92 protein-coding genes (2 of these 92 running past the window's edge) are annotated in these 115,343 nt (G+C 71.4%); 49 read left to right on the top strand and 43 right to left on the bottom strand.

Annotation, left to right across the window (positions count from 1 at the left end; genetic code table 11):
- Positions 1–55, top strand: partial view of an ROK family protein gene (locus ACQPWZ_RS04600; RefSeq protein ID WP_433570725.1) — the final stretch only. Its footprint begins 911 nt before the window's first position; 55 of the gene's 966 nt are visible here — the last part of the coding sequence; its start codon lies off the left edge, out of view; it ends in the stop codon at positions 53–55.
- Here the strand turns inward: ACQPWZ_RS04600 and ACQPWZ_RS04595 are convergent.
- Entirely contained in the window at positions 39–2,075 is a 2,037-nt protein-coding gene (locus tag ACQPWZ_RS04595) for an NPCBM/NEW2 domain-containing protein (RefSeq protein WP_433570724.1), read from the bottom strand. The genes ACQPWZ_RS04600 and ACQPWZ_RS04595 overlap by 17 nt on opposite strands.
- A 268-nt stretch (positions 2,076–2,343) precedes the next feature.
- Here ACQPWZ_RS04595 and ACQPWZ_RS04590 point away from each other — a divergent pair, with 268 nt between their 5' ends.
- The 3 genes from ACQPWZ_RS04590 to ACQPWZ_RS04580 are packed head-to-tail and all read left to right on the top strand — an operon-like array spanning position 2,344 to position 5,500.
- Positions 2,344–3,639, top strand: a complete 1,296-nt coding sequence (locus ACQPWZ_RS04590; protein ID WP_433573766.1) for an ABC transporter substrate-binding protein — start codon at positions 2,344–2,346, stop codon at positions 3,637–3,639.
- Between the two features lie 32 nt (positions 3,640–3,671).
- Positions 3,672–4,586, top strand: coding sequence for a carbohydrate ABC transporter permease (locus ACQPWZ_RS04585; RefSeq protein WP_313947751.1), 915 nt, complete (start codon positions 3,672–3,674; stop codon positions 4,584–4,586).
- Entirely contained in the window at positions 4,583–5,500 is a 918-nt protein-coding gene (locus tag ACQPWZ_RS04580) for a carbohydrate ABC transporter permease (protein ID WP_340471838.1), read from the top strand. The genes ACQPWZ_RS04585 and ACQPWZ_RS04580 overlap by 4 nt, the downstream gene beginning before the upstream one ends.
- A gap of 70 nt (positions 5,501–5,570) precedes the next feature.
- Here ACQPWZ_RS04580 and ACQPWZ_RS04575 read toward each other — a convergent pair whose 3' ends face one another.
- Together ACQPWZ_RS04575 and ACQPWZ_RS04570 are read right to left on the bottom strand one after the other, a co-directional pair.
- Positions 5,571–6,140: a hypothetical protein gene (locus ACQPWZ_RS04575; protein ID WP_433570723.1), complete on the bottom strand. Its 570-nt coding sequence runs from the start codon at positions 6,138–6,140 to the stop codon at positions 5,571–5,573.
- Positions 6,141–6,439: 299 nt separating this feature from the next.
- Positions 6,440–6,616 (bottom strand): hypothetical protein, encoded by a 177-nt coding sequence (locus ACQPWZ_RS04570; RefSeq protein WP_340471836.1) that lies wholly within the window; start codon positions 6,614–6,616, stop codon positions 6,440–6,442.
- A gap of 231 nt (positions 6,617–6,847) precedes the next feature.
- On the opposite strand from ACQPWZ_RS04570, the gene ACQPWZ_RS04565 reads away from it, so the two are divergent.
- Complete coding sequence (locus ACQPWZ_RS04565) at positions 6,848–7,882, top strand: NUDIX hydrolase (protein ID WP_433570722.1); 1,035 nt, start codon at positions 6,848–6,850, stop codon at positions 7,880–7,882.
- A 112-nt stretch (positions 7,883–7,994) separates the two neighbouring features.
- On the opposite strand, the gene ACQPWZ_RS04560 is transcribed toward ACQPWZ_RS04565, so the two are convergent.
- Positions 7,995–9,359 (bottom strand): dipeptidase, encoded by a 1,365-nt coding sequence (locus ACQPWZ_RS04560; RefSeq protein ID WP_433570721.1) that lies wholly within the window; start codon positions 9,357–9,359, stop codon positions 7,995–7,997.
- A 110-nt stretch (positions 9,360–9,469) separates the two neighbouring features.
- Between ACQPWZ_RS04560 and ACQPWZ_RS04555 the strand changes: the two genes are divergently transcribed.
- Positions 9,470–10,738, top strand: coding sequence for a geranylgeranyl reductase family protein (locus ACQPWZ_RS04555; protein WP_340471833.1), 1,269 nt, complete (start codon positions 9,470–9,472; stop codon positions 10,736–10,738).
- A 224-nt stretch (positions 10,739–10,962) separates the two neighbouring features.
- Here the strand turns inward: ACQPWZ_RS04555 and ACQPWZ_RS04550 are convergent, their stop codons facing one another.
- Positions 10,963–11,412: a nitroreductase family deazaflavin-dependent oxidoreductase gene (locus ACQPWZ_RS04550; RefSeq protein WP_405568132.1), complete on the bottom strand. Its 450-nt coding sequence runs from the start codon at positions 11,410–11,412 to the stop codon at positions 10,963–10,965.
- A 186-nt stretch (positions 11,413–11,598) separates the two neighbouring features.
- On the opposite strand from ACQPWZ_RS04550, the gene ACQPWZ_RS04545 reads away from it, so the two are divergent.
- From ACQPWZ_RS04545 to ACQPWZ_RS04535, 3 genes are all read left to right on the top strand, one after another.
- Entirely contained in the window at positions 11,599–12,321 is a 723-nt protein-coding gene (locus ACQPWZ_RS04545) for a TetR/AcrR family transcriptional regulator (protein WP_433570720.1), read from the top strand.
- A gap of 200 nt (positions 12,322–12,521) precedes the next feature.
- Positions 12,522–13,766, top strand: coding sequence for a histidine kinase (locus ACQPWZ_RS04540; protein ID WP_433570719.1), 1,245 nt, complete (start codon positions 12,522–12,524; stop codon positions 13,764–13,766).
- Positions 13,763–14,428 (top strand): response regulator, encoded by a 666-nt coding sequence (locus ACQPWZ_RS04535; protein WP_384444811.1) that lies wholly within the window; start codon positions 13,763–13,765, stop codon positions 14,426–14,428. Before ACQPWZ_RS04540 ends, ACQPWZ_RS04535 begins: the two co-directional genes overlap by 4 nt.
- Here the strand turns inward: ACQPWZ_RS04535 and ACQPWZ_RS04530 are convergent.
- Positions 14,389–14,673 carry a DUF6332 family protein gene (locus ACQPWZ_RS04530; RefSeq protein WP_340471828.1) on the bottom strand — a complete coding sequence of 95 codons (285 nt, stop codon included), beginning with the start codon at positions 14,671–14,673 and terminating at the stop codon, positions 14,389–14,391. The two genes, ACQPWZ_RS04535 and ACQPWZ_RS04530, sit on opposite strands and share 40 nt — an antisense overlap.
- Positions 14,674–14,839: 166 nt before the next feature.
- Positions 14,840–16,315, bottom strand: a complete 1,476-nt coding sequence (locus tag ACQPWZ_RS04525; RefSeq protein ID WP_433570718.1) for an MFS transporter — start codon at positions 16,313–16,315, stop codon at positions 14,840–14,842.
- 87 nt (positions 16,316–16,402) lie between these two features.
- Between ACQPWZ_RS04525 and ACQPWZ_RS04520 the strand changes: the two genes are divergently transcribed.
- Entirely contained in the window at positions 16,403–16,804 is a 402-nt protein-coding gene (locus tag ACQPWZ_RS04520) for a MarR family winged helix-turn-helix transcriptional regulator (protein ID WP_356702591.1), read from the top strand.
- A 99-nt stretch (positions 16,805–16,903) separates the two neighbouring features.
- On the opposite strand, the gene ACQPWZ_RS04515 is transcribed toward ACQPWZ_RS04520, so the two are convergent.
- Positions 16,904–17,647: a maleylpyruvate isomerase family mycothiol-dependent enzyme gene (locus ACQPWZ_RS04515; RefSeq protein ID WP_433570717.1), complete on the bottom strand. Its 744-nt coding sequence runs from the start codon at positions 17,645–17,647 to the stop codon at positions 16,904–16,906.
- 119 nt (positions 17,648–17,766) lie between these two features.
- Complete coding sequence (locus ACQPWZ_RS04510) at positions 17,767–18,987, bottom strand: MFS transporter (protein ID WP_340471824.1); 1,221 nt, start codon at positions 18,985–18,987, stop codon at positions 17,767–17,769.
- 75 nt (positions 18,988–19,062) lie between these two features.
- On the opposite strand from ACQPWZ_RS04510, the gene ACQPWZ_RS04505 reads away from it, so the two are divergent.
- From ACQPWZ_RS04505 to ACQPWZ_RS04485, 5 genes are all read left to right on the top strand, one after another.
- Positions 19,063–20,277 carry an ROK family protein gene (locus ACQPWZ_RS04505; RefSeq protein WP_340471823.1) on the top strand — a complete coding sequence of 405 codons (1,215 nt, stop codon included), beginning with the start codon at positions 19,063–19,065 and terminating at the stop codon, positions 20,275–20,277.
- Positions 20,278–20,418: 141 nt separating this feature from the next.
- Positions 20,419–21,264 (top strand): YhjD/YihY/BrkB family envelope integrity protein, encoded by an 846-nt coding sequence (locus ACQPWZ_RS04500; protein WP_405568110.1) that lies wholly within the window; start codon positions 20,419–20,421, stop codon positions 21,262–21,264.
- Between the two features lie 261 nt (positions 21,265–21,525).
- Entirely contained in the window at positions 21,526–21,816 is a 291-nt protein-coding gene (locus ACQPWZ_RS04495; protein ID WP_433570716.1) for an SHOCT domain-containing protein, read from the top strand.
- Entirely contained in the window at positions 21,813–22,613 is an 801-nt protein-coding gene (locus ACQPWZ_RS04490; RefSeq protein ID WP_433570715.1) for an ABC transporter ATP-binding protein, read from the top strand. Before ACQPWZ_RS04495 ends, ACQPWZ_RS04490 begins: the two co-directional genes overlap by 4 nt.
- On the top strand, positions 22,610–25,180 hold the full coding sequence (locus tag ACQPWZ_RS04485) for an ABC transporter permease (protein WP_433570714.1): 2,571 nt from the start codon (positions 22,610–22,612) through the stop codon (positions 25,178–25,180). Before ACQPWZ_RS04490 ends, ACQPWZ_RS04485 begins: the two co-directional genes overlap by 4 nt.
- 92 nt (positions 25,181–25,272) lie before the next feature.
- Here the strand turns inward: ACQPWZ_RS04485 and ACQPWZ_RS04480 are convergent, their stop codons facing one another.
- Positions 25,273–25,788, bottom strand: a complete 516-nt coding sequence (locus ACQPWZ_RS04480; RefSeq protein WP_340471818.1) for an ATP-binding protein — start codon at positions 25,786–25,788, stop codon at positions 25,273–25,275.
- Positions 25,789–25,970: 182 nt separating this feature from the next.
- Positions 25,971–26,294: a hypothetical protein gene (locus ACQPWZ_RS04475; protein WP_356702604.1), complete on the bottom strand. Its 324-nt coding sequence runs from the start codon at positions 26,292–26,294 to the stop codon at positions 25,971–25,973.
- 199 nt (positions 26,295–26,493) lie between these two features.
- On the opposite strand from ACQPWZ_RS04475, the gene ACQPWZ_RS04470 reads away from it, so the two are divergent.
- On the top strand, positions 26,494–27,627 hold the full coding sequence (locus ACQPWZ_RS04470) for a PLP-dependent cysteine synthase family protein (protein ID WP_340471817.1): 1,134 nt from the start codon (positions 26,494–26,496) through the stop codon (positions 27,625–27,627).
- Between the two features lie 19 nt (positions 27,628–27,646).
- Here ACQPWZ_RS04470 and ACQPWZ_RS04465 read toward each other — a convergent pair whose 3' ends face one another.
- The 4 genes from ACQPWZ_RS04465 to ACQPWZ_RS04450 form a co-directional block, all read right to left on the bottom strand.
- Positions 27,647–28,129: an SRPBCC family protein gene (locus ACQPWZ_RS04465; protein ID WP_433570713.1), complete on the bottom strand. Its 483-nt coding sequence runs from the start codon at positions 28,127–28,129 to the stop codon at positions 27,647–27,649.
- A gap of 83 nt (positions 28,130–28,212) precedes the next feature.
- Positions 28,213–30,192: a hypothetical protein gene (locus ACQPWZ_RS04460; RefSeq protein WP_433570712.1), complete on the bottom strand. Its 1,980-nt coding sequence runs from the start codon at positions 30,190–30,192 to the stop codon at positions 28,213–28,215.
- A gap of 100 nt (positions 30,193–30,292) precedes the next feature.
- Entirely contained in the window at positions 30,293–30,736 is a 444-nt protein-coding gene (locus ACQPWZ_RS04455; protein WP_340471814.1) for an SRPBCC family protein, read from the bottom strand.
- A gap of 5 nt (positions 30,737–30,741) precedes the next feature.
- Positions 30,742–31,593, bottom strand: coding sequence for a DeoR/GlpR family DNA-binding transcription regulator (locus tag ACQPWZ_RS04450; protein WP_433573765.1), 852 nt, complete (start codon positions 31,591–31,593; stop codon positions 30,742–30,744).
- 197 nt (positions 31,594–31,790) lie between these two features.
- On the opposite strand from ACQPWZ_RS04450, the gene ACQPWZ_RS04445 reads away from it, so the two are divergent.
- Positions 31,791–34,154 carry a hypothetical protein gene (locus tag ACQPWZ_RS04445; protein ID WP_405568098.1) on the top strand — a complete coding sequence of 788 codons (2,364 nt, stop codon included), beginning with the start codon at positions 31,791–31,793 and terminating at the stop codon, positions 34,152–34,154.
- Here the strand turns inward: ACQPWZ_RS04445 and ACQPWZ_RS04440 are convergent.
- The 3 genes from ACQPWZ_RS04440 to ACQPWZ_RS04430 form a co-directional block, all read right to left on the bottom strand.
- Positions 34,124–36,526, bottom strand: a complete 2,403-nt coding sequence (locus tag ACQPWZ_RS04440) for a right-handed parallel beta-helix repeat-containing protein (RefSeq protein ID WP_433570711.1) — start codon at positions 36,524–36,526, stop codon at positions 34,124–34,126. The genes ACQPWZ_RS04445 and ACQPWZ_RS04440 overlap by 31 nt on opposite strands.
- A 129-nt stretch (positions 36,527–36,655) precedes the next feature.
- The gene (locus ACQPWZ_RS04435; RefSeq protein WP_340471812.1) at positions 36,656–37,261 is read right to left on the bottom strand and encodes an Rv1733c family protein; all 606 of its coding nucleotides are present in this window, start codon (positions 37,259–37,261) and stop codon (positions 36,656–36,658) included.
- A 296-nt stretch (positions 37,262–37,557) separates the two neighbouring features.
- Complete coding sequence (locus ACQPWZ_RS04430; RefSeq protein WP_340471811.1) at positions 37,558–37,995, bottom strand: DUF6643 family protein; 438 nt, start codon at positions 37,993–37,995, stop codon at positions 37,558–37,560.
- Between the two features lie 253 nt (positions 37,996–38,248).
- Between ACQPWZ_RS04430 and ACQPWZ_RS04425 the strand changes: the two genes are divergently transcribed.
- Positions 38,249–39,529, top strand: coding sequence for a TerD family protein (locus ACQPWZ_RS04425; protein ID WP_340471810.1), 1,281 nt, complete (start codon positions 38,249–38,251; stop codon positions 39,527–39,529).
- Positions 39,530–39,553: 24 nt separating this feature from the next.
- On the opposite strand, the gene ACQPWZ_RS04420 is transcribed toward ACQPWZ_RS04425, so the two are convergent.
- Entirely contained in the window at positions 39,554–40,726 is a 1,173-nt protein-coding gene (locus ACQPWZ_RS04420) for a glycosyltransferase (RefSeq protein ID WP_433570710.1), read from the bottom strand.
- Between ACQPWZ_RS04420 and ACQPWZ_RS04415 the strand changes: the two genes are divergently transcribed.
- Together ACQPWZ_RS04415 and ACQPWZ_RS04410 are read left to right on the top strand one after the other, a co-directional pair.
- The gene (locus ACQPWZ_RS04415; RefSeq protein ID WP_433570709.1) at positions 40,725–41,582 is read left to right on the top strand and encodes a glutamate racemase; all 858 of its coding nucleotides are present in this window, start codon (positions 40,725–40,727) and stop codon (positions 41,580–41,582) included. The two genes, ACQPWZ_RS04420 and ACQPWZ_RS04415, sit on opposite strands and share 2 nt — an antisense overlap.
- A gap of 110 nt (positions 41,583–41,692) precedes the next feature.
- Positions 41,693–42,250 (top strand): hypothetical protein, encoded by a 558-nt coding sequence (locus tag ACQPWZ_RS04410; protein WP_433570708.1) that lies wholly within the window; start codon positions 41,693–41,695, stop codon positions 42,248–42,250.
- A 97-nt stretch (positions 42,251–42,347) separates the two neighbouring features.
- Here ACQPWZ_RS04410 and ACQPWZ_RS04405 read toward each other — a convergent pair whose 3' ends face one another.
- Positions 42,348–43,418: an O-antigen ligase family protein gene (locus ACQPWZ_RS04405; RefSeq protein ID WP_433570707.1), complete on the bottom strand. Its 1,071-nt coding sequence runs from the start codon at positions 43,416–43,418 to the stop codon at positions 42,348–42,350.
- Positions 43,419–43,611: 193 nt separating this feature from the next.
- Here ACQPWZ_RS04405 and lnt point away from each other — a divergent pair, with 193 nt between their 5' ends.
- The 4 genes from lnt (at position 43,612) to ACQPWZ_RS04385 (ending at position 48,648) form a co-directional block, all read left to right on the top strand.
- On the top strand, positions 43,612–45,246 hold the full coding sequence (gene lnt / locus ACQPWZ_RS04400) for an apolipoprotein N-acyltransferase (RefSeq protein WP_433570706.1): 1,635 nt from the start codon (positions 43,612–43,614) through the stop codon (positions 45,244–45,246).
- 36 nt (positions 45,247–45,282) lie between these two features.
- Positions 45,283–45,765 carry an NUDIX hydrolase gene (locus ACQPWZ_RS04395; RefSeq protein ID WP_340471803.1) on the top strand — a complete coding sequence of 161 codons (483 nt, stop codon included), beginning with the start codon at positions 45,283–45,285 and terminating at the stop codon, positions 45,763–45,765.
- 55 nt (positions 45,766–45,820) lie between these two features.
- A complete protein-coding gene (locus tag ACQPWZ_RS04390; protein ID WP_340471802.1) occupies positions 45,821–46,624 on the top strand; it encodes a 3-hydroxybutyrate dehydrogenase in 804 nt (267 codons plus the stop codon).
- Positions 46,625–46,704: 80 nt separating this feature from the next.
- Positions 46,705–48,648: a helix-turn-helix domain-containing protein gene (locus ACQPWZ_RS04385; RefSeq protein WP_433570705.1), complete on the top strand. Its 1,944-nt coding sequence runs from the start codon at positions 46,705–46,707 to the stop codon at positions 48,646–48,648.
- A 448-nt stretch (positions 48,649–49,096) separates the two neighbouring features.
- Here ACQPWZ_RS04385 and ACQPWZ_RS04380 read toward each other — a convergent pair whose 3' ends face one another.
- Positions 49,097–50,524 carry an MFS transporter gene (locus ACQPWZ_RS04380; RefSeq protein ID WP_433570704.1) on the bottom strand — a complete coding sequence of 476 codons (1,428 nt, stop codon included), beginning with the start codon at positions 50,522–50,524 and terminating at the stop codon, positions 49,097–49,099.
- A gap of 249 nt (positions 50,525–50,773) precedes the next feature.
- Here ACQPWZ_RS04380 and ACQPWZ_RS04375 point away from each other — a divergent pair, with 249 nt between their 5' ends.
- A complete protein-coding gene (locus ACQPWZ_RS04375; protein WP_340471799.1) occupies positions 50,774–51,871 on the top strand; it encodes a chemotaxis protein in 1,098 nt (365 codons plus the stop codon).
- A gap of 26 nt (positions 51,872–51,897) precedes the next feature.
- Positions 51,898–52,524, top strand: coding sequence for a hypothetical protein (locus ACQPWZ_RS04370; protein ID WP_340471798.1), 627 nt, complete (start codon positions 51,898–51,900; stop codon positions 52,522–52,524).
- 58 nt (positions 52,525–52,582) lie between these two features.
- Here ACQPWZ_RS04370 and ACQPWZ_RS04365 read toward each other — a convergent pair whose 3' ends face one another.
- On the bottom strand, positions 52,583–53,920 hold the full coding sequence (locus ACQPWZ_RS04365) for a S1 family peptidase (protein ID WP_433570703.1): 1,338 nt from the start codon (positions 53,918–53,920) through the stop codon (positions 52,583–52,585).
- A 206-nt stretch (positions 53,921–54,126) separates the two neighbouring features.
- Here ACQPWZ_RS04365 and ACQPWZ_RS04360 point away from each other — a divergent pair, with 206 nt between their 5' ends.
- Positions 54,127–54,864, top strand: a complete 738-nt coding sequence (locus ACQPWZ_RS04360; protein WP_433570702.1) for a Clp protease N-terminal domain-containing protein — start codon at positions 54,127–54,129, stop codon at positions 54,862–54,864.
- A 43-nt stretch (positions 54,865–54,907) separates the two neighbouring features.
- Here the strand turns inward: ACQPWZ_RS04360 and ACQPWZ_RS04355 are convergent, their stop codons facing one another.
- The 3 genes from ACQPWZ_RS04355 to ACQPWZ_RS04345 form a co-directional block, all read right to left on the bottom strand.
- Complete coding sequence (locus ACQPWZ_RS04355) at positions 54,908–55,300, bottom strand: hypothetical protein (protein ID WP_433570701.1); 393 nt, start codon at positions 55,298–55,300, stop codon at positions 54,908–54,910.
- A 477-nt stretch (positions 55,301–55,777) separates the two neighbouring features.
- Positions 55,778–56,701 (bottom strand): MurR/RpiR family transcriptional regulator, encoded by a 924-nt coding sequence (locus tag ACQPWZ_RS04350; RefSeq protein ID WP_340471794.1) that lies wholly within the window; start codon positions 56,699–56,701, stop codon positions 55,778–55,780.
- 92 nt (positions 56,702–56,793) lie between these two features.
- Positions 56,794–57,375, bottom strand: coding sequence for a TetR/AcrR family transcriptional regulator (locus ACQPWZ_RS04345; RefSeq protein WP_383244031.1), 582 nt, complete (start codon positions 57,373–57,375; stop codon positions 56,794–56,796).
- Positions 57,376–57,494: 119 nt separating this feature from the next.
- Here ACQPWZ_RS04345 and ACQPWZ_RS04340 point away from each other — a divergent pair, with 119 nt between their 5' ends.
- Positions 57,495–57,962 (top strand): nuclear transport factor 2 family protein, encoded by a 468-nt coding sequence (locus ACQPWZ_RS04340; protein ID WP_340471792.1) that lies wholly within the window; start codon positions 57,495–57,497, stop codon positions 57,960–57,962.
- 54 nt (positions 57,963–58,016) lie between these two features.
- Positions 58,017–60,554: a SpoIIE family protein phosphatase gene (locus ACQPWZ_RS04335; protein WP_433570700.1), complete on the top strand. Its 2,538-nt coding sequence runs from the start codon at positions 58,017–58,019 to the stop codon at positions 60,552–60,554.
- 37 nt (positions 60,555–60,591) lie between these two features.
- On the opposite strand, the gene ACQPWZ_RS04330 is transcribed toward ACQPWZ_RS04335, so the two are convergent.
- Entirely contained in the window at positions 60,592–61,602 is a 1,011-nt protein-coding gene (locus ACQPWZ_RS04330; RefSeq protein ID WP_405575767.1) for a LacI family DNA-binding transcriptional regulator, read from the bottom strand.
- A 313-nt stretch (positions 61,603–61,915) separates the two neighbouring features.
- On the opposite strand from ACQPWZ_RS04330, the gene ACQPWZ_RS04325 reads away from it, so the two are divergent.
- From ACQPWZ_RS04325 to ACQPWZ_RS04300, 6 genes are read left to right on the top strand one after another with little or no spacing between them, the layout of a single operon-like run.
- Positions 61,916–63,202 (top strand): ABC transporter substrate-binding protein, encoded by a 1,287-nt coding sequence (locus ACQPWZ_RS04325; protein WP_313947807.1) that lies wholly within the window; start codon positions 61,916–61,918, stop codon positions 63,200–63,202.
- Between the two features lie 12 nt (positions 63,203–63,214).
- Positions 63,215–64,183, top strand: a complete 969-nt coding sequence (locus ACQPWZ_RS04320) for a carbohydrate ABC transporter permease (protein WP_433570699.1) — start codon at positions 63,215–63,217, stop codon at positions 64,181–64,183.
- Positions 64,180–65,040 (top strand): carbohydrate ABC transporter permease, encoded by an 861-nt coding sequence (locus ACQPWZ_RS04315; RefSeq protein WP_433570698.1) that lies wholly within the window; start codon positions 64,180–64,182, stop codon positions 65,038–65,040. Before ACQPWZ_RS04320 ends, ACQPWZ_RS04315 begins: the two co-directional genes overlap by 4 nt.
- A 52-nt stretch (positions 65,041–65,092) precedes the next feature.
- The gene (locus ACQPWZ_RS04310; protein WP_433570697.1) at positions 65,093–66,349 is read left to right on the top strand and encodes a glycoside hydrolase 5 family protein; all 1,257 of its coding nucleotides are present in this window, start codon (positions 65,093–65,095) and stop codon (positions 66,347–66,349) included.
- 60 nt (positions 66,350–66,409) lie between these two features.
- Positions 66,410–68,425, top strand: coding sequence for an endo-beta-N-acetylglucosaminidase (locus ACQPWZ_RS04305; RefSeq protein WP_433570696.1), 2,016 nt, complete (start codon positions 66,410–66,412; stop codon positions 68,423–68,425).
- Between the two features lie 30 nt (positions 68,426–68,455).
- Positions 68,456–71,491 (top strand): alpha-mannosidase, encoded by a 3,036-nt coding sequence (locus ACQPWZ_RS04300; protein ID WP_433570695.1) that lies wholly within the window; start codon positions 68,456–68,458, stop codon positions 71,489–71,491.
- Between the two features lie 60 nt (positions 71,492–71,551).
- On the opposite strand, the gene ACQPWZ_RS04295 is transcribed toward ACQPWZ_RS04300, so the two are convergent.
- The 4 genes from ACQPWZ_RS04295 to ACQPWZ_RS04280 all read right to left on the bottom strand — a co-directional run bounded on the left by ACQPWZ_RS04295 (position 71,552) and on the right by ACQPWZ_RS04280 (position 78,819).
- On the bottom strand, positions 71,552–72,730 hold the full coding sequence (locus ACQPWZ_RS04295) for a lactonase family protein (RefSeq protein ID WP_433570694.1): 1,179 nt from the start codon (positions 72,728–72,730) through the stop codon (positions 71,552–71,554).
- A gap of 96 nt (positions 72,731–72,826) precedes the next feature.
- Positions 72,827–76,120, bottom strand: coding sequence for a GH92 family glycosyl hydrolase (locus ACQPWZ_RS04290; RefSeq protein ID WP_433570693.1), 3,294 nt, complete (start codon positions 76,118–76,120; stop codon positions 72,827–72,829).
- An 82-nt stretch (positions 76,121–76,202) separates the two neighbouring features.
- The gene (locus ACQPWZ_RS04285; protein ID WP_433570692.1) at positions 76,203–78,191 is read right to left on the bottom strand and encodes a beta-N-acetylglucosaminidase domain-containing protein; all 1,989 of its coding nucleotides are present in this window, start codon (positions 78,189–78,191) and stop codon (positions 76,203–76,205) included.
- A gap of 190 nt (positions 78,192–78,381) precedes the next feature.
- A complete protein-coding gene (locus tag ACQPWZ_RS04280) occupies positions 78,382–78,819 on the bottom strand; it encodes a DUF6299 family protein (RefSeq protein WP_433570691.1) in 438 nt (145 codons plus the stop codon).
- A 395-nt stretch (positions 78,820–79,214) separates the two neighbouring features.
- On the opposite strand from ACQPWZ_RS04280, the gene ACQPWZ_RS04275 reads away from it, so the two are divergent.
- From ACQPWZ_RS04275 to ACQPWZ_RS04265, 3 genes are all read left to right on the top strand, one after another.
- Positions 79,215–80,171 (top strand): hypothetical protein, encoded by a 957-nt coding sequence (locus tag ACQPWZ_RS04275; RefSeq protein ID WP_340471781.1) that lies wholly within the window; start codon positions 79,215–79,217, stop codon positions 80,169–80,171.
- Positions 80,172–80,235: 64 nt separating this feature from the next.
- Positions 80,236–81,780 (top strand): amino acid permease, encoded by a 1,545-nt coding sequence (locus ACQPWZ_RS04270; RefSeq protein ID WP_433570690.1) that lies wholly within the window; start codon positions 80,236–80,238, stop codon positions 81,778–81,780.
- 85 nt (positions 81,781–81,865) lie between these two features.
- Positions 81,866–82,783 carry a GNAT family N-acetyltransferase gene (locus tag ACQPWZ_RS04265; protein ID WP_433570689.1) on the top strand — a complete coding sequence of 306 codons (918 nt, stop codon included), beginning with the start codon at positions 81,866–81,868 and terminating at the stop codon, positions 82,781–82,783.
- Positions 82,784–82,825: 42 nt separating this feature from the next.
- Here the strand turns inward: ACQPWZ_RS04265 and ACQPWZ_RS04260 are convergent, their stop codons facing one another.
- Positions 82,826–84,106, bottom strand: coding sequence for a DUF6777 domain-containing protein (locus tag ACQPWZ_RS04260; protein ID WP_433570688.1), 1,281 nt, complete (start codon positions 84,104–84,106; stop codon positions 82,826–82,828).
- A 177-nt stretch (positions 84,107–84,283) separates the two neighbouring features.
- On the opposite strand from ACQPWZ_RS04260, the gene ACQPWZ_RS04255 reads away from it, so the two are divergent.
- Positions 84,284–85,570, top strand: coding sequence for a streptophobe family protein (locus ACQPWZ_RS04255; protein WP_433570687.1), 1,287 nt, complete (start codon positions 84,284–84,286; stop codon positions 85,568–85,570).
- Positions 85,571–85,609: 39 nt separating this feature from the next.
- Here the strand turns inward: ACQPWZ_RS04255 and ACQPWZ_RS04250 are convergent, their stop codons facing one another.
- From ACQPWZ_RS04250 to ACQPWZ_RS04235, 4 genes are read right to left on the bottom strand one after another with little or no spacing between them, the layout of a single operon-like run.
- A complete protein-coding gene (locus ACQPWZ_RS04250; protein ID WP_433570686.1) occupies positions 85,610–86,620 on the bottom strand; it encodes a serine/threonine-protein kinase in 1,011 nt (336 codons plus the stop codon).
- Entirely contained in the window at positions 86,620–87,546 is a 927-nt protein-coding gene (locus ACQPWZ_RS04245; protein WP_433570685.1) for a hypothetical protein, read from the bottom strand. Before ACQPWZ_RS04245 ends, ACQPWZ_RS04250 begins: the two co-directional genes overlap by 1 nt.
- Positions 87,547–87,558: 12 nt before the next feature.
- On the bottom strand, positions 87,559–89,937 hold the full coding sequence (locus ACQPWZ_RS04240; RefSeq protein WP_433570684.1) for an FHA domain-containing protein: 2,379 nt from the start codon (positions 89,935–89,937) through the stop codon (positions 87,559–87,561).
- 9 nt (positions 89,938–89,946) lie between these two features.
- Complete coding sequence (locus ACQPWZ_RS04235; RefSeq protein ID WP_433570683.1) at positions 89,947–90,795, bottom strand: hypothetical protein; 849 nt, start codon at positions 90,793–90,795, stop codon at positions 89,947–89,949.
- Positions 90,796–91,001: 206 nt separating this feature from the next.
- Here ACQPWZ_RS04235 and ACQPWZ_RS04230 point away from each other — a divergent pair, with 206 nt between their 5' ends.
- Complete coding sequence (locus ACQPWZ_RS04230; RefSeq protein WP_433570682.1) at positions 91,002–91,937, top strand: NAD(P)-dependent oxidoreductase; 936 nt, start codon at positions 91,002–91,004, stop codon at positions 91,935–91,937.
- Between the two features lie 79 nt (positions 91,938–92,016).
- On the opposite strand, the gene ACQPWZ_RS04225 is transcribed toward ACQPWZ_RS04230, so the two are convergent.
- From ACQPWZ_RS04225 to ACQPWZ_RS04215, 3 genes are read right to left on the bottom strand one after another with little or no spacing between them, the layout of a single operon-like run.
- Entirely contained in the window at positions 92,017–95,061 is a 3,045-nt protein-coding gene (locus ACQPWZ_RS04225; RefSeq protein ID WP_433570681.1) for an alpha-mannosidase, read from the bottom strand.
- A 9-nt stretch (positions 95,062–95,070) separates the two neighbouring features.
- Positions 95,071–96,411: a 6-phospho-beta-glucosidase gene (locus tag ACQPWZ_RS04220; protein ID WP_356702678.1), complete on the bottom strand. Its 1,341-nt coding sequence runs from the start codon at positions 96,409–96,411 to the stop codon at positions 95,071–95,073.
- Positions 96,408–97,283, bottom strand: a complete 876-nt coding sequence (locus ACQPWZ_RS04215; RefSeq protein WP_340471771.1) for a DeoR/GlpR family DNA-binding transcription regulator — start codon at positions 97,281–97,283, stop codon at positions 96,408–96,410. Before ACQPWZ_RS04215 ends, ACQPWZ_RS04220 begins: the two co-directional genes overlap by 4 nt.
- On the opposite strand from ACQPWZ_RS04215, the gene ACQPWZ_RS04210 reads away from it, so the two are divergent.
- Genes ACQPWZ_RS04210 through ACQPWZ_RS04190 form a run of 5 tightly spaced genes read left to right on the top strand, consistent with a single transcriptional unit; the run spans position 97,284 to position 104,379 of the window.
- Complete coding sequence (locus tag ACQPWZ_RS04210) at positions 97,284–98,300, top strand: PfkB family carbohydrate kinase (RefSeq protein ID WP_433570680.1); 1,017 nt, start codon at positions 97,284–97,286, stop codon at positions 98,298–98,300.
- Positions 98,301–98,342: 42 nt separating this feature from the next.
- Entirely contained in the window at positions 98,343–99,626 is a 1,284-nt protein-coding gene (locus tag ACQPWZ_RS04205; protein ID WP_433570679.1) for an ABC transporter substrate-binding protein, read from the top strand.
- A 53-nt stretch (positions 99,627–99,679) separates the two neighbouring features.
- A complete protein-coding gene (locus tag ACQPWZ_RS04200) occupies positions 99,680–100,591 on the top strand; it encodes a carbohydrate ABC transporter permease (protein ID WP_340477727.1) in 912 nt (303 codons plus the stop codon).
- A 12-nt stretch (positions 100,592–100,603) separates the two neighbouring features.
- A complete protein-coding gene (locus ACQPWZ_RS04195; protein ID WP_433570678.1) occupies positions 100,604–101,449 on the top strand; it encodes a carbohydrate ABC transporter permease in 846 nt (281 codons plus the stop codon).
- Positions 101,449–104,379 carry a glycoside hydrolase family 2 TIM barrel-domain containing protein gene (locus ACQPWZ_RS04190; RefSeq protein ID WP_433570677.1) on the top strand — a complete coding sequence of 977 codons (2,931 nt, stop codon included), beginning with the start codon at positions 101,449–101,451 and terminating at the stop codon, positions 104,377–104,379. Before ACQPWZ_RS04195 ends, ACQPWZ_RS04190 begins: the two co-directional genes overlap by 1 nt.
- Here the strand turns inward: ACQPWZ_RS04190 and ACQPWZ_RS04185 are convergent.
- Positions 104,346–104,945 (bottom strand): putative glycolipid-binding domain-containing protein, encoded by a 600-nt coding sequence (locus tag ACQPWZ_RS04185; protein WP_433570676.1) that lies wholly within the window; start codon positions 104,943–104,945, stop codon positions 104,346–104,348. The two genes, ACQPWZ_RS04190 and ACQPWZ_RS04185, sit on opposite strands and share 34 nt — an antisense overlap.
- Before the next feature lie 124 nt (positions 104,946–105,069).
- Here ACQPWZ_RS04185 and ACQPWZ_RS04180 point away from each other — a divergent pair, with 124 nt between their 5' ends.
- Positions 105,070–106,299 carry an LmeA family phospholipid-binding protein gene (locus ACQPWZ_RS04180; protein WP_340471765.1) on the top strand — a complete coding sequence of 410 codons (1,230 nt, stop codon included), beginning with the start codon at positions 105,070–105,072 and terminating at the stop codon, positions 106,297–106,299.
- A gap of 179 nt (positions 106,300–106,478) precedes the next feature.
- On the opposite strand, the gene meaB is transcribed toward ACQPWZ_RS04180, so the two are convergent.
- Genes meaB through ACQPWZ_RS04165 form a run of 3 tightly spaced genes read right to left on the bottom strand, consistent with a single transcriptional unit; the run spans position 106,479 to position 111,560 of the window.
- Positions 106,479–107,471 (bottom strand): methylmalonyl Co-A mutase-associated GTPase MeaB, encoded by a 993-nt coding sequence (gene meaB / locus ACQPWZ_RS04175; RefSeq protein ID WP_433570675.1) that lies wholly within the window; start codon positions 107,469–107,471, stop codon positions 106,479–106,481.
- A gap of 4 nt (positions 107,472–107,475) precedes the next feature.
- Positions 107,476–109,677, bottom strand: coding sequence for a methylmalonyl-CoA mutase (scpA, locus tag ACQPWZ_RS04170; protein WP_433570674.1), 2,202 nt, complete (start codon positions 109,675–109,677; stop codon positions 107,476–107,478).
- Entirely contained in the window at positions 109,677–111,560 is a 1,884-nt protein-coding gene (locus tag ACQPWZ_RS04165; protein WP_433570673.1) for a methylmalonyl-CoA mutase family protein, read from the bottom strand. The genes scpA and ACQPWZ_RS04165 overlap by 1 nt, the downstream gene beginning before the upstream one ends.
- A 276-nt stretch (positions 111,561–111,836) precedes the next feature.
- Between ACQPWZ_RS04165 and ACQPWZ_RS04160 the strand changes: the two genes are divergently transcribed.
- Complete coding sequence (locus ACQPWZ_RS04160; RefSeq protein ID WP_340471761.1) at positions 111,837–112,208, top strand: VOC family protein; 372 nt, start codon at positions 111,837–111,839, stop codon at positions 112,206–112,208.
- Positions 112,209–112,413: 205 nt separating this feature from the next.
- Here ACQPWZ_RS04160 and ACQPWZ_RS04155 read toward each other — a convergent pair whose 3' ends face one another.
- The gene (locus ACQPWZ_RS04155) at positions 112,414–113,100 is read right to left on the bottom strand and encodes a DUF2848 domain-containing protein (RefSeq protein ID WP_433570672.1); all 687 of its coding nucleotides are present in this window, start codon (positions 113,098–113,100) and stop codon (positions 112,414–112,416) included.
- A gap of 121 nt (positions 113,101–113,221) precedes the next feature.
- Between ACQPWZ_RS04155 and ACQPWZ_RS04150 the strand changes: the two genes are divergently transcribed.
- Positions 113,222–114,589, top strand: coding sequence for an MFS transporter (locus ACQPWZ_RS04150; protein ID WP_356702702.1), 1,368 nt, complete (start codon positions 113,222–113,224; stop codon positions 114,587–114,589).
- A 26-nt stretch (positions 114,590–114,615) separates the two neighbouring features.
- Positions 114,616–115,343, top strand: partial view of a carbon-nitrogen hydrolase family protein gene (locus ACQPWZ_RS04145; RefSeq protein WP_433570671.1) — the 5' portion only. Its footprint extends 70 nt past the window's final position; only the first 728 of its 798 coding nucleotides appear in the window; the start codon lies at positions 114,616–114,618; its stop codon lies off the right edge, out of view.

Raw genomic sequence — 115,343 nt, 5'->3', positions numbered from 1 at the left:
CGCCTCGCTCGCCCGGCACGGCGAGGCGGCAGCGGTCGTCAGCAGCCGATCCTGAGATCGCCCCAGTCGGCATGGTCGTAGCTGATGCCGTCCCCGCCGTCGGTGACCACCAGCCGGACGACCTCGGCGCCGCTCACGTCGGCCGAGATCGGCTGAGCGGGCATCGCTTGGGTCAGGACGCCGGTCGAGGTGACCTTCTCGCCATCCGCCCAGATCTCGAACGTCACCGTGCCGCGTGTTCCCGTCTCGTCGTCGAGCCCGACCTGCGCGGTGAGCGTGGAGCACCTCCCGCCCGTGTAGTACTCCACAGCACTCGCGGCGTGGACGCCGAGGCCCTTGGCGAACTCCTGGCCGCCGATCGTGATCGGCCCGCCGTCGCCCGCCTCACTCTCGCCGTTGCTCCGGTCCCTCTCGACCGGACCCCAGTCATTGGCGGCACTCAGCCAGCCCAGATCGCTCGGATACGACTCACCGGCCGGTGGCGCCACCACGACCTGGATCCGCGCCGGCACGGCGGAGGTGAGCCGCTGCCCGGTCGGCGAGCGGTAGGCGGCCGTGAGCGTCAGGTCGTACGCACCGGGGGGCGTGCCCGCGGGGATCGCCGTCTCCCAGGCGGTGGTGAGCTTCCTGCCGCTCGGGAGCGCGGCCGCGGTGGTCGGGGACGTGGGCCTGAGCTTCCAGCCCGCCGGGCCGGTCAGGGAGACGGACACCGCCAGTGCTGGTGTGCGGCCGAGATCGGTGACGGTGGTGGTGAGCGTGCCCGTCCGTCCGGCTTCCCTCATCAGGCCCTCGTCGGCGCTCACTTCGACGGCCGGCGGGAGCAGGGCCCACTTCCGGTCGACGAAGACACGCACCAGCACGGTGCCGTGCGCCGGAACCGTCGCGGCTATCGTCCCCGCGGTGTTGGTGTCGGAGTGCTTCCACAGGTCGCGCATCCGGTACGCGGGCGCGCTCGGGAGGCCGACGGCCTTCGCGGTGGTGGCGATCCGCTGCGGAGCGCCGCTCTCGTTGAACAGCGCGACCGTACGGCTGCCGTCCTGCATCTCCTTGGCCACGACCCACCGGCCGCCCGCGGAGGAGACCACGGCGCCCTGCTTGCCCAGCGGGTCCTGGTCGACGGCGATCACCTCACGGTTGCCGAGGATCTCGAAGGCGGAGGCCGGGGCCTTGCGCAGATCGGATCCGATGAGCAACGGGGCCGCCATGACCGACCACATGGAGAAGTGGGAGCGGTACTCGGTGTCCGTCATCCCGCCGTTGCCGACCTCGAGCATGTCGGGGTCGTTCCAGTGGCCGGGTCCCGCGTAGGGGGCGAGCGGCAGGTTCTGCTTCATGATGGACAGCATCGAGCCCCAGTGATCGCTGATGTCACCGGTGGTGCGCCAGAGTTGGCCGACGCCCTTGGCCCACTCCCACGGCTTGTTCTCGCCCCACTCGCAGATGCTGTAGACGATGGGGCGGCCGGTCGCCCGCAGGGCGTCGCGCATGGTGGTGTAGCGGAGCTTGGCGTCCACGCCCTGGTTGTTGCAGTTGTCGTACTTGAGGTAGTCGACGCCCCAGTCGGCGAACTGCTGGGCGTCGCTGTACTCGTGGCCCAGAGCGCCCGGGAACCCGGCGTCGTTGCAGGTCTTGGTCCCCGCGCTGGTGTAGATGCCGAACTTCAGTCCCTTGGAGTGCACGTAGTCGGCGACGGCCTTGATGCCGTTCGGGAAGCGCACGGGGTCGGGAACGAGTTTGCCTTCGGCGTTGCGCTGCGGCAGGGCCCAGCAGTCGTCGAGGTTGACGTATGCGTAGCCTGCGGCCTTGAGCCCCTTCTCGACGAAGAGGTCGGCGATCCCCTTGACCATCGACTCGTTGAACTCCGCCCGGCAGTGGGTGGAGTTCCAGTTGTTGAAGCCCATCGGCGGGGTGAGAGCCTGTGCGTCGTCGACCTGTGGAGCGGCGGGACGGGGTTCCGCCCCCGTGACCGGGGCGGCGGCCACGGCCGGGGTACCTAAGCCTCCGGCGCTGAGCAGCAGGGTGGCCAGCGCTCCGACGACTCGATGGCGGGTACTGCGGGTGGGAAGGTATCGCATCGTGACTTTCCTCCGTACTCGCACCTGTTTGAGGCGGCGTCATGTACGCGTAAGTGACGAGCGTTTACGGTAGGGCGTGTTGGAGTCTGTTGGAAGAGATGCGGTAACGGTTGCACGATCTCGCGTCAGAACCCTTGACGACACCCTTTCCTGGGAGTGAGATCCAATCCTCGCGTTGAGTTGTGTTGGGTTGCACCCCGAAGGAGGGGACATGGCGCAGTCATCGTTCAACAGTTCAGCGGCACCCGGGAGCGTGGCAGGACATCGGATGTCCCGGCGGAATCTGCTGCGCGGCGCCGCGGCGGGTGCGGGTGCGATCGCGCTGCCCTCGCTGCTCGCCGCGTGCGGCGGTGGTCCGGGCGGGGACGGCAAGACCGTCACCATGGGATCCAATTCGTCCGACCCCGTGCCGAAGAAGGCCTTCGCGGACGCGTTCGCCGCGTACGAGAAGCAGTCCAAGGAGAAGCGGAAGATCAAGGTCAACACCGTTGACCACAACACCTTCCAGGAGAACATCAACCGCTATCTGCAGGGCAAGCCGGACGATGTCTTCATGTGGTTCGCGGGCTACCGCATGCAGTTCTTCGCCAAGAAGGGCCTCCTGCACGACATCAGCGACAACTGGGAGGGCTACCAGGGCTTCTCGGCGGCGCTGAAGGCCCAGTCGACGGGCGAGGACGGCAAGCAGTACCTCACGCCGTACTACTACTACCCGTGGGCGGTCTTCCACCGTAAGAGCGTCTTCCAGCAGTTCGGCTACACGGCGCCCAAGACGCTCGACGAGTACATAGCCCTCGCCAAGCAGATGCAGAAGGACAAGCTCGTCCCCATCGCGTTCTGCGACAAGGACGGCTGGCCGGCGATGGGTACGTTCGACTACATCAACATGCGGACCAACGGCTACGAGTTCCACAAGAGCCTCATGGCCGGCAAGGAGGCGTGGACCGACAAGCGCGTCAAGGACGTCTTCGACACCTGGCGCAGCCTCCTTCCGTACTGCCAGCCCGCGGCCAACGGCCGCACCTGGCAGGAGGCCGCCACCAGCCTCCAGAAGAAGGAGACGGGCATGGCGGTGTTCGGACTCCCGCACCCCGGCGCCCAGTTCCCGAAGGCGGAGCAGGCCGACATCGACTTCTTCCCGTTCCCGGAGATCAACCCGGAGCACGGTCAGGACGCGGTCGAGGCGCCCATCGACGGCTTCCTGCTGGCGAAGAAGTCCAAGAACCTCAAGAACACCCAGACCATGGAGAGCGCGAAGGACCTGCTGAAGTGGCTGGCCACGGGCAAGGCCGAGGACATCTACCTCGCCAGTGACCCCAACAACATCGCCGTCAACGACCAGGCCGACATCTCCCGGTACACCGACATCCAGAAGAAGGCCGTCGAACTCGTCTCCGGCGCCAAGCAGATCTCGCAGTTCCTGGACCGCGACACCCGGCCCGACTTCTCCTCGACGGTGATGATCCCGGCCATCCAGACCTTCATCAACAAGCCGAAGGACGTGGACGGGTTGGTCAACAGCATCGAGCGGCAGAAGAAGAGCATTTTCGCCTCCGAAGGCTGACCCCCCACCATCTCTACTTGGAGCCATCACCCGTGCCGCTGAACACTCCGCGGCGCGCCGTACGACGAGGGCCGCGGCGCTTCACACGCCGCGACCTCGCCGTGATGGGCGTGCTACTGGGCATACCGATCCTGCTCGACGTGGCCATTGTCTGGGGGCCGACGCTGGCCTCCGTCGTGCTGTCCTTCACCAGCTGGGACGGCATCGGGGACATCTCCTGGGTCGGCACGAAGAACTACGAGAACCTCTTCACGAACTACCCCGCGTTCTGGCCGGCCGCGCGCCATAATCTGCTCTGGCTGGCCTTCCTCGGGCTGGTCGCCACCCCGTTCGGACTGCTGCTGGCCGTCCTCATCGACCGGGGGGTGCGGTTCAGCAGGTTCTACCAGTCCACGCTGTACATGCCGGTGGTGCTCTCGCTCGCCGTCGTCGGCTTCATCGCCCAACTGGTCTTCTCCCGCGACCAGGGCGCGCTCAACGCGATCCTCGCGAACACCGACAACCCGACGGACTGGCTCGGCGACCCGGACCTGAACATCTGGATGATCCTGCTGGCGGCGGCCTGGCGGCACACCGGCTACGTGATGATCCTGTATCTGGCCGGCCTGAAGGCGGTCGATCCCTCGCTCAAGGAGGCGGCGTCGATCGACGGTGCCGGTGAGGCGCAGACGTTCTTCCGCGTCGTCTTCCCGACGCTCCGACCCGTCAACGTGATCGTCGGCGTGATCACCGTGATCGAGGCCCTGCGCGCCTTCGACATCGTCTACGCCGTCAACAAGGGCCGCAACGGCCTGGAGCTGCTGTCCGTACTCGTCACCGACAACATCATCGGCGAGGCCAGCCGGATCGGGTTCGGCTCCGCCATCGCCGTGGTGCTGCTGCTGTTCTCCATGGGATTCGTTGTGACGTTCCTGGTCCAGGAGATCCGTGGGGAGAAGAACCGATGATCGACACCGCCCCTGCGCCCGCCACCGCCCGGACCGAGAGCGCCCCGCCCCGCAAGCGCCGGATCCGTCCGGGCCGGCTCGGCGTGCACGCGTTCCTGATGACGGTCTCACTGGCCTTCCTCGCGCCGCTGCTGCTCGCGGTCTACGCCTCACTGAGGCCGTACGACGAGACGTCGCAGCACGGGTACTTCTCGCTGCCGAAGAAGCTCTCGTTCGACTACTACCAACAGGCCTTCAGCGACTCGGGGATGACGAAGTACTTCATCAACACCCTGATCATCGCGGTGCCCGGAGTGATCGTCACGCTCTTCTTCGCCTCCTTCGTGGCCTTCGCCGTGGCGCGCCTGAACATGCGCGGCTCGATCGTGCTGCTGATGCTGTTCACCGCAGGCAATCTGCTGCCGCAGCAGGTCATCGTCACGCCGCTGTACGTGATGTTCAACCGCATCCCGCTGCCCTACTGGATGTCGGACTCGATGACGATGTTCGACTCGTATTGGGCCGTCGTCTCCGTCCAGGTCGGATTCCAGATCGGCTTCTGCGTCTTCGTCCTCGCGAACTTCATGCGCACGCTGCCGAAGGAGATCCTCGAGGCGGCGATCGTGGACGGGGCGAGTGTGTGGACGCAGTACTGGCGCGTCACGCTGCCGCTGTGCAGGCCGGCCCTCGCGGCCCTCGGCACGCTTCAGTTCACCTGGATGTACAACGACTTCCTGTGGGCGCTGGTCTTCATCTCCGACGGCGACAAGCTCCCGATCACCTCGGCGCTGAACAATCTGCGCGGTCAGTTCTTCACGGACTACAACCTGCTGGCCGCGGGCTCGGTGATCGTGGCGCTGCCCACGCTGATCGTCTTCCTGCTGCTCCAGCGGCACTTCATCGCGGGGCTGACGCTCGGGTCGAGCAAGGGCTGACCCGCCCGTCGGCCGACCCGCAGCCCGACGCCCCCGCCGGTGACGGTGGGGGCGTCCGTGTCCGTCCGCATCAGGGGCAGGATTCGGTCAGCTTGACCGCGCCGAAGTCGAGTTCGGTGCCGACGTCGACGGTCCTGCCCGCCCCGACGCTCTGCGAGCACACCTTCCAGTTCCGGTCGAAGACCTGCATCCGGCCGGCCCCGGTGCTGTCGTGGGACGTCAGGAAGAAGAAGCCCTCTGCCTGGGCGGAGTCCTGGGCCTCCTGGAGGCCCATGCCGACGAAGTCCAGGACCTTGGCCCGCTCTTCGGCGGGAGCCTTGCCGTCCGGGGGAGCGACGACGGCCTTGGGCGCCGTCGTCTTCGGTGCCACGGTCTTCGGCGCCGTGGTCTTCGTGGCGGGCGGCGCGGGCTCGGCGACCACCGGTTCCGCGGCCTTCGCCGTCACCGTGGCGGTCACCGTCGGTGCCGGATGCGCGGCGGTGGTGGTCGTCTTGGTCTCGCCGCCTGCCGAGCCGACGACGACGCCGAAGAAGAACAGCCCGACGGCGGACGGAATGATGACGCGCTTACGTGCCCAACCGGGCTTGGGAGTCGGCGCCACCGCCTGATACGGGGCGGTCGGCTGCTGGTTCCAGGTCATTGATCCCCCCAAGGATGCTTCGTGGAGACTTGACCGTACCGGTCCGGTTCGGACCGATGTGAAGCAGGGGTTCCGTTAGTGACGAACCTATGACGAATCGTCAGAGGGGAGGGAGGGTGCGGGTTTCGGGGCTGTTCGGGTTCGCGAAGGATCGGGCGTCGGACCGGTGCAGGACCACACATGCCCCCGTCCCGGTCCGGGACGGGGGCACAGGCAGTGCGTGGCTTTCCGAGGATGCCCGCCAGGGCACGCGCGTGGTCGGGCAGGCGCGAGCGGCGGCGCCGTTCTGGGCGGCCGCCTCAGGTCATCGCGTCCGCGGAGTGCTGGGTCACGATCACCAAGAACGCGTCCGACTCGAGGTCCATCACGACCTCGGCCGGCTGGCCCTCGTCCCGGCGCTGGCGGGCGAACTCCTCGGCCGGCCAGCTGCCTCGCGGGCCCCCGGCGGGGAACCACTCCAGTACCGTACGGCGCATCGCGCACCCCCTTTGTCTCAGCAGCTCCAACGACGCTCCGCCGCCCCATGTCACGGCCGGGCGCAGCTTTCGCTTCGTAGGGTGAGACGCGGGCCGCCCTCGTGCGGTGGCCGCGAATGGGCAACAGCACGGACACAGTTGCGTCCGCGATCAGGCTCCCGGTTCCCCCCACGGGTTTCCGTGGCAGGGTGTTGCGGGCAATCCACTGTGGGCTACGGAAGAGGGGGAACCGTGATCGTCTGGGTCAACGGTGCGTTCGGAGCGGGCAAGACCACCACCGCGCGCGAACTGATCGACCTGATCCCGAACAGCACGCTGTACGACCCCGAACTCACCGGCGGCGGACTCCACCGGCTTCTGCCGCCGAAGCGGCTCGCCGAGGTGAGCGACTACCAGGACCTGCCGATCTGGCGGCGGCTCGTCGTGGACACCGCGGCGGCTCTGCTCGCCGAGCTCGGCGGCGTTCTCGTGGTGCCCATGACGCTCCTGCGGCAGGAGTACCGCGACGAGATCTTCGGCGGCCTCGCGTCCCGTCGGATCCCGGTCCGGCATGTGCTTCTCCGCCCGGATGAAACGATCCTGCGCGAGCGAATAGCCACCCGCGAGGAGCCGGACACACCGGATGCCGAGCAGCGCGTCCGTCAGTGGGCTCTCGACCACATCGAGCCGTACCTCGCGGCCCTCGACTGGATCCGCGAGGACGCGCTGGTCGTCGACAACGGCAGCCTGGACCCCCGCAGCACGGCACAGCGGATCGCCGACGCGGTCAGCAGTGGTGAGGCCCCGGTCTGCGAGATCGTGCAGACCCCGGAACCGACGGCCGAGACGCTGGCCGCCGGTGTGCTGCTCTTCGACGAGGAGGACCGGGTGCTCCTCGTCGACCCCACCTACAAGCCGGGCTGGGAGTTCCCCGGCGGTGTCGTGGAGCGCGGCGAGGCTCCCGCGCAGGCCGGGATGCGCGAGGTCGAAGAGGAGCTCGGCATCCAACTCGACCGGGTGCCCAGCCTGCTGGTGGTCGACTGGGAGCCGCCGAGGCCGCCCGGATACGGCGGGCTGCGGCTGCTCTTCGACGGCGGACGGCTTCAGGGCCGCATTGCAGGACAGGTCCTGCTGCCCGGGTCGGAGCTGCGCGGCTGGCGGTTCGTGGGCGAACAGGAGGCCGCCCACCTGCTGCCGCCCACGCGCTACGAGCGGCTGCGCTGGGCCCTGCGGGCGCGTGAGCGGGGGACGGTGCTCAACCTGGAGGCCGGCGTTCCCGTCGGCTGATCTTCCGCACGGCGCCCGTGAGGCGGCACCGGAATGCGGCACCGGACTGTCGGGACGGACTGTCGGGACCGGGCGGCTTCGCGGAATACGGAAGCCGCCGGGTCCCGTGGGCTCAGCCCTGCTTGGACGCCGCGTAGTTGACGAGGAAGTGCGCCTCGGCGACGGACAGCCGCTCCAGTTCCTCGGGCGACACGGACTCGTTCACCGCGTGGATCTGCGCCTCCGGCTCGCTCAGTCCGATCAGCAGGATCTCCGACTCCGGATACAGCGCGGCGAGGGTGTTGCAGAGCGGGATGGAACCGCCCATGCCGGCGGTCTGCATCTCCTCACCCGGGTAGGCGAGCCGCATCGCGTCGGCCATCGCCGCGTACGCCGGGCTGGAGACGTCCGCCTGGAAGGCCTGGCCCTGACCGGTCTGCTCCACCGCGACCCGCGCACCCCACGGCGTGTGCGCTTCCAGATGCGCGGCCAGCAGCTTCGTCGCCTGCGCCGCGTCCTGGCCCGGCGGCACCCGCAGGCTGATCAGCGCGCGAGCGCCCGCCTGCACGGACGGCGTGGCGCCCACGACGGGCGGGCAGTCGATGCCGAGGACGGTGACGGCCGGGCGCGCCCAGATGCGGTCCGCGACCGATCCGGAACCGATCAGCCCGACGCCGTCCAGCACCTTGGCGTCCCGGCGGAAGTCGGCCTCCGGATACTGAAGCCCCTCCCACGTCGCCTCGCCGGCCAGACCGTCCACCGTCGTCGAGCCGTCCTCGGCGCGCAGCGAGTCCAGTACGCGGATGAGCGCGGCGAGCGCGTCCGGGGCGGCCCCGCCGAACTGGCCGGAGTGCAGATTGCCTTCCAGGGTGTCGACCTGGACGCGCACCAGGGTCATACCGCGCAGGGTGGCGGTCACCGTCGGCAGTCCCAGCCGGAAGTTGCCGGCGTCGCCGATGACGATGGTGTCGGCGCTCAGCAACTCGGGGTGAGCCTCGGCGTACTGCTCCAGCCCACCCGTGCCCTGCTCCTCCGAACCCTCGACGATCACCTTGATGTTCACCGGCACCCCGCCGTTCGCCTTGAGGGCGCGCAGGGCGAGGAGATGCATGATGAAGCCGCCCTTGCAGTCGGCGGCACCGCGGCCGAACCAGCGGCCGTCGCGCTCGGTCAGCTCGAAGGGCGGGGTCACCCACGCGTCGAGGTCCAGCGGCGGCTGTACGTCGTAGTGCGCGTACAGCAGGACGGTGGGCGCACCGGCCGGGCCGGGCAGGTACCCGTACACGGACTGGGTGCCGTCGGGGGTGTCGAGCACGGCGACGTCCTGGAAACCCTCGGACCGCAGGGCGTCGGCGCACCAGCTCGCCGCGGCCTCGCACCCGCTCCGGGGGAACTGCGCGGGATCCGCCACCGACGGGAAGGCCACCAGCTCCGTGAGCTCCGCCTTGGCGCGGGGCAGCAGGGAAGCGACGGTCTCGGCTATCGGATCGGCGGTCATGGGCACGCTCCTCGTGGGTGCGACGTTGTGTGCTGTGTGTACGGCAAATGCGTGGCCGATCCTCCCACAGCGGTGGTGGGGTGACCGCGCCGTAGGATGCCGTCGAGAGCATGGGGCACGCGTCGGATCGGGAGCAGAACCACATCGTGAGCAGCGAGAACGGTGTCACCGGGGCAGGGGAAGCACAGGAGCACGACGAGACGGTGTGGGACGTGGTCGTCGTCGGCGCCGGGCCCGCGGGGGCATCGGCGGCATACGCGGCGGCGGTGGCGGGCCGTCAGGTGCTGCTGCTGGAGAAGGCCGAACTGCCGCGCTACAAGACCTGCGGCGGCGGCATCATCGGCCCCTCGCGCGACAGCCTGCCGCCCGGCTTCGAGCTGCCTCTGCTCGACCGGGTGCACGCGGTCACCTTCTCGCTGAACGGCAAGCTGGCGCGTACACGCCGGTCCCGGAGGATGCTCTTCGGGCTGATCAACCGGCCGGAATTCGACGCCGGCCTGGTCGAGCAGGCGCAGAAGGCGGGCGCGGTGCTGCGCACGGGCGTCACGGTCTCCCGCGTCGAGCAGCACGGGCCCGCGGTCCCCGACCGGCGCACGGTCGCCGTGGTCACGTCGGACGGCGAGACCGTCCTGACCCGCGCCGTCGTGGGAGCCGACGGCAGCGCCAGCCGCATAGGGGCTCATGTCGGTGTGAAGCTCGACCAGGTGGATCTCGGCCTGGAGGCGGAGATCCCGGTCCCTGCGTCGGTGGCGGAGGACTGGGCGGGCCGGGTGCTCATCGACTGGGGCCCGATGCCGGGGAGCTACGGCTGGGTGTTCCCCAAGGGGGAGACGCTCACCGTCGGCGTGATCTCGGCCCGCGGCGAGGGCGCAGCGACCAAGCGCTATCTGGAGGACTTCATCGCCCGGCTGGGACTCGCCGGCTTCGAACCCTCGATCTCCTCCGGCCACCTCACCCGATGCCGCAGCGACGACTCACCGCTGTCCCGGGGACGGGTGCTGGTGTGCGGCGACGCGGCAGGGCTGCTGGAGCCGTGGACCCGCGAGGGGATCTCCTTCGCGCTGCGCTCGGGCCGGCTCGCGGGGGAGTGGGCGGTACGGATCTCGGAGGCCCACGACGCCGTGGACGCCCGCCGTCAGGCGCTGAACTACGCCTTCGCGATCAAGGCCGGTCTGGGTGTCGAGATGGGCGTCGGACGGCTCATGCTGAAGATCTTCGAGCGCCGTCCCGGGCTGCTGCACGCGGCCATCAGCGGCTTCCGTCCGGCGTGGAAGGCGTTCGCGGACATCACCCGCGGTTCGACGACGCTGGCCGGCATCGTGCGGACGAACGGGATGGCCCGGCGGGCGCTGGAGGCGCTGGACCGGCGCGGGGGCTGACGGCTCTGGGGTCGATGGGTTCTGGCGGTGCTGGGGCTGGGTTCCGTCGGTGGCACAGGCGGGTTCTGTGGGTGCCGCGGGCGGGTTGCGGCCAGGCCGGCGGGTTCCGATGGGGTCCAAGCCGCGCCGGCGCCAATGGTGCGCCGGAGGTCCGGTTCCGAGGGTGTCCGAGCGCGGGTGGTGACGGGCGCCCGAGCTCCGGTCCCGACGGGGGGCGCACCGGCTCAGTCGGTCACGGTGATCCGGAAGACCGGGTGCTTGTGGGCCGCGGCGAGCAGCTCCTCGTCCGTGGACTTGGCGTTCACGTCGCCGAAGAAGCGTCCGACCTCCCAGCCCCAGCGCTCGAGGTAGGTGCGGAGCAGGGTGGGCTTCTCCTCGTCGGCGAGCTCGACGGCGGTGAAGTGCTGGGTCTTGCGGCCGAGCTGGAGCCGGCCACCGCCTGCGGCCCGCAGATTGCGCACCCACTGCGAGTGGCCGCGGGCAGAGATCAGGTAGGGCCCGCCCTCGTAGGGGAGGGGGTTGACCGGGATGCTTCTCCATTCGCCGCTCGTCCGTCCGCGGACGGAGAGCTCCGCGGTGCCCATGAGGCTGATGCCCCGGCGGGCGAGCCAGGCGATCGAGCCGTTGATGATGTTGTCGAGGCGGCCGGGCTTGATGTAGTGCGACTGCGACATGACGGTCCTCGGGTTCGAGTCGTGTGTGGTGCTCGAATTGGAGAGCAGTGCTCTCGGTTAAGAGCAGTGTGCACCCCTGGCGTCCTCCAAAGCAAGAGCAGTGCTCTCGAAAGTGGCGACATCTCGCCGGCCAGATCAGCGCTCTCGGAATAGTGCGGTGCTCCGAAACATGAGAGACTGCGCACCATGACCGCGATCCGTGGGGCCAGGGAACGAGCCCGTATCGAAGTGACCGCCGCCATCAAGGACGAGGCCCGCAAGCAGCTCGCGGGCGAGGGCGCGTCGAAGCTGTCGCTGCGCGCCGTCGCCCGTGAGCTGGGCATGGTCTCCTCCGCCCTCTACCGGTACTTCCCGAGCCGCGACGATCTCCTGACCGCTCTGATCGTGGACGCCTACGACGCGATCGGTGCCGCCGCCGAGGCGGCGCTCGCCGGCGCCTCCGCCGCTGGTCCGGCCGACCACGTCGCCCGCTGGACCGCGGTCTGCTCCGCCATCCGTACCTGGGCGCTCGACCACCCCCACGAGTACGCCCTGATCTACGGCTCGCCGGTGCCCGGCTACAGCGCGCCCATGGACACCGTGGGACCCGCGTCCCGCGTCGGCCTCGCCCTGATCTCGGTCGCCCGTGACGCGCACCGCGCCGACGGTCTGGCACTCCCTCCGCTGGGGGAGGCGCTGCGCCCCGAGGCCGACCGGCTCACCGCCGACATCGCCCCGGATCTGCCGCCGCCCGTCGTCGTGGCCCTCGTCGCCTCATGGTCCCAGCTGTTCGGGCTCATTTCCTTCGAACTCTTCGGCCAGTTCAACCGGGTCGTCGAGGAACGTGACGTCTTCTTCGCCCACCAGGCGGCCCGCCTCGCCCACGAGGTCGGACTGCGGAGCCCGCGGATCTCCGGGGCCCGATCCTGACGCGGACGGGCCCGACGCCCGCCCCGGACCGGCCCGCAGCGAGCGCGCGCCCGGTGCCGGCCCCGTACAACCCCGCGCCCGGCCACGTACAACCCGCGCCCCCGCCCCTGCACCCCACCTCCCGTACTCCCCAGGGAGTACTCCTGATCGCCACGCCCGGCTGACGCCCCGCGGCCCGGTGCGCGTCTAGCGTGGCCGGTATGGATGAGCAGCACACGCGTGCCCGGGGCGGCGGTCCCCCCTGGGTGCGGCGTCCGGGGGGAGAACCGCCACCGCCGTTGCGTCTCTGGGAGGCGCGCCGCAACGCCCAGGTGATTCCCTGGCCGTCGACCCTGGCCCTCGCCGTCTTCGTGTTCGTCGGCTCGCGCTACGCCGCGATGGGCCAGCCGGACCGGGTGAGCCTCGACGTTCTCGCACGCGTACTCCTGCTCGCGGGCCCGGCCGTCCTGCTGCTCCGCAACCGGTGGCCCGTCGTCTCCGTCTTCGGCGTCTGCGCCGTCACCCTCGTCTACTTCGCCGCGGGCTATCCGTACGGCCCGGTCTTCATCTCCGTCGCGGTCGGTGCCTTCGCGGCGGTGACCTCCGGCCACCGGCGCGCGGCCTGGTGGGCCGTCGGGGGGCTGTGGGCCGGGCATCTGCTCGTCGCGCACTGGCTCTACCGGTATCTGCCCCCGGGTAAGGACGACGCGGCGCCGTGGGGGCAGGAACTGGTGATCGCCGCCTGGGTGGTGGCGATCCTCGCCGCCTCGGAACTCGTCCGCGTCCGGCGCGAGGTCTGGGCACGCGAGCGCGTGGAGCGGGCGGCCGCCGAGAAGCGCCGCGCCGACGAGGAGCGGCTGCGCATCGCCCGCGAACTGCACGACGTCCTCGCGCACTCGATCTCGGTCATCAACGTCCAGGCGGGCGTCGGTCTCGCGCTTCTCGACTCCGATCCCGAGCAGGCACGGACCGCGCTCACCACCATCAAGGCCGCGAGCAAGGAGGCGTTGGGCGAGGTCCGTCAGGTCCTGGACACGCTTCGTACGCCCGGAGACGCCCCTCGTGCACCGGCTCCGGGACTCGACCGCCTGCCCGAACTCGTCGACCAGGCCGCGAGCGCCGGCCTCACCGTGGAGATCGCGACGGAGGGGACGCCGATCCCGCTGTCGCCCGGCACCGATCTCGCGGCCTTCCGGATCGTTCAGGAAGCCCTCACCAATGTGGTGCGGCACTCCGGTTCGCGCGCCGCGCGGGTGCGGATCGCGTATGCGCCCGGCCGGCTCGACCTCCGCGTCGACGACGACGGACCGGCCACCGGCTCCGAGGCCGGCGGGAGCGGCAACGGGCTGGCCGGAATGCGGGAGCGGGCCGCCGCGCTGGGTGGCACGATCGAGGCGGGTCCGCGCGCCGACGGTGGCTTCCGCGTCCGGGCCGACCTTCCCGTGCAGCCGAAGGAGACGATGTGATCCGCGTACTGCTCGCCGATGACCAGCTGTTGGTCCGAGCGGGGTTCAGGGCCCTGCTGGACGCCCAGCAGGACATCGAGGTGGCCGGCGAGGCCGCCGACGGCGAGGAGGCGGTGCGGCTGGTGCGCGAACTGGCCCCGGACGTCGTCCTCATGGACATCCGGATGCCCCTGCTCGACGGGCTCGCGGCCACCCGCAGGATCACCGGCGACGAGCGGCTCCATGACGTGAAGGTCGTCATGCTGACCACCTTCGAGCTCGACGAGTACGTCTTCGAGGCGATCCGCGCCGGCGCCTCGGGCTTTCTGGTGAAGGACACCGAACCGGAGGAACTGCTGCGCGCGGTACGGGCGGTGGTGGGTGGCGACGCCCTGCTGTCGCCCGGGGTGACGCGGCGGCTGATCGCGGAGTTCGCCGCCCGTTCCAAGGAACCGAAGGATGCGGAGGGCCTCGGTGAACTCACCGAGCGGGAACGCGAGGTGATGGCCCTGGTCGGTATCGGCCTGTCGAATGAGGAGATCGCCCGCCGCCTGGTCGTCAGTCCCCTGACGGCAAAGACGCACGTCAGCCGCACGATGGTGAAGCTGGGGGCCCGCGACCGGGCTCAACTCGTCGTACTGGCCTACGAGTCGGGGTTGGTGCGGCCCGGCTGGCTGGGCTGAGCAGGCGCGGTCGAGAACCGCCACAGCACGGTCACCAGCCGGAGGACGAAGGCAACGGCGGCCGCAGCGGCGCCGGCGAGGAGCAGTCCGCGTTCGACGGCGTACGGCATCGTGAACATGGCCTTGGGTCCGGCGATCACGCCGAAGACCACTGCGGCGACGAGCACCGCACTCAGCAGCGCATAGCCGATCTCGACCGTGATCGCGTCGCGGTCCGCCTGTGTCCGCCGTCTCTTGTCCGGCACGCCTGCCCCCTCCGGCTTCCTGTTCCGAAGTGTCACAGGGCGGTGGCCGGCGGGCAAGGAGCCCGCCGGCCACCGTCTCCCCCCGTGGGAAGGGCGGCGCCGGTCGCCGCCGCCCCGGGAGCGTCCGCGGTTCCTCGCCGGACGCTCCCTGCGAGCGGGGTGCCGGTCAGTCGCCGACCGCCACCCGCTCGGGCTCTTTTCGGGGCACCGACGCGGCGACCAGTACGCCGCCGCCGGTGCGCCGGGTGCGCAGCCCGGTCAGCGTGATGAGCAGCCCGACCGCCGCGACGACGGTCACCACCGCGAGGCCGGGGCGGAAGCTGTCCAGCACCTGCTGGGGAGAGCCGCCGGTGTCGCCGGCGGTGATCACGGCGGTCACCACGGCGAGGAAGATGGCGCCGCCGACCTGGATCGACGTGTTGAGCAGACCGGAGACCATGCCCTGCTCGTGGTCCTCGACGCCGTTGGTGGCCTGGATGTTGAGCGAGGGGAAGACCAGCGCGCACGCCGCGCCGAGCAGCAGCATCGACGGCAGGATGACCGCCGCGTAGCTCGGTGCGAGGTCGATTCTGAGGAACAGGGCGTACGCGACGACCAGTAGTGCGAAGCCGAGGGCGATCACGCGCGGCGTGCCGAAGCGGTCCACGACCGAGCCGATCTTCGTCGAGGAGAGTGCCACGAGTGCCCCCGCGGGCAGGAAGGCCAGCGCGGTCTCCAGAGCGGACCAGCCGAGCAGGGACTGCATGTACTGGGTGACGAGGAACTGGAAACCGACGTACGAGCCGAAGAAGAAGGCCGCCCCGAGGTTCGCGCGGACCTGGCTGCCGGAGCGCAGTACGCCCAGCCGGATCAGGGGGTGGGAGCTGCGGCGCTCGATGGTGACGAACGCGGTGAGCAGGGCGGCCACGGCGAGGAAGGACAGCAGCGTACGGGCGGATGCCCAGCCCACCTCCGGTGCCTGGACGACGGTGAAGACGAGCAGGAGCATTGAGGCCGTGCCGGTGACGGCTCCGGGCAGGTCGTATCCCTTTCCGGAGTCCTCGCGGCTGCTGCGCGGGATGAGCTTGATGCCGGCGATCAGGGCGATCAGGGCGATGGGCGCGGGGAGCAGCATGGTGAGGCGCCAGCTGACCTCGGTGAGCAGGCCCGACAGTACGAGGCCCATGGAAAAGCCGGTGGCGGCGCAGGTGGTGTAGATGGCCAGCGCGCGGTTGCGCTGCGGGCCTTCCTTGAAGGTCGTGGTGATGATCGACAGTCCGGCGGGCGCGGTGAACGCGGCGCTCAGGCCCTTGATGAAACGGCTGGCGATCAGCAGCGGACCGGAGTCGACGAGCCCGCCGAGCAAAGAGGCGACGGCGAAGACGGCGAGGGCGATGAGGAAGACCCGGCGGCGGCCGAGGAGGTCGGCGGCGCGGCCGCCGAGAAGCAACAGGCCGCCGTAGCCGAGGATGTAGCCGCTGACGATCCACTGAAGGGTCGAGGTGGACAGATCGAGATCGGTGGCGATCGACGGCAGGGCGACGCCGACCATCGAGACATCGAGCGCGTCGAGGAACATCGCGGCGCAGAGCACGAGCAGTGTGCCCCACAGTCGAGGGCTCCAGCGCTCCTGCGCCGAGGGGACGTTGGGCGGAGAGATCATGCGCAGCACAGTACATGCACATGCATTCAATGCAAGTGCATTTAATTCCGATGCAACAAAATGGCGCTTTTCTGCTAGCGTGCGCTCATGGCAGCGAACAAGTCCGAGCGCGCACTCGTCGACGAGTGGCGCGATGTGCTGGCGCTGCACGCCCGGACGATCTGCGAGCTCGACCGCGAGCTCCATCAACACGGGCTCGGCGCTAGCGACTTCGAGGTCCTCGATGTACTCGCCGAGGAGTCGGCCGCCGACGGTGACTGTTCGTTCCGGGTACAGGAACTCGCGGCCCGTGTCCACCTCAGTCAGAGCGCGCTGTCACGCCTGGTGGCCCGCCTGGAGAAGGACGGGCTGGTCACCCGCGGTATGTGCAGCGAGGACCGCCGGGGTGTGCGGGTCGCGCTGACCGATGCGGGGCGGGCACGCCATGCCGAGGTCCAGCCGCTCCAACGCGCCGTGCTCTCCCGCATGCTGCCCGGCGCTCCTGCCTGAACCGGCGCCCCTGTCCGGGCCGGGCGCTCCTGCCTGAACCCGGCGACGCCTGCCCGGGCTGCCGTGCCACGGAGCCCGCCCCGCCCCGCCCGGACCTGCCTACGACCAGGTGACGGCCGACTTCTCCTGCCACTCCCGGGCGAGTTCCGTGTCGCCCGTGACCGTGACGGCACTCAGGGGCAGCCGGTTCCACAGTGTGAAGTAGAGCTGCTCGGCGGTGCCGATGAGCTCGCAGTCCGCGGCCACCTCGGCGATCGGTTCCGTACGCGGCGCGTCCGTCGAGATCCACATGGTCCACACGTCGTCCGTGTCGAGCGGCCGTACGCGCAGGGCGCGGGGCACCTCGGAGCGCAGCCGGCTCCTGGTGCGGCCGTGGAAGCCGCTGAGCAGTTCGGCGATGCCGTCGACGGCGAAGTCGGCAGGCACCGGGCCGGGCTTGCCGCTCAGCGCCGACTCGGCGTCGGCGCGGTGGATCGCCGTCTCGTGCGCCTGCCGCCGGGCCCAGAACGCGAGCGGAGACGGAGCGGGAAGGAAGGTCCAGCACCGCACATCGGCCGGCGACTCGGTCAGTGCCCCCACGAGGAGGCCGTGGCCCTCGCGGAACCACTCGATCAGTTCGTCGCCGTCGAGATCGTTCTCGGGTACGGCGGGACGGAACTCCTCATGGCCTTCCGCCACGAACGCGGTGGCCCAGCGGTGCACCATGCCGACGTGACGCAGCAGGTCGCGCATCTGCCAGCCCGGGCATGTGGGCACCGGCGTCGCCGGGTCCGTCCGGCCGGCCGCGGCGGCCAGCAACTGGCCCTCCCGTACGAGTGATGTGATCAGCTCGGCGGTCTCCATGCCGCAGATTGTGCCACTCGGTTCATGCCCGGTGGGGCTGTCGCGTCAGGCGACCGGCGTGAATGCGCCCCCTGTGCGCCCCCTTCAGGCGGGCCCCGGCGGTGTGCGCCGACGAGCGGTCAGGCGTCCTGCGGCGCGGTCGCGTTCCGGGCCGCCCAGCCGATCAGCGCCGCACCCGCGGCCAGTGCCGCGACCGTGGTGAGCGCGATGGGCAGGGAGAACCAGTCGGCGAGGAATCCGATCGCGGGCGGCCCCAGCAGCATGCCGCCGTATCCGAGCGTGGACGCGGCGGCGACCCCGCCGGGGCCGGCGAGTGCGCCCGCCCGGGCCACGGCCACCGGGAAGATGTTGGCCAACCCGAGGCCCGCCACCGCGAAGCCGAGCAGCGCGAGCCACACCGTCGGGGCGAGTGAGCCCAGCAGCATGCCGGCCGCTGCCGTCGTGCCGCCCGCGACCAGCGTGCGGGTCTGTCCGAGCCGTTCCAGCAGGGTCGTCCCGGTGAGGCGGCCGGCCGTCATCGCGAGGGCGAAGAGGGAGTATCCGATGGCGGCCACGCCCGGGTGGGCGTCCAGGTCCTGTTCCAGGTGGAGCGCGCCCCAGTCGGCCATCGCGCCCTCGCCGTACGCCGTGCACAGCGCGATCACGCCGAAGACCGCGACGAGCCTGCGGGTGCGGCCCGTGAGCCGGTGCGGCACCGGGTCCTGCTGGGCGCGCTCGGTGACCGGCGCCGTCCGGCCGAGCAGCACCCGGCCGACGACGGCCGTGACCAGCAGGCCGATGACGGCCAGGAGCAGCAGATGCACGGTGGGGGACAGACCGCCGGCCACCAGGGCTCCCAGCCCCGCACCGACCATGCCGCCGAGGCTGAACGCCGCGTGGAAGCTCGGCATCACCGGGCGCCGGAGCGCGGCGACCAGGTCGACCGCGGCGCTGTTCATCGCCACGTTGATCCCGCCGTACGCGGCGCCGAAGACCAGCAGGACAAGACCGAGGGCGAGCGTCGAGTGCGTCAGTGCGGGCAGCGCGATGCTGAGCGACATCAGTACGGCACTGGCGACGGTGACCGGATGGCTGCCGAAGCGGCGGCACAGCCGGCCGGTGAGGGTCATCGTCACGACCGCGCCCGCCGAGACGCCGAGCAGCGCGAGTCCGAGGTCGCTCGCGGATGCTCCGGTCTGCTGCTTGATCGCGGGGATGCGGACCACCCAGCCGGCGAAGAGGAAGCCGTCCAGGGCGAAGAACACGGTGAGGGCGGTGCGGAGGCGGGACAGGGAGAGTGGGGCGGTGTTTCCGCTCGGGCCCCCCGGTGCGGCCGTCCGTAGTTTGTTTAGGTGCGGCACAAACTCAGCATAGGGGTGGGGACCGATCCGGACAAGGCGGCTGCGCAACGGCTGGATCATGGGAGACTCGCCACCATGAACGGCAAGGCGACGAGCACCAGATCAAGGCTGGAGAGGGGCCGCAGCGCGCTCGGCCCCGCGCTGGAACTGGTGCACACCGGACGCGCGCCCACCCGCGCCGTGCTCACCGCCGAACTCGGGGTCACCCGTGCCACCGCCGGAGCGGTCGCCGCCGAGCTGGAGGCGCTGGGCCTGATCCGGGTGGACTCCCGCCCCGGCGCGGCCGCAGGATCGCAGGGCCGCCCATCCCACCGGCTCTCCGTCGACGACACGGGCCCGGTCGTCCTCGCCGCCCAGGTGCACGCCGACGGATTCCGTGCGGCTCTCGTGGCACTCGGCGGCCGGACCGTCGCCACCGCCCCCGGCTGTGTCACCGTCTCCGCCGACCCCGCCCAGGTGCTCGGAGAGGTCGTCGCCGCGGGCGCCGCGCTGTTGCGCGAGAGCGGCCGGCGCTGCGTGGGCGCGGGCCTCGCCGTACCGTCCGCCGTCGCCGAACCCGAGGGCACCGCCCTCAACCCGCTCCACCTCGCATGGCCCGCGGGCGCTCCGGTACGCGACATCTTCGCCGAGCGGGTACGGGCCGCGGGCATCGCGGGACCCGCCTTCACCGGCAACGACGTCAACCTCACCGCCCTCGCCGAACACCGGCACGGCGCGGGCCGCGGCGCGCAGCACCTGCTCTGCGTCGCCACCGGCCACCGCGGCGTCGGCGGCGCGCTGGTCCTCGACGGACGACTGCACACCGGCAGTGCGGGCCTCGCGCTGGAGGTCGGCCATCTGACGGTCAACCCCGAGGGCCGCGCCTGCCACTGCGGAAGCCGCGGCTGCCTCGACGTCGAGGCCGACCCCCTCGCCTTCCTCACCGCCGCGGGCCGCGACCCCGGCCCCGAGGTCTCCCTGCTGGAGCAGTCGAGGGAACTCCTGCGCACGGAGTATGCCGACCCCGGCGTACGAGCCGCCTGCGAGGAACTCATCGACCGTCTGGGCCTCGGTCTCGCCGGGCTCGTCAACATCCTCAACCCCGACCGCATCATCCTCGGCGGACTGCACCGCGAGCTGCTGGGAGCGGACCCCGAGCGGTTGCGGGCCGTCGTCGCCGACCGCAGTCTGTGGGGGCGCAGCGGCGGTGTGCCGATCCTCCCCTGCACGCTCGACCACAACAGCCTGGTCGGGGCGGCCGAACTGGCGTGGCAGCCGGTCCTGGACGACCCGCTCGGCGCACTGCTCTGACCTCGCCGTCCGGTACCGGCAGGACGGAAGCACGGGCACGCGTCCGGGGGTATCGGCGGGCACTTCTCCGGGGCATGCGCCGGTACTCGTACGGGGGCATGATGGACGCTTCGCGACGTATGAGCGGGTAGTCGACGACCTATGACCCACAAGCCCTCCGGTGCACAGCCCCCTGCGCACCGGTTCCAGCACCTGCGCGACAGGTTCATGGCCTCCTGGGCCGGCCTCGTGTGGTCGCGCGGTCGCGAGCTGGAGCTGATGCACCGGGCCATGGGATTCGCCGCGCTCGGCTTCCTCACCCTCGTGCCGCTGCTGATCGTGGTCGCGGCGGCCGACCCGGCGAGCGGCCAGGGCTTCGCCCGCTGGCTCGGGCAGGCGCTCGGCGTCTCCCCGGCCTCCGAGGACGAGGTCGGGCGGCTCTTCGGAGTGCCGGGTGCCGCGCTTCAGCGCACCACCGCCTTCGGTCTCGCGGCGCTCACCGTCTTCGGTCTGACCTTCGGCTCCGTGGTGCAGACCGGCTACGAGAAGGTGTGGGACCTGCCGACGGCCCGCTGGCACACCATGTGGCGCCACGTCGTCTTCCTCGCCCTGCTGATCTGCTTCCTGCTGGCCTTCGTCAACACGCCCAACCCCTTGAACTCCGCCCTCGGCGCCGCGATCGGTGTCCTGGCGGATCTGATCGGCACCTGCGCCTTCTTCTGGATCGCCCAACGTGTGCTCCTCGGCGGCCGGGTCCGCTGGTGCGCCCTGTTCCCCGGGGCGGCCGCCACGGCCCTCGGCCTGCTCGGGCTGCGGATCTTCTCGCAGCTCGTCTTCTCCCCGCTGATCGCGTCGAACACCGTGGTCTACGGCCCGATCGGGACCGTCCTCGTCATCCAGTCCTGGCTCGTCGGAGTCGGCGTGGTGGTCTACGGCGGCGCGATCATCGGGCGCATCATCCACGAGCGCCGCGTCCACCGCCGGATGGCGGAGGCGGACGAGGAATGACGCGGCCCCGGGCCGGGTGCGGCACGTCCCTGCGCCACCGGGGACCTGGCCCCTGACCCACGGCCGTACGGAACAGGGCGGCGCCTCACCCCGGACGCCTCACCCCCGCCGGGTGCGGGGAGCAGCCGTGAACGCCCTGCGTACTCCCCGGGTGGTACGCGCACTGCCGCTGGCCGTACGACGACGTCGGCCCCCTGCGGCGGGAGCCTCGGTAGCGACAAGGAATCACGCACCACCATCGCCACCGAGGAGCTGACCGAGATGAACACCCTGGCGCACGCAGGCGGGCCCGGCCCGTGGATGCTCTTCTTCCCGCTGATCTGGGCGGCCGTCGTCGTCGGCATCGTCACCCTGGCGCGCCGCACCGGATTCGGGCGCGGACGCCGCGGCCCCGGCCCCTGGAACCAGCGCCCCGCACACGGCGAGAACTCGCCGATCGCCCTGCTCGGCCGCCGGTTCGCCGCCGGCGAGATCGACGAGGACGAGTACTGGCGCCGGCTGTCCGTGCTCGACGAGCAGTTCGGCCGCGTCGGCAAGGACGGTGCGGTGTGAACACCACGACCGCGACCACCCCCCTGTCCGCGACCCGTACGCGAGCCGCGGCGCGTGTCGTCGACGCCGTGAAGGTCTACGGCAGGGGCGACACCGAGGTGAGGGCCCTGGACGGGGTGAGCGTCGACTTCCCGGCCGGCCGTTTCACCGCGATCATGGGGCCCTCGGGCTCCGGCAAGTCCACGCTGATGCACTGCGCGGCCGGGCTCGACACCCTGACCTCGGGCTCGGCCCTCATCGGCGACACCGACCTCAGCACACTCGACGACCGCAGGCTCACCCTGCTGCGCCGCGAGCGCATCGGCTTCGTCTTCCAGGCGTTCAACATGATCCCCACGCTCACCGTCACCGAGAACATCACCCTTCCCATGGACCTCGCCGGCGACCGGCCGGACCAGGAGTGGCTCGACGCGCTCATCGACACCGTGGGACTGCGCGACCGCCTCGGCCACCGCCCGGCCGAACTCTCCGGCGGCCAGCAGCAACGGGTCGCCGTGGCACGCGCCTTCGCCGGCCGGCCCGACGTCGTCTTCGCCGACGAGCCCACCGGCAACCTCGACTCCCGTTCGGGCGAAGAGGTACTGCGCCTGCTGGGCCGTGCGGTGCGCCGGACCGAGCGGACCGTGGTGATGGTGACCCACGACCCCGTCGCCGCCGCCCACGCCGACGAGGTTCTCTTTCTCGCCGACGGACGGCTCGTCGACCGGATGGAGGCCCCGACCGCCGAGCGTGTCCTGGACCGCCTGAAGGCGTTCGACCTGCGCGACCTCAACACCTCGGGGGAGGCGACAGCATGAGCAGCAGCCGCGCATCCCTGCGCCTCAGCCTCAGCTCACTGCGGGCCCACAAGCGGCGCTTCGCGGGAACGTTCACCGCCGTACTGCTCGGCGTGGCCTTCCTCACCGGCACCCTCGTCATGGGCGACACCCTGCGCGGCAGCTTCGACACGATGTTCGCCAGTGCCAACGGCGGCACCGACGCCGTCGTCCGTAGCTCCAACGTCGTCACCGTCCCCGGTGACGACCGGGGGACCCGGCAGAACGTGCCCACCGCCCTCGCCGCGCGCATCGAGGGGACTCCGGGCGTCGCCGCCGCGGAGCCCAGTATCCAGGGCGCGGGACAGCTCGTGGGAGCCGACGGCAAGCCGATCGGCGGGCAGGGCCCTCCGACGGTCGCCGGCAACTGGATCGCCGACACCGAACTCAACCCGTACCAGCTCGCCGAGGGCCGTGCCCCCGCCCGTGCCGGCGAGGTCGTCGTCAACCGCGGCGCCGCCGAGACGGGCGGGCTCGAGATCGGCGACCGTACCGTCCTGCGCACCCCCGATCCGGTGCGGGTCACCGTGGTGGGACTGGCCACCTTCGGCGGCGAGGACGGCATGGGGCAGGTGACCTTCACCGGTATGACCCGGGCCGACGCCGAGAAGTACCTCACCCCGAAGCCCGGTGAGGCGGCGTCCGTCCAGGTGCGGGCCGCACCCGGCACCGGTCAGCAGCAACTCGTCGACGCACTGGGGCCCGTGCTCCCCGCGGGGGTGGAGGCCATCACCGGACAGGCGTCCACCGAAGAGAACCAGGACATGATCTCCGGTCAGTTCCTGAGCCTGTTCACCACCTTGCTCCTGGTCTTCTCCGGCATCGTCCTGCTGGTCGCCACGTTCACCATCTACAACACCTTCGCCATCGTCATCGCCCAGCGCACCCGTGAGAACGCGCTGCTGCGTGCCCTCGGAGCCTCCCGCCGCCAGGTCGTCGGCTCGACCCTCGCCGAGGCCTGCGCCGTCGCGCTCGTCGCTTCCGGTGCCGGGCTGCTCGGCGGTATCGGTATCGCGGCCGGACTGCGGGCGCTGTTTCCGGTCATCGGATTCCCCTTCCCCGAGGGCGGCCTCGTGATCAGCGCTCTCTCGCTGCTGCTGCCGCTCGCCGTGGGGGTGCTCGTCTGCCTCGGCTCGGCACTGATGCCGGCCGTGGGCGCCGGACGCACCGCGCCGCTGGCAGCCCTGCGTGAGACGGCCGTCGACCAGTCGGCCGCCTCGGTGAAGCGTGCGTACACCGGCGGGGCCGTGGCGCTCGCCGCCCTCGCCGTCATCCTCGTCGGCGTGCTCGCGACCCCGTCCATCTGGCTTGCCGCCACCGGCGCGGTCCTCGCCCTCGCCGCCTTCGTGGTGCTGGGGCCGGTCGCGTCCTCGTACGCCGTACGGATCCTGGGCGGTCCGCTCGACCGGCTGCGCGGTGTCTCCGGCAGGCTGGCCAAGCGCAACGCCCTGCGCAGCCCGGGGCGTACGGCGGCGACCGCCACCGCCCTGATGATCGGCGTCGCGGTCGTCTCGCTCTTCACCGTCTTCGGCGCCTCGCTGAAGGCGACCATGGACCAGACGGTCTCCCGCTCCTTCGCGGGTGATGTCGCGGTCAGCGCACCCTCGTTCGGCGCGGGCGGCAGCGGGCTCAGCCCGAAGCTCGCCCCGGCCATCGCTGCGCAGCCCGAGGTGGAGACCGCCGTCGGTCTCGGCCAGGGCGTCGCCGAGGTCGACGGCGCGGGCCGTCAGCTGACGGTCACCGATCCGGTCGCCCTCGGCAGGGCGTTCGACCTCGGCACGGTCCGGGGCTCGCTCGACGAGCTCGGCAGCGACGGCATGGCCGTGGCGGCCACCGAGGCCGGGAAGCGGGGCTGGAAGCCGGGCTCGACGGCCGAAGTCACCTTCACGGACGGCACATCACAGACCTTCACCGTGCGCGCCGTGTACGAACAGGCGGAACTCGCGGGCGACTACGTCATCACCCGCGACGCCTGGGCCCCGCACCGCGGCCAGGATTCCGACACCCTGATCGCCGTCGGCTTCAAGGACGGTGTGCCGGCCGCGGACGGCACGGCAGCCGTCGAGAAGACCGCGTCCGCCTACGGAAACCCCGAGGTGCAGACCCGCGAGGAGTACGCGCAGTCCGCGGCGGGCGCCATCGACATGATGCTCACGCTGGTCTACGCGCTGCTCGCGCTGGCCGTGGTGATCGCGCTGCTGGGCATCGCCAACACGCTCACCCTCGCGATCCACGAACGCACCAGGGAACTGGGCCTGTTGCGGGCCGTCGGCCAGACGAGGAACCAGCTGCGTGCCATGGTGCGCTACGAGTCCGTGCTGGTCGCCGCGTTCGGCACGGCCGGCGGACTCGCACTCGGCGGACTGCTCGGCTGGGTGCTGGTCAAGGCGTCCGAAGGCACCGGAGAAGCGTCCTTCGCCTTCGCGGTGCCGCCCGTCCAGCTGCTGGTGGTGGCACTCGTCGGCCTGGTCGCCGGGGCGGTCGCGGGCTGGCGGCCCGCGCGCCGCGCCGCGCGCCTCGACGTGCTGCGGGCCATCGCGACGGAGTAGCACCGGACTTCGCCGGTGTCGCGGCAGGCCCGGTCCCCGACAGGCCTGTGAGCCCGTCGGGGACCGGCTGCCGCGACACCGGCAGGGACCGGTCAGCTGGACACCGTCGACGGCACCGCGGTGTGCTCGGGCACGACCGGCGGAGCCGCGGTGAACGGCCCCTCCGTGGTGGCCCCGTGCACGATCGGATGCACGGGCAGCGCAACGGCCGCCGACGGCGCCGAGAGCGTGAACCAGACGGCCTTGCCCAGGTCGCCCCGGGGATGCACACCCCAGCAGTCGCTCACGGCGGCTATCAGTCCGAGACCGCGCCCCGACGTGTCGAGAGCATCGCTGTCCCGCACGGTCGGCAGTCGCGGGTCGTTGTCCCGTACGGACACCGTGAGGCGGTCGAGCAGCAGCTCGATGTCCACGGTGCACATCTTGTCCGGCTCGGCATGCCGGTGGACGTTGGTCAGCAGTTCAGTGACGCCGAGCGCCGCCTGGTCGATCAGAGGATCGAGATGCCAGTAGCGCAGTTGCGCCGAAATGATTCTGCGGACCTGTCCGATCCGCGACGGCAGGGCTTGGAGCTCCACCGTGCAGTGCCTGCTTGGCTGGCTGATCACGGCTGCGACTCCCCGAATGAGGTCCGGAAGAGAACGGAGGATCGGATCCAGCAGTTGGCTGGCTGCTGATTTGTCCGGCGGGCTGGATCACAGCGTTACCGCCGGTGCACCCTGAGTGATGTGAGACCAGCGTGAACCAATGACGACGGTCCCGCAACCTGACAGCACCCGGGCGGGGAATCTCAGTCCCTGCGGCCGCCCGCGCCGCGCACCGCGTCCAGGAAACGCCCGGCCAGTGCCCGGGCTTCGGGCCGGTGATTGCGCTGACCCATGGTCAGCCGGTACCGCTTGCCGTTCACCGTGACCGCCGTGCTCGCCTCGTCGGCGAACCAGGGCCGGCCCGCGCTGACCGCGCGGACGGGGGCGCTGTCGATCACCCGGCCGTAACTCGTCAGCAAGGCCACCTTGCCGTCCTTGATCAAGACCTGTCCGGCCTTGGTGAGTGAGCGCGGCCATCGTTCGATCCGTACGCCCGTGGCCCGGAACTCGGGCTCCACCATCGCCATCGGCCCACCGCCCCCTTCGTCAGGTCATCTCCTGGCAGTCTGCACAACTCCGGCCGCGTGCACCAGTGCGTGTCCGCAGGTAGCGCACGTCCCGGCCCACAAGCGACCCCTATGGATGCCCAAAGTCAACGTTTGTGCAGGTGAGGGGCTTACTGTGGCAGGAGGGATGCAGTACTGGCCAAGGCGAGGGGCGACGCTCATGAGCACGGACGAGAAGCGTGTGACGGACGGGGCGACGGCGACCGCCGACGTCGACCGTAGCGACCCGCAGTACCGGGCCTGGCTGAAGGAGGCGGTCCGCAAGGTCCAGGCGGACGCCAACCGATCGGCGGACACCCACCTGCTGAGATTCCCGTTGCCCGAGGAGTGGGGCATCGACCTCTACCTCAAGGACGAGTCCACCCATCCCACCGGCAGCCTCAAGCACCGGCTGGCTCGTTCTCTCTTCCTCTACGGCCTCTGCAATGGCTGGATCCGGCCGGGCAAGCCCGTCATCGAGGCGTCCAGTGGCTCCACGGCCGTCTCCGAGGCGTACTTCGCCAAACTGATCGGCGTCCCCTTCGTCGCGGTGATGCCGCGCACCACCAGCACCGAGAAGATCCGGCTGATCGAGTTCCACGGCGGCCGGTGCCACTTCGTGGACGACTCCCGCAGGATGTACGAGGAGTCGGCGGCACTCGCCGAGCGGACCGGCGGCCACTACATGGACCAGTTCACCTACGCCGAGCGGGCCACCGACTGGCGCGGCAACAACAACATCGCCGAGTCGATCTACCAGCAACTGCGGCTGGAGCGGTACCCCTGCCCCACCTGGATCGTCGCCACGGCCGGCACGGGCGGTACATCGGCGACCGTGGCCCGCTACGTGCACTACATGCAGTACGACACCCGCATCTGTGTGCCCGACCCGGAGAACTCCTGTTTCTTCGAGGGGTGGACCGAGAGCGACCCGCAGGCCAGCACCGACTGCGGCTCCCGTATCGAGGGCATCGGCCGGCCGCGCATGGAGCCGAGCTTCGTGCCCGGAGCCATCGACCGGATGATGAAGGTGCCCGACGCGGCCAGCGTCGCGGCCGTACGGGCACTGGACGCGGCCATCGGGCGCAAGGCGGGCGGCTCCACCGGCACCGGCCTGTGGAGCGCGCTGAGGATCATCGCCCAGATGGTGGCGGACGGGCAGCGGGGGAGTGTTGTCACACTGCTCTGCGACCCGGGCGACCGTTATCTGGACAAGTACTACTCCGACGCGTGGCTGGCCGGACAGGGGCTGGACATCGCTCCGTACACCGCGACCCTGGAGCACTTCCTGTCGACCGGCGTCTGGCCCGACTGACGCGGCTCGCGCGTGCGGGTCAGGAGGTGGCGGACCGGGCGAGCCTGCGGTCCAGCCGGCGTATCGCCCGCCGGAAGGACGTGCCGAGGCCCGCTCTGCTCAGCCGCACCAGGACGCGCACCGGCGCCGGACCGTCCACGGCGAAGGTCCACCGCACCCGGCTGCCCTGTGCCGTCGGAGTGACCACCCATTCCTCCAACAGGGCCCGCAGACCGGGTGCGTTGGTGGTGTCCACCCGGTACGCGTAACGCTCATGGGGATCCGTCGCCATGACCGTCTCGCCGAAGAAGATGCCGCCCTTGAGCCGGACGTCCCGGCCCGCGCCGTCGCGGGTGGGGACGGCCGAGGACGCCGCGTCGAACCAGGCCGGCCAGTCCGTCACGTCCTCGGCGAGCGCCCGGTACACCGCCTCCGGGGAGGCGGAGACGTCGCCGGTGAAGACCAGTCGTACGGGGGCGGACTCGGCGAAGTCGAGTTCCACCGGGTGGAGTCGGCGGGGCATGGACCGTACCTCCGGTGCAGGGAGCGGGCCCCACACCGTAACTGACATCCTGTCAATTGTCCGCCCCTGCAGAGCGGTCGACGTCAGCCTCCGAGCGCGGAGAGGCCCTCCCCGCCCCGCATCCGGCCCGACAGCTTCACCTGAGCGTCCCGGGGCGCGGGCACCGCCAGCGTCGGACCCGCGGCGCCGGCCGTCACAGCGCCGGACGCGGAGATCCGTGTCACCGCCCGGCTGCCCGCCGCCAGCAGGAACCATCTGCCCGACGGCGACCGCCAGTGCGTGCCGGCCAGCACATGCTGCCCGAACCTGCTGCAGGCCGCCGAGTCCTTCGCCTCGGCCACCACTGCGCCCGGCGCGGTGACCGCCCCGGCCGGCGGCTGGAACTGCACCAGCACCCGGCCGCGCCCGCGCCAGGTGTCTGCGCGGGTGCACACCCAGGCCGCCCGTCCGCCCTTGTCGGGCAACTCCTGCTCGGCGTACGTCCAGTTGTTGACGGCCCGTACGCCCGACCCGCGCAGCGTGGCGAGCAGACAGGCGCCCCGCGCCCAGCCGGTCAGCGCGGGACCACCGGTCGCCTCGCGCGGCTGCCGCGCCGGAGCGCCGGACGACGGCGGCGGGGTGTGGGTGAGATGGACCGGAGCGAGATCCCCGAGGTCGGTCACGAGGAACGCGTGGTTCTCCACGATCCGCTCCGACGACCGCAGTTGCAGCACCGGCCACGACGAACACGAGCCGCCGGGCGCCGGGCTCGGCACCACCGCGGTGACCCCGTCGGCGGAGACTTCGAGATCCCGGGCCGGGCTGTCGGGCGCCAGCAGATCCCGCGTGGTGGTCTCCGCGATCCACGGCGCCAGCAGATAGCGGGCACCGGACGCGGTACGGTTCACGACCAGAGCCGCGGCGGTCGTCACATCGGCGTTGTCCGTACGGGCGAAGTCGAGCGCCGCGGGGCCGTCGCCGGACACCGGCTCGGCGTAGCGCACCACTCGCTCCCCCTCGTGCAGCAGCACCACCGCCGCTCCGTCCCAGTCGCCCGCGAACAGCAGCCGCGGTGGCTTCGCCGGGGGGACCTTGGCCGTGTCGGCGGTGGCCGAGACCCTCAGCTCCGTGTCCGGCCGGGCCCACGCGCGCAGCGCCCGCTCCAGCAGTGCTGTGTCGTTCACCCGGTCCCCGCGGGCCGGCCAGACCGAGAAGTCGATCCGGGAGGTGTCCGCCCACTCGTCGCGCGGGGCGTGTTCCAGCAACTCCGGGTCGAGCGCCCGGGCCAGGGCCACGTTTCCGGCGTCCATGGCCGTCACCGGGCCCGCGTCGCGGGCCGCCTCGTCGGACACCGTCACCACCGCGGCGGCGATCACGACGAACGCTGCGCCGGTGGCGATCGAACGGGCACGCTGCCGGCGGCGGAGCAGATCCGTGGGGCGCGTCTGGACGGCGCAGGGATCGAACTCCGCGCTGCGCAGGAGCGATTCGGTACGACCGTCCCCGGCACGCCGCAGCCGTGCGGCGGACCACAGCGCCTCCTCCGGATCGGCCGCCCCCGCCTCCTTCAGCAGTGCCAGGACCTCCTGGTCGGACAGGCCCTCCAGCACGGTCAGCGCGAACGCCGCACGCGCGGGTGCGGCCAGCGCCGACAGCGCCTGGTCGAGGGCGAGTTCCTCGGCGCCGCCGGCGCTCGGGAACAGCCGCAGACCCACCACGAGGGGCAGTCCGGGCCATCGCACCGCGGACCCCCCGGCGCGGGCGGGCCACCAACGCGGCCGCAGCTCGTGGCGCAGAGCGGCCCGCAGCACCCGGGTACGCACCCAGAGATAGGCGGACGCCTCCGTGCCGCGCTGAGAGGGAACCCGGGGCGTGCGCTGCGAGCGGTGGGCGCGGGGCAGTGCCCGCTGGACCGTGGAGTGCGCGACGAGAACCCGCCGGTGGCGGCCCAGCGACGCGGGCAGTGTCAGATAGGCGAGACGGACGAGCCGGGGATAGTGCTCGACGAGGGTTGCTTCCGCCTCGTCGATCCCGGGAAGCCCGGCAGCTACGGCGCCTGCGGGCGGCTGTTGGCGTGTCGGCATCGGTGCTGGGCCTTCCGGATGTGCTGATGCGCTCTCACTCGCCACGTCAAACGACTGAATCGTGCGACGGTCACACCGGCGTTCCTGGGCCTGGCCCCGCTCAGTGACCGCGCCCCCGCAACAGCCCGTCCAGCGCCCGGCCGAACACCACCCGACCCACCCTGACGACCAGCGGATCCAAGGCCCGCGGCAGCGGCCGGATCCGCAGCTCCTCGGTCCACACCACCACCGCCCCCGCGCCCTGCGGCTCCACCTCGATCTCCGCCCAGCCGGTGATCACCCGGCCCCGCTTCTCCAGCCGGCAGCGGGCCGTACCACCCGCACCCGGCGGGACCCAGCGCACGACCTCCATCGGATCGTCGAAGCCGACCCGTCCCACGCCGGAGCGCACGACGAACAGCGTGCCCTCGCCGGTGGGTACCCCGGAGACCGAGGACAGCCGGGTGAGCGGCACCTGGGCCGCATGGGAGCGCCAGTCGGTGACCCGGCTCCACGCCTCGTCCGCGCTCAGCGTCACCGCCCGCGTCAGCCGGAACGCCGTCACGTCGGTCAGCCGTCCTGTTCGTCCTGCCCGGAACTCTCCGGACCGCCCGCCACCACCAGACCCGGCAGATGCTCCGCGATCTCCTCGCGCGCCTCCGCGGACAGCCCGGCGTCCGTGACCAGCGTGTCGATCTCCGCAAGGGCGGCGAACGAACTCAGGCCCACCGTCCCCCACTTGGTGTGGTCGGCGACCACCACCACCCGCCGCGCGGCCTGTACGAAGCGGCGGTTGGTCTCTGCTTCCGCAAGGTTCGGCGTGGACAGACCCGCCTCCACCGAGATCCCGTGCACCCCGAGGAAGAGCACATCGAAGTGGAGCGAGCGGATCGCCTGGTCGGCGACGGGACCCACCAGCGAGTCCGACGGCGTACGCACACCACCGGTCAGGACCACGGTCGCGCTGCCCGGACGTGGACCGGCGGTCGCCCCCGAGCGCTGCGCGGCGTGGAACACGTCCGCCACACGCACCGAGTTGGTCACCACCGTCAGATCCGGCACGTCCAGCAGATGATGCGCCAGCGCGTACGTGGTGGTCCCGCCGGACAGGGCGATCGCGCTGCCGGGCACCGCCAGCTGCGCCGCCGCTCGCGCGATGTCCTCCTTGGCGCTCAGCTCCAGCGCCGACTTGGCCTCGAACCCCGGCTCGTGGGTGCTCGCCTCGACCACCGGCACCGCACCGCCGTGGACCTTCTCCACGACCCCCTGGCGGGCCAGCGCGTCCAGGTCCCGGCGCACGGTCATGTCGGAGACGTTGAGCTTGCGGGTGAGTTCGTTGACCCGCACCCCGCCGCGCCTGCGTACCTCGTCGAGGATCAGAGCACGCCGCTGCTCCGCGAGCAGGTTCTGGTTGTCCGTCACTGCCGGGGCCGGTCCTTCCACGTCGTCGTGAGCGTCCGAGGTCAAGGTTTCTCATCCTCGCACGGCTCGCACGCCCCGGGCTCGCGGAGATTCGGTGAGAGCGGTGCGGTGAACTGCTGAGATCCGGGATTCTGGGGCATGAACACTGCGCGGTCGCGCACGGATCGATCCTCCCACCGAGAGAGCGAGTCACAGAAGTGTCCCCTGCCACTCCGGTACCGCAGCACGGAGGGCCCGCGCTCGAACTGCTGGTCCACGGCGTCGGCGGTGCGACCCCGCAGGACATGCTCGGTGACCCCCGCACGGTGCGGGTCTCCGGCGACGAGAAAGCCGCCGTCTTCCGCCGCACCGAGGACGAGGAGGCGGAACACCGACCCGAGCTGTACGTCGACCGGCCCATCCCCGAGGCCTACTGCTGGTCCAACCTCACCTCGGGCAACAGCGCCCGGGCCCTGTGGCTTCTCCTGCTGCCGTTCATGGTCGTCAACCTCGCGCACTGGATGCGGCCGCGCGCCCGGGGCCGCCGGCGGACGACCCGGACGTACGGGGTCCTGGTGCGGCTCCTCGCCCTCAGCCTCACCGTGCTGCTCACCGCCGCCGCCTGCGAGGTGGCGCTCGACCTCGTCGCCTGGCAGTGCGCGGGCTCGGCCGCCTGCGCCGCCGACCGGTCCTGGCTGGGATTCATCTCGAGCGCCCAGGGCGGCTGGTGGTCGCAGCCCGGCCGCCGGCTCGCGCTCGCCTCCCTGCTCCCGGCCGCGCTGGTGGGCCTGCTCTGGTATCTGTCCAACCGCACCTGGAGCGCGTACGAGTCGCAGCGGCCGCCGAGCGGCCAGGACGTGGCGGAGGGCGAGGCCGGGCCGAAGGACGACGAGGCACACACCGCCGGCCCGGCCCTGCGTCCCGCGCTCGGCCGGCCCGGCTTCTGGTACGGACGCCGGCTCGTCGCCCGGCTGCGTGCCGCGCACACCGCGGCCGGTTTCCTCACCGTCTCCGCTGCCGTCGCCGGAGCCGCCGCCCGGCACGACCGGGGAGCCGGTAGCACCCCGCTCGCGGTCTGCGGATGGCTGATCGAGGCCGCACTCGCCATCGGGCTCCTGGCCGTGCTGCGGGTCGTCTTCCGCCGGGGCCGCAGCGAACGCCGGATGGACGCCCGGCTGGACCGCGTCACCGTCAGCGTGCTGCCCGGCGCGGCACTCGCCCTGTTCGCGCTCTCCCTGCTGTACGCCTGCTGGTCCCGGCCCGGGTGGACGTCGAGCGGCACCCTCCCCGGCGATGTCACCTTCGGGGTCATCACCGTCGCCCAGGGGGCACTGGTCGTCGCCCTCGCCGTCGCGGCCCGGGCCCTCCACCGGCACGCGCGCGACGCCCGGACCGTCCTGCACGGTCTCGGCGGCCCCGCCGTCGCGATGCTCGCCTGCGCGCTCGGCGGGGTGATGACCGGAGGTGTCGCCCAGAGGGTCGCCGACTGGCTGGACGGCCCGGGCACCCCCGGCATGCACGGCGAGGGCACCATCCCCGGACCTCCCGTCCTGCTCAGCTGGCAGGCGTCCGTCATCCCCGTGCTGCTGGTGCTCCTGCTCGTCCCGTCGGCCGTCCTCGGCGTCCGGACCTGGCTGACCGGCCGCCGCATCGCCGAGGGCGTCGAGTCGGAGTACGACGCGGACCGCCCCGACGCCGTACGGACGCGGCGGATCGCCGGCACCCGGGCCCGGGCAGGCCTCACCGACGACGCACCCTGGCTCGTCGGCATCGTCTCCGGCGCCACCCTGCTGCTCGGCGCCGGCGCAGTCGCCGGAGCGTGGGCGGGGGGAGCAGTGCCGGGCGAGGCGTTCGCCGGCAGCGGCGGGTTCGTCGAGTCCGTCGCCGACACCGCGCAGTCGCTGGGCTCCTGGCTGATCGGCTTCGGTTTCATACTGTTCGTGACCTGGGGGCGCCGGGCCTACCGCGACGCCTCCGCCCGGCGCACCATCGGCATCCTGTGGGACGTCGGCACCTTCTGGCCGCGCGCCGCACACCCCTTCGCGCCACCGTGCTACGCGGAGCGAGCCGTTCCCGACCTCACCTGGCGCATGTGCACCTGGACCGAACGGACCGGGGGCCGGCTCGTCATCTCCGGCCACTCCCAGGGCAGTGTGCTGGCAGCCTCGGCCGTCTGGCAGCTGCCGCCTCAGACCCGCCGCCGGGTCGCCCTGCTGACGTACGGATCCCCGTTGGAGCGGCTCTACGGCCGCTGGTTCCCCGCCTACTTCGGACCCGCGGCGCTGCGCGAGCTGCGCGGTGAACTGGACTGCTGGCGCAACCTCTGGCGGGTCACCGACCCGATCGGCGGGCCCGTCCGGGTGCCGGCCGAGGGCGACCACCCCGATGTCGACCGGGCAGCGCTCAAGGACCCGCTGATATACGGCCGTTCACGCCAGCACCCGTTGCCCGAACCGATTCTGGGCCACTCCGACTACCAGGCCGATCCGGCCTTCCGTACCGAGCGCCAGGAACTGCTCGACCGGATCGGCGCGGCCGTCCCCCGCCAGACTCAGGGCAGTTCGGGCAGGTCGTCCGGGTAGAGCAGGGTCAGGTCGTCGGTGTTCATCTCGGTGAGCTCGGCGACCCGGCCCGCGTGCCGCTCCACCATCGACTCGAACGTCTGCCGCGCGGTACGGCCGTTGCCGAACGCGGGGCCCTTGGGCAGCGCCGTGAAGTACTTCAGCAGAGCGTCGTCCGTGCCCTCCGCGAGCCGGTACTCGTGGTCCTCGGCCTGCTGCTCCACGATCCGCAGAAGCTCGTCGGCCTCGTAGTCCTGGAAGGTGATGGTCCGTGAGAAACGGGACGCCACACCGGGGTTGACCGACAGGAAGCGTTCCATCTCCGCGGTGTAGCCGGCGACGATGACCACCACCGCCTCCCGGTGGTCCTCCATCAGCTTCACCAGGGTGTCGATGGCCTCCTTGCCGAAGTCACGCCCCGAGTCCTCGGGGGACAGGGCGTACGCCTCGTCGATGAACAGGACCCCGCCGCGCGCCCGGTCGAACGCCTCCTGCGTACGGATCGCCGTGGAGCCGATGTGCTCACCGACCAGGTCCACCCGGGACACCTCGACGAGATGACCGCGCTCCAGCACACCCAACGAAGCCAGGATCTCGCCGTACAGCCGCGCCACGGTCGTCTTGCCGGTGCCGGGGGAGCCGGTGAACACCAGATGCCGGCGCACCGAGGCGGCCTTCAGCCCCGCCTCCTGGCGGCGCCTGCCCACCTCGATCATGTTGGTGAGCGTGCGGACCTCGCGCTTGACGCTGTCCAGGCCGACCAGCCCGTCCAGTTCGCCGAGCACGGCACCGGATGTGCGCACCGGCTCGGCCGGCGGCGCGGACTCCGTCGGCTGCGTGGGCTGTGCGGGGACCGCCCCGAGCAGACCGGCCGTCTGGGTCGCCGTCACCACGGCCGGAGTCGGCTCCGTCTGCGGCCGCACCGCGCTCTCGTCGCTCGTGCAGTCCTCGACGACCGGACCGTCCGGCTCCGCGAACTCGTAGCCCCCGCGCGCACACCGCTCCGTGCGGCAGCGGTTCAGCGTCGTGCGGCAGCCGCCCATCACATGGAAGCCGTACCCTCCGCTGCCCGTCACCCGGCAGCCGCGGAAGGTGCCCCGGCCCTCCGCCGAGACATAGAACCCCGCCTCGGCGGGCGAGGTGACCGTGCACCGCTCGATCAGCGGATCGGCGCCCTTGGTGACGATCACCCCGGTCTGTGCCGCGTCGATGGTGCAGCCGCTGAGCGTGCCGCCGCTGCCGTGGTCGCGGAACCATGCCCCGGTCGACACCTCGCGGATCCGGCAGTCGTCGAGCTGCGCGCTCGCCCCGTCGCTCACCGACACGGCGGTGTTCCGCACCTGGGTGAGATCGCTGTCGACGACGTCGACCCGCGAGCCGCGGTCCAGGACGAACAGAGCGTCCGGCACGTCGTGGACGCGGCACGACTCGAGGACGGCCGTGGCCCCGTCGCTGACCCACACGGCCGGATAGTCGCCCGTACTGTCGTGGATCTCGCACTGATTGGCGTCCACCCGGGTGCCCGGGTCCCAGACCGAGAGTCCGTTGCGCCCGAAGCGGCGCACCGTGGAACGGGTCAGGGTCAGCACCGAGCGGGACCGCAGATCGACCGCGTTCTCCGGGATGTCGTGGATGTCGCAGTCGGAGAGCGTGAGCACGGCATCGGTGTCCAGCGTGATGCCGTCGGCCGAGGTGCGGTGCACGCTGGAGTCGGTGAGATGGGCCGTGGCGCGCGAAGCGACCTGCACACCGCTGCCCTTGATCTCGTAGATCTCGCAGCCGATGGCCTCCAGACCGGTGCCCTCGCCGGTGACACTCAGGCCCGCGCCCGAGGCGTGATGGATGCGGCAGCGCTCCAGGCGTGGATGCGCGCCGCCACGGACGGAGACGCCCGACTGCCCGGCCGCCACCACCTCGCACTCCTCGAACACCCCGCCCGCGCCCTCCAGTACGGCGATGCCGATACCGGCCGGATTGTCCACCGTGCACCGGCGCACCGTGGGACGGGCCGCGCCGCGAACCTCCAGGCCCGCGGCCGAGCGCGTGACGATCCGCAGATCGATCAGCTCGGGTGTGCCGTCCTCCACCAGCAGCGCGGGCGCCGCCGAGTCCTGCCCCTCGACGTGCAGATCCTGAACCGTCGCCGAGGCGCGCACGGTCAGCGGCACTCCGTCGGCGGGCGCGATGCGCACCGAGCCGACCGCTCCTTCGGCACCGCGCAGGGTGACCGCCCGCTGGAGCACGAGATTCTCGCGGTACGTCCCCGGGGCCACGGTGAGGATGTCGCCGTCCGCCGCGGCCTCCAGGGCCGCGGCGAGAGAGGCGTACTCACCCGTGCGGCGCCGCCACCGTGATGTGCCGGTGTGCGTCACCTGGACCGTGCCCTGTGCCATGGTGTTGCTCTGCCCCCACCTCGTGACATTGCTCCGCCGCGCCCTGAAGAGGGGGGCGCCCCCCGGACCCCGCGAGGGGGTCGCACCACCGTAGCGCGCGGGACGGGCCGGAGTTGACGAGTCGGGAGGTCAGCTGCCCGCTCCGGCGCGGCCCCAGTCGGGACCGACGACGGCCCAGGCCCGGTCGAGCCGGGCGTATCGGCGCCGCAGGAGCCGCCAGGTGATCAGTCGTCTGGCGGATTCGATCACTCCCGCGCAGGCGAACGCCCCGACCACGCCCGCCAGTACGGCGTGCACCTGGGCCGTCTCCGCGTCCAGGGGCCGGCCGGCCGGGCGACCCCGGTCGTCGGTCCACAGGGTGAGCGTCTCGCCCGGCCTCGGGTCGGGGAGCGCGGTGGATATCCGGCCGGTGTGCTTGCTGCCGTCCGCCGCGGTCCAGCGGGCCACGACCGCCCGGCCCTTGTCGCGGGCGGCGGACTCGGGGTCGTACGTCGACGCCTTGGCCGGCGGGGCGTCACGGAGCACCGTCGCGGTGACCTGGTGGCGGCTCTCGGCTTGCGTCCGCGCCGACTGTCTCAACGACGCGTCGGCGAGCGATCCCGCGATCCAGCCGACCACCGGGGCCGCGGTGACGAGAAGCAGGGCGGCGACCAGTGCCACCCATGCCTCGGCGAGGTCGGTCGCCCGGCGCAGGGGATTGCGCCGCCAACGCCAGACTCCCGTGGCTGATCGCATGACCTGCACCCCCTTCCGCGTCCGTGATAGCCACCAACGGCACGGCATACGCACGGGATGCGCGAAGAGAGAGGAACATCACCCCTTCGCCGCGGCGCTCCCGTCGACTGCTCAACGCGCGTGCCACGGCACAGGGTTCCCACGGAACGGCTCTTCAGTACAGAAGGGCCGAGGACCGGACAGGGTGGTGCATCCACCGACGGTCCCCGGCGAGCCCCTGCGGCACGATGGCCGCCTCGCCGGGTGTGGACCCCGCCACCGATGTGACCGGGGTGGACGTGAGGACTACGGCGCGATCAGTACCCGCCGCCCTGGTACGGGCGGTTGTACGGGTCGTTGTAGACCGGCTGGGCCTGCACCGGCCTGGCCGCGGCGGGGCGCATCGCCTCGTACCCGCTCGGCACCGGACGCTGCTGCTGGGGCTGCTGCGGTCCCGGATAGCCGCGCGGCACGGACGGCTGCTGGGGGATGTACGCGGTCGCCTGCTGCAGAGGCATCGGCTGCTGCATCTGCTGCGGATAACCGTAGGACGGGGACGGAGCCGCCGGGAGGGCGGGCAGCGCCGAGGGGAGGGCCGGCAGATAGCTGCTCGGACCGTCGTACGCGGAGGGCACTCGGATCGGGGCGATCTGAGGCGTGCCCCGCTCTGCGACGAGGGAGTCGTAGATGGGGGTGTCGGGGAACGACGGAGCGGAGTAGTAACCGCCGCCGTAGGTGGAGCGGGGGGAGGTCATGGCCATAAGTTAAGCCCACGATGTGCTGGTTGGGGAGTCCGATAAGAGGGTTGTTTCGGGAGATGCGAGTGACCACGGATCCCCAATGCGAGCGAACCCGGGAAAATCGGTCGCGCGACAGGGCGCCGGCCTTATAAAGGGCAAGCTGAGAGCGGGTTACCCACGGGTCGGCACGGGCGCTGGAGGCCCTGTGAGGATTAGGTTGGCGCCCAGTGAACTTTTCCGGACACTCCGACTCGCGATGGGGGCGAGCATGTCCATGCTTAAAGGGGCCAATACTCCGGTGGCGGCGCAGCAGGTGCGCGTCGAATTGGGTTGGCGTTCAAGTCCTGGCGTACCGGATGTCGACGCCTCGGCGCTTCTTCTTGCCACCGGCTCGGGCAAGGTCCGCTCCGACGCGGACTTCGTCTTCTACAACCAGGCTTCGCACGCTTCGGGGGCGGTACGCCACGAGGGGAAGCAGAACGGGTCCGGTGGTGTGACGGACCTGATGTGGGTGGACCTGGGGCAGGTGGAGGGGGCGATCGAGAAGATCGTGCTGGCGGCCTCCGCGGACGGTGGCAGCTTCGGCCAGGTCCCCGGGCTCTACATCCGGGTGGTGGACGCGTCGAGCGGCGCGGAGATCGCGCGCTACGACAGCCAGGACGCGTCGGTCGAGACGGCCTTCGTGCTCGGTGAGTTCTACCGGCGTCAGGGGGCGTGGAAGTTCCGCGCGGTCGGTCAGGGTTACAGCACCGGACTCGCGGGTCTGGCCACGGACTTCGGCATCTCGGTCGACGAGCCGCAGGCGGCGCCGGCTCCCGCCCCGGTCACGCCTCCCCCCGCTCCTGTCGCGCCGGCGCCCGTCGCACCTCCGGCGCCGCCCACCCCGCCGGCCGCCCCGCAGCCGCCGGCTCCCGTACGGCTGACCAAGGTCACGCTGACGAAGGACGCCCCGTCCGTCTCGCTCACCAAGCAGGGCGGCACATCGGGTGCCATGCGGGTCAACCTCAGCTGGCAGGTGCGCAAGCAGTTCAAGGGGTGGGGAGCCAAGCTCGGCCGTGCCGTCGCCATGCACGGAGACCTCGACCTCGACCTGTGCGCGCTCTACGAACTCACCGACGGGCGCAAGGGAGTCGTACAGGCCCTCGGCAACGCCTTCGGCGCGCTGCACCAGCCTCCGTTCATCCATCTCGACGGCGACGACCGCACCGGCGGCACGTCCGGCGAGAACCTCACCATCAACCTGGACCACAAGGACCAGCTCCGCCGCGTCGTCATCTTCGTGACCATCTACGAGGGCGCCCGCAGCTTCGCCGACCTCGACGCGACGGTCACGCTCCAGCCGCAGCACGGAGCACCCATCGACTTCTCGCTCGGTGAGTGCACCGTTCCCTCCACCGTCTGCGCGCTCGCGCTGATCACCAACACGGGCTCGGACCTCGTCGTGCAGCGCGAGGCCCGCTTCCTCGTCCCGGAGCGCGGCGTCAGCCCGCAGCGCACCGTCGACTACACCTACGGGTGGGGCATGAACTGGACGCCCGGCCGCAAGTGACGGGGGCGACGGCCGGTTCGGCGGTCAGGACTCCGGTGTGGCACTGGGGCGTGCATAGGTACGCCCCTTCCACGCCGCACCCCGGCCACGGTAGTGCTGCACCGCCGAATCGACCGTCATCAGCAGATAGAGCAGTGCGGTGAAGGGCAGCAGCACGGCGAGCAGCGGCGTCTGCCGGTAGTAGCGCAGCATCGGCAGATACGTCGCCGCCATCACCGCCCAGGCCAGACCCCCGGCCCAGCCGGCCGCGGGGTCGTGCCCGAGGATCCCGGCGCACAGCGCGACCGGCGGCACGAGGTACACCAGCGTGAGCCCGACGACCGTGCCCGTCAGCAGCAGGGGACTGTGCAGGAGTTGTGCGTACGCGCTGCGCGACACCATCCGCCACAGATCCGCCAGGCGCGGATAGGGCCGCACGCTGTCCACCTTCTCGGCCAGCCCCAGCCAGATGCGCCCGCCGGAGCGCTGCACCGCGCGCGCCAGGGACACGTCGTCGATCACCGCATGCCGGATCGTGCCCGGTACGCCGGCACGCACGGCGGCCTCGGTGCGCAGGAGCACACAGCCGCCCGCCGCCGCCGCCGTGCGCGCACCGGGCCGGTTGATCCACCGGAACGGATAGAGCTGGGAGAAGAAGTAGACGAAGGCGGGGACCACGAGGCGTTCCCAGCCGGTCGCGATCCGCAGACGTGCCATCTGGGAGACGAGGTCGAGTCCGCCGGTGCGGGCCGCGGCCACCAACTCCCGCAGACTGTCCGGCGCGTGGGCGATGTCGGCGTCGGTGAGCAGCAGATACTCCGGCTCGTGCTCCCTCGCCAGGGCGATGCCGTGCTGCAGGGCCCACAGCTTCCCCGTCCACCCGGGCTCCGGTTCGCCGGGGGAGACGACGCGCAGCGGCAGCCCGCCGTACCGCTCGGCCAGAGCAAGCGCCACCTCTCCGGTGCCGTCCGTGCTTCCGTCGTCGACCAGAACGATCTCCGCGCGTCCCGGGTAGTCCTGGGCCAGCAGGGAGGGCAGGCTCGCGGGAAGGGATCCTGCCTCGTCGCGTGCGGGTACGACGACGGCGACATCCGGCCACACCGCGAGGTCCTCACGGTGCGGCAACCGCTGGTCCGTGACCCAGAAGAAGCCCTGGCCCAGCAGGAGCCATCCCCAGGCGGTCAGCGATCCGAGGGCGATCCAGGCAACGGCGCTCATGCGCCGCAGTCTGCCCCACCGGACCGGCCCCGCAAGGGCGGTCGACTATGGTGACCGGGTGAAGATCGCGCTCATGGACTCCGGAATCGGCCTCCTCCCGGCGGCCGCCGCGGTGCGCCGGCTGAGGCCGGACGCGGATCTCGTCCTCTCCTCGGACCCCGACAACATGCCATGGGGGCCGCGCACACCGGACGATGAGAACGAACGGGTGACCGCACGGGTGACCGAACGAGCGCTCACGGTCGCCCGTGCGGCCGTCGCCCATGCACCGGACGCCCTGATCATCGCCTGCAACACCGCATCCGTGCACGCGCTGCCCGCGCTGCGCGCCGAGCTGGAGCCGGCGATCCCCGTCATCGGTACGGTCCCGGCCATCAAGCCCGCGTCGGCGGGCGGGGGACCTGTCGCGATCTGGGCCACGCCGGCCACCACCGGTAGTCCCTACCAGCGCGCGCTCATCCGTGACTTCGCCGACTCCGTCGCGGTCACGGAGGTCCCGTGTCCCGGGCTCGCCGACGCGGTGCAGTGGGCCGACGAGGATGCCATCGACCGGGCGGTGGCCGCGGCGGCCGCTCTCACGCCACGCGATGTCCGGGCTGTCGTCCTCGGCTGCACACACTACGAACTGGTCGCCGAGCGCATCCGCGCCGCCGTGGGACGGTCCGTGCCCCTGCACGGCTCGGCCGACGCGGTCGCCGCGCAGGCGCTCCGGCGCCTCGGCGAGCTCCCGGCCCCCGACGCCGCCCCGAGCAGCCGGCTGACGGTGCTGCTCAGCGGCCGGGACGAGGTCCTGCCGGCCCAGGCGGCGCACTATGCGGAGGGCCGGCTGCTGCGGACAGTGAGCTCCGCGCACTGAACGTGAGATCCGCGCACTGGCGGTGAGCCCTGCCCGGCGGCGCGGCACGTCGGCGTGATCCTCGTGACGGACCCCATGCTGCGGCGGCAGTTGCTGGGTACTCTCCTTCCATGAAGGACCTCACCCGAGATTCTTGTGCGTCTGCGGAGCCCGTCCCCGCCGTGTGGACCGGCCGAGCGACGAACCGTATGCAGTGGCTGCTCGCCGCGGCGGGTGCCGCCTTTGTCGCGCTGGGTGTGGAGCTGGCGGTTGCCTCCCAGTGGACCTCCGGTATCGCCCCTCTGCTGATGTCGGTGATCGGCTGTGTCGCCGCCGGTCTGCTGATCCTGTACGGCACCCTCGCGTTCGTCCATGTGGCGGTGAAGGTGGACAGCGACGCCGTCGAGGTGCGCTGCGGTCACATGGGCCTGCCGCGTCGGCGGATTCCGCTGTCGCATGTCGTCGGCGCGGAAGTCGCCGCCAAGGTCACCCCGCGGCAGTGGGGCGGCTGGGGTTACCGCTGGCGCCCGGAGAAGGGCACCGCTGTGGTCGTACGGCGCGGTGAGGGAATCGTCGTCACTCTGGGCGACGGCAGAGTGTTCACGGTGACGGTCGACGACGCGGAAGCCGCTGTCCTGGCCATCCGTGACGGCCTGCGCCGGGGCACGGGCACGGCGGCCAAGGCCTGACGCTCCGCCTGTCGCTCGGCCGAGGTACGGGTGATGTGCGGGTGGTCTCCCGCGCCGACCGGCCTCCGACGTGTCCTTGACTGTCAGTGCGCGTCCGTCAGCGTGCGCGCACAGCCGCCGGGGCCGGGTCGTCGCCCGTCTCCGCCGGCTGACCGCCGGCCACCCGCGCGGTCGCCAACCCCGCCAGCAGCCCCGCACCGACCGTCACCGGCGCGAAGCTCAGTGCGTTGCCCAGGCTCGCCAGCGCCGCGAGGGCCGTGAGCGCCGCACCCGCGCTCAGGACCACCGGGGTGGAGCGGGGTGAACGCCACAGCCCGTACAGCATCCAGCCGAAGGCCGCCCCCAGCAGTACCACTCCCACCACGCCCTGCTCGGCGGCCTGTTGCAGCGAGGCGGAGTGCGGTTTGCCGTCCGAGCCCGCCACCTGCTGTGCCGTGGGACTGAGCAGGCCGAAGCGGTCCGGTCCGACTCCTCGCAGGGGGTCGTCCTCGGCGAGGTCGACCGCGTCGTGCCAGAGCGCGACCCGGTTCTGCGTGAGCTGTCCCTCCAGGGACACCGTGAGCCCGTCCGGCAGGGCGTCCTCCGCGACTCCCCACGATGTGGCGACCAGCAGGCCCGTCACCAGGGCAAGCGCTCCGAGAGGTGCTGTTCGGCGGTGCATACGCGCGGCCGCCAGCGAGCAGAGCAGCACACCGGTCGCGGCAGCGAATCCGGCCACCGATCCGAGCCACAGCGCGGTGCACGCGACCGCCAGCGCCAGTCCCCGAAGCGCCAGCCGCAGCACCGGAGGCCGGGCTGCGCAGGCTCCGCAGGAAGCGGCGCCCGCGGCCAGGACCAGCAGGGCGGCGGCCGCTCCGGTGTGCCCGGGCTGAAGGGGGTCGCCCGCGCCGGCGCCGGGTACGCCCTCCGGTGAGGCCATCGCCAGACCGAGGGCGGCGAGGGAGACGGCCGAAGCCGCGGCGACCGGCAGCAGCGTGCCGCAGATGCGGCCGAAGGCGTATCCGGCGGCGACGGCGAACACCGCCAGCAGCACGCCCTCCGGTCTGGCCTCGCGACCGGTCGCGCTGATCAGCGACCAGGCCGCGCACGCGCCGAGGACGACGACACCGGCGACATCGGTCGCGCCGCCGCGTTCGCGCGTCGCCGACCGGTCGTACGGTGCATGCATTCCGCCGACCCCCCGGACCCGTGGCAGCCCCCGCCGCAGCAGCCGACCGCGTCCGGCGGCACGGCTGGCGCACACGGTAACGGCAGAGACACGGTTTTGTGGATGCCTTGCGCAGGAACGTTGCTTCCGCTGCCGCGGGCGGTCGCCGGACCGGACTGCCGCCCGCACGGCCTGCCGCCGTAGACTCCGCCAGGTGAGCGCCACCGTCACCGCCCTCGACACTCCACCGTCCGCCCCCTCCGGGCTCCGGCCGCTGCTGCGCCGGATCGTCCGGCCCGGGGCCGCGGCTCTGGCCGGAGTGCTGCTCTTCCTGAGCTTCCCGCCCAGGCCCCTGTGGTGGCTGGCGCTTCCCGCCTTCGCCCTGCTCGGCTGGTCCCTGTACGGGCGCCGGCTGCGGCCCGCGTTCGGTCTCGGCTACCTGACCGGTCTCGGCTTCCTGCTGCCGCTGCTCAGCTGGACCGGCGAAGAGGTCGGCCCCCTGCCGTGGATCGCGCTGGCGGCGATCGAGGCGGTCTTCGTCGCGCTCGCCTGTATGGGCATGGCCGCGGTCAGCCGGCTACCGGCCTGGCCCGTGTGGAGCGCGGCGGTGTGGATCGCCGGTGAGGCGGCTCGCGCCCGAGTGCCGTTCGGGGGCTTCCCCTGGGGCAAGATCGCGTTCGGCCAGGCGGACAGCGTCTTCCTGCCGCTCGCCGCGGTGGGCGGCACACCGTTGCTCGGCTTCGCGGTGGCTCTGTGCGGTCTCGGGCTGTACGAGACGGTCAGGCGGGTGATCGACTTCCGGCGTACCGGAGCGCTGCCGCGCGGTCCCATGGCCGCCGCACTGCTCACCGTGCTCGTCCCGGTGACGGCGGCGCTCGCGGCGCTGCCGCTCGTCGACGACGCCGCCGAGGACGGCACCGCCACCGTGGCCGCGATCCAGGGCAATGTGCCCCGCCTCGGGCTCGACTTCAACTCCCAGCGGCGCGCGGTGCTCGACAACCATGTGCGGCGTACCGAGGAGCTCGCCGCGGAGGTCAAGGCCGGGAAGGTGGCCCAGCCCGACTTCGTGCTGTGGCCCGAGAACTCCTCCGACCTCGACCCGTACCGCAACGCCGACGCCCGTCTCGTCATCGACGAGGCCGTGAAGGCCATCGGGGTGCCGACGGTCGTCGGCGCGGTGGTCACCCCGGACACCGGAAAGCTCCGCAACACCCTGATCGAGTGGGATCCCGACCGCGGTCCGGTGAACACCTACGACAAGCGCCATGTGCAGCCGTTCGGCGAGTACATCCCGATGCGCTCCGTCGTGCGGCTGTTCAGCTCGGACGTGGACCGGGTCCGCCGCGACTTCGGCCCCGGCGACAAGGTCGGTGTCTTCGACCTGGCGGGCACGAAGGTCGGTCTCGTCACCTGCTTCGAGGCCGCGTTCGACGACGCGGCACGGGACACCGTCACGCACGGCGCCCAGCTCATCTCCGTGCCCAGCAACAACGCGACCTTCGGCCGCAGCGAGATGACGTATCAGCAGCTGGCCATGTCGCGAGTACGGGCCGTCGAACACGGTCGCTCCGTCGTCGTCCCCGTGACCAGCGGCGTCAGCGCGGTCATCATGCCGGACGGAAAGATCGTCCAGCGGACGGAGATGTTCACACCGGACGCTCTGGTCGCGAAGGTGCCGCTGCGTTCCTCGCTCACCCCGGCGACGCGCCTCGGGACCTGGCCCGAGATCGCGCTGCTGCTGATCGCGGCAGGCGGCGTCGGCGTGGTGTCCGTGCAGGGCGTACGGGGGCGGCGTGAGCGGGCGGCGGCGGGCGAGCCGGTCGCACCGGGCACCGGCGACGCCGGATAGCCCGGCTGCGCCCGGCGGGCCGTTAGGGTCGAAGCCATGGTTACCCCCGACTTCATCCGCGACATCCGGGCCACCGCCGGGAACCAGCTGCTTCTTCTGCCCGGCGTCAGCGCGATCGTCTTCGACGGCGAGGGGCGGGTGCTGCTGGGACGGCGCGCGGACAACGGCCGGTGGTCCGTCATCGGCGGGATCCCCGAGCCCGGCGAGGAGCCGGCCGCGACCGCCGTGCGCGAGGTGTACGAGGAGACCGCGGTGCGCTGTGTCGCCGAACGGGTCGTGCTCGTCCAGGCGCTGCCGGAGCCGGTCACCTATCCCAACGGGGACCGGTGCCAGTTCATGGACATCACCTTCCGCTGCCGGGCGGTGGGCGGCGTGGCCTGCGTCAACGACGACGAGTCGCTCGAGGTCGGCTGGTTCGCCGTGGATGCGCTGCCGGAGCTCAAGGAATTCGCGCACTTCCGGATCAAGCAGGCCCTGGCCGAGGGACCGGCATGGTTCCAACCTATGCATGACCAGTGAAGTATGGGTGGTGACCACATCGGTCGGGGAATGATCGCTGCCTAGGGTTCGCAGCATGACGTCCCCCACCACACCTGGCGTTCCTCCTCCCGTGGTCGACCTCGATCTCGGCGGCCGCACCGCACTCGTCACCGGGGCAGCGAGCGGCATCGGCCGCGCCTGCGCGCTGCGGCTCGCGGCCGCGGGGGCGAAGGTGAGGGCCGTCGACCGGGACGCCGACGGGCTGGAGACGCTCGCCGCGCTGGGCACGGAAGCCGGCGGAGCCGTCGAGCCCCAGGTCCTGGATCTCACCGACCTCGACGCGGCGGAGGCGGCGGCCGCAGGCGCAGACATCCTGGTCAACAACGCCGGTCTCCAGCTGGTCCGGCCCATCGAGGCCTTTCCGCCGGACGTCTTCCACACGGTGCTCACCGTGATGCTGGAGGCGCCGTTCCGGCTGATCAGAGGCGCCCTGCCGCACATGTACGCGCAGGGCTGGGGGCGCATCGTCAACATCTCCTCCGTCCACGGGCTGCGCGCCTCCGCCTTCAAGTCCGCGTATGTGGCGGCAAAACACGGTCTCGAAGGGCTCTCCAAAACGGCGGCCCTGGAAGGCGCCCCCCATGGTGTGACCTCGGTCTGTGTGAACCCCGGCTATGTGCGCACCCCGCTCGTCGAGCGGCAGATCGCCGATCAGGCGGCGGCCCACTCCCTGCCCGAGGACCAGGTGCTTGCCGACGTCCTGCTCAAGGACTCCGCCGTCAAGCGCCTGGTGGAGCCCGAGGAAGTGGCCGAGGCGGTGCTGTATCTCTGCACCCCGCAGGCCGCGTTCATCACCGGCACCTCGATCGCCCTCGACGGCGGCTGGACCGCGCACTGAGGGGTGACCCGGTTGTCCCCAACGGTCCACTCGTCCACAGGGCTGGTGCCACCTCCCGTACGGCAGGTAATCCTGTGTCCATGTCCCACGATCAAGCCGACTACCTGGAGCTCCTCGCACGCGGCGCCGCCGCGGAGGCGTACGACCGGCCGGCGCTGCTCGCCCGTGCGAGCGGCGCCGGACCGGAGACGCTCGCCGCCCTCGAACACGCCAAGCAGCTCGCGCTGCGGGTGCGCGCCGAGCTGGAGGGCCGGCGCCGACGCGAGGCCGAGCTCTCCGCGCTGTTCGAAACCGCCCACGACCTCGCCGGACTCCGCGACCTCGACGCCGTGCTCCGCGCGATCGTGCAGCGGGCCCGCTCGCTGCTCGGCACGGAAGTGGCCTACCTCAGCCTCAACGACCCATCGGCCGGCGACACCTATATGCGGGTCACGGAGGGGTCGGTCTCGGCCCGCTTCCAGCAGGTGCGGCTCGGTATGGGAGAGGGTCTCGGCGGTCTCGTCGCCCAGACCGCCCGCCCCTATGTCACCGACAGCTACTTCGACGACGCCCGCTTCGAGCACACACCGTCCATCGACACGGCCGTACGGGACGAAGGCCTCGTCGCGATCCTCGGTGTGCCGCTGATGCTCGGCAGCCAGGTCATCGGTGTGCTGTTCGCCGCCGACCGCCGGGCGAGAGTCTTCGAACGGGGACAGGTCGCGCTGCTGGCCTCCTTCGCCGCCCATGCGGCCGTCGCCATCGACACCGCGAATCTGCTCGCCGAGACCCGCACGGCTCTCGCCGAACTGGAGAAGGCCAACGAGATCATCCGGGACCACAGCGGCGTCATCGAGCGCGCGTCCGAGGTGCATGACCGGCTGACCGAGGTGGTGCTGCGCGGCGGCGGCGTCGACGATGTGGCCGCCGCCCTGTCCGAAGTCCTCGACGGTACGGTCCGGTTCACCGACAACCACCCCGACGCACCCGGCGCGGACGGGCGCGCGATACGACGGGGGCAGGAGTGGGTGGCGGCCGTCTCGGCCGGCGGTGAGGACCTCGGCGCCCTGGTGCTGCGCGGCCATGCCGATCTCGATCCCGTCGACCGGCGCACCCTGGAGCGCGGTGCGATGGTGACCTCCCTCCTGCTGCTCGCCCGCCGCTCGGCCCACGAGGCCGAACAGCGCGTACGGGGCGAGCTGCTCGACGACCTCCTCGACGCCCCGGACCGCGACCCCCGACTGCTGCGGGAGCGGGCGGCCCGGCTGGGGGCGGATCTCGACGTTCCCCATGTGGTGCTGGCCGCGCGGATGGAGGGACCGGACTCCGGCGTGCCCGAACACGAGAGCGCGGGCCGCGGCGCGAGTGCCCGGGGCGCCGGCGGCCCGGGTGCGGGCACCGCGGTGGAGCGCGAGAGCGCCGACCGCCAGCGGCTGTGGGCAGCCGCCTCGCATCTGGCGGCGACCCGCTCGGGCCTGGCCGCGGCGCGGGACGGGGGAGCGGTCCTGCTGCTGCCGCTCGGCCCCGACGACGACGCCTCCGAACTCGCCCGCCGCGCCGCCCGGCAACTGGGCGGTGCGCTGCGGGAGTCGGTCACCGTCGGGGCGTCCGCGCCGGTCGCCGTGCCGGCGGACGACCCGAGCCCGATATCCGGCGCGTACGACCAGGCGCGGCGCTGCCTCGACGCGCTGCGACTGCTCGGCCGGGCCGGCCAGGGTGCCGCGGCGCAGGACCTCGGCTTCCTGGGTCTGCTCCTCGCCGATCCCGGGGACATCGACGGATTCGTCGGTCGCACGATGGGCGAGGTTGTCGCCTACGACCGCCGGCGCGGCACCGATCTGGTGCGCACCATGGACGCGTACTTCGCGAGCGGGATGAGCCCGGCCCGTACGAAGGACGAGCTGCATGTCCATGTGAACACGGTGGCCCAGCGACTGGAGCGCATCGGGCGGCTCCTCGGTCCCGACTGGCAGTCGCCCGGCAGAGCGCTGGAGATCCAACTGGCGCTGCGGCTGCACGCGATGTCGGAGGCGGTGGCCCGCTAGCGGCGCTGCCGCGCGGATGGTGTGGTCCCGTTCGGGCCGGGGCCGGGCCGGGGGCCTGGGGGATGGCTGGGCTGACCGCCCGGCCGCGGGTCGGACTCGGCGCGCCGTGGCCTGCTGTCCGCCGGCCGCGTCCCCCGTCCGGGCCCGAGGCCGCTGCCCGCTGAGTGTGCGCCTACCTCGTGGGCCCGAGGCCGCTGCCTGCCGGAGGCGCCCGGCGGGTGGGAGCCGGCGCCATGCCTGCGCGCCGCTGGGAAGAGTCCCTGCCTGGGCCCGAGGCCGCTGCCCGATGCCCGCTGCCTGCGTCCCGCCGGCTCCGTGACCGTCGCCCGGCGAAGGCGCCACCACCCGAGCTCCGCCAACGCTGCCCGCCGAACACGCCGCCGCGCGGGCTCCGGGGAGAGCCCGCGCGGCGTGCAGGGCCGGGAGTGCCGGCCGTCGGTCTGTGGTGTCAGGCAGTGGTCCGCGCGTTCGCCGGGGTGCCGTCAGCGGGAGCCGCGGCCGGTCCGGCCGACTCCTTGAGGTCGCTGTCGCTGCCCCCGGGCCGCGCCGCGTCGACGTCCGCCAGGTCCCGGTGACGGGTCTCCTGGGCGCAGGCGATGGCCACGACAGTGATCAGCGCCGCGGCGATCACATACAGGGCGATCGGTGTCGACGAGTCGAAGTCGGCGAGCAGCGCGGTCGCGATGAGCGGGGCGGGCGCTCCGGCGGCGACCGAGGAGAACTGCGCGCCTATGGAGGCACCGGAGTAGCGCATGCGCGTCGCGAACATCTCGGAGAAGAAGGCCGCCTGGGGTGCGTACATCGCGCCGTGGAACACCAGCCCCACGGTGACGGCGAGCAGCAGGGACCCGAAGCTCGCTGTGTCGATGAGAGCGAAGAACGGGAACATCCACGCCCCGACCCCGATCGCGCCGATCAGATAGACCGGCCTGCGCCCGATGCGGTCCGACAGCGCGCCCCACAGGGGGATCACCGCGAAATGCACGGCGGAGGCGATGAGTACGGCGTTGAGCGCGGTCTGCTTGCTCAGGTCAACCGCTGTCGTGGCGTACACCAGGATGAACGCGGTGATCACGTAGTAGCTGATGTTCTCGGCCATGCGCGCGCCCATCGCCACCAGCACATCCCGCCAGTGGTGCCGCAGCACGGCGACGAGCGGCATCTTCTCGGCTCCCGCGTCACTCGCCTTGCGCTGCTCGGCATGGGCCAACGCGGCCTTGAACACCGGGGATTCATCGACAGAGAGACGAATCCACAAGCCGACGATCACCAGGACCCCGGAGAGCAGGAAGGGAATGCGCCAGCCCCACGACGTGAACGCCGCGTCCGACAGCAGCGCCGTGAGCGCGGACAGCACACCGGTCGCCAGCAACTGGCCTGCGGGCGCGCCCGTCTGCGGCCAGGACGCCCAGAAACCGCGGCGTTCGGCGTCGCCGTGTTCGGAGACCAGCAGTACGGCGCCGCCCCACTCACCGCCGAGCGCGAAGCCCTGCACCAGCCTCAGCACGGTGAGCAGTACGGGCGCCGCCGTGCCGATGGTGGCGTGCGTCGGCAGCAGCCCGATCGCGAAGGTCGCCCCGCCCATCAGCAGCAGGCTCAGCACCAGCAGCTTCTTGCGGCCGAGCCGGTCGCCGTAGTGGCCGAAGACCAGCGCGCCGAGTGGACGGGCCGCGAAGCCGACGGCGTAGGTGAGGAAGGAGAGCAGGGTGCCGACGAGCGGGTCGGAGCCCGGGAAGAACAGCTTGTTGAAGACGAGCGCGGCGGCGGATCCGTAGAGGAAGAAGTCGTACCACTCGATGGTGGTGCCGATGAGGCTCGCGGCGACGATGCGGCGCAGACGGGCTGGAGCTGGGGGAGCGGTTGCCGAGGCAGCCATGGTCACCACTTCCGGGCGGGGGACGGGGACGTTGCGATGTCGCCACACCGTAGAAACACGCAGGTCACCGGCACATGTGGTGGGACACCATACTTCAGCCGCCGGTGGTGAGTGGACCGCCCATGCGCCCGCGCTCGACCGTCGCCGAAGTCCGCGTTTCCGCAGGGTCGGGCTCCATCTTCTGCCGGTCGCTGTAAACGGACATATGGTTCATCTGTTGATGTGGCGACAAGCCTGGAAAGGGTTCACATGCGCCCCGCACTCAGCTCTGCTGCCCTGGCCCAGCTGCGTCAGCAGCGTCCCTATCCGGCAGTTACGGTTTTGATGCCCACGCACCGTCGCGAACCGGACAACGCCCAGGATCCCGTCCGGCTGCGCAATCTCATGGCCGCGGCCAAGGAACAGCTTCAGGCCGATCCCGCTGTCACCCGGGAGACCCGCAGCGAGGTCACCGAACAGCTGGACCGCGCACTGGGCGAAGTCGACCTGGCCCATGCCGAGGACGGACTCGTCGTCTTCGCCGCGCCGGGGGAGCACCAGGTCTGGTCGCTCGGCCGGACCGTTCCCGAGCGGGTGGTGCTCTCGGACACCTTCCTGACCCGAAATCTCGTCTCGGCGCATGCTGCCGAGCGGCCGTTCTGGGTGCTGGCCGTCTCGGCCGACCGCGCCAGTCTGTGGAGCGGCACGACGGACCGCGTCACCGAGGAGGAGGCCGGGGCGTTCCCGCTGACCCGCAGCCTTGAAGACCCGGACGCCGAGCGCAAGGAGCGGATCGGCGATCTGCCCAGCACCTTCAGCGACGAACTCACCCGTCAGTTCCTGCGCGACGCCGACTCCGCGATGAGCGCCGTCCTGGCGTCCCACCCCCGGCCGTTGTACGTGGCCGGAGAAGCGGCGGCGCTCGCCCTTCTCGGCGACGTCGGCGGTGTGGCCGCCAAGGCCGCGGCCCGCATCCCGCACGGAGGCCTCGCGAGGGGACCCGCCGACGCGGTGGGGCAGGCCGTGCGGCCGTTCGCCGAGGCCCGCGCCGAGCAGGACGTCGCCGATGTGCTGGCGGAGCTGGACCGGGCCCGCGGGCGCCGGGCGTTCGCCGCCGGCGTGGACGAGATCCGGCAGAACGTCGCGACGGGCCGGGTGGCACTCCTCGCGGTCGAGGAGAACTACCGGGAGACCGTGCGGGACACGGGGGAGCACCTCAATCCCGCGGAACCGGGCGATCTGGACGCCCTGGACGACATTGTCGACGACATCGTCGAACGGTCGCTGGACACCGGCGCCGAAGTGCGGTTCGTCCCCGACGGCACGCTGGCCGACGTCGGCGGAATCGCGAGCGCCCTGCGCTACTGAGCGCGAGAAGCAGGAAAGGACCTCCGATGAGCGCAGCATCCCCACGCCGGCCGAGCATGCGGCGGCCCGTCGCCGCGGCGGCGACCGTGGTCATGGTGGCGGTGGGCGTCACCGGGCTCGTCTCGTGCGGCGACGACTACAACGGCTCCACGAGCAGTTCGTATCCCAGTCCCCGCCCGACACCCCCGGAGACCGCCTCCTTCTCCGGTGACGTGCCGTCCGCCCTGGCCTCCGGCGCGGCCTCGGCCCGTGCGGCCGCCTCGGCCGCCGCCTCGTCGGCGTCCGCCGCGGCCTCCGCCCTCGAGTCGTCGATCTCGGCCGAGGTGGGGCGGGCGAACGAGGAAGCCGCCGACGAGCTCAAGGACGTGAAGGGCGGCGGCAACGCCAAGGCCGACGTCACGCTCCGCGGCAAGCCCGTGGCCGAGACCGGTGGTCTGCGCGCCGTCATCGTGAACATCACCAACAGCACGGACGAGGAGGCTTCGTACGCCGTGCAGGTCGACTTCAGGGACTCCTCCGGCAAGGTCGTGGAGAGCCGCGTTGTCGGCGCCCAGGACCTCGCGCCGGGCAAGAGCGCCCAGCCGCTGGCCATCAGCAGGAAGCCTGCCGATCTGAACCTCACTCCCACGGTGGCCAAGGCCCAGCGGTACTGAACGCCCATGCGGTGTCGGAGCCGACAACCCCGACAGCCCGTAGCTGCCGGAAGCTCCGTCAGCCCCAACTCTGCGTGTAGTGGCTGCGGAAGTCCCGGCGGTCCTGTGCCGACCAGATCGACCGGGTGGCGATCAGCCCGAGCAGGCTCACCGTGATGACGATCAACCCCGGTGCGACCGCCTCGGGTCCGAGGATGGTGGTGACCGTGCGTCCCTCGCCCCCGCCCGGGTTGAGGGGGGCGTTGCCGCCCGCCGTGTTCGGCGGCGGGAGGTCGGGGTTGAGCGGTGCCTGGGCCGCGCCGTTCGCGGCGGCGCCGCCACCGGTGAGACGTACGCCGAGGGCCGCCATCGCCTTGGTTGCCGGCTGGAAGTAGGTGACGCCGCCCCTGGTGCAGTCGCCGTTGCCGCCCGACGTCACGCCGAGCGCCAGACCCTCCGCGAACAACGGGCCCCCGCTGTCACCGGGTTCGGCGCACACCGTCGTCTTGATGAGGCCGACGACCGTTCCCTCGGGGTAGTTCACGGTCGCGTTCAGTCCGGTGACCTGTCCGGTGCGCAGCCCGGTCGTACTGCCGCTGCGGAACACCTGCTGGCCGACGAAGGGTTCGGCGGCCCCGTTGATCTGGACGGCCTGGCCGCCCCCGATGTTCACCACGTTGGGCCCACCGGGGATCTCGCCGTTCTGGTACTGCACCAGTGCGAAGTCGTTGCCGGGGAACCTGCTCACCGTCATGTTGCCCACCGGCTTGCTGCCGCTGTTGTCCTGGAACCAGGTGGTCCCCGCGGGACCGCAATGGCCCGCCGTGAGGACGAAGTTGGCCCGGCCGTCGGTGACGTTGAAGCCGGCGGAACAGCGGCCCTCGCCGGCGAGAATCGGCTCGGCGCCGTTGATCCTGGTGGTGAACGACCCGGCGGTGCGCTCCATCCGTACGGACGCGCCGATCTTCTCGGCGGCGGCGGACAGCCGGTCCCAGGCGGCCGCCGACACCGTGCTGTCGGCCTGCACCGACACCGTGTTGGTCGCGTAGTCCAGTGACCACGCGGTGCCGGGCACCCGTGGAGCCTGGCCCAACGCATCGGTGGCCGAGCGCAGTTGGCTCATGTTGTACCGCACGACCTTGGCACGCGCCCCCGCACGCTCGACCTCCTCGGCCGCCTCCTCGTCGGTCACCGCCACGACCTCGCGCCCGTCGTCGCCCATCCAGGTGCCCGCGGTGCGCGAGGTGCCGAGCTCCGACACGAGCCGGGTGCCCACGTCATTGGCCGGTGTCCCGCCCGCTCCCGGTCCGGGGGCCTCACCTGCCACGGCGTCCGTGACCATCAGCCCTCCGCAGAGCAGTCCTCCCACGGCGGCCAGCCGTGCGATCCGCTGCAGTCTGCGTCGTGCGTGCGTCATCCCTGGCCCCTTGGTCGTTGCGCGACGCCGCTCCGAACGCCGAGGGCACCCGGACATCAGGAGCCCTCCTTCCATACGTGGGAAGGCGGCCGACAGTTCACCGCGCCGCGGGTCGACGTGAAGCCGAGGCCGACGGAGGCCGGACGGCAGGAGGCAGTGACAACCCAAGGTTGACACTCCGCGGGGTGTCAACCTACGGTTGACACATGGAGAATCCCGGTCGCACGACCCATCCCGTACGGCTCGACGACCTCATCGAGGCCATCAAGAAGGTCCATTCCAACGAACTCGACCAGCTGTCGGACGCGGTCATCGCCGCCGATCACCTCGGTGACGTGGCCGACCATCTGATCGGTCACTTCGTGGACCAGGCCCGGCGTTCCGGTGCCTCGTGGACGGAGATCGGCAAGAGCATGGGTGTCACCCGCCAGGCGGCCCAGAAGCGATTCGTCCCGAAGGGCGGCGCCGAGTCGGATCTCGACCCCAGCCAGGGTTTCAGCAGGTTCACCGAGCGCGCCAAGAACTGCCTGATGGCGGCTCACAACGAGGCGCACGCCGCGGGGAACGACACGATCGGACCGGCGCACCTCGTCCTCGGGCTGCTCGCCGAGCCGGACGCGCTCGCCGCCCGTGCGATCCTCGCGCAGGGCGTCACGCTGGACACCGTCCGCCGGGTCGCGACCGCGGCACTGCCGCCCGCGGCCGGCGAGGTGCCCGACCTCGTCCCGTACGACGCGTCGTCGCGCAAGGTCCTGGAGCTGACCTTCCGTGAGGCGCTGCGTCTGGGCCACAACTACATCGGCACCGAGCACATGGTGCTTGCCCTGCTGGAGTTCGAGGACGGCGCGGGTGTGCTCACCACGTCAGGCGTCGACAAGGCCGCCGCCGAGGCCCACATCGCCGACGCCGTGGCGGCGATCATCGCCGCCCACCAGCAGGATTGAGACGTGTGCCCGACGGTCGGCGCGCGGGGCACACCACGAGGTCCTACACGGCGGAGCGCCTGCGCTGGGCGTGATTGCCCGCGAGAAGGGCCTCCGTGATGAGCCGAACGCCCCGCGCCAGCCGGTTCAGCTGCTCCAACTCGACGGCGTAGAGCCGGATGGTGCTCTCGATGATCTGGTCGGAGACCCCCAGCGTGGGCAGTTCGGCCCGGCAGGTCTGCAGGGCGACGCGTACGGTCCGCATCTCGTGCTGGAGCTGCAACTGCGCATGGCGGGCCAGCAGGATGTGATGGCGGGTCAGGGTCGAGTAGCCGGCGTAGCGGGCCGGCAGGAGATCGCGCAACCAGCGCGCCGCCGTGCGCTCCCAGTCGTGGTTGCCGGGGGTCTTGACCTGTACCGGCCAGTCCGAGTCGATCGGGGTGAAGGTCTGGGACATCGTCGTCGCTTCCGGATGGGGCGGATCGGCACAGGGTCGCTGGCCTGGGGAGTCTCTGGCGGCCCCGGCCCAGGGGTTGACCGGGGCCGCCGGGTGGGCACATCCGCAGGGGGCGGATGGTGCCCGGACGGAACACCGAGGGGCGGGACGCGAGGAGGAGAGCGTCATACCCCGGTGTCCGTGCTAGGGGGCTCGTACCGGATCGCCGTGGTCGCCCGTACCGATGACACCCGTGAGCCGGTCCGGCCCCGGCAGATCTCGGCGGAGTGCGCCGCATGCGGCGGGGCGTGGCGAGGTGTGCATGGGGCGGTGCCGACCTTCCTGGGCGACGGTGCGGGCCGGCCTGGGATCCGGAGGAACCCGGGGCCACCAGGGCAGTAAATATATATACCGTTGAGTAAGCAAGGGTATGAAAAATTTCATGCACGATGAGGCATGAAACGTCCCGATCGATTCCACCGGCGATGAGCCGGCGGATCAGTCCTCGAGGAAGAAATCGTGCTGTTCGGCGGCCTGCTCGTAGCTTTCGAGACGGCTCTGCGTGCGCTGCGGATCGGCGTCGGCCATCGCCTGGAGCAGGGCGGCGGACAGGACGCCCGGCGCCGCGTAGGAGTCGAAGACGAGCCGCGAGCCGGTGGCGGCGGTCAGGGCCACATCGGCCTCGTCCACGATCGGGCCGAGTGACAGGTCGGTGATCAGCGCGACGCGCAGCCCCGTGCTGCGGGCCGCGCGCATCGCCGCGAGCGTCTCGTTGGCATGCCGTGGCATCGCGAACGCCAGCACCCAGGTGCCGCCCGCGGCCCGTGACTGAAGGAGTGCGTCGTACGCGACGCTGCCGCCGCGGGTCACCGTGCGCACATCGGGATGGATCCGGCGCGCGGCATAGGCGAAGTACTCCGCGAGCGAGACGGAGATCCGCAGTCCGAGCACGGTGAGCGGAACCGACCGGGCGAGTTCACGGCCGACGTCCAGCACCTGGTCGGTGTCGGCCAGCACCCGGCGCAGATTCTCGAGGTTCTCGATCTCGGCATCCACGGCGGCCTGCAGTTCGTTGCGGCGGATCTGCTCGCGCGAGTCGGGCGAGCCCGCGACCGCACTGAGCGCGATGGGCTGAAGCGCCTCGCGGAGCGCGGGGTAGCCGCTGAAGCCGACCGAGGAGGCGAACCGGGTCACCGAGGGCTGGCTGACCCCCACCCGCTCCGCGAGGTCCGTGATCGACAGGAACGCGGCCTCGGTGAGGTGGTCGGTGATGTACTGCGCGATCCGCCGCTGTCCCGGCGAGAGCCGGTGGCCGCCGAAAAGGGCGAGAACCCTGTCCGTGGGGGCCGGCTCCGCGTCGGGAGCAAGTCTCCCCGGCGTGATCGCAGACGCCTGTGCGCGTGCCTGCTGCCCTGATGGCACCGGTGTCACTCCTTCTCGTCCCACTTTCGCTCAAGATAGCTCAGTCGTCCGGGTCGGCAGGGAGACTTCCGGCAGGTGTGGGACCCGTCGTCTCACATTCCGGATGCTTGCGTGGACGCGGGCTCCGTCGCCCGCAGCAGCATCGAGGCACCCTGCCGTGCCTGCCCGGCGGCGTCGGCAGAGCGGGTGATGGCCGCCGTGGCCATCGCGCCCTCGGCGAGCAGGACGAGCGGGCCGGCGAGTTCCGCGGGCCGGCCCGCGTCCTTCACCAGGCTCGCCACATAGGCCCCGAAGGCGCTCTTGTGGTGGCGGGCCGCCTCGGCGACGGCCGGGTCGACGGCGCCGAGCTCGCCGTAGGAGTTGATGAAGGCGCAGCCCCGGAAGTCCGGCTCCGCGAACCAGTCCCGCAGCCAGTCGTAGACGGCGAGGATGCGTTCCTCCCCGTCCGCCCGGCTGTCGGCGTACTCCATGACCTGCGTGCGCCAGCGGATGTCGCGCCGTTCGAGGTAGGCCCGCAGCAGCTCCGCCTTGGAGGGGAAGACCTGGTAGAGGCGCTTGAGGGAGACGCCGGACGCGGAACGGATCTCGTCCATGCCGACGGCCTGGACGCCTCGTTCGTAGAACAGCTCCTCGGCCGCGTCGAGCAGTTTCGTGCGCGCTTCCGTCAGGTCCATCGGTGCTCCAGTTGCGCGAGAATCATCGTTCTCCTAACCTACATCGCAGCGCGGAGAACGCACGTTCTCCGCTGGTGGAGCCCGCCCGGGGATTCACCTCCGGCACCGAAGGAGACGTCATGTCACTCCGTCCTCCCGTCCCGCCCTTCACCCGCGAGAGCGCCGTCGAAAAGGTCCGCCTCGCCGAGGACGGCTGGAACAGCCGCACGCCCGAAAAGGTCGCCCTCGCCTACACGGAGGACTCCCGCTGGCGCAACCGCGCCGAACGGTTCGCCGGACGCGACAGGATCGTCGCCTTCCTGACCCGCAAGTGGGACAGGGAGCTGGACTACCGCCTGATCAAGGAGCTGTGGGCGTACGACGGCGACCGTATCGCCGTGCGCTTCGCCTACGAATGGCACGACGACTCCGGCCAGTGGTACCGCTCGTACGGCAACGAGAACTGGGAGTTCGACGAGAGCGGTCTGATGCGGGTGCGGCACGCGAGCATCAACGACGCGCCGATCCAGGAGTCCGACCGCGCCTACCACTGGCCGCTCGGCCGCCGCCCCGACGACCACCCCGGACTCTCGGAGCTCGGATTCTGAGACGCCCGCCGGGACGCCGGCCGCGACCGTGGCGCACGATCTCTGTCGACAGAGATGCGCGATACGGCTGGGGGAGGGCATTCTTACTGTGTGACCTGGTACGCCGCGGCCGGGCACACTCCGCAGGATCGGCGCGGGGTCACGGCCGGGACAGGGAAGAGCGACCGCCGAGTTCCCGACGAACTGGAGCTGGTACTCGCTCAAGCCTCCGTGAGCGCCATCGAAGCGGTCGGGGGGTTCGCCGGTGGCGTCTATCTCCGGTCCGAATCCGAGGGACTCCTGAGGCTGGCCGTGCTCGCCGGGCTGCCGCAACGCCTGTTCAAGCCCTGGTGGCGCATGCATGTGAACAGGCCGTTCCCCGTCGCCGAGGCCTACAGATCGGGACGCGCCGTCCACCTGGCGGACGCCGAGGAAGCGATGCGGCGCTTCCCACAGCTCATGGCGGGCCTGCCCTTCCCCTTCGGATCGCTCTACGTTCCCGTCGTCGCCGACAGCGAGAGGTTCGGCGTCCTGGTGGTTCTGCGGCGCGCCACCGCCGGGCAGCCGGTCGACAACAGCGACCGCCACCGGATCCACAACGCCGCCCGGCGGCTCGGAGCCGCGCTCGCCGCACTGAGCGCCCGGGGCTCGCCCGTCGCCTGGGAGGGCGAACCGGTCCCCGTCCAGTTGCCCGCCCTCACCACACCCCCCGTACGGATCGGCCACTTCGAGTGGGAGCTGAGCAGCGGAACCGTCACGGCTGACGAGGACATGTGCACCATCCTCGGCGCCGATCCCCAGGGATTCCCGGGCACGATCGAGGCGCTGACCGAACGGCTGTCGCCGGAGGACATGTTCGGCCTGTGGGCCGTCGCGCGGCAGGCGCTCGACTCCAGCCGACCGGTGGCCCGGAGAATGCGGCTGCGCGGGCCCGACGGCCGGCCGCATCTGCTCGAGATCACGGGCCGCCGCGCCGGCCCGCCCGAGGCCGGACAGGCGGACCGTCTGACCGGGTTCCTGGTGGACCTCGGCACCGGGCCGATCATCTCCGAGGCGACGGAGCGGCTGCCCCGCGGGATCTTCTCGCTCGACCGGCTCGGGCGGATCACCTACCTCAACCAGCGCGCCGAGAAGATGTTCGAGCGCGGCGCGCCCGAACTGACCGGGCGCATCCTGTGGGACGTGGTGCCCTGGCTCGGCAACCCCGCCTACGAGGACCACTACCGGGCCGCGATGATGTCCCACACCGCCGTGCACTTCATGGCCCGGCGGACCGAGGACGAGTGGCTGTCCGTCTCCCTCTTCCCCGGCCATGACGGTCTGACCGCGAGCCTCACGCCCGCGGACGAGCCCTCGTACGCCCCGGGTTCGGTGATCACCCCCGGCGCCGGGCTCGGCTCACCGGCCGACCGCGCCTCGGCGCTCTACCGTCCGGTCGCCCTGGCCATCGCCCTGACCGAGGCCGTCACGGCACGTCAGGTATCCGCCGTGGTCACCGAGGAACTGCTCCCGGCCTTCGGCGGCCGGCAGCTGGCGATCTATCTGCTCAACGAGAGACACCTCTACCTGGCCTGGGAGACCGGCTTCCCGCAGGGGTTCCTGGACCGCTTCGACGGCGTGGCTCTCGACGCGCGGCTGCCCGGAGTCGAAACCCTGACCTCCGGACGCCCGATCTTCTTCGAGTCGATGGAGCATCTGGCAACCGCCTATCCCGGCATCCCCCTCGACGCCCATGTGGGCGCGCGGGCCTTCTTGCCGCTGATCGCCTCCGGTCGGCCGGTGGGCTCCTGCATCCTCGGCTTCGACCAGCCGCGCGGATTCAGCCCCGAGGAACGTACGGTGCTGACCGCGCTCGCCGGACTCATCGCCCAGGCGCTGGAGCGCGCCCAGCGCTACGACAGCGAGGCGGCGCTCGCCCGCGGACTGCAGGATGCCCTGCTGCCGCACCGGCTGCCCGTCCTGAGCAATGCCGCGACCGTGGGGCGCTACCTCCCCGGCACCCAGGGCATGGAGGTCGGCGGCGACTGGTACGACGTGGTCGAGCAAGGTGACAAGATCGCCCTGGTCATCGGCGACGTCCAGGGGCACGGGGTGTCCGCGGCGGCCACGATGGGTCAACTGCGCACCGCGCTGCGGGCGTTCGCGCTGGCCGGCCACGATCCGCAAGAGGTGGTGACCGGTACGAACCGGCTGCTCATCGACCTCGACCCGGGCCAGTTCGCCAGTTGCTGCTACATCGTCGTCGACCCGGCGACCGGCATCACGCGGGCCGTACGGGCCGGTCATCCGCAGCCGCTGCTGCGGCACCCCGACGGCAGGACCGACGTGCTCAACCTGGCGGGCGGAGTCGTTCTCGGCGTCGACCCCGCCGCCACCTATCCGGTCACCGAACTGCGTCTGGAGCCCGGCGCGGTGCTGGCGTTGTTCACCGACGGTCTCGTCGAGGAGCCGGGGCGCGACATCGACGTCGGTATCGACCGGCTGTGCGCCACGTTCGCCGAATGCGGATCGCTGACCCTGGCCGAGACGGCCGACCGCCTGATCCAGGAGGCCGGACAGGCGGCGGACCGGCCCGACGACATCGCGCTGCTGCTCGCCACCCGCTGGGCGTAGCGCCCCGTCGGCGGGGTCACCTTCCGCAACACCGGTCTCAGCCCGCGCCCGGCGCGGTCGCCGTGCTCTCCCGTTCCAGGAGCCGGGGGAGCGGTACCCGCACCGTCCGTGCCGCGCCCCCGTCCAGCAGGGCCGTCAGTTCCTCGGCGGCGAGCCGCCCGAAGGCGACCGTGTCCCGCGACAGCGCGGTCAGCCAGGGGTGGGCCATCCGGCACAGCACCGAGTCCTCCCACGAGACGATCGAGACGTCGCCGGGCACGTGGAGACCCAGACCGCTCGTCACGGCGGCGCCCGCGGCGGCCATCACGTCGTTGTCGTAGACGAGGGCGGTGGGCGGCGCCTCGCCCGTCAGCACCCGCCGGGTCACCGCGGCACCCTCGGTGTCGGAGTAGTCGGTGGTCACCGAACGGGCCTCGGCCAGGCCGCGCCGCTCGGCCTCCGCGCGGAGCGAGCGGATGCGCCGGTCGGTGTGGGCGAGCGAGGACAGACCCGCGATGTGCACGATCCGCCGGTGGCCGAGCTCGTGCAGCCGGCCGACGATCACGGCCATCGCGCCGGTGTCGTCGGCCCGCACCTGGGAGAGATTCGGGTGTCCGTCGGGCAGCCCGCCGATGACGACCCCGGGCAGTCCCAGTTCGTCCAGCAGCGCCGGGCGCGGGTCGTCCGTCCGCGGATCCACCACCAGCACACCGTCCACGCGGTGTTCGGCCCACCAGCGGCGGTAGACGGCGCATTCGTCCGCCACGTCCTCCACCACCTGGAACAGCAGACCGAGGTGACGCTCCGACAGCACTTCCTGGATGCCGGAGATCAACTGGAGGAAGAACGAGTCCACGCCGAGCGTCGTCGCGGGCCGTGCCACGACGAGCCCGACCGTCGCCGCGCCTTCGCCGGACAGCGCACGGGCGGCCGTACTCGGCCGCCAGCCCAGCTGCTCGGCGACCCGGCGCACCCGGTCGCGGGTGATCTCCGAGACCCCCGGCCGGTCGTTCAGCGCGAAGGACACAGCGCTCTCCGAGACACCGGCACGGCGGGCGATGTCCTTCATCGTGGGGCGACGCACCGGTGCCCGCCTGGACGGTGGACCCGCCGCCCCCGGCGGTGTTTCCGCTGCCACTGGGGCCCCTTTCACCCGTCGTACTAAAGCGCTTGAGCGCCTGTAGCCTAAAGCGCTTTAGTTGATCCCCGCAAGTGCTTGCTCGCGCGGCTCTGACCTGGACTAATGCAGAGCGGAACGCATTAGTTGGCGCGAATGTCTTGACTTCACGGGCAGTTCACTTGCAGGGTCTGGTCGCAGTGAACAGCCGGTGGCCGCAGCTCCGGCGTCCGCACGTCTGGTCCGAGCAAAGGAGCCGTTCACCGTGCGCATCAACCGCAGGGCATTCGCCGCTGCCGCCGTCATCGCCGTCGTCCTGCCGCTGAGTGCCTGCGGCGGCGCATCGGACACCGGTTCGTCCGACGCCTCCGGCAAGGTCGAGGGCCGGATCACCTTCCAGACCTGGAACCTCCAGGCCAACTTCAAGGACTACTTCAACGGCCTGATCGCCGACTTCGAGAAGCAGCACCCCGGTACCGACGTGAAGTGGGTCGACCGGCCGGCCGAGGGCTATGCCGACAAGATCAGCGCGGATGCCGCCGGAGGCACTCTGCCCGACGTCGTCAACGTCTCGCCGGACCTGGTCGCCCCGCTCGCCAAGGCCGGGCTCGCCCTCGACCTGGACAAGGCCGCCTCCCAGTACCGCAAGGAGTATCTGGAAGGCGCCTGGCAGAGCCATCGGATACCCGGCATGGAGGGCACCTTCGCCTTCCCCTGGTATCTCAACACCGGCCCGCTCTTCTACAACAAGCGGCTCCTCACCGAGGCGGGGCTCGACGCCGCACAGCCGCCGAAGACGTACGACCAGGTCTTCGCGGCCGGGCTCCAGCTGGCGCAGAAGAGCAAGGGGAAGATCGCCACCCTGGCCAATGTGCCCACCATCGAGGACTTCGGCCGCTACGACGTCCCGCTGATGAACAAGGAGGGCACCGGCTTCGCCTTCAATGACGCGAAGGGCGTCGAACTCCTCACCAAGTACAAGGAGTTGTACGACGCCAAGGCGCTTGATCCGCAGGCACTCACGGCCACGCCCGAGTCCGCGGGCCACAAGTTCCTGACCGAGTCGGTGGCCATGAACCCGGGCAGCGCGCTGGACCTCGGGAACTTCAAGAAGCAGGCGCCCGGTCTGTACAAGAACATCGGGATCACCGACCAGGTCAGCAGCACCGGCCACGCCAACATGTACGTCATGGGCGTGATGGTGAACTCCCGGTCGCAGCAGAAGCCCGCCGCCGTCGCCTTCGCGCACTTCGTGACCGACGCGACCCGCCAGATGGAGTTCGCCAAGAAGGTCGCCATCTTCCCGAGCACCGCGGGCTCCCTGGACGACCCGTACTTCACCAAGGAGGACGGCAGCGACGAGACCCGCGTCCGGGTCGCGGCCGCCAAGTCCCTGAAGACAGCGGTCAATTACACACCGGTGTTGTTCAGCGAGCAGATGAAGACCGAGCTGCGCAATGCGGTGGCGCGGGCGCTCCAGGGCAAGGAGAGCCCCGAGGAAGCGCTTGACAACGCTGTCAAGGCCTGCGACCGGCTGCTCCAGCAGAGCTGAGCCGGATCCGCCATGACCACCTCCACCGTTTCCTCCGCCGCGGCGAGCCCGCCGGAGCGTTTCGAGCCGAAAGGGGCGGCCCGCTCCGGCGGCCGCCGCCCCGGCAGCCCGATCAGGCGTCAACTGCCGACCAGTCCCTGGCTGTTCGCCGCACCGGGTCTGCTGATCGTCGGCGCGTTCAGCCTGTATCCCTTCATCAGCACGCTGGTGAACGCCTTCACCGACCGCCGCACCCTGATCCCCGGACAGTTCGTGGGCCTCGCCAACTTCGAGGAACTCCTCCACGACGACATGTTCTGGATCGGACTGCGCAACAGCACCCTGTACGTCCTCGGTGTGGTGCCCGCGCTGGTGATCCTGCCGCTGCTGCTCGCGATGCTCGTGCAGCGCCACATCCCCGGTATCACCTTCTTCCGGTCGGCCTTCTACACACCGGTGGTCGCCTCCATCGTGGTCGTCGGTCTGATCTGGGTGTGGATGCTGGACGACCGCGGGCTGATCAACGCCGTCCTGGAGGCGGTGGGCGTCGGCAAGGTCGGCTTCCTCAGCGACCAGTGGCTGCTGCTCGGCAGCGCCATGGCGGTGACGGTCTGGAAGGGCCTCGGCTACTACATGATCATTTATCTGGCCGCGCTGGCGAACGTGCCACGTGAACTCCACGAGGCCGCGGCCGTCGACGGGGCGGGCCCCGTCCGGCGCTTCGTCACCGTCACCGTGCCCGCCGTCCGCTCCACCATGGTCCTCGTCGGGGCCCTCTCCTCGGTCGCCGCCTTCAAGGTCTTCTCCGAGGTCTATCTGATGGCCGGCCCCAGCGGAGGGCCCGCGGGCGAGGACACCACGCTCGTCATGCTCGTCCAGCGCGTCGGCACCGGACTGTCCGGGCGCGTCGGCTACGCCTCCGCCATCTCGGTGGTCGTCTTCGTCGTCACCGTCGCCCTGATGCTGCTCGTGCTCCGCGCCGACCGCCGGGAGGACGCGTGAACGCGGTCAGGGTGACGGACGCCGAAGGCCGGCGGATCCCGGGCTGGCAGCTCGTCCTGCGCTACCTCCTGCTGCTCGCCGTACTGGCCCTGACCGTCGGGCCCTTCCTGTGGCAGCTGTCCACCTCGCTCAAGGGGCCGCACGAGGACATCTTCAGTTCCCCTCCGAAGTTCTTCCCCAGCGAGCCGACCCTCGACAACTACACGCGCGTCGCCGACACCATCCCGGTGTGGGACTACGCCCTCAACTCCCTGAAGGTCGCCGCGACCAATGTGGTCACCAACTGCGTCGGCGCGGCACTCGCGGGCTACGCGCTCGCCCGGATGCGCTACCGCGGACGCCGGGCCGCGACGCTCGCCTTCGTCCTCGCGATGCTCGTCCCCGTCGAGGGCATCATCATCGCCCAGTTCACCACCATGCGGGACCTCGGCCTGAACAACACCCTGATCGCGGTCCTGTTGCCGGGCTGCATCGGAGCGCTCAACGTCCTTCTGATGCGCAACGCCTTCCTGGGCCTCCCGCAGGAGGTGGAGGAGGCGGCCTATGTCGACGGCGCGAACGTGTGGCAGCGATTCCTGCGTATTGCCCTGCCCTCGGTCAAGGGCACCCTCGCGGTGGTCGCGATCTTCTCCTTCATGGGCGCCTGGGACGACTTCCTGTGGCCGCTCATCGTCCTCAGCGATCCGCAGAACTTCACGCTCACCATCGGCCTGAACTATCTGCACGGCACCTTCGCCAACGACGAACGCCTCGTCGCCGCCGGAACGATCATCGCCGTGCTGCCCCTGATCATCCTCTTCGCCTGTCTGCAGCGCTTCTTCTTCCGCGGTGTCGGTGAGGGGGCCGTCAAGGGCTGACCGCCCGGCCCCCCATCGCCGTCGCACCACAGAACGAGGACACCTCTCCCGTATGAGCTCTTCCGTGCCGCGCTTCGGCGCCAACTACACGCCCAGCCAGGGCTGGTTCCACCACTGGCTGGACTTCGACCTCGACGCCGTGCGCGCCGATCTCGACTCCATCGCCGGCCTCGGCCTGGACCACATCCGGGTCTTCCCGCTCTGGCCGCTGTTCCAGCCCAACCGCACGCTGATCCGCCCGCGCGCCGTCGAGCAGCTCGTCCAGCTCGCCGACGCGGCCGCCGAGCGCGGGCTCGACGTCAACGTGGACGGACTCCAGGGCCATCTGTCGAGCTTCGACTTCCTGCCCGCCTGGACCCAGACCTGGCACCGGCGCAACATCTTCACCGACCCGGACGTCGTCTCGGGGCAGGCGGAGTACCTGCGCACCCTCGCGGCAGCGCTCGCCGACCGGCCGAACTTCATCGGCATGACCATCGGCAACGAGATCAACCAGTTCTCCGGCGGGCCGCACCCCGACCCCGACCGTATCTCCCCTGCCCAGGCGGGCAGTTGGCTCACCCGACTGCTGGACGCGTGCGAGGCGGGTGCACCCGGCAGGCTCCATCTGCACGCCGAGTACGACGCGGCCTGGTACCGGGACGACCACCCGTTCACCCCCGCGCACGCCGCCCGCCTCGGCGCCATGACCGCCGTGCACTCCTGGGTCTTCAACGGCACGGCGCAGCGCCATGGCCCCACCGGCACCGCCACCGAGCACCACGCCGCCTACATGATCGAACTCTCCAAGGCCTGGGCACCGTCCCCGGACCGTCCCGTCTGGCTCCAGGAGGTCGGCGCCCCCGCCCCCCTCGTCCCCGCCGCCGACGCCGCCGCCTTCACCGAGGCCACCGTGGCGAACGCGCTGGACTGCCCGGACGTCTGGGGCGTGACCTGGTGGTGCTCCCACGACGTGTCCCGCTCGCTCGCCGACTTCCCCGAACTCGAGTACAGCCTCGGCCTGCTGACCAACGACCGGGAGGTCAAGCCCGCCGGCCGGGCCATCGCCCGGATCATCGAGGAATGGCGCGAGGGGAAGAAGCCGCCCGAGCCGCGCACCCTCGCCCTCGTCGTCGACGCGGGCGACGACGAGACCGCGCCCCGGCGCTCCGTGTGCGCACCCGGCGGCAGCGTGTTCGAGGCGTTCGCCCGGCTGACCGCCCAGGGCGCGCGCCCCACCACCGTTCTCGCGAGCCGCAGCGACGACCGGGACCATCTCGCCGCGCGCGGGATCACCGAGGTCGTCACCCCCGAGCGGGCCGGCTCATGACACGGCCCTCCGCCACAAGCACAGCACCGTAAGCCGTCCCCGAACGATACGGAGCACACCATGACCCCCCACCTCAGCAGACGAGCCCTCCTTCTGGCCTCCGCCGCCGCGGCCGTGGCGCCGGCCGTCCTGCCCGGTGCGGCCTCCGCCGCGACCAGGGCCGCCTCCGGCGCGCCGTACGCCGCGTACTGGTACCCGGACTCCTTTCCCGCCGGGACACCCGGCCCCGGCATCACCTGGCGGAGCCTCAAGGCCTGGCGCGCCGAGGACGACGCGGACCTGGCGTTCAACTCCGCGACCGTGCCCCTGGCGAGGCGCTTCACCCCGGTCCCGGTGAACACCACCGCCCGTGCCGGACAGGCGCGCATCCAGTCCCTGGTCTCCTTCGGCCCCACCGCCGGCAATCCGTCCCAAGGCGCCGCCACCGCCGACCACTACGCACTGACCCACTGGTCCTACCTCGACGAACTCGTCTTCTGGGGCGGCTCGTCCGGCGAGGGCCTGATCCTCGCGCCCAACGCGCCCGTCGTGGACGCCGCGCACCGCCACGGTGTCCCCGTGCTCGGCAGCGTGTTCCTCCCGCCCGTCGCCTACGGCGGGGATCTGCGCTGGACCCGGGACCTGGTCCAGAAGGACTCCTTCGGCCGCTTCCCGCTGGCCCAGCGCCTCGTCGCGGTCGCGGCCGCGTACGGCTTCGACGGCTGGTTCATCAACGCCGAGACCGGTGGCGGGGACGCTGCGCTGGCCGCCGACATGACCGGCTTCCTGAAGGAACTCACCGCGCTCGGCCGGCCGAAGGGCCTGCGGGTCTGCTGGTACGACTCGATGACCGTGAGTGGATCGGTCAGCTGGCAGGGGGCGCTGAACGACCGCAACAAGCCCTTCTTCCAGGCGGCCGACTCCATGTTCGTCGACTTCCGCTGGTCCCGCTCCACGCTGGCCGCGTGGGGTCGTACCGCAGAGCAACTGGGCCGCAGTCGCTACGAGTTGTGGGCCGGTGTCGACGTCGAGGCGAACGGCTGGAACCGGTCCGTCGACTGGGACGCCATCATCCCGGTGAACACACCGGACGTCGTCTCGCTGGGCTTCTACCGGCCGGAGTGGACCCGCAACCACCTGCCCGCGGGCCGCACCCCCGCACAGTTCCACGCCGCCGACGACCGGTTCTGGAGCGGGCAGTCCCTCGACCCGTCCCGGCCGACACCCGGCGACCCCTGGCGGGCCCCGGCGCTCGCCGTCGCCGACCGCTCCACCGTCGACACGCTGCCGTTCGCCACCGTCTTCAACACCGGCCACGGACTGCGCTGGTACGAGAGCGGAAAGGTGACGTCGGACGCGCCGTGGAACCACCTCGGAGTCCAGGACCGCATGCCCTCGCGGCAGTGGGTCGTGCGCACGACCGGCCAACGCCCCACGGTGGCCTACGACTTCTCCGACGCCTGGCACGGCGGCAGCAGCCTCCTCGTCGGCGGCACGCTCACCGCTCCCACCACCCTCGACCTGTACGCGTGCCGGCTGCCGTTCACCGCCGACACCGTGGTCGAACTCGTCCACCGCAGCGAGAGTGCCGGGGTCACCGTCGAACTGGCCCTCGCCACGGGCGAGCCCGCCGGACCCGGGCAGCCGCATCCGTACACCTATGTGCCGCTCGCCACCCCGGGCCGCGGCTGGACCACCACCACCGTGCGGCTGACCGGCCTGTCCGGGACGGTCCGCGCGCTGGGAGTCCGGCTGACCGGCACCAAAGGCCCGGTGACCTGGCGCCTCGGCTCCCTGGCCGTACGCGACAAGGCGGCACAGAACCCGTCGGCACCCGCCGGTCTGCGCATCACCGCGGCCGCGGGCGGCGATCTGCGCTTCGCCTGGCAGCCCGCCCCCGGAGCCGTGCGCCATTACGCCCTCCACCGGGTGCTGCCGGACGGGACACGGCGCTTCCTCGGGGCCACCTGTCAGCGGGCCCACTTCGTCCCGGGCCTGCGGCCCGAACAGGGCGAGAGCGCGGCGCGGTTCGAACTGCGCGCCGTGGGGGAGCTCTACACCGCGTCGACTCCCGTGACCGTCACCCACCCCTGGTAACCACCACCGCAACCCTCGGAGCCACCCCACATGCATGACGACCGCAGCCTCGTCGAATCCCGCCTCAGGAGGGTCCTCGACGAACGCATACGCCCCGCCGTCCACCCCCGGTCCGTGCCGCTGGACGTCGCGGTGTGGAACGCACCCGGCGAGCCCGTCCCGGTCGCCGAAGGACTCGCGGCCGAACCCGGGCCGATCAAGGTCGGCGACATGTGGGGTGCTCCCTGGGGGACCAGCTGGTTCCGGGTGACCGGCACCGTGCCCGAGGAGTGGGCCGGCCGGACCGTCGAGGCGCTGCTCGACCTCGGATTCGACGAGAACATGCCGGGCTTCCAGTGCGAGGGCCTCGTCTACCGGGCCGACGGCACCCCGGTGAAGGGCCTCAACCCGCGCAACCAGTGGGTCCGTATCGGCGCTCCGGTCCAGGGCGGTGAGGAGGTGCGGCTGCACATCGAGGCCGCGTCCAACCCCGTGATCCTCGATTACCACCCCTTCCTGCCGACGCAGCTCGGCGACAAGGAGACCGCGGGCAGCGAGCCGCAGTACCGGCTCGCACGCATGGACCTCGCCGTCTTCGACGAGACCGTGTGGAACCTCGTCCTGGACCTGGAGGTCCTCGGTGAGCTGATGCAGGAACTGTCCGCCGACAGCCAGCGCCGGCACTTGATCCTGCGCGCGGTCGGCCGGGCTCTGGACGCCGTCGACCTCCAGGACGTCAACGGCACGGCGGCAGATGCGCGGGCCTGCCTCGAAGAGGTCCTGTCCACGCCTGCCGAGCCGTCCGCCCACCGGATCAGCGCGGTGGGGCACGCCCACATCGACTCGGCCTGGCTGTGGCCGCTGCGCGAGACCGTGCGCAAGGTCGCCCGGACGACGTCCAACATGACGGCGCTGCTGGAGGACGAGCCCGACTTCGTCTTCGCGATGTCCCAGGCACAGCAGTTCGCCTGGATCAAGGAGCACCGCCCCGAGGTCTACGCCAAGGTCAAGGCCGCCGTCGCCGACGGGCGCTTCGTGCCGGCCGGCGGTATGTGGGTGGAGTCCGACACCAACATGCCCGGCTCGGAGGCGATGGCCCGGCAGTTCGTGCACGGAAAGCGCTTCTTCCTCGACGAGTTCGGCATCGAGAACGACGAGGCGTGGCTCCCCGACACGTTCGGCTTCGCCGCCGGACTGCCGCAGATCATCAAGGCCGCAGGCTCCAAGTGGCTGCTCACCCAGAAGATCTCGTGGTCGCAGACGAACAAGTTCCCCCACCACACCTTCCAGTGGGAGGGCATCGACGGCACCCGGATCTTCACGCACTTCCCGCCGGTCGACACCTACAACTGCTCCATGAAGGGCAGCGAGATCGCCCACGCGGCGCGCAACTTCAAGGACAAGGGAGTCGCACGCCACTCGCTCGCCCCGACCGGATGGGGCGACGGAGGCGGCGGCACCACCCGGGAGATGGTCGCCAAGGCCGCCCGGCTGCGCAGCCTCGAAGGGTCGGCGACGGTGAGCTGGGAGAGCCCGGCCGAGTTCTTCGCCAAGGCCGAGGCGGAGTACCCGCAGGCGCCCGTCTGGGTCGGCGAGCTCTATCTGGAGCTCCACCGGGCCACCCTGACCAGCCAGGCGAAGACCAAGCAGGGCAACCGCCGCAGCGAGCACCTGCTGCGGGAGGCCGAGCTGTGGGCCGCGACCGCTGCCGTACGGACCGGCTTCCCCTATCCCTACGAGGAGTTGGACCGGCTGTGGAAGACGGTGCTGCTGCACCAGTTCCACGACATCCTGCCCGGCTCCTCCATCGCCTGGGTGCACCGCGAGGCCGCCCGGACGTATGCGACCGTGGCCGGAGAGCTGGACGGCATCATCGACGCGGCCCAGCGTGCGCTCGCCGGTGATCCCGCCTCCGGCACCCGGCTGGTCTTCAACGGCGCACCGCACGAGCGGCACGGCGTACCCGCGGGAGGCGCGTCGCCCGCCACCGACGGCGGCGGCGCGTCGCTCACCCCGCGCGAGGGCGGCGGCTTCGTCCTCCACAACGGCCTGCTGGAAGTGGAGGTCGACGGCCGCGGCCTGGTGGTCTCCGCCTACGACATCGGGGCCGAGCGCGAGACGGTCGCACCGGGCATCGCCGCCGGCCTCCTGCAGATCCACCCCGACTTCCCGAACATGTGGGACGCGTGGGACGTCGACGCGTTCTACCGCAACACCGTCACCGATCTCACCGTCGCCGACGAGGTCACGGCCGTGAACTCCGAGAACGCGACCGCCGTACGCGTCGTCCGCAGCTTCGGCGACTCGAAGGTCACCCAGGTCCTGACGCTTTCCGCGGGAGCCAAACGCCTGGACATCGAGACCGAGGTCGACTGGCACGAGACGGAGAAGTTCCTCAAGCTGTCCTTCCCGCTGGACATCCACGCCGAGCGCTACGCCTCCGAGACGCAGTTCGGGCACTTCCACCGGGCCACCCACACCAACACCAGCTGGGAGGCGGCCAAGTTCGAGGCGTGCAACCACCGTTTCGTGCATCTGGAGGAGCCCGGCTGGGGTGTCGCGGTCGTCAACGACTCGACGTACGGCCATGACGTCACCCGTACCGTGCGCGACACCGACAGCGGCACGACGACCACGCTCCGGGTCTCCCTGCTCCGGGCCCCGCGCTTCCCCGACCCCGAGACCGACCAGGGCGTCCACCGGTTCCGGCACGCCCTCGTGCCGGGTGCGGACATCGCGGACGCGGTCCGCGAAGGCTTCCGTATCAACCTCCCCGAGCGCACCGTAACCGGTGACGGTGCGGTGGCCCCGCTGGTGACGGTCGATCAGGACGCGGTGATCGTCAGCGCGGTGAAGCTGGCGGACGACGGCAGCGGTGATGTGATCGTGCGGCTCTACGAATCGCGCGGCGGCCGCGTCCGCGTGCGTCTCGCGACGGAATTCGAGGCACTCGGGGTGGTCGCGACCGATCTGCTGGAGCGGCCCCTGGCCGACGTGCCGCAGCCCGAACTCGCCGATGGGACAGTCCGGTTGAGCCTGCGTCCCTTCGAGCTCGTCACCCTCCGGCTGGCCCGCCCGCAGCACTGACCGCGGCAGATACGGCAGCACGCCCCGCGCCGCGAGCGCGGGGCGTGCTGCCGCATGGGGCTACAGCGGTAGTGCGCAGACCGCTACCGGAAAGCGAAAGGGGCTTCCCGCGGGCCGCAGTTCTCCGGTCGCCTGATCGACATGGAACACGGACACCGTGCTGGAGCGCTGGTTGGCGGCGAACAGCAGGTTCTGCGACGGCGAGAGGGCGATGTGTCGTGGGTGGTCGCCGCCGACCGGGACGGTGTCGAGCAGCCGCAGCCGCGCTCCGCCGTCCTCCACGGCATAGCGGGTGAGGCTGTTGTGCCCACGGTTGGCGAGAAACGCGAACCGGCCGTCGCGGGTCACCGCGAGCTGCGCCGGATAGCTCGTTCCCGGGCCCGTCCCGGTGGGCTGCGGCGCGCCCGGGGTCAGGGTGCCCGTGGCCGGGTCGTAGGCGCAGACGGCCACCGTGTTGTCCAGCTCGTTGGCCAGGTACGCGTAGCGGCCCGAGGGATGGAAGGTGAGGTGGCGTGGCCCGGCGCCCGGTCGGACCGTCGCCCGTGACACCGCGGTGAGCGTGCCGCGCGCGGTGTCGAGCCGATAGGTGTAGACGGTGTCGGTGCCCAGATCGACGGCGAGGACATGACCGCCGTCCGGGCTGGTGACGATCTGGTGCGCGTGCGGTCCCGCCTGGCCGGGGCCGGGCGGCGGCGCGGAATGCGTCACGAGGGCCGTGCGTGCCCCCAGCGCGCCCGACGCCTCGATCGGGTGCACGGCGACGCTGCCGGACGTGTAGTTGGCGCTCAGCAGCCAGTTGCCGCCCGGATGCACGGACAGATGACAGGGGCCCGCGCCGCCGGTGGCGCGGCTGCCGAGGACCTGGTGCCGTCCGTCGGAGGAGAGCCGGACCGCGGTCACCGCGCCGTCCTGCCGCTCGTTCACCGTGTAGAGCGTGCCGCCGGAGGGGTGGAGTGCCAGGAACGACGGGTCGCCGACACCGGTGACGGTGCCGGTGGCGGTGATGTGCCCGGTCGTGTCGTCGTACGCCGCGAGACCGATGCCGGCGCCACCACCGGCGACGGAGGTGTAGGTGCCCAGAAAGAGACGGCGCGGCCCGCGGGGTGCGGCGTGCGCGGTCGCCGGTAAGGCGGCTGTGACCGCCGCGGCCACCACGGTCCCGAGGAACCTGCGCCGGCCCGGCGCTTCGGCCGGGGGCGCGGGACGGTCGGTGTCCGCCGGTGCTGCTCTGCTGCTCATGGGCTCTACCTCGGAAATCGGTCCGGGTGGTGCGAGGTGGGGGGCTGCGCCGGTGGTGCGGGGTCGGGGCGCGAGGGGACGGCCGGGGCGTGCGGCTCACGTCAAGGTGATCGCGTACACCTCGACCCGCGCATCGTCGGGGAGCGTCACCGAGCGGGGTGACCTGGTGCCGTCGAGCGCCGCGGAGTCGCCGAACAGCCGTACCGGCGGCCCGTCGACGCCCTGTCCGGCCTTGATCCGGTGCGGCATGTCGAGGACCACGGTGCTGCCGGCCGGCGCGGAGCCCGCCCAGTCGCCGATCGTCACCGGTACCTGTGCCGTACTGCCGTCGGTGTAGCGCACGGTCAGCGAAGTGGTCACCGGACCGTTGTGGGAGGCGGCCACCAGCCGCAGCGACGACCGGGCCCTGGAGGGCAGCAACAGCGTCTGGCCACGGGCCTCGACGAAGTTCGGCGCGGCCCCCGACGGGTCGGGCGCCCGGTATGTCGTGCCGCTCCAGGTGACCGGCCCGGCAGCGGGCAGCAGCCCGGCGTCGTAGCTCCAGCCGCCCCCGTCGAAGTCACCCTGGCCGGACTGGTCCGTCGTCGCCGTGCCGTCGTGGTTCAGCGCCGCGGTCAGATCCACCGCGCACGAGGGCTCACCCCCCGTCGCGCAGGACGCGGCCGGACGCACGTCGACCGTGGCGTCGCGGACGACCGTGGCCATGCCCGGCGCGGTGAGCGTGATCCGTACGGGATAGGAGCCCGTTGCCGTCCCGGCGGGCACACCGACCGCGATCGGGACCGTCTTCTGCACCGGCAGATGACGCGAGTCGAGCGTCAGCCGGGATGCCGCCTTCACGGACCACCCGGCGGGAGCCCGGACACCGACGGCCGCCCGGACGTCGCCCGGGGACTGTGCGAGGACATCCACCGCCAGATGCGCCGTCTGCCCACTGCTGCCGGCCGGTACGACGTCGGAGGCGGACCGCAGCGAGGCGTTCAGTTCGCGGCGGCGGTCGGCGCCGCCCCCGGCGTTGACGGACGGCGGTTCGGCGCCCGGGGCGGTGCCCCACGCGGACGGCGTCGTGCCGAGCCGGTGGTCGATACGGCCACCGTCCGCGATGGCGTCCCAGTCCAGCCAGGTCCGGTTGACCGGCGCGCCGTCGAGGGCCACGGTCTGCACATACCGGCGTTCGTCGCTCGCGCCGGGAGCGGTGATCCGCAGCGTGCCGCCCTGATGCCGGCCGTACCGGCCGACCGTCACCACCGCCGACTCGAACTGCGGGCTGGACAGGGCCAGCTGATCGGCGCCGCTCATCACCGGATACAGCCCGAGCGAGGAGAACACGTACCAGGCCGACATGGTGCCCAGGTCGTCGTTGCCCGTCATGCCGTCGGGCCCGGTGGTGAACAGCGTCATCGCTGCCCGGGTGACGGTGGCCGTCTTCGCGGGCGCGCCCGCCCACAGATACATGTACGGGGCGTGCAGATCGGGCTCGTTGTTGGGGTTGTAGGTCGGCTTGCCGTAGTAGTCGTACGGCTGCGAGATCCAGTCCTTGCGGGCGGTCCCGGCCGGGTCGGTCAGCAGCTTGTCATGGACGAAGAAGGCGTCCAGGCGCTTCTCCGTGGCCTTCCTGCCGCCCATGAGCCTGACCAGCCCGGCCGGGTCCTGGGGCACCAGCCACTGGTACTGATAAGCACCGCCCTCGTGGAACTGATGGCCCGCTTCCACCGGATCGTAGGGGGTCACCCAGGTGCCCTGCGACGTCCGGGGGCGGAACTGGCCGATGGAGGAGTCCCACAGATTGCGGTACCACTGCCCCCGCCCGGCGAACATCCGCGCGTCGGCGCCGTGTCCGAGCCCCTTCGCCATCAGGGCCAGCGAGGCGTCCGCCGCCGCGTATTCGAGCGTGGCCGACGCGGGGTGGTTGCAGTCATTGTCGCCGCCCTTGTCCGCGCAGTCCTTGCCGAGTCCGAGGCCGGACGGGATGTAGCCGCGTTCGCTGTAGAAGTCCACGCCCGAGCGGCCGTTGTAGGGGGAACCGGCGGGCGGGGTGGTGGTGGCGTTCTTCCGCAGCAGCGCGTACGCCTCCTTCTCGTGGCCGGAGAGGAGCCCTTTGGACCAGGCCTCGACGAGGAACGGTGTCACCGGATCGCCGGTCATGATGTTGGTCTCGCTGTTGGCGAGCGCCCACCGGGGGAGCCAGCCGCCGTCCCTGCCGATCGCGACGACGGACAGGGCGACATCGCGGGCCACCCCGGGTTGCAGAAGCTCCAGCAGCTGGTTCTGCGGCCGGTAGGTGTCCCACAGGGAGAAGTTCTGGTAGGGCGTGTAGCCGTCCGCCGTATGGGCCTTGCGGTCGAAGCCCACATAGCGGCCGTCCACGTCGCCGGCCACGTTCGGGTGCAACTGCGCGTGATAGAGCGCGGTGTAGAAGGCGCTCTGCCGCTCGCGCGAGCCGCCGCCGATCCGGACGGACCCCAGCTGCTTCTGCCAGGTGCTGTGCAGGGCGGCGCGCGTGGCGTCGAAGTCGTACGAGTCCTTCGTCTCCGCGGCCAGGTTCTTCCGGGCACCCTCGATCCCGGTGTACGACAGGCCGACCTTCACCACGACGTCCTTGTCGGCGCTCGCGTCGAAGGTCACCCAGGCGCCGTTGCCCCCCTCGCCCGCGGCGTCCCTGCCGCCCGGCGTGGGGGTCGACCCGCGCCAGGTGCCCTGCGCCCTGAACGGGCGGTCGAAGGTGGCGGTGAAGTAGACGGTGTGACGGTCCTTGCCCGCGCAGAAGTTGCCCGCGTCGACGCGCCCCTCGACCGTCCGGTCGCCGATCACATGGACCTCGGAGTCGTACACCTTCTGGTTGGCCCTGCCGGTGTTGAACAGCACGTTGGCATCGCCCGTGGACGGGAACGTGTAGCGCTGCCAGCCGGTCCGCGGGGTCGCGGTGAGCTCCGCGTCGATCCCGTACGACGTGAGGTTCACCCGGTAGTAGCCCGGCTCCGCCTGCTCGTCGTCGTGCGAGTACTCCGAGCGGTAGTCGTCGGGGTCCACGCTTCCGACAGCGCCCGTGGTCGGCATGATCGGCAGCTCACCGGCCACCCCGCAGCCCACGCCCGACAGATGGGTCTGGCTGAAGCCGTGGATCCTGTTCTGCTGGTAGTCGTAGCCGCCCTGGCCACCGGTGTCCGGGCTGACCTGCACCATGCCGAACGGCGCGCTCGCACCGGGAAAGGTGTTGCCGAAGTTCTGGGTGCCCACGAAGGGGTTGACGAGCGAGGCCGGGTCGTCCGCGACGGCCGGTGCCCCGGCGGCCACGGCCGAGCCCGCCGGGCCGGACAGTCCGCCGGCGAGCAGGACGGCCGCCAGCAACCGGGCGGTTCTCGTGCGTATCCGAACGGCCGACTCTCGCATCTGGGCGCCCCTTGCTGACAACGTTGTCCGATTCGGGTCCGGGAAAGCTTTCATGGTCGTCCGAAACCTGTCAATGGCCCGCTCACGCCCCGCCGTCGGCGAGCGGCCGGCTCTCGCCGGTCCGGCCCGGACGTGGACGGCGGGCCTCGGTCCCGGTCCCGCCGGGGACCGGGCGAAGGCTTGTCATCTCCAGTGCGGCGGCCACGAACTCCGCAAGCACCGGGCCGCATTCGACCGGCACAGCGGCATGCGAACCCGGCTCGGTGAAGGACCGGGCAGCCTCGACGAGCGGGACGGGCGAGGGGTGCGGCTCTCCGGCGGTGGCATGGCGGTGGGGGCTGCGCGCGGTCGTCGACTCCAGTGCCGCGAGAGCGGCTTCGCCGCATGCCTCGGCGGCGTCCAGCCACGGGCCGGTGTCGGCGAGGAAGGCGGGGTCCCGCAAGCGGTCGCGGAGCACCGCGGGCGCTTCATGGACCGCGCGGAGCGCTGTGCGGAGCGGAGCCGTGTGGCCGCTGCGGCGGAACTCCGATACGACGGCGGCGAGTTCACCGCCCCGGTGAACGGTCGTCCCGCCGGTGCGGTGGATATCGGCGAAGGCGCGCAGGGCGTCGGTGGCAGCTTCGTCCCCGCCGGTCAGTTCGTCGAGCGCGGCCGACCAGGACCGTTCGGGGTCGTAGTCCCCGTCGTTCCAGGCGTAGTCGGCGAATCCGGACAGGGCGATCCGCGATGCCCGGGGCGGTGGGACGGTGACCAGTCCGAGCGCCTCCTCGGCGAGACCCGGGCCGTGTCCCGCGTAGGGCCCGAGCGACAGCCCGCCCGGTGTGCCGCCCGCCGGATCCCAGTCCCGTACCAGCACTCGACGGCCGAAGACCTCGCGTGCGGTGGCCCGCCCGCTTCGGGAGGCCGACACCGCGCTCCCGGCACTCCACAGAACAGCGATGTCGGGATCGAGTTCCTGCGCGAGCCGTCGCAGATAGGCGTCCTGCCCCGGGCCTTCGTACGCGGTGGGCGCGATCTGCACGGGTGCCGCTCCGGGGTGCCCTGCGCATCCCGCGCTGAGGGCATTGGCCAGACGCGCCTGAGCGTGAGCCATGGCCCAGGGCTCCGTGCCCACCGCGCCGTCGCGCCGACCGCCGCCGAGGTCGTCGAAGGCCACGACAAAGCTGTGGACACCGATGTTCCTCAGGGCTGCGGCCTTCGCCGTCAGCTCGCCAAGGGCGCAGTGCCCCGGCCGGCCGGGGGAGAGGACGTAGCCGAACTCCACGTGGTGAGCCCTGGCGTGCCCCACCAGCTCCGCGATACGGGCGAGTTCGCCCGGTGGAAACGGCGAGCGCCCCTCGGGTCCCCGGCAGGGCGCGTCCGCGGGCGCGTAGTAGTACGCGTTCACCTTGTGCCCGCCCAGCCACGCCAGGTCGGCGAGGCGGCGCTGATGCGACCACGGTGAGCTCCGCGAGACATCGACAACTCCGCGCCGCGACAACGAGGGCCAGTCGCGGATCACCGTCCCCCGCAGCTTCGGCCCGTGCACCAGCCGGCGCAGCGTCTGGGCGGCGTAGTACGTGCCTGTGGGGTCCGCGCCGCTCAGCACGATGTGACGGCGACCGTCCCGGCCCGCGCCGACGGCGAGGACGTACCCCTCGGCGGCCATGGTCTCGGCGCCCTGGACCCCGAGTGCGCTCAGCACATCGGCCGTTGCCCCGTTCTCCTGGTGGCCGCCGACGTGGACGACGAACCGATCGCGTACGGGCGCGTGGTCGTCCGAGCGGCCGATGGCGCGGACGCCCGCGTCGTGGAGCACCTCCTCGACGACGGACAGGGCGCCGGCATCGGTCGACGCCCCGCGAACGACGGTCACCGCCGCCGGAAGGCGGACGGTCTCGGGACGCCTGTGCACCGAACGGGGCCGCGGGAACAGTCGCGGCGCGCGGTCTTCACGGCGGGCCGTGGCCCGTCCCGGGTTGTCGGCGGCTGCCGGGGCGGGTTCGAGGAGCGAGAGCATCAGGGCGACGGCCTGTGCGCCGAGGGAGCGCCGGTGGGGCCGGAGCGCCGCGAATGTGGTTCCCAGTGCCATCGCTGTGCCGCCTCCTCGTCGATGCCTTGATGCTGGAGGACTGGACCACTGGCTGACATCGTTGTCAAGGGGGTAGGGCGTTCTGATGTGTCCGCCCGCCGGCGACGCTCCGGAATGCCCTGGTCACACGGCGAAGGCCCCGCGTCCGCTGTAACTGCGGTACGCGGGGCGCCGGGGAATTGACCGGATGTCAGCCCTGCTGGAGGGTCAGATCGCCGCGCTGGGTGGTGAGGACGACGGGGATCGGGATGAAGCCGCGCGAGGTGTCCAGCGCGATGAGCGAGGCCTCGCCCTGCGCGGCCCCGGGCGCCAGCAGGCCCATGTGGTTGCCGGTGTTGCGCCACTCCCGCTCCTGGCCGTCGCAGATCGCCGTGGTGCTGCCGATGCCGACCTGGGTGCCGCCCTGGGTGGCCTTGGAGCTGATGACGATCGGGCTGGTGCGCAGTGACGAGCAGCGGTAGGTGCCGCTCAGCGTGAGCGTTCCGTCCTCCGCGATCAGGCCGATCCCGTCCACGGTGACGGTGTCGGGAGCGAATTGAGCACTCGCGCTGCCGGGCGTCAGGCCGGTCGCGAGGGCGGCAGCGATACAGACCGATGAAATGAGCGTTGCGCGTCGGGCAGTGATCATGCAGAACAAAACGACCGTCCACGGCCGAGGTGTCGCCACATCGCACGGACGAGCGAGCCCGTGCGGTTCTGACGAGGGCGTACGGCTCATTCGGGTGAGCGCGGAAGGCGTACCGGGAATGCCTCCGCATCCCATGAATGATGGAGGGTTCAACAAGTTCGGCCCCTCGGGTCACCCGTCGAGCGCGTTTCGCATATGCCAGCCGTCGGGCCTTCGGGGTGCGGTGGGAATGGCGACACGCCAGTTCCTCCGAACGAGTGTTTTCTCCATCACTTGATGGTGAGTAGGGTGTGGCCCGCTGTCGGTGATCTATCACGCGGGAGACCGGCTCAATTCGGCCTGGCCGGAATGTGTATGAGGGTGCGTCTGTCGTATGCGGGGGACGGAGGGGGATCGTGGCCGCTGGCTCGTTCGAGGGGCAGTACGTCTGGCATCCGGCGGCCGACGACCGTCAACTGGCCCGTGCCTGCGTCGATGTGAAAGCCGGCCGCTATCTCAGTGCCCACGAGGTGCTGGGGGACGCCCGCGACGATTTCGACGTACGCGCCCACCGTTCGCTGGTGCTGGCGTCCGAGGCGGCCGACTCGGACCTCGCCGAGCGCTGGCTCGCCGAGGAGCCCGGCCCCGAGTCGGCGCTGCTGTGGGCGCGTGTGGCGATGCTCCGCGCGCTGCGCTCGGCCGACGCGCAGGACCGGCGCACCGGAACCCTGGTGGGCATCGCGAACGGCGCCTGTGAGCGGGCCGCGCAGCTGCTGCCCGAGGACCCCACGCCCTGGGTGGCACAGCTGGCTCTGGCCCGTATCCGTCGGCCCCTCGACCCGGCCCCGCAGGGCCTGTTGACCGCTCCGCCCGGTCCCTGGCAGCTGTTCTCGCGTGTACTGCGGCTCGATCCCTGGAACCGCGAGGCCCATCACCGCTTCCTGTCCTTCTTCTTCACCCGGCACGGCGGCACGGCCAGTGCGCGCTGGGACGTCGCCTCGTTCCTCAGCCACCGCGCCCCGGCCGCGTCCCCGCTGCGGCTGCTGCCGCTGGTCGCCCTGGTCGAGGAGTACGACCCCGCCGCCCTGCTCGCCGACCGCACCTGGCGCCAGCCCCAGTGGCTGGCCACCTCGATGGGGCTCTACCACCACTGGTTCCCCCGCACGTCCGACTACCGGTTCACCCCGGTCCTGGACCTGTCGTATCTGGCGCACGCCCTCTACATGGCGAAGCGTGAATTCGAGGCACGGGAAGTCCTCACCGCGATGGGGCCCTACGCCTCGCGTATGCCCTGGAGTGTTTTCGGTGCGCCGGGCGAGCAATTGACCCGCGCGAGACGCACCTGCGGGCTCCCCGTCCCGAGCGCCGCCTGAATTCCTCCCGGCCGATCCCCTCTTTCGACTCCTTCTTCCAATCCCTCAGGGAAAGGACGCAGTTGTGTCCGAGCGTATGTCCGCACCCCGATTGAAGAACCGTCATCGCCATGACGGCGCCGTCGCTCTGGACGACGACGCGACCCTGCATGCGATGGGCTATCCGCGAAAGCTCACGCGGCGATTTCGCGCCTTCGACAATTTCGCCATCTCCTTCACCATCATCAACATCATCTCCGGAATCTTCTCGGCGTTCGGATTCGGCATGGGCGCCGGCGGCCCGCGGATTCTGGTCCTCGGCTGGATAGGCGTGTCCGTCATGGTGCTGTTCGTCGGCGCCGCGATGGGCGAGATCGCGTCCGCGTATCCGACGAGCGGGGCGCTGTACTTCTCGGCCGGCAAGCTCGCCAAACGGAACCGCGGTGCCTGGTCCTGGTACACCGGCTGGCTGAACTTCGTCGGGCAGGTCGGCGGCACCGCCGCCACGGGGTACGCGGCTGCCACCTTCATCCAGGCGTTCGTCGTCATGCAGTGGCCGGGCTACGAGATCACCGGGCAGCGAACGGTGCTCATCACCACCCTGATCGTGCTGCTCCAGGCGCTGGCGAACACCTACACCGTGCAACTCGTCGCCGCCCTGAACCGGATCTCCGTGTGGTGGCTGCTGATCGGCATGGTGGTCATCGTGGTGTGTCTCGCCTTCATACCGACGCACCATCAGTCGCCGTCGTTCATCACGCATTTCGTGAACAACACCGGCTTCAGCAACGGTCTGTACGCCGCAATGCTCGGCCTGTTGGTGACCAGTTGGACGTTCACCGGCTTCGACGGCAGTTTCCACATGTCGGAAGAGACGGTGAAGGCGACCGTCAACACCCCCAGGGGCATCATGCGGGCGATCGGATGCTCGGCGGTCGCCGGGCTCGTCCTCATGCTCGCCCTGGTGTACGCGATCCGCGATTATGCCGCTACAGCGAGTGCTTCCGCGCCGCCGGTGCAGATTCTCATCGACGGCCTCGGTGCGAGCACGGCGAAGCTGCTCCTGCTCATCGTGATCGGCGCCATGCTGTTCTGTGGGCTCGCCAACATGACCAGCAATACACGGCAGATCTTTGCCTTCTCCCGGGACGGCGCGATGCCCGGCTCGCAGCTGTGGCATTCGGTGTCCCTGCGGACCCGCACGCCCGTCAAGGCGGTTTGGCTGGCGGCCGCGTGTTCGCTCGTCCTGATCATTCCGGCGTGGTGGTCGCACACGGCGTTCACCGCGATTGTGAGCGTGAATGTGGTCGGGCTGTATCTCGCCTACGGCGTGCCCATCTTCCTGCGGCTGCGTCTGGGCGACGCGTTCGAGGCCGGCCCCTGGAGCCTCGGACGCTGGGGCAAGCCGGTGGCGCGGGTGGCCGTGACCTGGATCGTGTTCAGCAGCGTGCTGTTCATGCTCCCGCAGGTCTCCCCGATCACGGGGACGACCTTCAACTACGCCCCGATCGCCCTCGGGGTCGTCCTCCTGATCGCCACGGTCTGGTGGTTCGCCACCGCACGGCGTCGCTTCCAGGGCCCGGTCAGCTACGGCAGCCCGGACGAGGTGGCCGCCATGGACCTGATCTGACCAGGGCCCCCATCCGGCCGCCGGGCCGCACGGCCCACCCGTTCCCACGATCCGCCGAAGTACGGCACGAAAGGTGCGCAATCCCATGAACCCTCGCGACGAATCCCCCCAGCCGTCCTCGGCGGGCCCGGGCAGCACACCCGGCGCGGTATCCGGCACCGGTGAACTCACCATCACTGGCGCGTTGTTGGAGGACTGGCACCTGGTGGCCCGCTGGGCCGCCGACGAAGGGTGGAACCCGGGCAACGACGATGTCGCCTGCTACCACCCCACCGACCCGGCGGGCTTCTTCGTCGGCCGGGTCGGCGGCACGATCGTCTCCGCGGTCTCGATCGTCACCTACTCGGACCGCTACGCCTTCCTCGGCTACTACCTCGTGCACCCGCTGCACCGCCGGAAGGGCCTCGGCCTCGCGACCTGGCAGGCCGCCTTCCCGCACGCCGGCGACCGTGTCGTCGGCCTGGACGCGGTTCCCGCCCAGCAAGCCACCTACCGGCGCGCCGGCTTCACCGCGGTGGGCGAGAACATCCGGTACGGCGGCCGCCCCGCCCGGTCCGGGACCGCGGCACCGGGAGTGGTCTCCGTGGCCCCGGAGCACCTGGACGCGATCGCCGCGTACGACCGGGAGTGTTTCCCCGCCGACCGGCGGGACTTCGTCGCCCGCTGGCTGACCGCGGCCGGCCACCGGGCGTACACGCGGCTGAGGGACGGCCGGGTCACCGGCTACGGGGTGATCCGGCCCGCTCTCGAAGGCCACCGCATCGGCCCGCTGTTCGCCGACACCCCCGAGGACGCCGACGCACTCTTCGATGCCCTCACCGCACACCTCGGCCCGGACGAGGTGGTCGCCTTCGACGTACCCGAAGCCCGGAAGGATGCCGTCGCGCTCGCCGCGGCACGGGGCCTCGAACCCCGGTCGGTCACCGTCCGGATGTACAACGGGCCGGCGCCGGAAGTGGGGGCGGAGCGTACGTTCGGCGTCACCTCGCTGGAACTCGGCTGACCGGGATCGCCGAGGGCCTGGCCGCCCGCTCGGGCCTCACCGCTAACTGGCCGGTGCCGGGGACGGCGGTGCGGAGTCCGGTGCCGATGCGGTGTTGCCCGTGTCCCCCGAGTCGGACTGCGGCGGTGGGGGCGGGGGCGGCGGTGGCTCCGGGGACTGGGTGGGCGGAGGTTCCGGGCTCTGCGGTTGCGAGGGCGGAGGCTCGGAAGGTGAGTCCGGCGGGTTCGATGGCGGCGAACTGGGTGACGACGGCGGGCATTTCCCGCCCGGCGACGGACACGCGGACCCGGACGAGCCCGAGGGGGAGGTGCCCGGTGTGGGTGCCGAGGGGAGCGGCTTCTTCGGCGGTGCCGTCTTCTTGTCGCTGCCGCCGGTGCCGCCCGACGGGCGTTCGAACCAGTCGTCGTTCTCGCTGTCGAAGACCACGAACTCCTTGACCGGCTGCGGCGCGGGAGCGACGACCACTTCCTTTTCCGGACGGTACCCGGGCCAGGCGTCGCCCGTGCGCTTCGGTGTGCCCTTCAGCTCCTTGGGCTCCTGGAGCGGGTTGCCGCAGGCGCAGCGCACCGACGGGACACCGCGGTCGTCGATGAGGACGGCCGTGCCGGTCTGGAGCACCGCCTGGTAGCTGGTCGGTTTGCCGTCCCGGTAGCCGTGGTTGGTGACGCGGGTGTCCAGCCGCAGCTGGACGGGCGTCAGCGAGCGCAGATACGCGGGTACGGCGCCGGGTTCGACATCCACGACCGAGGCGAAGGCCTTGTTCTTGGCCGGATTGTCGGTCAGGTACGTGACCTGCTGCTCGACATCGCAGCTGGCGACCTTGCGGGTCCCGCCGTACAGACCGGGAGTTGAACCGACCACGCTCTGCGTCTGGTTCGCCGCCTGCGCCGTCTCGGTCGGCTGCGCCGACTCGTCGGCGGGCGCGTCCTCGCGTGCGGTGGAGGGGGTGTAGGGATCGGGGCCGGCGGTACCCGCGGCCTGGAGGAACACCTCGCTGCCGGAGCCCGAGCCGGAGCCTCCGTCGGGGCGGGTGAAGACGACGATCAGCGCCACGGCGGCCACCAGCGCGACGGCGATGGTGGCCACCTTCGGTACGGAGCGCCACCACGGGCGCTGCCCTCCGTCGCCGGGCCCTCCTGTGGGAGTGCCGGAGCCGCCCGTTCCGCCCGTTCCGCCGGGTCCGTCAGGTCCGCTCGGGCCACCGCCGCTCGACGGGCCGGGAGGCGGGCCGGGTGGCGGCGTCGTTCCTCCCTGCGACGGTCCGGACAGGGGGCCTGACGGTGGACCTGTGGGGCGTTCGGACGGTGGCTGTTCGGCGCTCACGGGCTCTTCTTCCCACGATGAGGACGTCAAGCGGAGTGGAGATGCACCACATATTCCGTTGAGGACACTTCATGGCACTTCACGACCATTGTGTGCTCCGTATCCGCACGGCTCGCAAGCTGACGCGGTCGGCCCTCCCGGCGGGCGGAGCGCCGCTCGGCTGCTTAGCGTGGCAGCGTGAGCCACCAGGAGATCCACGACCGCGACCGGCCCGCCCGTGCCTCGCACGGCTGGCTCCAAGCACTGGTGGCAGTGCTCGCCGGCGTGGTGGCCCTCCTCGTCACGGCCGCCCTGGGGCTGTGGGCCGCCGGCGCCGCCGAACTGCCCGGAGGCGCCTTCCCGTCCGTCGTCGCGGCGGTCGTCGTCATGGCGGTCGGCGGCTCCGTGGAGCTCTCCGGGGACGCCGGGCTCATCGCCGAGACCAGCGCGGGACTCACCGTCCTGCCCCTCTCGGTGACGCTGGCGGGCGCCGTGGTCATCGCCGAGGGCTTTCTGCGCCCTCTGCGGCACCGCGCCGTCGCGAGCGCCCGCGAGCTGGCCGGCTGGGCCGCACGGCTCGCCGTGCTGTGGGCGATCGCCCTGATCGCCCTCGCTGCCTTCGCCCGGCACTCCTTCGCCGTCTCACTGGGCGAAGGGACCGTCTCCGACATCGGTGACCTGCTCGACTCCGCCCCGCAGGTCGGGTTCCGCGCGAACATCCCCGTCACCGTCGTCCTGGGACTGGTGTGGCTCGCGGGCCTCCTCCTGCTGGCCGTACTCGTGTCGCGCAAGACCCCGCTGCCCGGCCGTCTGCTGCGTTTCCAGGAGTCGGTGCGCCCGGCGGCATTCGCCATGGTCGTCCTGCTGCTCGCCTACGTCGTCCTGGGCATCGTCGTGGGGCTCGTCGTCGCGGCGACCCGGGGCCACACCGCCGAGACGTTCGCGGTGATCCTGCTCGGGCTGCCCAACCTCGCCTGGATCGCCTTCACCGTCGGACTCGGCGCCACCTGGGACGGCAAGGTCGAGGGCCCCTTCGGGCTGCCCGTGCCACAGATTCTCGACGAAGTCCTGCGCACGCCGGGCGGCTCCACGGTCAACCTGAGTTCGCTCACCGAGCGGGACAGCCGCGCCTGGTGGCTGCTCGTCGTCGCCGCGGTACTCCTGCTGGCCGCGGCCTTCGTGATGGCCGTGCGCTCACCCGCCCGCGTACGGCCGTGGCAGCACGCCGTACACATGGCCGTCGCACTCGTCCTCACGGTGCTGACCGTCTGCCTCGTCGCCCGGCTGACCGCACACTACGGACTGTCACTGCTGGGCATCGGGGACATCGACGGAGGCCTCGGCGGTGAGGTGTTCCTGCGGCCGCGGCTGTGGTCCGCTCTGGGGCTCGCCGCCCTGTGGGGGCTGGTCACCGGCTTCCTCGGCAGTCTGCCGGCCCTGCGTGTCCACCGGCGCGGCGAGGTCGGGACGACCGACGTCGGATAACGGGACAGGCCCAGCCCGGCTGCCCTCACTGATCCGGCCTCAGGCCGGCAGCCCGGGGAACACCGGCATGGCCCAGCTCGGCGGCGGTGGTGGCGGGCCCGGGTCCACGGCCCCCGCGACCGCGGCCAGATCCCCGTGGGCCGGCGGATGCCCTGCCTGGGTCCCGCTCCTCGCCGCGGCCCGCAGCGACGCCACGAACTGGAGACAGGAGCCGTAACGGTCGTCCGGGCTCTTGGCCAGGGCCTTCGCCAGGACGCCGTCCACGGCGGCCGGCAGCCCGGCGCGCCTGGACGTCAGGGGCGGCGGCGGATCGAACTGATGGGCCCACAGCAGCGCCATGTCGTCGTCCCGCTGGAAGGGCGGCGCCCCGGCGAGGGTCTCGTAGACCACGCAGGCGAAGCTGTAGACGTCGCACCGGCCGTCGACGGGACGGCCGGAGATCTGCTCGGGCGCGACGTAGTCGAGCGTCCCCACGAACTGTCCGACCGAGGTGAACCCCGTCAGCGACAGCGACTTCTTCGTCAGCCCGAAGTCGGTGAGATAGACGTGCTCGGGGTGGTCGCTGTCCGTGCCCTCGGCGACCAGGATGTTGCCGGGCTTCACGTCACGGTGCACCAGGTCGTGGGCGTGTGCGGCGTCCAGGGCCGAGGCGACCTGCGCGGCGATCCGGCCCGCCGTGGCGAACGGCAGCGGTCCCTTGCGGTCGAGCAGGGCCCGCAGGTCCTGCCCGGCCACATAGCGCATCGCGATGTAGAGGATGCCTTCGGTCTCGCCCGCCTCGAAGACCGGGACGATGTGCGGATGGTCGATGGCCGCGGCCACCCGGGACTCATGGGTGAACCTCTGGCGGAAGGTGTCGTTGCGGGCGAGCTCCGGCGCGAGCAGTTTCAGCGCGACCGTACGGTCCAGCCGCAGATCCTTGGCGCGGTACACCACCGCCATCCCGCCGCGCCCGATCTCGTTCTCCAGGCGGTAGCCCGCGATCTGGCGTCCGACCAGGTCGGACGGCCTTCCGGTCGGCAGACCGGTGTCGCGCGGACTTCCCGCCATCATGTGTCACCCGGCCGGGCGGGCGGATCCGGATCGGCCTCGGCGGGCGGTACGCGGCGGGTCTCCTCCCCGTTCTGCGGGACCTGGTCCTGCGGGGCCTGCGGCTGTGCCTGCGTCGGCTCGACGGCCCGGGTGGCTTCCGGGGGCGCGGGCGCCGGGTTCACGACACGCGTGGGCTCCGGAGGCACCCGGGCGGGTTCGGCCGCTTCCGGCTGAGCCTGAGCGGGGGCCGGTCCGGCAGGCTTCGCCGCCTCCGGCCGGGCCTGCGCCGGAGGCGGTTCCGCGGCTTCCGGCCGGGCCTGCGCCGGAGCTGGTTCCGCGCCTTCCTGCCGCGCCTGCACCGGAGCCGGTCCCGCCGCCTCCGGCCGGGCCTCCGCCTGGTCCACCACCCGGGTGGGCTCCGGCGGTGCGGCGGCCCGAGCTGCCGGGCCGGCCGACTCCTCCGGCCCGGCAGCGGTCGCGAACGTGCTCAGCCGGGCGCCGTCGCAGTACACCCAGCGCTCGTGTTCGGAGTCGTACAGCCACACCGACTCCCCGTCCACCACCATGCCGACCCGCAGTCCCCGGGTCCGGCGGCGGAACGTCTCCCTGTCGGTCCGTCCGGTCGCCAGCTCCTCGGCCGCCCGCCGGTACGTACCGAGGGACTCCCCGGCCCGGGTCAGCAGCGGCCGCGGATCGGCCGTGCGGGTGAGGGGCTGCCCGGTGGCCGGAGGCTCCTGCGGTACGGAGACCAGCAGCCGGCCGTCCACCCAGGCCGACCAGCCGTTGGCGCACTCGATACGGCCCCAGTCGCCCCGCCGGTCGACCAGCCGCACCGGCAGCAGCGCGTCCAGCGGCGCCGTCGGCCGGGACACGTCCGGCTCCTCCCAGGCGGGCAGACCGTCCCGGGGGACGACATGTGTCGGACGGAAGTCCTCGATGGTCATGGTGGCTTCGCCCTACTTCCGCATGACGGCGGGCTCGTGGCGGCGCAGCAGCCGCAGGACGGCGTAGCCGAAGAGCACCGCGAGCACCAGCAGCATCCCCATGTTCAGCAGCCACACGCCCGCGGAGTGCTCGAACAGCGGGTCCGCCGTGAGATCGCCGGGCACGATCCGGGACAGGCCCACGGTGCCCGCCATCGCTCCCAGCGCCCAGCGCGAGGGGATGAACCAGGCCAGCTGCTCGATCACCGGCAGCCCGCTCAGCCTGAGCAGGGCTCCGCAGAACACGACCTGCACGATGGCGAGGAGCACCAGCAGCGGCATGGTGACCTCTTCCTTGCGGACCACGGCGGAGACGAGCAGGCCGAGCATCATGGCCGTGAACGACAGCAGCGCGACCGCGAGGGTGATCTCCACGAGGGGTGGCAGCAGCACCCCTTTGCCGCCGGGTGCGTTGGGGGCGACGCCGACCAGGCCGACCAGGGTCAGGACCACGGCCTGGAGCACGGTGACCGTGCCCAGCACGACGACCTTGGACATCAGATACGCGGATCTGGACAGGCCGACGGCTCGCTCCCGCCGGTAGATCACCCGTTCCTTGACCAGCTCGCGCACCGCGTTGGCGGCGCCGATCAGCACTCCGCCCACGCACAGGATGAGCAGCGCGTTCATCGCCGTCTCCTGGGTGAGACGGCTGCCAGCGAGTGCGCGGGCCATCGCGCCCATCACGAACGGCAGCGCGATCATGATCACCAGGAAGGTGCGGTCGGCGGCGAGCGCCGCCGCGTATCGGCGCACCAGTGTGTTCAGCTGCGATCCCCAGCTCTGGGCCTTGGGCGGCGGAGCGACGAAGGCGGCCGCCGACTCCTGTGGCTGGTGGGGCTGGGGGGAGGCGTTCGCGATGTACCGCCGCTGGAGCGGCGAGTCCCGGTAGGCACCGGCCCAGTCGCGGTCCCGGTCGTTCTCGAACGCCTCGAAGGCCTCCGGCCACTGCTGGAAGCCGAAGAACGGCAGTGCCTCGTCGGGCGGCCCGTAGTAGGCGATCCTGCCGCCGGGCGCGAGGACGAGCAGCCGGTCGCACACATCCAGACTGAGCACACTGTGCGTGACCACGACGACGGTGCGCCCGTCGTCGGCCAGGCCGCGGAGCATGTGCATCACCGAACGGTCCATACCGGGGTCCAGCCCGGAGGTCGGTTCGTCGAGGAAGAGCAGCGAGGGTTTGGTCATCAGCTCCAGCGCCACGCTCACCCGCTTGCGCTGGCCGCCGGACAGACTGTGGATCGGCTGGTCCGCACGCTCCTCCAGACCCAGCTCGCGCACCACTTCCTCCACCCGGGCCAGGCGCTCGGCCTTCCCGGTGTCCTGAGGGAAGCGCAGTTCGGCGGCGTAGCCGAGGGCCCGGCGCACGGTCAGCTGGGTGTGCAGGATGTCGTCCTGCGGCACGAGGCCGATGCGCTGGCGCAGCTCGGCGAAGTCCCGGTACAGATCGCGCCCGTCGTACAGGACGGTCCCCTCGTCGGCGGGCCGCAGGCCGGTGAGAGCGTTGAGCAGGGTGGACTTGCCGGCGCCGCTCGGGCCGACCACGCCGAGCAGGCACTTCTCGCCGACCGGGAACGAGACATGGTCGAGGAGCGTCTTGCGTCCGTGGTCCACGGTGACCGCGAGGTCCTGCACATCGAGGGAGACCTCGCCGGTGTCGACGTACTCCTGGAGCTGATCGCCCACCAGGCAGAACGCGGAGTGGCCGATGCCGACGATGTCACCGGAGGCGATCAGGGCGCTCTCGACCGGCTGGCCGTTGAGGAAGGTGCCGTTGTGGGAGCCGATGTCGACGATCTCGTAGGTGCCGTCGGAGTGCGCCCGCAGCTCGGCGTGGTGGCGTGAGACCACCAGATCATCGATGACCAGGTCGTTGTCGTCGCCCCGGCCGATGCGGACCGTGCGGGTCGGGAGCGGACGCACACTGGTCGGCTGCCGGAAGGTACCGGTCGCCCGGGGCATCGAGACCGCCGAGGGCCGCTCCCGCCCGCCGGACGCGGGCTCGGACACGGGTTCCGGCTCGGGCGGTGCCTGCCCGGTCAGTACGGCACGTGCACCGTCGACGGCATGGCCGAACCGCAGGACGCTGCCCGGTCCGACGTCCCCCTGCGCGTCGATGCGCCGGCCGTCGGCATAGGTCCCATTGGTGCTGCCCTCGTCCGCGACGGTCCAGTGGCCGTCGTCGGCGTGCAGCACCGCGTGGTGCCAGGACACCCGGTCGTCGTCCAGCACGATGTCGCTCAAGGGGTCGCGCCCGATGTGATAGTCCCGGCTCGGACTCATCACCGTGGAGCCCGCGTCTGTTTCGAGGACAAGTTCGGGCGCAGTCGGTGCTACGGGCCGCTCTCCCATGCTCGAATTCTAACTTTTCGTACCGATATGCGCCCAGGCAGTGGGCGGACGGGACTGGTGCAGCCGCGTGTGGCAGCGGCCGCGCGTCTCCAGCCCGGAGGGATCGTGACCGCCGCGCAGGGCCCGCTCGACGGCCCGGCGCTGTTCCGCCGGCCCGGTGAACAGACGCCGCGGGTAGGTCCGACCGGGATCCGCCCGGGTGACCAGGCCGTGGCGGGCCAGCCGGTCGGCCACCGGCCGGTACGAAACGGTGCGCGGCACGAACGCGCTCACCCACACCGGGACGTGCGCACAGCGCAGCAGTGTCTCGAAGCTGCGCCAGGTGACATGACCGATCCCTGCGGTGACGGTGGTCAGCCCGGTGGCGGCCATCGCACGCCGCAGATGTCTGCTGGGCGGACAGCACTCCAGATTCTCGGTGTACGTCTCGTCCAGCAGACCCACGGCCTGGGCGTACCGGACCGCGTTGCCCGCGATGTCGACCCCCACCACCGGGACCGCGTCCGATCTGCGCCGCAGGGCGAAGAACTCCCGGTCGCGCCGGACGAGTTCGGCGGAGGTCAGTGTCTGTGCATCCGGGCAGGTCCAGTGCTCGTACAACTCGGCAAGCGTCACATGGTGGTTGAGCAGTGCCGCGTTGATGCCGTACGAGCAGCACAGGTCGAGAACGGTGAACGGGCCTCCGCCGTGGGCCGACGCGCGCTCGGTGATCGTGGCGCGGACGACCCGCCGGGCGTGGTGCGGTGTCTCGTACGACAGCTGGGTGAGCCGGTGGACGTACGCGCGCGGATCGAGCCGGTCGTGGAGGTCGTCGAACCGGCTCCGGTCCAGGTCGATGCTGCTGCGTCCTCGGATCATGGCAGGCCTCCACAGCTCTCCACGGACTGGTGTCGGGTGCGGCGCGGATGAACCTCTATCGGAGGCGGGCCGCGGACCGGTAGACCGCACCGGCAGAACCGGCCATGCTCCCGGCACTGCTGACGCGTCGTCACCGCGGCACCGGTGGTTCCTTGGTTACCCTCGCACCGTCGAATCCCCGACGACGGAAGGCGATGTGCGTGACCATGCCCTCAGCTCAAGGCGCCCCGCACGGCGACGGCGCACCCACGACGGTCGCCGTGCTCGGCACCGGGATCATGGGTGCCGCCATGGCGCGGAACCTGCTCCGCGGCGGGCTGGCCGTCCGTGCCTGGAACCGCACCCGGGCGAAGGCGGAGGCCCTCGTCGCCGACGGGGCGTACTGCGCCGACTCGCCCGCCGACGCCGTCCGCGGCGCGGATGTGGTGCTCACCGTGCTCAACGACGGCCCGCGGGTGCTCGCGGCCATGCGGGAGGCGGCCGACGGCTTCGCCCCGGGCACGGTATGGGCCCAGTCGGCCACGGTCGGGGACGCCGCCACGGCGGAGCTGGCCGACTTCGCACGCGAGCACGGACTGACGTTCGTCGACGCCCCCGTACTCGGCACCAAGCAGCCCGCGGAAGCGGGCGAACTCATCGTGCTGGCGGCCGGCCCGGACAGCGCTCGGGCGGCGCTGGCTCCCGTCTTCGACGCCGTCGGGCGGCGCACCACCTGGGTCGGCGACGACGGCTCCGCCGGCGGTGCCAGCAAGCTCAAGCTGGTCCTGAACAGCTGGGTCGGCGCCCTCAACCACGCCGCTGCCGAGGCGAACGCCCTGGCCCACGGCCTCGGTGTCGATCCCCGGGCCTTCCTCGACAGCGTGTCCGGCGGCCCGCTGGACAACGGCTATCTGCGCCTGAAGACCGAGGCGATCCTGGCCGGCGACTTCACCCCCAGCTTCAGCGTCGACAACGCACTGAAGGACGCCCGCCTCATCGTGGAGGCGGGCGAGCGGCGCGGGGTCGCGCTGGATGTCGCCCGCGCCGGGGCGGAGCGCTTCGAGCGGCTGGTCGACCGGGGGCTGGGGGAGAAGGACATGGCCGCCAGCTACCTCGCCTCCTTCGACGACCCGGAGAACCCCCCGGCGCCGCGCACCGGGTGAGGCGCGCGGGAGCCGGGGCCCGTCCTGGTCCCTACCTGTCCCGGGTGGCGGAGGTACGGACGAGGACGAGCCGTGTCCCTCAGGCGCGGGCGAGCCGCAGCGTCAGGATCTGGAACGGCCGCAGGGTCAGCGTCACCGTGTCCCTGTCGCAGGACACCGCCTCATCGGCCAGGGGCCGCTCCAGCAGGTCGTTCACCTGCGCACCGGCGAGGGCGAATCCGGGGCGCAGCGTCGCCTGTGCGCGCCCGCCGAGGCTTTCGTAGAGCCGCACCACGACGTCGCCCGAGCGGTCGTCGGCGAGCTTGACCGCCTCCACGGTGACGGCCGGGTTGTCACTGGTCACCAGCGGAGCGACCGGGCCCGCCTCGGCCACCCGCAGCGGCAGATTGAGCGCGTATCCCTCCGCGATCGCGTCCTGCACCGTCGCCCCCGGCAGCAGGGCGTAGGTGAAGCGGTGGCGTCCCTGATCGGCTTCGGGGTCCGGGACCCGCGGCGCGCGGACCAGGCTGAGGCGGACCGTGGTCGTCGTGCCGCCGTCCTCGCGCGTGGTCCGTGAGACGTCGTGCCCGTACGTCGAGTCGTTGATGACGGCGACGCCGTAGCCGGGCTCCGCGACATGCACCCAGCGGTGCCCGTAGACCTCGAAACGGGCCGCCTCCCAGCTGGTGTTGGTGTGGGTGGGCCGGTGCACGTGCCCGAACTGGATCTCCGCCGTCGACCGGTCGGCACGGACGTCGACGGGGAAGGCCGCCTTGAGGATCTTCTCGGCCTCGTGCCAGTCGATGTCGGTCTCCACATCGATCCGCCGGCTGCCCGCCCGGACCGTCACCGTCTGGGTGATCCGGGAACCCTTGCCGAAGGCCCGCTCGATCCGTACCGCGCCGAGCAGCGGCCCCGACTCCACGACCGTGACCGACTCGGCGTCGAGCAGATCGGTGAAGCGGTTCCTGTAGTGCTTGTCGATGTCCCAGGCATCCCAGTAGTTGGGCAGATCGCTGTGCAGCCGCAGCAGATTGCCGGGACCGGCCAGCACCTCGCGGCCCGCCACCAGATCGCGTACGGAGGCGAGCGTGCCGTCGTCCGCGAACTCGACCCGCACCAGGCCGTTGTCGAGCACCCGGTCCGTCGTCGTGACCGGCCGGGGAGCCGTGCCCGTCCCGAGCGCGGCGCTTCCGCTGCCGGGCACCTCGGTGTACGTCAGGCCGCCGTCCGGGGTCCGCACCACCTCGGCGCGGTCCAGCGGGCTCGTGTTGAACACCTGCGGAGCGCCCTCGCCCAGCGCGGCCAGCGCCTGGGACGTCAGCGCTTCCAGCTCCCCGGCGACCCGCGCGTACTCCGCCTCCGCCTCGCGGTGCACCCAGGCGATCGACGAGCCGGGCAGGATGTCGTGGAACTGGTGCAGCAGGACGGTCTTCCACAGCCGGTCCAGCCACTCGTACGGATAGTCGTAGCCGGGGACCCGCAGGGCGGCGGCCGTCGCCCACAACTCCGCCTCGCGCAGTCGGTGTTCACTGCGCCGGTTGCCCTGCTTGGTGCGGGCCTGCGAGGTGTACGTGGCGCGGTGCAGCTCCAGATAGAGCTCGCCCGACCACACCGGCGCGTCCGGGTACTCGGCCCGGGCCGCCTCGAAGAAGGCGTCCGGGTGCTCGACGCGCACCTTGGCCGAACCCTCGAGGTCGGCGAGCCGCCGGGCGCGCTCCATCATCTCCCGGGTGGGACCGCCACCGCCGTCGCCGTGCCCGAACGGCGCGAGCGAGCGCGTACCGCCGCCCTTGTCCTGGTAGTTGCGGACCGCGTGCGCCATCTCCTTGCCGGAGAACTCGGCGTTGTAGGTGTCCACCGGCGGGAAGTGTGTGAAGATCCGCGAGCCGTCGATGCCCTCCCACCAGAAGGTGTGGTGGGGGAGTTTGTTGGTCTGGTTCCACGACAGCTTCTGGGTGAGGAACCACTCGTTGCCGGCGAGCTTCGCGAGCTGCGGGTAGGCCGCGTTGTACCCGAACGAGTCCGGCAGCCACACGCCCTTGGTCTCGATGCCGAAGTGCTCCATGAAGAACCGCTTGCCGTGGACGAGTTGGCGTGCGATGGCCTCACCACCGGGCAGATTGCCGTCCGACTCCACCCACATGCCGCCGACCGGAGCCCACTGCCCGTCGGCGACGGCCTTCTTGATGCGCTCCCACACCCGCGGGTAGTTCTCGCGCACCCAGGCGTACTGCTGTGCCTGGGAGCAGGCGAAGACGAACTCCTCGTACTCCTCCGCCAGCGCCGTCACATTGGAGAACGTGCGCGACGCCTTGCGCTTGGTCTCGCGGATCGGCCACAGCCAGGCGCTGTCGATATGGGCGTGGCCGACCGCCGACATGGTGTGCGCGCTCGCGTGCGCCGGCCGTGCGAGGACCGGCCGCAACAGCTCGCGTACGTCCGCCGCCGAGCCCGGGATGTCGTCCAGGTCCAGCGCGTCGAGCGCGCGGTCGAGTGCGTGCATGATCTCGTGGCGACGCGGTTCGTGGTCGCCGAGCTCCAGCATCAGCTCGCGCAGCACCTGGAGATCGAGGGAGAGGTGCCAGACGTTCTCGTCGAGTACGGCGAGGTCCGCGCGGGCGAAGGTGTAGAGCGGCGCACGGCCCGCGGTGGCCGGATCGCCGAGCGGGGTCGGGCCGCGGAAGTCGTTCGCCAGGATGTCCGGGTTGGAGGCGGCCTCGATGAGGTAGTCGACCCGTTCGCCGCCGGCGGCCGGGTGCGCGACCGGGACGTACTGGTTCTGCGGGTTGACCGCCTTGAGCGGGGTGCCGTCCACCGTGTGCACCAGCGCTTCCGCCTGGTTGCCCGGCCAGTCGCCGACGAAGCCCAGGTCGAAGACGGACTCGACCCGGCGGCCGGCCCACCGGGCCGGGACCTCGCCGCGCACCCGGAACCAGGTGGTGCCCCAGGGCGGACCCCACGGTGTGCCCGTCACGAACGGTTCGTACGACTGTGCCGCGGCCTCCTCGAACGGCACGGGCTCGCCCGGCGCCTCCCAGGCCTCGATCGCGAAGGGCACCGCGTCGGCATGGACGGCGGGCCGGATGCGCTGCTCCAGGATCCGCTCGACACGTTCCTCGATACGGCGGCGTTCGTCGTGCATGTACGGCTCCTACCTCAGATATGCGAGTGCGGGATGGGCGCCGGTGTATCCGTCGACGAGACGGCGGGCGACGGTCACGGAGTCGACCAGGGGGTGGAGGGCGAAGGCCTTGACGGCAGCCGCCCGTGACCCGCTGTCGGCCGCGGCCAGCACTTCACGTTCCACGGCCTTGACAGCGAGGACAAGACCCGCGGCGTGGGCGGGCAGCGGGCTGACCGAGACCGGATGCGCGCCGTTCGCGTCGACGAAGCAGGGGACTTCGACGACGGCGTCCGCGTCCAGCACGGACAGCGTCGTCCGGTTGCGGACGTTGAGGATCAGCGTGGTGCGCTGGTTGTGCGCGATGGCCCGCATCAGGGCGAGCGCCACCTGCTCGTAGCCGCCCGACTCGAGATCGCTCGCGTCCCGCTCACCGGCCCCGGCGGCCTCGCGGTTGTGCGCCATGTACGTCGCCTCGCGTTCGGCGCGCGTACGGTCCCAGGTCTCCAGCGCCGGGGCGTCCGGGCGCTCCATCTCCGCGTAGAAACGGGCCTGTTGCTCGTGCAGGAACGCACCGCGGGTCTGCTTCGCCTCCTGGTAGGCGCGCACCGCCTCGCGGTTGAAGTAGTAGTAGTGCAGATACTCGTTGGGGATCGCACCGAGGGACTGGAGCCAGTCGGGGCCGAAGAGCTTGCCCTCCTCGAAGGAGCCGAGCAGAGCGGTGTCGGCGAGCAGCCGGGGCAGCTCGTCGCGGCCCTCGATGCGCAGCCCGCGCAGCCACCCGAGATGGTTGAGGCCGACGTAGTCGATCCAGGCGGTGTCCGGGTCGGCGCCCAGGACGCGCGCCACCCGTCTGCCGAGGCCCACCGGTGAGTCGCAGATGCCGATGACCCGGTCGCCCAGATGACGGGCCATGGCCTCGGTGACCAGCCCCGCCGGGTTGGTGAAGTTGATGACCCAGGCGTCCGGCGCGAGCCTCGCCACCCGGCGTGCGATGTCGACGGCCACGGGAACCGTCCGCAGGCCGTACGCGATGCCGCCGGCGCCGACGGTCTCCTGGCCGAGCACTCCCTCGGCGAGAGCGATGCGCTCGTCGGCGGCGCGGCCCTCCAGACCGCCCACGCGGATGGCGGAGAAGACGAAGTCGGCCCCGCGCAGCGCCTCGTCGAGGTCCGTGGTGACGGTGACGCGGGGTGCGTCCGGCACCCCGGCCGCCTGGTCGGCCAGCACCCGCGCGATGGCGGTGAGTCTGCCCGCGTCCAGGTCGTGCAGGACGACGTCGGTGACCCGGCCCGCGGCATGGTCGCCGAGCAGGGCGCCGTGGACGAGCGGCAGCCGGAAGCCCCCACCGCCGAGGATCGTGAGCCTCATACCTCCATCACCTTCACTCCTGCCTCGTCGAAGGCGGCGCCGGTCGCCGGATCCGCGGGGGCGTTGGTCACCACGGTGTCGAGTGCGTCCGGGCCGCACACCCTGGCCATGCCCGTGCCCGGGAACTTGCCGGCGTCGGCGAGCAGGACCACCGCGTCGGCGGCCGCGATCATCGCCCGCTTCACCGGGACCTCGACCACCGTGGTGTCCATGACGTGACCGTTCGGGCGGATGCCGCTCGTGCCGAGGAAGAGCCAGTCCGCGTGCAGCTGGCGGAGATTGTCCTCGGTGAGGAAGCCGACCAGGGAGCGGTACTCCCGGCGGACCATGCCGCCGAGCAGTATCAGCTCGATGCCGGTGTCGTCGGCCAGCTCCTCGTACACCACCAGATTGCTGGTGATCACGGTGAGCCGGCGGCCGCGCAGCTGCCGGGCCAGCCGGTAGGCCGTGGTGCCGATGTCGAGGAGCACGGACTGCCCGTCCTCGATCAGCGCGGCGGCACGGACCGCTATGGCGTCCTTCTCGGGCACCCGGATCTCCGCGACCTCGGCGAAGGGCTGATCGCCCTCGTCCACTGCGGCTCCGCCGTGGACCCGGGTGAGCAGACCCTCCTCCTCCAGCTTGACCAGGTCCCGCCGGACGGTGGCGGCGCTCACACCCAGCTGCTCGGACAGGTCGGTTACGGCTGCGGGGCCGCCTGATCTCAAGGCCCGCAGGATGAGTTGATGTCGTCGCTCAGCCAGCACACCGGGCACGCTACTCGTCAATCTCAAGCATTTCCATGCATCTTCGTGCTCAACTCTTGCCAATTCTGCTCGTCGAGCGCACGATCCTGTGCACAGCTTGCAGGTCTTTGACGAGAGGGCGGGCACGTGGACGAGGAGCCGAGGGCCGATGTCCTCCTGACCGGCCTGCTCTTCCACGACATCGTGCTCACCGGTCTCGGCAAGCCGCCCACCCCGGGTGAGGAGATCTGGACCGGCGGCATGGGCTGCGGCCCGGGCGGGATCGCCAACCTCGCCGTGGCGGCCGCCCGCTACGGACTCACCACCTCGCTCGCCACCGTCTTCGGCGACGACCTGTACGGCAGGCAGCTCGAGGAGATCCTCGCCGGGCAGGAGGGCATCGACCTCACCCGCTCCCGTACGGCCGAGGGTTGGAACACACCGGTCACCGTCTCCCTCGCCCACGGCCACGACCGGGCCCTGGTCACCCACGGCACACCGCCTCCGTACACCCAGGACCAGCTGCTGCCCGACCCGCCGCCCGCCCGCACGGCCCTCGTCCACCTCGGCGCCGAACCCCAGGAGTGGCTCGGCAAGGCCGCCGCCTCCGGCACCCTGATCTTCGCCGACGTCGGCTGGGACCCCAGCGAACAGTGGTCCGGCGAGCTGCTGGAACAGCTCTCCCTCTGCCACGCCTTCCTGCCCAACGACACCGAGGCCATGCGCTACACCCGCACCGACAGCCCCGACGCCGCGCTCGGTGCGCTCGCCGACCTGACCCCCGTCGCCGTGATCACCCGCGGACGCGAGGGTGCGCTCGCCGTCGACCAGCTCACCGGGGAGTACGCAGAGGTCCCGGCCCTCGACATCGTTGCCATCGACGCCACCGGGGCCGGCGACGTGTTCGGGGCGAGCTTCGTCGCCGCGAGCCTCGGCGGCTGGCCTCTCGCCGACCGGCTGCGCTTCGCCACCCTCGCCGCCGGCCTCTCCGTCCAGCGCCGCACGGGCGCGCTCGCCGCTCCCGGCTGGCACGGCATCGCCCACTGGTGGCACACCACCGGCTCACAGACCCCCGGGCTCTCGCACGACTACGCCTTCCTGGCCGACCGGCTGCCCGCCGACCCCGGCCCGGCCCCGCACGAGGCGCCCGTCACCCCCCGCTGACCATCCGTCCGGACACACCGACCCCGAAAGGCGGTAGGAGCAGTGCACCTCTCCCGAAGAGGGCTGCTGCGCGCAGGGCTGGCCACCACGGCCGCCGCCGCGCTCGGCTCCACCGCGGCAGGCTGCGCCGTCCCCCGCGGCTCCACCGGCCGCACCATGACCCTCTGGTACTGGTCCGGGGGGCTGAGCGAGAAGGTCGTCGCCGACGCCGAGCGCCGCTTCACCGACGTGTCGCTGAGGCCCGTCCAGATCGGCGGCTACTACCGCTCCAAGCTGATGACCACGATGACCGGGCAGGCCTACATCCCCGACATCGCGGGCCTGCGGGGCGAGGACATGGCGTCCTACCTCCCGAACGCCGACCAGTTCGTGGACCTGCGCACCCTCGGTGCCGAGAAGTTCAAGGACCAGTACCTGCCCTGGAAATGGGACGCCGGCACCGCGCCCGACGGCAGCCTGATCGGTTTCCCGATCGACGCCGGTCCCGTCGGCCAGTTCTACCGCGCCGACACCTTCGAGGCGGCCGGACTGCCCACCGACCCCGCCGAGGTGTCCGCCCGGACCTCGACCTGGGAGGCGTACTTCGCGACGGGCGAGACGCTGCAGAAGAAGATCAAGGGCGCGTACTGGGTCGTCGACATCATCGCCGTCTACAACTACGCGATCGGCCAGGGCACCCGGCGCTTCGTCGACAAGAACCGCCACTTCATCGGAGACCAGGAACATGTCCGCCGCGCCTGGGACCTGGCGCTCGAAGCCCGCCGCCGCGGCCTCGTCTCCCCGATGCTCTCCGGCACCCCCGACGCGATCGCCGCCACCGAGAAGGGACTGCTGCCCGACCAGCTGGGCGCCTCCTGGGTCGGCGGTGACCTGAAACTCAACCTGCCGAAGACCAAGGGGACATGGCGCGTGGCGCAGATGCCCGGAGGGCCGGCCAACGACGGCGGCTCGTTCCTGTCGATCACCCAGGCGTGCCGCGAGCGCGAGCAGGCATTCGAGATCATCACCTGGCTCCTCGGGGCCGACAACCAGACGCGGGGCTTCGTCGACGCCGGTCTCTTCCCCTCGACCCCGGCGTCGTACCGGCAGAAGGCGATGCTCGACCCCGACCCCTTCTTCGGCGGCCAGCGCACGGTCGACGTCTTCGGACCGGCCGCCGAGAAGATCCCCGTCGCCTACAACAGCCCGTACGACGTGGCACTCGGCCAGCCCATCAAGGACGAACTGACCCGTGTCTCGCAGGCGGGCAAGGATCCGAAGCGGGCCTGGAAGGACGCCATGAAGACCTGCCGCCGCATAGCCGACCACCTGGGGGTGAGCGTGTGACCACCGCACCCGCCCTCGACCGGACGACCGCGAGCCGGCGTACCCCGCCCGAGCTGCCGCCGCGCTCCAAGGCCCGCTCGGTGCTCCGGCACTGGCGGCTCTACGCCGCGATATCGCCGTTCTATCTGATCTTCCTGGCGTTCGGCCTGATCCCCGTCGGCTTCTCGCTGTACCTCTCGTTCCACCGCTGGGACGGCCTCGGCTCCATGGAGTTCGCGGGCCTCGCCCAGTACCGCTATCTGCTCTCCGACACACAGTTCTGGAACGCGCTGGGCAACACCCTCGTGATCTGGGCGATGGCGACCTTCCCCATGCTCTTCCTGGCGCTGCTCGTCGCGGTGATGATCAACTCCGCGAAGCGGCTGACGAGCTTCTACCGCTTCGCGTTCTTCGTACCGAACGTCACCTCCGTCGTGGCCGTTGCCATCGTTTTCGGCTCGGTCTTCTCCACCAACTTCGGCCTCGTCAACGCCGTACTGCAGGGACTCGGCCTGGACCCGGTCGCCTGGCTCCAGACACCGTGGAGCATCAAGGTCTCCATCGCCGCCCTGATGAGCTGGCAGTGGGTCGGTTACAACGCGATCATCTTCCTCGCGGGCCTCCAGACCATCCCCGGCGAACTCTACGAGGCGGCCCGGGTCGACGGCGCGAGCCCCGTGCAGACCTTCTTCCGGATCACCGTCCCGCTGATGCGCCCCGTCATTCTCTTCACCCTCGTCGTCTCCACCATCACCGGTCTCCAGTCCTTCTCCGAGCCGCAGGTGCTGCTGTCCACGACGTCCAACACCTCGACGTTCGCGGGCGGTCCCGACAACGCGGGCCAGACGATGGTCCTCTACTTCTTCCAGCAGAGCTTCGACAACAACGACTTCGGCTACGGAGCCGCCGTGGCCTGGGGCATCTTCCTCGTCGTGGTCATCTTCTCGATCGTCAACTGGCGCCTGGTCGCGCGCAGGGAAAAGTAGGAGGGGCCCGCCGTGCACCGTGACAAGGCCGTCAAGGGCGCCCGTGCCTCGGGATTCGCCCTCCACGGATCACTCCTCCTCGGCGTGATCCTCTCGCTGCTGCCGTTCTACTGGGCGATCGTCATGTCGACGCACACGTCCAGCGAGATCTTCCAGTACCCGCCGAAGCTGCTGCCCGGTTCGCACTTCGGCGAGAACGTCCGCAACCTCTTCGACAACATCGACTTCTTCGGCTCGATGCTCAACTCGCTGATCGTCGCCGGGTCCGTGACCGTGCTGGTGCTGTTCTTCGACTCGCTGGCCGCCTTCGTCTTCGCGAAGTTCGCCTTCCCCGGCCGCCGGGCGCTGTTCGTGCTGATGATGGGCATCTTCATGGTGCCGGCCCAGCTCCAGGCCATCCCGCAGTTCGTCATCATGGCGAAGCTGGGCTGGATCGGGTCCCTGACCGCACTCGTCGTCCCCGCCGCCGCCAACGCCTTCGGCATCTTCTGGATGCGCCAGTACATGAAGGGAGCGATCCACGACGAACTGATGGACGCCTCCCGGCTCGACGGCTGCGGATTCCTGCGCCAGTACTGGCATGTGGCACTGCCGGTGGTACGGCCCGGACTCGCCTTCCTCGGCATCTTCACCTTCATGTCACAGTGGAACGACTACGCGTGGCCACTGATCTCCCTCATCAACCCCGACAACGTGACCCTCCAGGTCGCCCTGTCGCAGCTCAACAGCGTGCACGGGAACACCGACTACGGCATGGTCATGGCCGGCGCGGTCCTCGCACTGATCCCGCTGCTCGTCATCTTCCTGATCGGTGCCCGACAGATGATCGCCGACCTGGCCAAGGGAGCCATTCGCTGATGCTGCCGATCCGTCCCTGGGAATCGCCCGAGATCACCTCCTGGCGCCGGCTGCCGATGCACGCCGTGGACCGCCGCCCCGGCAGCATCGGCCTCGACGGCACCTGGCGCTTCCAACTGCTGCCCGCCCCCGACGCCCCGCTCGCCGACCACTGGTCGACCCTGGAGGTGCCCGGTGTCTGGACCATGCAGGACGCCGGCGCATCCGATCCGCCCCACTACACCAATGTGACGATGCCGTGGCCGCACCACCCGCCCGCATCGCCCGCGGCCAACCCCACCGGCGTCCACGAGCGCGACATCGACATTCCCGCCGACTGGGCGGGCCGCAGGATCGTGCTCCAGGTCGGCGCCGCCGAGAGCGTGCTGATCGTCGAGGTCGACGGGCAGGCCGTCGGCATCGGCAAGGACTCCCATCTGGCGAGCGAGTTCGACCTCACCGGCGTGGTGCGTCCCGGGGAGCGCAGCACCCTGCGCCTCACCGTCGTGAAGTGGTCCGACAGCTCCCACATCGAGGACCAGGACCAGTGGTGGCACGGCGGCATCACCCGCTCCGTCCTGCTCTACACCACCGATCCGCTGCACCTCGCCGATGTCGCCGTACGGGCCGGCCGCGACGGTGCGCTGCGGGTCGACTGCCAGGTGCGCCCGGCGGGCGGAGCGCTCCCGCCCGGCTGGTTCGTCAGCGGCGAGCTGGAGGGCTGGGGCGAACTCACCCAGGACGCCGCCTTCGACGCGGCGAACCAGGCCGACGAGCGCGTCTCGGAGTTCCTCGGCGAGGCCCGGCTGAGCGCCACGGTCACCGGCGTACGGCCGTGGTCGGCCGAGACGCCCCACCTGTACCGGCTGACCGTGCGGCTCCACCGGGCCGACGGCACGGTCGCCGACCGCTCGCGGCCCCGCATCGGCTTCCGCGACGTCGAGATCCGCGGCCGGGACCTGCTCGTCAACGGCGAGCGCGTGTTCATCCGCGGCGTCAACCGGCACGACTTCCATCCGCTCACCGGACGCACCCTCACCGTCGAGGAGATGCGCGCCGACCTGGCGACGGTGAAGCGCTTCGGCTTCAACGCCGTACGCACCTCCCACTACCCGAACGACCCCGCGCTGCTCGACCTCGCCGACGAACTCGGCCTGTACGTCGTGGACGAGGCCGACATCGAGAGCCACGACCACGCCCACGAGATCGCCGACGACCCGCGCTTTCTGCCCGCCTTCGTGGACCGTGTCTCGCGCATGGCGCTGCGCGACAGGAACCACCCGAGCGTCGTCGTCTGGTCCCTCGGCAACGAGAGCGACTACGGCGCCAACCACGACGCCGCCGCCGGCTGGCTGCGCCGCCACGACCCGACGCGCCCCCTCCAGTACGAGGGAGCAGCGAAGACGGACTGGTCGTCGACGCGGATCGCGAGCGACATCGTCTGCCCCATGTACGCCTCGCTCGACGAGATCGTCGCGCACGCGCGCTCCGGCACCCAGACCAAGCCGCTCATCCTGTGCGAGTACTCGCACGCCATGGGCAACAGCAACGGCACCCTCGCCGACCACTGGGCCGCCATCGAGACCACGCCCGGTCTCCAGGGCGGATTCATCTGGGAGCTGTGGGACCACGGCATCCTCCAGCGGCTGTCCGACGGCCGCCCCGCCGGACGGGCCGGAGCCGGCGCGTACGCGGACGGGGTGGCCGGCGAGGGCCACCGCTGGGCATACGGCGGTGACTTCGGCGACACCCCGAACGACGGCGCGTTCTGTGCGGACGGACTGCTCTTCCCCGACCGCACGCCGAAGCCGGCGATGTACGAGCACCGCGAACTGGCCGCGCCCGTACGGCTGTCGTACGACGGCCGCACGGTCACCGTCCACAACCATCAGCACTTCCGGGATCTCTCCTGGCTGACCGCGCAGTGGCTGCTGTCCTGCGAGGACGGGGGAGAGGTCACCGCCCCGGCCGCGCTGCCGGACCTGCCGCCCGGGGGCTGTGCCGAACTCCCTGTGCCGCCCGGGCTGACGTCCGCGCTGCCCGCTGACGGCGGGGAGACCTGGCTGACGCTGCGGGTCACCACGGCCGGGGACGAGACCTGGGCGGCGCGCGGCACCGAGATCTGCACCCCGCAGGTCCGGCTCCGTGAGCGCGAGACCGTACCGTTCGGCACCACCCCCGCGCCCGGTCGTGTCGAGGTCGACGCCGACGGACTTCTCCTGCACCCGCTGCTGACCGCACCGCCCGTCCTGAACCTGTGGCGCGCGCCGACCGACAACGATCTGCTCGGCGGAGCCGCGGACCTGTGGCGCGAACTCGGCCTGGACACCCTGGTCCGCAAGCCGCTGTCGGTGAGCCGTGAGGGCGCCGAGGTGTCGGTGCGCTCGGCGTACGACACCGGCGCCGGGACCGTCGTGCACGAGCAGGTCCTCACGCCGGTCCCGGACGGACTGCTCATCGAGGAGAGGGCGGTGCTGCCGGACGGCCTCTCCGACGTCGCCCGTGTGGGATCGGTCTTCGAGACGGTCGCGGGGCTGGACCGGATCGAGTGGTACGGGCACGGCCCGTGGGAGTCCTACCCCGACCGCTGCTCGGCGCCCGTCGGACGGTACGGCGCACGCGTCGACGCCCTGTTCACCCCGTATCTGCGGCCCCAGGAGAGCGGAGGCCGCCACGGCGTCCGCGGCCTCACCCTGCGGCCCGCTGACGGCGGGCCGGGCCTCGCGATCCGGCTGGACAGCCCACGGCAGGTAGCGGTGGGGCGTTACCGGGACCGGGACCTCGCCGACGCGGCCCACCACGACGAGCTCGTGTCGCGCCCGTGCCCCGTGGTCCGGATCGACGCGGCCCACCGCGGCCTCGGCACGGCCTCCTGCGGGCCCGACACCCTGCCGCCGTATCTCGTGGGGGCCGGTACCTACACCTGGTCGTGGGTACTGCGGTCGCTCTGACGCGCGCTCGTGCGGCGCGCCAGTCCGGGGTAGTCCACGACGAATCCGTCCGCGTCGAACTCCACGTCGCGGCGGAAGTCCTCCGAGACGAACCGGACGCGCGCGCCGTGCTCCGAGGCGCCGAGGTGGGTGTAGCTCTGCGGGGAGGCGTGCACGGTGAGATCGGGTACCGACACCCACGCCATCACCAGGCTCTGCTCACCCGCGGCGGTGTGCAGTCCATGGCGCAGCACCGGCATCGTGTTGGTGAGCGGGCACAGTGCCAGATCACAGTCGAGCGCGCCGTCGAGCCCGGGCAGCGGCTCCCCGTTCGCCTGCCACACGCCGTCGCCGTCTTGTCGCAGCCGCAGCGCACGCACCCCGGCGGCGGACTCGACCGTCACCCGCAGCTCGCGGGTCACGAGGCCGGCGTCGGTCTCCAGCTCGTACGAGACCCAGTACGGCTCGGGCGCCATGCCGACGGCGCGGCCCCGGGCCCGCAGACCCGAATGCCCGAGATCCACCCACGCCGTCTCGTATCCCCGGCTCGGGGTGACTTCCCACGTGAGAACGTGCGACGTGACCATGGACACAGATTAGGCACGTCGTGGGAGGTCCGGGCGCCGCCGCAGCGCCGATCTTTGTCTCAAACCCTTACGTATGGGCGGTTGGACTTGCGTTCGAGGGTGGCCCGCATGGTGGGATGAGCCGATGCGACCCCCCACACGCATATCGACGCATTCGCGAAATCCGTACGAGGAACTCGCCCAACTGGCAGATCCGGAGCCCGACTACACCGACTACGTTCCGAGGGATCCGCTGGAGCTCGGACTGCGGTCCGACACCGACGACGAGGACGACTGGCAGCCGCCCAACCACCGCGGCAGGAGCCGCTTCGCAGCGCTGCCCGCCCTGGTGAAGCTGGTCCTGGTCACGGGTCTGTTCGCCGTCTGCCTGCTGCTCGCCGACCGGCTCGCCGAGGCGTACGCGCAGAGCAAGGCCGCCGACAAGCTGCAGAATTCGCTCGGCCTCGCCACGCGGCCGGACGTGGACATCCACGGCTTCCCGTTCCTCACCCAGGTGCTCGACGACCGGGTCGACCGCGTCGACGTCACCGTCCCGGACGTTTCCGCGGACCGTGTCTCGCTCGCCGAGGTACGCGCCAGCGTGCGAGACGTCCGCATCGTCGGCGACGCGCCCACCTCCATCCAGGGTGCGGTCATCGGCCGCCTCGACGGAGAGGTCCTGCTCTCTTTCGACGATCTCAATCGCGAACTCGGAGCCTCCCAGGTGACGTTCACCGGGAGCGGCGACGACGCCGTCCGGGTCAACGGTGAACTCGCCGTCGCCGGGCAGGATCTGAACGTCCGGGCCCATGCCCGTCTCACCCGCGACAACGGCCGCGCCCTCACCACCACCATCGACGGCATGCAGCTCGACATCCCGGGCGTCGCCGTCTACCGGCCGGGCAAGGACCCCGAACACTCCGGCCTGCGGCTGCACCGCGAGACGGCCGACCTCATCAGCCGCGAGGCCGCACGCGCCAAGGCGCTGCTCTCCGTGCCGGCGATCGTCGAACGGCTCGGTGTCAGCGACGCGCAGGTGCGCCGGGCGCTGGCGAGCGAGAAGGAGCTGAACCGGCTGACGGGCGCCCCGAAGTTCGCCGAGCAGCTGATGAAGGTCAACCTCGTCGACGTGGTGGTCGCACACCCGGAGCTCCTGGAGAAGCTCGGCATCGACCCCGCGCTGGTCAAGGGCCTGCTCGCGCTCAAGCCGCCGGAGCTCTCGGAGCGGCTCTCCCTGTCCTTCGAACTGCCTGCGTCGCTGCGTGAGTTGCGTCTTCAGGACATCAGGGTGGAGAAGGAGGGCATCAAGGCCCGGGTGGTCGGCTCGGGCATCAAGGTCGGAGAAGCGGGCGGCGCGGAGGCGTCGGGGCGGTGAGGTGACGCGGCGGGAGGCGGGAGCCTCCTGCCGCAGGGCCATTGCTCCGGGTCGCCACCACCGCTGAGGGCCCGGCGACCGACACCCCCGCTCCGGCCCGGCGGCCGAGACCACGCCGCGTCCGCGACCCCCGCTCGGCGCGCGCAAGCGACGACGCCCGGCCCGCGCCGAAACGCCCTCTACGGCTGCGGCCGCCAGAACGCGTCCAGGATACGTTCCGCCGCCAGCGCCGCCGTCAACTGGCCTTCGCGAACCTGCTGTTCGAGGCCGGGAGCGAGGGCACGTACCTCGGGATGGGCGCGCAGTCGGTCGCGCAGCCCGTCGTGGACCATCGTCCACGCCCAGTCGATCTGCTGGGAACGCCGTTTGGCCGCGAGGCGCCCCGTCGAGTCCAGCAGCGAGCGGTGCTGCTCGATCCGCTCCCACACCGTGTCCAGGCCCGTGCCCTCACGAGCGCTGCAGAACAGCACCGGGGGAGTCCATGCCGCGTCGGCGGGGTGCATCAGCCGCAGTGCGCCCGCGAGTTCACGTGCCGCGGAGCGGGCGTCCCGCTCGTGGGGTCCGTCGGCCTTGTTCACCGTGATCACGTCGGCCAGCTCCAGTACACCCTTCTTGATGCCCTGGAGCTGGTCGCCGGTGCGGGCCAGGGTGAGCAGCAGGAAGGTGTCCACCATGTTGGCCACGGCCGTCTCCGACTGGCCCACGCCGACCGTCTCGACCAGCACCACGTCGTAGCCCGCCGCCTCCATCACGATCATGGTCTCGCGCGTCGCCTTGGCGACACCGCCGAGCGTGCCCGAGGTGGGGGAGGGGCGTACGAACGCCGCAGGGTCCGTCGACAGCCGCTCCATCCGCGTCTTGTCGCCGAGGATCGAGCCGCCCGTACGGCTGGACGACGGATCGACGGCGAGGACCGCGACCCGGTGGCCGAGCCCGGTCAGCAGCGTCCCGAGCGCGTCGATGAAGGTGGACTTGCCGACCCCGGGCACCCCGCTGATCCCCACCCGCCGGGCCGTGCCGGCGTACGGCAGCAGCTCGGTGAGCAGCTGTTGCGCCAGCGCCCGGTGATCGGCGCGGGTGGACTCCACGAGCGTGACGGCGCGCGCGATGTACGCCCGCGACCCCTCACGTACGCCCTTGACGTAACTGTCGATGTCGATCGTCGGTGGCATGAGCTCACAACTCGTGGCCGAGCGCGGCGCCCAGCGACTTCACCAGGTCCTGCGCGGCGTCGGGAATCACCGTGCCGGGCGGGAACACGGCTGCCGCGCCGGCCTCCAGCAGGGTCGGGATGTCCTGTGGAGGGATCACCCCGCCCACCACGATCATGATGTCCTCGCGGCCCTCGGCGGCCAGTTCCTCCCGCAGCGCGGGCACCAGCGTCAGATGGCCCGCGGCGAGCGAGGAGACGCCGACGATGTGGACGTCCGCCTCCACCGCCTGGCGGGCGACCTCGCCCGGCGTCTGGAACAGCGGGCCCACGTCGACGTCGAAGCCGAGGTCGGCGAAGGCCGTCGCGATCACCTTCTGGCCGCGGTCGTGCCCGTCCTGGCCCATCTTGGCCACCAGGATGCGCGGGCGACGGCCCTCGGCCTCCTCGAACTCCTCGACCAGCGTCCGGGTCCGCTCCACCGCCGGTGACGTCCCGGCCTCGTTTCGGTACACACCGGAGATCGTACGGATCTGCCCCGAGTGGCGCCCGTAGACCTTCTCCAGGGCGTCGGAGATCTCGCCGACGGTCGCCATGGCGCGCGCCGCGTCGACCGACAGGGCCAGCAGATTGCCCTCCAGGCCCGCGCCCGGCCCGGACTCGGCGGCCGCGGTGAGCGCCCGCAGCGCGTCCTGGCAGGCGCCCTCGTCGCGCTCCGCGCGCAGCCGCCGCAGCTTCTCCACCTGCTGGGTGCGCACCGAGGAGTTGTCGACCTTGAGGACGTCGATCTCCTCATCGGTCTCGACGCGGTACTTGTTGACGCCGATGACCGGCTGGCGTCCCGAGTCGATCCGGGCCTGCGTACGGGCGGCCGCCTCCTCGACGCGCAGCTTGGGGATGCCCGCGTCGATGGCCTGCGCCATGCCGCCGGCCGCCTCGACCTCCTCGATGTGCTGCCAGGCGCGCCGGGCGAGGTCGTGCGTGAGCTTCTCGACGTACGCGCTGCCGCCCCACGGGTCGATGACCCGGCAGGTCCCGGACTCCTGCTGGAGCAGGAGCTGGGTGTTACGGGCAATGCGCGCGGAGAAGTCCGTCGGCAGCGCCAGCGCCTCGTCGAGCGCGTTGGTGTGCAGCGACTGGGTGTGTCCCTGGGTGGCCGCCATGGCCTCCACACAGGTCCGCGTGACGTTGTTGAAGACGTCCTGTGCTGTCAGAGACCAGCCCGACGTCTGGCAATGGGTGCGCAGCGAGAGCGACTTGGCGTTCTTCGGGTCGAACGTCTTGACCAGCTTCGCCCACAGCAGGCGCGCCGCCCGCAGCTTGGCGACCTCCATGAAGAAGTTCATGCCGATCGCCCAGAAGAACGACAGCCGGGGAGCGAAGGCGTCGACGTCGAGACCCGCGCCGATGCCCGCCCGCAGGTACTCCATGCCGTCGGCGAGGGTGTACGCGAGCTCCAGGTCGGCCGTGGCCCCTGCCTCCTGGATGTGATAGCCGGAGATCGAGATGGAGTTGTACCGAGGCATCTTCTGCGAGGTGTACGCGAAGATGTCCGAGATGATCCGCATCGAGGGCCGGGGCGGATAGATGTAGGTGTTGCGGACCATGAACTCTTTGAGGATGTCGTTCTGAATGGTCCCGGCCAGCTTCTCGGGCGGTACGCCCTGTTCCTCGGCGGCCACGATGTAGAGCGCCAGAACGGGCAGCACGGCACCGTTCATGGTCATCGACACGCTCATCCTGTCCAGCGGGATGCCGTCGAACAACTGGCGCATGTCGTAGATCGAGTCGATGGCCACACCGGCCATGCCGACATCGCCCGTCACCCGGGGGTGGTCGCTGTCGTAGCCGCGGTGGGTCGGCAGGTCGAAGGCGACCGAGAGACCCTTCTGCCCGGCGGCGAGATTGCGCCGGTAGAAGGCGTTGGACTCCTCCGCGGTGGAGAACCCGGCGTACTGACGGATCGTCCACGGCTGGTTGACGTACATCGTCGGGTACGGGCCCCGCAGATACGGCGCGACGCCCGGGTAGGTGCCGAGGAAGTCCAGCCCCGCCAGATCCCCGCCGGTGTAGAGCGGCTTGACGGGAATGCCCTCGGGGGTGTCCCACACCAGGTCGGTGTCGCCCTTGCCGGTCGACTCCTTCACTGCCGTACGCCACTGGTCCTCGGAGACCTGCGATGTGCCGCCGGCCCCGAGTTCGATCTCCGTGAAGTCCGGGATCCGCATCACGCCACTCCGATCCGGTCGAGGACGGAGGTGAGGACGGCGACCGCGTCGCCGCCCGCGACGACGAACTCGTCGACTCCGGCCCGTTCGTACGTCTCACGCTGTTCGCCGGGACGTCCGGCGAGGAGGACAAGCCGCGCGCCGGCCGCCTTGAGCGCCTCGGCCACCGGCACCGCGTGCTCGGCGTAGAGGTTGTCGCTGGAGCAGACGCAGGCGATCTGCGCCCCGCTCGCGGTGAACGCCCCGGCGGCCGAGGCCGCGTCGACCGACACCGGGTCGTGCACCGGTTCGATGCCGCCGGCCTGGAAGAGGTTGGCGGCGAAGCTCACCCGCGCGGTGTGGGCGGCCGCCGGGCCGATGGCCGCGACGAAGACACGCGGCCGGGCGCCGGTGGCGGCCAGATGCGCGTCCGAGCGGGCCCGCAGCGCCTCGAACGCCTCGTCGCGGCGCACCGTGGGAAGTCCGCCGGAGGGCGCGGCGGGCGCCGGGTCGCGCTCCACCGGTGCCTGGGCGAGCAGCGGGAACTCGCTGACGCCCGTGACCGGTTCGCGGCGCCTGGCCAGCGAGGCGCTGCGGCTCTCCCAGGTCGCAGCGATGCGCTCGGCCACCAGGCCGGAGCGCAGCGCGGCGGGCAGCCCGCCGGCCCGCTCGATCTCCTGGAACCAGGCCCATGCGGCCTGCGCGACCTCGTCGGTGAGCTGCTCCACGTACCAGGAGCCGCCTGCCGGGTCGATCACGCGGCCCACGTGCGACTCCTCGACGAGGATGGTCGAGGTGTTGCGCGCGATACGGCGGGCGAACGCGTCGGGGAGGCCGAGCGCGTGGTCGAAGGGGAGCACGGTCACCGCGTCGGCACCGCCGACGCCGGCGGCGAGCGAGGCGACGGTGGTGCGCAGCATGTTCACCCACGGGTCGCGCCGGGTCATCATCACCGGCGACGTCACCGCGTGCTGGCGTTGCGCGCCCGCGGAACCGGCCCCGCAGGCCTCGGCGACGCGCGCCCACACCCGGCGCGCCGCGCGGAGCTTGGCGACGGTGAGGAACTGGTCGGCGGTGGCCGCGTACCGGAACTCCAGCTGACCGCAGGCGGCTTCGACGGAGAGCCCGGCGGCGGTGAGGTCCCGCAGCAGGGCGACACCGGTCGCCAGCGAGCAGCCGAGTTCCTGCGCGGCGGACGCGCCGGCCCCGTGGTACGGCAGCGCGTCGACGGTCAGGGCGCGCAGCCCCGGCCGGGAGGTGTGGCACAGCCGCGCGAGTTCGACGGCCGCGGCGGTGTGCCCGGCGAGGTCGTCGTACGCACCGGTGCGCGCGGCATGCCCGAGGGGGTCGGCGCCGAGGTTGCCCAGCGCTGCCTCGGGCGCGAGTCCGCGCTCTTCGTGGATGCGCAGCAACTCCCGCGCCGCCCCGTCGAATTCGGCGCCGGCGTCGAGTACGACGGGAGCGAGGTCGAGGTAGACGTCCTTCAGGGCCGTCGCCATGCCCGAGACCGGAACACCGGCCGGCCCGACGGTGAGCCAGAGAGAGGTGACCCCGTTCTCCAGGTCCGCGAGGACGGCCTCGTTCGTACGCTCCGGATCCGGGCGGTCGTGCCGCTGGCGCACGTCCCAGCCGGACACCGCGCCGCCCTCGGGCCTGCCGCCCCGGGTGAAGGGGGCGAAGCCGGGAAGGCCGGCGCTGTCGTACGCGCCGTCGCCCGCGGTGTACAGAGGCCGGGTGGAGATCCCGTCCTCGATGGCTGTGGACAGCGCGTCCTCTGCCGCCGTGTCCGCGGTGTCCTTGCCTGCCTTGCGCAGCACGCCGGCGACCAGTTGCTGCCACTGCTCGTGGGTGGCATCCGGGAATTCGGCGGCCAGTGAGAACCCGTCATCGGGGAGGACCGTCATGCTCAGATGCTAGGTCAAGCACACAACTGTGCAGCAGAGGAGAAGGCTGTGACCTTGCACTCTCCCGGTCGCTCTTGATCCTTCCCGGGCGATGCCCTATTTCCGCGGGCCGTTCGACGTGCGGGAACGTCCCCCGCGCGCGCCTCCTGTCACGGTCGCAGGCCGGCCGAGCCGGGGAAGGGGGGCGGCGCGCCGCGGACGGTGGACAGCCGGGTGCGCGGGTCCGGCGACGGCCGTAGCGTGGACGGCACAGTCACAGGAAGGCGGAAGCCCGCTATGACCGGTGAGATCTCCTTCTTCGAACTGGGCGTCGGCGACCCCGCCCAGGCCCGTGCGTTCTACGGCGGACTCTTCGGCTGGTCCTTCGAGGAGGGCACGACGGAGGGCGGCGGCTACGCCATCCGCACCCCGGACGTCCCGGGCGGTGTGCACGGCAGCGACCCCGGCGCCGGCCCGTACCTCTTCTTCCGCGTCGACGACATGCGGACCGCCCTGGCGAGGGTCGCCGAACTCGGGGGCAGCGTCGACGACTTCGATGTCGCCGGCGACGAGGAGACGGTCGCCCGCTTCGGCCGGTTCACGTTCTGCCACGACGACCAGGGCTCGCCCTTCGGGCTGCACGAACCCCCGAAGGGCGAGGTTTCCTGACCGACCCGTGGGGGACGGTGCTCTGCCGCCGGGGTCCGCCGGCGCGTCGCCCGCGTACGGCGGACACTCCACCAGAAGCGCCCCCGGCAGACCACCTCTCCGGAGGCGACGACGATCTCGGCGCGAATCGTGAGCCGCGCGTGGGCGCTCGCCCCGGACAGGACAGGACGGGACGGGACCGGCCGCGGCGCGAGCGACGGCCTGCTCAGCCGATCGGCACCGGCAGGGGCACCACGTCGTACGCGAGGTCGATGACCTGGCCGGTGGCCGGGTCGCCCAGCTCCACGCGCCAGCGGCCGGCGAACTGGTCGACGCCCTCGCGCATCGGGATCGTGCCCGAGATCAGCACCGTGCCGGGAATCAGATCGCCGCGTCCGCGCAGCACGTCCGCCCAGTAGGCCGGCGTCAGCAGCTCGGCCAGCGTCCCGTTCTGGATGAGGAGCTCGTCGCCGTCGTGGGTCACCCAGGCACGCAGGGTCAGCGTGTCGAGCCGGTCCTCGACGTCGGCCAGCCGCCAGGCGCGCCGGGCGAGGACGTCGGGGCCCGCGTTCTTGCTCCAGGCCACGCCGTGCACCTCGAGCTCGCGGTCGGTGTGGTCGCACGCGGCGGTCAGCAGCAGCTCACCGTCACGGTCGACGACGAGCGCCCACTCCGCCTCACCGGAGGTGCGCCCGTGCTGTGCGCCCACCTGTCCGGTCTGCTGGGCCAGGTAGGCGGAGACCGGGTACAGCGCCGGGGTCGTCGAGGGGGCGGGCACGCCCAGCTCGGCGAGCTCGGCCACATGGGCCGCCACGTCGTCCTGGCTGCGGCCGGCGTATCCGGCGTTCAGCACCTGGACGACGTCGACCTGCCGGGTCGATCCGTCGGGAAGTTCGAAGCTCAGCAGGGCCATGATTTCTCCGTACCGGGGGAAGCGAAGCGGATGAATGTGCGCCAAGGGGTTGCGCATACGACCTGTATACAAGAAGTATGCCGGAAGGTCGACATCACGCCCTCGCACAAGGACGGAAACCGTGAAGCGCACCAGCACCAGCATCGACAAGCCCCGGGGCGGCAGGTCGGCGGTCCGCCGCGCCTTCTTCGCCAGCCTCACCGGTACCGCCCTGGAGTGGTACGACTTCGCCATCTACTCCGCGGCGGCGGCCCTGGTCTTCGGCGACCTCTTCTTCCCGTCGGGTGACGCCACGACCGGGACGCTGCTGGCCTTCTCCACCTACGCGGTCGGCTATGTCTCCCGCCCGCTCGGCGGCTTCGTCTTCGGCCGGCTCGGAGACGTCATCGGCCGCAAGAAGGTCCTGATCGCGACCCTTGTCCTGATCGGCGCCGCGACCCTGCTGATCGGTCTTCTGCCGACGTACGCCACGATCGGCGTGACGGCCCCGATCGTGCTGGTGCTGCTGCGGTTCGCCCAGGGCGTCGGCGTCGGCGGCGAGTGGGGCGGCGCCGTACTGCTGTCCAGCGAGTTCGGCGATCCGCGCAAGCGCGGGTTCTACGCCTCGGCCGCCCAGATCGGCCCCCCGGCCGGAAACCTGCTGGCCAACGGTGTGCTCGCCGCCCTCGGTGTCCTGCTCACCGAGGACCAGTTCCTGTCCTGGGGCTGGCGCGTGGCCTTCCTGCTCTCCGGAGTCCTGGTCGGCTTCGGTCTGTGGATCCGGGCCAAGCTGGAGGAGACGCCGGTCTTCAAGGCGATGGAGGCCGAGCAGACCCGCCCGGAGGCGCCCATCAAGGAGGTCTTCGCGACCCATCCCCGCGCCCTGGCCGCGGCGATCCTCAGCCGCGTCGCCCCCGACGTGCTCTACGCGCTCTTCACCGTCTTCGTGCTGACCTACGCGACCGGAGAACTCGGCATGTCGCGCGGCTCGGCCCTCGCCGCCGTCCTCATCGGCTCCTCGCTCCAGGTCGCCCTGATCCCGCTCGCCGGAGCGCTCTCGGACCGCATCAACCGCCGTCTGGTGTACGGCGTGTCCGCCGCGGCCGCCGGTATCTGGCCGTTCCTCTTCTTCCCCATGATCGGCGGCGGCAGCTGGCCGCTGCTCGTGGTCGGAGTGGTCGTCGCGCTCGCGCTCCACTCACTCATGTACGGTCCGCAGGCGGCCTTCATCGCCGAGCAGTTCACCCCCCGCCTGCGCTACACCGGCTCGTCGCTCGCCTACACCCTCGCCGGCGTGATCGGCGGCGCCGTCGCGCCCCTGCTGTTCACCGCGCTGCTCGACGCCTACGACAGCTGGATCCCGCTGGCCCTGTACGTCGCGGTGACCGCCGCCGTCACCGTCACCGGACTCCTCCTCGGCCGCGACGGCACCGACGACGAGGACACACCGGTGACCACGGAGCACGCCGAACCGGCCATCGGCGCGCGGGCCACGACCACCGCCGGCTGACCTCAGCACCCCCCGGAAAGGACCCCATGCGCATCGCCCTGAGCCAGATCACCACCGGCCCCGACCCGGCACAGAACCTCGCCGTTCTGCGGGAACAGGCTCACCGCGCGGCGGAGTCCGGCGCACGTGTCGTCGTCTTCCCCGAGGCCGCGATGGCCTGCTTCGGAACCCGCCTCGGCCCGCTCGCCGAACCGCTCGACGGGCCGTGGGCCACCGAGGTCCGGCGGATCGCCGAGGAGGCCGGACTGGTGGTGGTCGCCGGGATGTTCACCCCGGCCGCCGACGGAAAGGTGACCAACACCCTGCTGGCCACCGGCGCCGGCGTCGAGGCCGCCTACGACAAGATCCACCTGTACGACGCCTTCGGCTTCGCCGAGTCCGACACTGTCGCCGCCGGATCGGAGGTGGTCACGATCGACATCGACGGCATCCGCGTCGGACTGGCCACCTGCTACGACGTCCGGTTCCCCGAACTGTTCCGGGCGCACGCCGACGCCGGAGCCGTACTCACCCTGCTGCCCGCGTCGTGGGGAGACGGCCCCGGCAAGCGCGACCAGTGGGAACTGCTCACCCGCGCCCGGGCGCTCGACGCCACCCTGTGGGTCGCAGCGGTGGGCCAGGCGGACCCGGTGGCGTCCGGCGCGACGGTGACCTCGAAGGCGCCGACCGGGATCGGCTACAGCGCGGTCGTCGGCCCGGACGGGACCGTACGGCAGCGGCTCGAGGCGGGACCGGGTCTGCTCGTGGCGGACAT

The sequence above is a fragment of the Streptomyces sp. CA-251247 genome (genome assembly GCF_050952975.1).
Lineage (GTDB): Bacteria > Actinomycetota > Actinomycetes > Streptomycetales > Streptomycetaceae > Streptomyces > Streptomyces achmelvichensis.
Note: the sequence above shows the minus strand (reverse complement) of the source record. Positions and strands in the feature narration are given on the sequence as shown.

What these genes read in the sequence shown, in the direction of transcription:
- ACQPWZ_RS04440 (WP_433570711.1), bottom strand. Translation starts at nt 36,526, where the DNA reads ATGGCACAGGGCACGGTCCAGGTGACGCACACCGGCACATCACGGTGG.
- ACQPWZ_RS04495 (WP_433570716.1), top strand. Translation starts at nt 21,526, where the DNA reads ATGAACACCCTGGCGCACGCAGGCGGGCCCGGCCCGTGGATGCTCTTC.
- ACQPWZ_RS04310 (WP_433570697.1), top strand. Translation starts at nt 65,093, where the DNA reads ATGAGCTCTTCCGTGCCGCGCTTCGGCGCCAACTACACGCCCAGCCAG.
- ACQPWZ_RS04525 (WP_433570718.1), bottom strand. Translation starts at nt 16,315, where the DNA reads ATGATCTCTCCGCCCAACGTCCCCTCGGCGCAGGAGCGCTGGAGCCCT.
- ACQPWZ_RS04235 (WP_433570683.1), bottom strand. Translation starts at nt 90,795, where the DNA reads ATGATCCGAGGACGCAGCAGCATCGACCTGGACCGGAGCCGGTTCGAC.
- ACQPWZ_RS04460 (WP_433570712.1), bottom strand. Translation starts at nt 30,192, where the DNA reads ATGCCGACACGCCAACAGCCGCCCGCAGGCGCCGTAGCTGCCGGGCTT.
- ACQPWZ_RS04555 (WP_340471833.1), top strand. Translation starts at nt 9,470, where the DNA reads ATGGGGCACGCGTCGGATCGGGAGCAGAACCACATCGTGAGCAGCGAG.
- ACQPWZ_RS04160 (WP_340471761.1), top strand. Translation starts at nt 111,837, where the DNA reads ATGACCGGTGAGATCTCCTTCTTCGAACTGGGCGTCGGCGACCCCGCC.
- ACQPWZ_RS04380 (WP_433570704.1), bottom strand. Translation starts at nt 50,524, where the DNA reads ATGGCTGCCTCGGCAACCGCTCCCCCAGCTCCAGCCCGTCTGCGCCGC.
- ACQPWZ_RS04470 (WP_340471817.1), top strand. Translation starts at nt 26,494, where the DNA reads ATGAGCACGGACGAGAAGCGTGTGACGGACGGGGCGACGGCGACCGCC.
- scpA (WP_433570674.1), bottom strand. Translation starts at nt 109,677, where the DNA reads ATGCGGATCCCGGACTTCACGGAGATCGAACTCGGGGCCGGCGGCACA.
- ACQPWZ_RS04430 (WP_340471811.1), bottom strand. Translation starts at nt 37,995, where the DNA reads ATGACCTCCCCCCGCTCCACCTACGGCGGCGGTTACTACTCCGCTCCG.
- ACQPWZ_RS04190 (WP_433570677.1), top strand. Translation starts at nt 101,449, where the DNA reads ATGCTGCCGATCCGTCCCTGGGAATCGCCCGAGATCACCTCCTGGCGC.
- ACQPWZ_RS04220 (WP_356702678.1), bottom strand. Translation starts at nt 96,411, where the DNA reads ATGAGGCTCACGATCCTCGGCGGTGGGGGCTTCCGGCTGCCGCTCGTC.
- ACQPWZ_RS04515 (WP_433570717.1), bottom strand. Translation starts at nt 17,647, where the DNA reads ATGGAGACCGCCGAGCTGATCACATCACTCGTACGGGAGGGCCAGTTG.
- ACQPWZ_RS04595 (WP_433570724.1), bottom strand. Translation starts at nt 2,075, where the DNA reads ATGCGATACCTTCCCACCCGCAGTACCCGCCATCGAGTCGTCGGAGCG.
- ACQPWZ_RS04435 (WP_340471812.1), bottom strand. Translation starts at nt 37,261, where the DNA reads ATGCGATCAGCCACGGGAGTCTGGCGTTGGCGGCGCAATCCCCTGCGC.
- ACQPWZ_RS04505 (WP_340471823.1), top strand. Translation starts at nt 19,063, where the DNA reads ATGAACGGCAAGGCGACGAGCACCAGATCAAGGCTGGAGAGGGGCCGC.
- ACQPWZ_RS04365 (WP_433570703.1), bottom strand. Translation starts at nt 53,920, where the DNA reads ATGACGCACGCACGACGCAGACTGCAGCGGATCGCACGGCTGGCCGCC.
- ACQPWZ_RS04560 (WP_433570721.1), bottom strand. Translation starts at nt 9,359, where the DNA reads ATGACCGCCGATCCGATAGCCGAGACCGTCGCTTCCCTGCTGCCCCGC.
- ACQPWZ_RS04340 (WP_340471792.1), top strand. Translation starts at nt 57,495, where the DNA reads ATGTCACTCCGTCCTCCCGTCCCGCCCTTCACCCGCGAGAGCGCCGTC.
- ACQPWZ_RS04390 (WP_340471802.1), top strand. Translation starts at nt 45,821, where the DNA reads ATGACGTCCCCCACCACACCTGGCGTTCCTCCTCCCGTGGTCGACCTC.
- ACQPWZ_RS04250 (WP_433570686.1), bottom strand. Translation starts at nt 86,620, where the DNA reads ATGGCGGGAAGTCCGCGCGACACCGGTCTGCCGACCGGAAGGCCGTCC.
- ACQPWZ_RS04575 (WP_433570723.1), bottom strand. Translation starts at nt 6,140, where the DNA reads ATGACCTGGAACCAGCAGCCGACCGCCCCGTATCAGGCGGTGGCGCCG.
- ACQPWZ_RS04410 (WP_433570708.1), top strand. Translation starts at nt 41,693, where the DNA reads ATGAAGGACCTCACCCGAGATTCTTGTGCGTCTGCGGAGCCCGTCCCC.
- ACQPWZ_RS04355 (WP_433570701.1), bottom strand. Translation starts at nt 55,300, where the DNA reads ATGTCCCAGACCTTCACCCCGATCGACTCGGACTGGCCGGTACAGGTC.
- ACQPWZ_RS04345 (WP_383244031.1), bottom strand. Translation starts at nt 57,375, where the DNA reads ATGGACCTGACGGAAGCGCGCACGAAACTGCTCGACGCGGCCGAGGAG.
- ACQPWZ_RS04180 (WP_340471765.1), top strand. Translation starts at nt 105,070, where the DNA reads ATGCGACCCCCCACACGCATATCGACGCATTCGCGAAATCCGTACGAG.
- ACQPWZ_RS04425 (WP_340471810.1), top strand. Translation starts at nt 38,249, where the DNA reads ATGTCCATGCTTAAAGGGGCCAATACTCCGGTGGCGGCGCAGCAGGTG.
- ACQPWZ_RS04545 (WP_433570720.1), top strand. Translation starts at nt 11,599, where the DNA reads ATGACCGCGATCCGTGGGGCCAGGGAACGAGCCCGTATCGAAGTGACC.
- ACQPWZ_RS04290 (WP_433570693.1), bottom strand. Translation starts at nt 76,120, where the DNA reads ATGCGAGAGTCGGCCGTTCGGATACGCACGAGAACCGCCCGGTTGCTG.
- ACQPWZ_RS04570 (WP_340471836.1), bottom strand. Translation starts at nt 6,616, where the DNA reads ATGCGCCGTACGGTACTGGAGTGGTTCCCCGCCGGGGGCCCGCGAGGC.
- ACQPWZ_RS04285 (WP_433570692.1), bottom strand. Translation starts at nt 78,191, where the DNA reads ATGGCACTGGGAACCACATTCGCGGCGCTCCGGCCCCACCGGCGCTCC.
- ACQPWZ_RS04305 (WP_433570696.1), top strand. Translation starts at nt 66,410, where the DNA reads ATGACCCCCCACCTCAGCAGACGAGCCCTCCTTCTGGCCTCCGCCGCC.
- ACQPWZ_RS04245 (WP_433570685.1), bottom strand. Translation starts at nt 87,546, where the DNA reads ATGACCATCGAGGACTTCCGTCCGACACATGTCGTCCCCCGGGACGGT.
- ACQPWZ_RS04590 (WP_433573766.1), top strand. Translation starts at nt 2,344, where the DNA reads ATGTCCCGGCGGAATCTGCTGCGCGGCGCCGCGGCGGGTGCGGGTGCG.
- ACQPWZ_RS04370 (WP_340471798.1), top strand. Translation starts at nt 51,898, where the DNA reads ATGAGCGCAGCATCCCCACGCCGGCCGAGCATGCGGCGGCCCGTCGCC.
- ACQPWZ_RS04540 (WP_433570719.1), top strand. Translation starts at nt 12,522, where the DNA reads ATGGATGAGCAGCACACGCGTGCCCGGGGCGGCGGTCCCCCCTGGGTG.
- ACQPWZ_RS04580 (WP_340471838.1), top strand. Translation starts at nt 4,583, where the DNA reads ATGATCGACACCGCCCCTGCGCCCGCCACCGCCCGGACCGAGAGCGCC.
- ACQPWZ_RS04280 (WP_433570691.1), bottom strand. Translation starts at nt 78,819, where the DNA reads ATGATCACTGCCCGACGCGCAACGCTCATTTCATCGGTCTGTATCGCT.
- ACQPWZ_RS04185 (WP_433570676.1), bottom strand. Translation starts at nt 104,945, where the DNA reads ATGGTCACGTCGCACGTTCTCACGTGGGAAGTCACCCCGAGCCGGGGA.
- meaB (WP_433570675.1), bottom strand. Translation starts at nt 107,471, where the DNA reads ATGCCACCGACGATCGACATCGACAGTTACGTCAAGGGCGTACGTGAG.
- ACQPWZ_RS04375 (WP_340471799.1), top strand. Translation starts at nt 50,774, where the DNA reads ATGCGCCCCGCACTCAGCTCTGCTGCCCTGGCCCAGCTGCGTCAGCAG.
- ACQPWZ_RS04335 (WP_433570700.1), top strand. Translation starts at nt 58,017, where the DNA reads ATGCGCGATACGGCTGGGGGAGGGCATTCTTACTGTGTGACCTGGTAC.
- ACQPWZ_RS04420 (WP_433570710.1), bottom strand. Translation starts at nt 40,726, where the DNA reads ATGAGCGCCGTTGCCTGGATCGCCCTCGGATCGCTGACCGCCTGGGGA.
- ACQPWZ_RS04520 (WP_356702591.1), top strand. Translation starts at nt 16,403, where the DNA reads ATGGCAGCGAACAAGTCCGAGCGCGCACTCGTCGACGAGTGGCGCGAT.
- ACQPWZ_RS04300 (WP_433570695.1), top strand. Translation starts at nt 68,456, where the DNA reads ATGCATGACGACCGCAGCCTCGTCGAATCCCGCCTCAGGAGGGTCCTC.
- ACQPWZ_RS04240 (WP_433570684.1), bottom strand. Translation starts at nt 89,937, where the DNA reads ATGGGAGAGCGGCCCGTAGCACCGACTGCGCCCGAACTTGTCCTCGAA.
- ACQPWZ_RS04155 (WP_433570672.1), bottom strand. Translation starts at nt 113,100, where the DNA reads ATGGCCCTGCTGAGCTTCGAACTTCCCGACGGATCGACCCGGCAGGTC.
- ACQPWZ_RS04225 (WP_433570681.1), bottom strand. Translation starts at nt 95,061, where the DNA reads ATGCACGACGAACGCCGCCGTATCGAGGAACGTGTCGAGCGGATCCTG.
- ACQPWZ_RS04265 (WP_433570689.1), top strand. Translation starts at nt 81,866, where the DNA reads ATGAACCCTCGCGACGAATCCCCCCAGCCGTCCTCGGCGGGCCCGGGC.
- ACQPWZ_RS04360 (WP_433570702.1), top strand. Translation starts at nt 54,127, where the DNA reads ATGGAGAATCCCGGTCGCACGACCCATCCCGTACGGCTCGACGACCTC.
- ACQPWZ_RS04395 (WP_340471803.1), top strand. Translation starts at nt 45,283, where the DNA reads ATGGTTACCCCCGACTTCATCCGCGACATCCGGGCCACCGCCGGGAAC.
- ACQPWZ_RS04405 (WP_433570707.1), bottom strand. Translation starts at nt 43,418, where the DNA reads ATGCATGCACCGTACGACCGGTCGGCGACGCGCGAACGCGGCGGCGCG.
- ACQPWZ_RS04295 (WP_433570694.1), bottom strand. Translation starts at nt 72,730, where the DNA reads ATGAGCAGCAGAGCAGCACCGGCGGACACCGACCGTCCCGCGCCCCCG.
- ACQPWZ_RS04320 (WP_433570699.1), top strand. Translation starts at nt 63,215, where the DNA reads ATGACCACCTCCACCGTTTCCTCCGCCGCGGCGAGCCCGCCGGAGCGT.
- ACQPWZ_RS04465 (WP_433570713.1), bottom strand. Translation starts at nt 28,129, where the DNA reads ATGCCCCGCCGACTCCACCCGGTGGAACTCGACTTCGCCGAGTCCGCC.
- ACQPWZ_RS04385 (WP_433570705.1), top strand. Translation starts at nt 46,705, where the DNA reads ATGTCCCACGATCAAGCCGACTACCTGGAGCTCCTCGCACGCGGCGCC.
- ACQPWZ_RS04415 (WP_433570709.1), top strand. Translation starts at nt 40,725, where the DNA reads ATGCGCCGCAGTCTGCCCCACCGGACCGGCCCCGCAAGGGCGGTCGAC.
- ACQPWZ_RS04550 (WP_405568132.1), bottom strand. Translation starts at nt 11,412, where the DNA reads ATGTCGCAGTCGCACTACATCAAGCCCGGCCGCCTCGACAACATCATC.
- ACQPWZ_RS04500 (WP_405568110.1), top strand. Translation starts at nt 20,419, where the DNA reads ATGACCCACAAGCCCTCCGGTGCACAGCCCCCTGCGCACCGGTTCCAG.
- ACQPWZ_RS04485 (WP_433570714.1), top strand. Translation starts at nt 22,610, where the DNA reads ATGAGCAGCAGCCGCGCATCCCTGCGCCTCAGCCTCAGCTCACTGCGG.
- ACQPWZ_RS04330 (WP_405575767.1), bottom strand. Translation starts at nt 61,602, where the DNA reads ATGAAGGACATCGCCCGCCGTGCCGGTGTCTCGGAGAGCGCTGTGTCC.
- ACQPWZ_RS04230 (WP_433570682.1), top strand. Translation starts at nt 91,002, where the DNA reads ATGCCCTCAGCTCAAGGCGCCCCGCACGGCGACGGCGCACCCACGACG.
- ACQPWZ_RS04475 (WP_356702604.1), bottom strand. Translation starts at nt 26,294, where the DNA reads ATGGCGATGGTGGAGCCCGAGTTCCGGGCCACGGGCGTACGGATCGAA.
- ACQPWZ_RS04165 (WP_433570673.1), bottom strand. Translation starts at nt 111,560, where the DNA reads ATGACGGTCCTCCCCGATGACGGGTTCTCACTGGCCGCCGAATTCCCG.